This is a genomic window from Streptomyces sp. NPDC043812 (assembly GCF_056436245.1).
Genome location: NZ_JBWKCY010000013.1, coordinates 1 through 115343, shown reverse-complemented (window position 1 = coordinate 115343; position 115343 = coordinate 1). Strand labels below are relative to the sequence as shown.

Here is a 115343-nt window from a genome sequence, read left to right as displayed (position 1 = left end):
TACTCGATGGTGTTGACGCCCGAACCGGCGTCGGACGCGGTCACGGTGACCGTGGCCATGCCCAGGTACCGGCCCTGGTCGTCCTTCTCGCCGCTCACCGTCGCCGAGGTCTCCGGCGCGGTCGTGTCGTCGGTCGGCGGGGCGACGACGGCGAAGTCCGCGGACTTCTCGGCCGCCACGTTGCCCGCCTTGTCACTCGCCCGGTACCGGATCTTGTGCGTACCCACCTCGTTGACGACCACCGGTGCGGTGTACGGCTGCCAGGGGCCGTCGGCCCCCACCGCGTACTCGATCCTGTCCACGCCCGAACCGTCGTCGGTCGCGCCCACGGTGACCGCCGCCTGGCCGATGTAGGCCCCGTCGGCGTTCTTGTCGCCGTCGACCCTCACCGTCGTCGCGGGTGCGGTGGTGTCCTCGCCGCCGCCCTCGGTGACGTTGAGGATTCCCTGCATCTGACCGTGCCCGGGGATCGTGCACTTGAACAGGTACCGGCCCGGGGTCAGGGTGACCTCGACGGTGTGCTTGCCTCCCGTGGAGTCGTTCGGGTTGGCAAGGATGTTGAGCGGTACGTCGTTGTTGTACTCGGGATCGGAGACGTCGAACGTCAGCGTGTGCGGCATCCCGGTCGTGTTGCCGGTGGCCGTGCTGTTCTCGAAGACGATCGTCGTCGCGCCCGCCACCGCGGTGGTGGGAAAGGACAGATAGCGGTCGATGGGATCACCGGCCGTCCAGGTCAGCACCTGCGCGGCCGCCGCGTCCTGGTCGGCATCGGTCTTCCCGTACGCGGCGGCCGATGTCAGCCCCACGATCATGGCCACCGCGGCCAGCAGTGCCGTCCACAAGCTCGCCGTTCTGTGTCGGGGACTCACTGCGCCGCCCTCCTCGCCAGTTGGTCCGCGGCAGGGGTCGCCCCGCCGCCCTTGTAGGTCACGTGCCACAGCGCGGAGTTGACGTCCGAGGTGAAGAACCCGCGGCCGTAGTCCAGGACGTAGAGCGAACCGTCGGGAGCGAACTTCCAGTCCATGAGGTTGCGGATACCGCCCGACCCCACCGGGATGATCTTCTTCAGGGACTCGGCGTGCACCGGGATCCCGCCCCGGCCCACGGTCTTCGGGTCGGTCAGCACCGCGTGACGGGGCTGTTCACCGTCGTAGAAGTCACCGACGAACCACTTGCCGTCCCAGTACGAGGGCCACTTGACCGTCGAATCGCTCGCCGCGTCGAAACGGTAGACCGGGCCGTTCATGGTCGCCTGGCCGCCGCCCTTGAGCCACGGCAGGAGCACCCTCTGCTCCTCCTGCTTGTAGCTCGGGATGCCGTTCGCGTCCCGCGGGTAGTCCACACCTCCGCCCTGCGGCGAGTACCAGATGGTGTTGGCGGTGATCGGCGGGAGGTTCACCAGACCGTCGTTGTTCGGCGACTCGTTCTTCGGCGCGTCGCAGTTGTACCAGCCGAGCGGCTTGCTCGGGTCCGGCAGATTCCGGTCGCGGTAGGGCTGTTTGTTGCCCATGCAGAACGGCCATCCGTGGTTGCCCGGCTTGGTGATCGCGGCGAAGGTGTCGTACTTGGCGGGACCCCACGTCGTCGACGGGGCGCCCGCGTCGGGGCCGACCCAGCCGGCGTAGAGGATGTCCGTCGACTTGTCGACGAAGATACGTGCCGGATTGCGCACGCCCATCACATAGATCTCGCGACGCGTCTTGCCGCCGCCCTCGGCCGTCTCCTCGCCCGTGAACAGATTGCCCTCGGGGAGGGTGTACGTGCCGTCGTCCTCCGGGTGGATCCGCAGGATCTTGCCGTTGAGGTTGTTGGTGTTGCCCGCGGTGCGGCGCGCGTCGGCGAAGGAGACGCCCTTGAAATTCGGCTCCGGGTTGTTGCCGGAGTAACCGCTGCTGAACCCGGAGGAGTTGTTGTCCCCGGTGGCGATGTAGAGATTGCCCTTGGAGTCCCAGGCCATCCCGCCGCCGGCGTGGCAGCAGCTGTGGATCTGCACCGGCCAGTGCAACAGCACCTTCTCGCTGGAGAGATCCAGCTTGTTGGAGGCGAGGTCGAGGGTAAAGCGGGATACACGGCGCTCGGCCATGTGAGTGTCACGGTTGATCTCGGAGTGCGGTGTGTAGTGCAGATACACCCATCCGTTGGTCATGAAGTCCGGGTCCAGCTCGATACCGAGCAGCCCCTCCTCGACCTTGATCAGCTCGTCGCCGCCACCCTTGTTGCCGAAGACCGTCAGCGCACCCGCCTTGGTGACCGCCTTCGTCTTCGGGTCGTAGACATGGATCTCGCCCTGGCCCTTGCCCATGTCGGGGTTGTTCCAGTCCGTGATCACCGGCTGGGACGAGTCGGCGCCGCCGCGGCCGATGTAGAGCACCCGCCCGTCGGGGGCGACGACCACGCCGTGCGGCTCGCCGATCTGATCGTTCTGTCCGGGCTTGTTGGGCGCGGTGACCCGCTCGGCGGTGTAGTTGGAGTTGATCGTCGCCTTGCAGTCGGCCGGCGAGAGCCGGGTCGTCCAGGCGAGGGCGCCGCGCAGATGGTCGCGGAAGTCGGTCTCCGCGAAGCTGTCGACCGTACCGCCCATCCCGGTGTAGAAGGACCGGCCGCCGTCGTAGTCACGGCACCAGGAGATCGGGTGGTCCCAGCCGTTGGGCTTCTCGGCGGGAGTGTACGAACTCTCCTTGACCCGGGCGACGGTGTGCACCGTGCCGGACGGGTTCTGCGCCCAGTTGAACCACTTGTCGGGCCGCTTCCATTGCAGCGGAAGGGCCTGGGTGGCCGGGTGCCGGCGATCCCCCCCCTCGACGACCGCGCGCTGCGTGCTGCTCGCCGCCCCGGCGGGCCGGGCGCCGATCAGCCCGGTGAACCAGTCGGAGTACGGTTCCGTGCGTGCCGCGTCGTGGATGCCGACGAAACCGCCGCCCGCCTCCAGATACGACTCGAGGCCGGCCTCCTGCGCCGGGTCGAGGACGTCACCGCCACCGGTCAGGAACACGATCGCGTTGAACCGGCCGAGCCGCTTCTCGTTGGTGAACACGGCGGGGTCGTCGGTGGCCTCGGTCTTGTACCGGCCGGCGGCGGGACCGGTCAGCCCGATGTTCTCGATCGCCGCGATACCCGCGTCGACGGTCGGTGATTCCTGCGTGGCCGACCCGTGGAAAACGAGCACCTTCACATTCGCACCGCCGGGCGGCGAAGGAAGGGACAACGTTGTCGACGGTGGTTCCGGGTACGTCCCGGCCGAAGCGGCGTTCCCGCCCAGTAAAGAGACGGTCAGGGCGCCGGCACCAAGTGCGGCCGCCACGACGCTTCTTCGGGACCTCGACCGGTGATGTGGTGCGCGCTGCATGTGGTCACCCACCCCTCTTTGGTCACAACAACAGCCGTGAAGCTAGACCTCTTTTGACGGTTCGCCAATAGGTATGGCCGCAACAGAACGAACTTTGTCCTGAGTGTGGATAAACGGGTGCGGTCCGGCTACCGTGTGGCCGTCCCCGGGGTCAGCAGCCCCCGTCAATCTCCGTAGAGGACTGGAGAGTTCGCCATGGACAGACGGAGCTTCAACAGGCGCCTGCTCGCGGGCGGAGCGGTCGCGGCCACGGGAATGACATCGTTGTCCCTCGCTTCGTCCTCCACCGCAGCCCCTGCCGCCACAACACCACCCAAGACTGCCCCGGCAGGCGGGCTGGTACGCCATCTCAAGCTCTATGCCGAGAAACTGGCGGACGGTCAGATGGGATACGGACTCGAAAAGGGCAAGGCGACCATCCCCGGCCCGCTGATCGAACTGAACGAGGGCGACACGCTCCACATCGAGTTCGAGAACCTGATGGACGTGCCCGTCAGCCTCCACACCCATGGCGTCGACTACGACATCGCCAACGACGGTACGAGAATGAGCAAGAGCCAGGTCGAACCGGGCGCCACCCGCACCTACACCTGGCGCACCCACACCCCGGGCAAGCGCGCCGACGGCACCTGGCGGCCGGGCAGCGCGGGTTACTGGCACTACCACGACCATGTCGTGGGCACCGACCACGGCACGGGCGGGATCCGCAAGGGGCTCTACGGGCCCCTAGTGGTGAGGAGGAAGGGCGACATCCTCCCGGACAAGCAGTTCACCATCGTCTTCAACGACATGACGATCAACAACCGGCCGGCCGCGGATCCGCCGAACTTCCAAGCCACGGTGGGCGACCGCGTCGAGATCATCATGATCACGCACGGCGAGTACTACCACACGTTCCATATGCACGGTCATCGCTGGGCCGACAACCGCACGGGACTGCTCGCGGGCCCCGAGGACGTCAGCCGCGTCATCGACAACAAGATCACCGGCCCCGCGGACTCCTTCGGCTTCCAGATCATCGCGGGTGAACATGTGGGCGCGGGGGCGTGGATGTACCACTGCCATGTGCAGAGCCACTCGGACATGGGAATGGCCGGACTATTCCTGGTCGCCAAGCCGGACGGCACGATCCCGGGTCACGAACCGCACCATCCGGCGTCTTCAGCCTCCTCCGCCTCCGGGAGCGGCCACGCGCACTAGGGTCTTTCGTTTGGATCAGGCCGGCGCAGCGAGCGGGCGTACCAGGGCACGCGAGCCCGGCAAGATCCGAACGAGAGGCCCTGGGCCCTGTCCGGGCGCTAGGAGGTCGCCGCGCTCAGGTCCCACACCTCCCAGGCGGTGCACGGCTCGGCCTGGACGTAGATCCGCGGGCCGCGCCCGATGACCCGGCGTCGCCCCAGGGGCGAGCCGTCGGAACGGACGAGCGTGGTGACCGCGTAGGACTCGGCGGCGGTGCCGGTGAGCGTGCACAGGACGAGACGGTCGGCCTCGCCCCTGTACCCGCCGAAGAGGGCGGCACCGCCGCCGTGCACCGCGAGGGCATTGGCCCCGGCGACCGGCGTCGACCGCACGGTCACCGGCCGGCCCTCGCGGATCTGCAGCAACGGCCACTCGGTGTACGGATACGCCCAGGCCGTTCCCGCGTGCACGTTCAGGGCGTAGCAGTCCGCGATGCGCTCGACGTCCGAGGCGGGCTTCAGCTCCCACAGCGCCTCACCGGTCGACGACCAACGCCGCAGGCCTGGGTGGCTCAGCGGATCGTCGCCGAACACGCCCTCGTCGAAGTAGCCGACCCACAGATCACCCGACTCGTCGGCGAGCAGATGCTCGATCCCGTCACCGACGGCGAAGCTCCACGACGGCCGGCCCAGCGCGTCGAACACCTGGACATGGTCCTGGGTGCCGCGACGACGGGCGTCCGCGACGACGAACCCGCCGTCCGGAAGCGCGTCGAGCAGCGGGAAGCGCGCGGACACGGTCGACAGATGCGTCTCCTGGACCTGCCCGTCGTCGACCGTGACGACCAGCGCGTCGTACGAGGGCGGGCGATCCCCCTCGGCGATCAGCCAATGGGCACGCCCGAAGACGTCGACGGTGCTGTGGAGAACCTCCCGCTGCGCATGGGCGCGGGGCAGGCGGGCGTAGGGACGCAGGGACGTTGTTTCCATGATGCTCCTCGGCAGGGCGTACGGACGGCTCCGGTGACGGCGCACGGGACCCGGCGGCGCATGGGCCGGGGGCAGCGGGGGCCTACGCGGCACGGACCTTTCTCGTTGTCATGCCGCGAATCCTGCCCGAGCGCGCGACGAGGGCGCAACGCACTTGTGTGGCGACGCGGGCGCGCGACGCGCCGACGTCGCGGAACCCTGCGAGCTCGCCGAGGGAGGGGGAGGAGACTCGCTGCCGTGAGCCGTCGCCGGGGCCGTTGATGCTTCGTTGACCGGTCGTTTATCGGCGCGCGGCAACGTGATGCCCATGCCGATCAACACCATGACCGAAGCAGAACTCTCCTGGCAGGAGACCGCGCTGTGCGCCCAGGCGGGCCCGGAATTCTTCTTTCCGGCCCCCGGCTCGTCCACCCGCGAGGCCAAGCAACTGTGCGGGGCGTGCGAGGGGAGGGTGGCGTGCCTGGAGTATGCGCTGACGCACGACGAGCGATTCGGTGTGTGGGGCGGGCTGTCGGAGAAGGAGCGGCACCGGCTGAAGCGGGAGCGGGGCTGACGCTAGGTTCTGCTCGCCCTTCCGTCGGCGACGAGCCCGGCCCGCTGGGCGCGCTCGTCGTCGGCGGGTGTGCCGCCGGGCACGGCAGCGGAGGGGACGTCGGGCACGACACGCACGGGAAAGTGCCCGCCGACGGGCGAGACGACACCGCCGTAGCGGATGTCCCCGGCGAACCAGATCATGTCGGGTTGCGGATTCTGTTTCTCCTTGAGGTTCACGGAGAAGGGCGTGAACCGTAGGACAGGAGCATGACCGTCGGTGAACCTGATCACGACCACCTTGGGGCTCTCCAGGGACCGGTGGGGGTACTCGCAGGGAAAAGCGCGCCAGGGATAGACCCGCAGGATGTCGGCGGTGCGGCGGGTGCGGCGCAGGGCGAGGCATGTCGTCCCGAGCATGATCGGATAGAAGCAGAGGTTGATGATGACGAACCCGACGATGTCCCGTGGCGGGTGTGCGGCACCCACGTAGGTCGTTGCCGCGGCCATGGCGACCAACAGGCTCAACCAGGACCGGCGCTTGCACACGAGATTGCGGTGCCCCACGGCTGTGGGCCGGTGCTCGAAGGCGGACTTGAGCAGCGGTGGATCAGGTAGTTCGGGCGTCACGTCGGAATCTCCATGATGCTGGACGTGGGTCGGGGGGAACCGCCCGAGGATTCGGGCGGAGCAAAAGTCAGCGTGTGCGCGATTCCTTCGAGGATGTCCTTGTAGTCGTCCGCGTGCCGGACCGCAGCACTCGTCAACTCGGCCATGGCGATGTGGGTTCCCGTGGGACACGGCACAGTCAGCCTGGCTTGGAAGATTTCACACGATGGTGTCGCGATTCCCGCAGCCTTCAGCAGGTGGGCAGGAGGCGCCTTCACCGTGCCGGCGACCAGTGCAGCGGGGACGCCGATCGGCAGCTCCAGTAGCGTGCCGGTCTTCGACTGCCAGAGCTTGGAGTCCATCACGACCAGGGCGCTTTGAGCTGTCGCGAGCGCCGGAATCCGCGGCGCGGTCTCTTCCACGGACAGCGAGAAGAAGGAGATGCTCGCCCCTTGGTCGCTGTCGGGGTGAACCCCGATGGCCACATGGATCATGCGATCCGAGCGCACGGCGTGGAGCAATTCCGACACGACGCGAACGTCGTCGAGGCATCGTGCGGTGGCCTCCGCGCCCAGAAGCGGCGCAATGGTGTGGGCCGAGGCCTCCAGCTCGTCCAGGGGCACATCGTCCAGAGAGTGGTAGCCGGGCGGCAGTCTGAACCAGACCCGTGGGGTGTTCGACATCGGTGGGCCTCCTTCAGCGGGCCAATGCGGCCCATGCGTGGGCGGCCTTTGCCGCTGCGCTGGGGCCGTCGTCGATGACGGCCCGCGTGCCATCGACGGCAGTACCTGTGTTGGCGACGGTTGCGTTCTCGTCGTCGTAGGGACTGAAGTGACTGGCAGCTGTCGCTGCACCTGCTCCGGCGAGCGTGTACTTCGCCGATTCCTGGACGGCCGGAGGTGTGCTGCGCAGTGCCCAACCCATCAAGGGGTTCTCCACTCGACGCATGTCGTCCATGGCTCCCCAGGCTCCGCTGCTGAATGCTTGGGAACCGGCGCGCGCTGTAGCGAGGGTCCCCGTGTCTGCGAGAGCCGATGCGGCCTGTGCTGCTGCGGAAGCCGATTTCGCGCCGTGGGCGATGGCAGCGACTCCGGGCACGGATCCGAGCGTGTCGCCTGCGAGAGTGACAGTGCTGTCCCAGAAGTCGGCGTCGAACTCGCCTTTGGTGAAGCCGTCCTTCAGCGACTTGTGAATGCGGCGATCGGTCGCGTGAAGGGCGAGCGCACCCATGCTGGCGCCCGCCGCCACAACCATCAGCGCCAGGCCTGCGGGTGGGAAGGCCGGGCCGATGCACATGGCTACGAAGCCGACGATGGCCGACACGTCCGACAGCATGTCGCCGAGGTCCTCGTCCATCCACTTCAGGACCCTGTCCAACGCCCCCGGCTCCCGCGGAGCCAGCCTCTCCGTCGCCTCGTTCAGCGCACGCGCGATTCTCGACGCCTCCGCCCGGTGCGTCTCCTCCAGTTCCCGCGCCAGCGTCCGGACCGACGCCAGTGCCGCACGTGCGTTGGTTACCGCCTGCGCCGCCGTGCGCACCTCCGCGGCCGGGGCGTCACGCGTGGCGGTCATCGCGTCGTGGTGGGTCTCCGCCCGTGTCAGGTCCGACTGTTCCAGCCGCGCCCTGGCCTCGTACTTCTTCGCCGTCGCCTGGTAGCCGACCAGGTCCTCGTGCCACGACAGCAGTTGTTTCGACGCCTTCGACACCGAGCGGTGGGCATTGCGCAGGTACGTGGAGAGTTCACCGTCCAGCGCCTCGCGGAAGGCGGCGGCCGCCTCCCCGCGCCAGTGCGTGCTCTCGCCGAGCAGCCGGTTCACCAGCGCGTGCGCCGTGCCCAGTGACGCCGCGCAAGTGTGGAGCTTCTTCTGCAGCGCGGAGATCTCCGCAGGGTTTCCCGGCGCCGGGTCCCAGCCCAGGTGCGGATAACCGGTCACGCCACTCGTCACGTCACTCACCCTTTGCCGCCCCCACGGTCCTGAAGGCCGACTCGATGGCCCTCTCGATCTCCCTTAAGCCCGTGTGCGTGGCCTTCACGCCGTCGCGGACCGCGCCGATTCGGGTGTCCAGCTGCTGCGCGCCGTACTTCCAGCGGCTCTGGAAGCCGTCGCAGGCTTCGTCGAGCTCCGCCGTACCCAGCTGGTCCGCCCGCACGTGCTCCAGCGCTCGTCTCGCTTCTCCCAGCGATTTCAGGGAGCTGTCCAGGGCATGGCAGAAGCGGCCCAACTGGCGGCTGTTCACCTGAAGATCACGATCCATGGCGGATCACCCTGGCAGATCATCGGGTGGCCCGGACAACTGCCGTACTCCGCACGAGTGGTGGGATATCCGGATACTCGGATTGACGGCCCGTCGTCGCGGGCAACCGCGAGTGCTCGCGCGGCGTCGGTCCGGCCGTCCGCGCGTCAGGTGCGTTTCCCGTGAGCGGTACGCGGTCGCCGTGCACGGCCGTGCGGATCGGGCCGGTGCGCACGGCTGCCTGAAGGCCGCTGGGCTCGTTGCGGCGGCGTGGTGAGCCTCAGGACGGCTGCGTCACGGAGGTGATGCGGAAGGTCTCCCCGTACACCTGCCAGGTGAGCGGCGTGGTCAGGTCCATGTTTCCGGCCCGGAGGAAGACCCGTTGAGCGGTGTCGATCCGTGAGGTGTCCCTGGCCTGTTCGGTCTTCTGCCGGGCCGTCACGGCGCGCCGCGCGTCGAGGAAGGCGTTCAGATATGCCCGCTCCTCGCCGCCCTCAGCGGCCGTGTCCGCCGCTCGCATGGCAGCCTCGCGGATGCCGTAGAAGCCGTCCGGCCCGATGCCCGGGCCGTGGAGCACCATCGCGTCGTAGTAGAGGAACTGGCCCAGCGTGGACAGCCCGTCCATCTTCGCGAGCCGCACGGCCGGATCGAAGTAGATCCGGTCGCGCATCGTGTCCTGGGCGGTGCGGAACGCGGGATCCTCGGCGGCCATCGCCCAGGCGCGCTCGAAGCGGGGGCCGAGGCCTTCGTGCGAGTCGGTGCCGTCGGCCTTGCGCAGGGCGGGAAGGTAGGCGGCGAGGGGATTGTCCGGGTGCTGCTCGGTGAAGTACTCGACGAGCTGGAGCATGTCGTTCGTGCCCGAGCAGAAACCGATGATCCCGGCGACGTAGCCGTTGCCGTCGCCGTTGTCCTCGATGGAGCCGTAAAGCCCGCGCCAGTCCAGCGTCGAGTTCTCCGCGCTCGCCACGAGACGGGCCGCGATCTCCTTCTCGGCGGGTGCGGCCAGGCCGGGCGGCATCGCGTCGATCCGTGCGTCCCGCTTCTTCCGCTGTGCCGCGCTGCCCGCCTTGAGCGGATCCGGTGCCTTCGACGGCTGCTGGATCCGCAGCGCGGGGTCGTCGGCAGGCCGCTTGCCGTCGCCGCCGGCCGAGCCGACGACGAAGGCGGCGGCGAGGGCTATCGGGGTTCCGAACAGGACGAGGCGGGTCACGGCTTTCACGCGGCACAGCGTACGGTGCGGCGATCCGCCGGCCGCGGGCGCCCGGTCACGTCATGGCCACATCACGTACATGATGCGGCCATGCGTAGATGGCTCCCGCGGGGCGTGCGGTGGTTGCCGGCGCCCACGCCGGGCCCGGACCCGTAGGCCGGACCCGCAGGCGCGCCATGGCGTCCGGCGTCGCGCCTCAGCCTCCGGCGCGCGCCGCCATCCGCGCCTTGCGGGCCGCGAGCTTCTCGTCGAACTTCGACGCTTCCGCGTCCAGCCCGCCCATGTACAGGCCGAGCTCCTCCTGCGCCTTCAGGCCGTCGGGCCCCAGCCCGTCGATCTCCAGGACCTTCAGGAAGCGCAGCACGGGCTGCAGCACGTCGTCGTGGTGGATGCGCATGTTGTAGATCTCGCCGATCGCCATCTGCGCCGCGGCACGCTCGAAGCCCGGCATGCCGTGTCCCGGCATGCGGAAGTTCACGACGACGTCGCGGACGGCCTGCATGGTCAGGTCGGGCGCGATCTCGAACGCCGCGCTCAGCAGGTTGCGGTAGAAGACCATGTGCAGGTTCTCGTCGGTCGCGATGCGCGCCAGCATCCGGTCGCAGACGGGGTCGCCCGACTGGTGGCCGGTGTTGCGGTGCGAGACGCGGGTGGCGAGTTCCTGGAAGGAGACGTACGCGACGGAGTGCAGCATCGAGTGCCGGTTGTCCGACTCGAAGCCCTCCGCCATGTGTGCCATGCGGAACTGTTCGAGTTTGTCGGGGTCGACGGCGCGCGAGGTGAGGAGGTAGTCGCGCATCACGATGCCGTGGCGGCCCTCCTCCGCGGTCCAGCGGTGCACCCAGGTGCCCCAGGCGCCGTCGCGGCCGAAGAGGCTGGCGATCTCGTGGTGGTAGCTCGGGAGGTTGTCCTCGGTGAGCAGGTTCACCACGAGGGCGATACGGCCTATGTCCGTGACCTTGGACTGCTCCGGGTCCCAGGCCTCGCCGTCCTCGAAGAAGCCGGGGAAGTTGCGGCCGTCACCGAAGGGCACGTACTCGTGCGGCATCCAGTCCTTGGCAACCTTGAGATGGCGGTTGAGTTCCTTCTCCACCACCTCTTCGAGCGCGTACAGCAGCCGGGCGTCTGTCCAGGCGTCCGAACTGCCGAGGTGGGGAGAGGTGATCGTCACTGGTGCTCCTGGGGACGGGAGTAGTACCTACGGATTCGTAGGTTACGAAACCGTAGGTTAAGCCGCGATAAGCGGTGGGCCAAGCCCCGCATGGAAATGTTCGATTACGTCCTGTTATGCGTACAGGTCGCGCAGCCGGACGGAGAGACAGGTCACGCAGCCCTCGAGCTTCTCGAACTCGCTGATGTCGACCGTCACCGGCTCGTAGCCGAGGTCGGTGAACAGTTCGGCCGTCTTCGGCGCACTGGCCGCCATCAGCAGTTTTCCGCCCCCGAGCAGCACCACATGAGCGCCCGAATCCTCCGGGACCGGCAGGAAACGGGGAAAGACGCTCGGAACGTCGACCAGCGGCGGGAACCCGATCACCGTCCGGTCCGGCAGCGCGGTCACGGCCGACTTGAGGTGGAGCACCTTGCTCACGGGTACCGCCACCACCCGTGCCCCCAAGGGCTCGAACGCGGCGCGCAGCTGCGCCACGCCCGCGGCGTTGGTCCGTCCGCCGCGGCCCACGTAGAGCGTGTCGCCGACCTTGAGGACGTCGCCGCCATCCAGGGTGCCCGGCCCCCACACCCAGTTGACCGAGCAGCCCAGCTCGGCCAGCGTCTGCTCGACGGCCAGGGTCTCGGGCCTGCGCGACTCCGCGCCGGGCCGGGCGATCAGAGCAACATTGCGGAACATCACCACGGTGTCCTCGACGAAGGCCCCGTCCGGGCAGTCGTCGGCCGGTGCCGTCTCCACGGTTTCCCAGCCGTGCTCGCGCAGGGCCTCGGTGTACGCCTCCCATTGCCGCAGTGCCAGATCGGCGTCGACCGGGTTGCGCTCGATGTGTGTCACCAGCCCCTCGGCGAGGCGCGGGCTCGGGCGGCGGATCAGGGCTTTCCTGCTGGGCACGGGCCTCGCCTCCAGGACGGGTCGGGGTCGGGACGGACACCGCCTCGGGTACCCGAAGCGGCGCCCATCATGACCCGGCCCCCCACCTGCGGGGAATCCCCCGCGGCAGGACATCAGCCGGTCGGCCGCCCGGCCGTGCGCAGGTCGTGGGCGGACACGTCCCGCAGGCCCTCCTCGTCCAGCCACAGCCTGCGGGTGATCCCGATCGAGTCGAGGAAGGCCATGTCGTGACTGGCTACGATCAACGCGCCCTCGTACGACTCCAGTGCCGCGGCCAGCCTGCGCACGCTCGCCATGTCGAGGCTGTTCGTCGGCTCGTCGAGCATGAGCAGCTGCGGCGCCGGTTCGGCGAGCAGCAGCGCGGCGAGCGAGGCCCGGAAACGCTCACCCCCCGAGAGCGTCCCGGCGCCTTGTTCCGCGGCCGCCCCGCGGAACAGGAAGCGGGCCAGGCGCGCACGGATCGCGTTGTTCGTCGCGGCGGGCGCGAACCGGGCGACGTTCGCCACCACACTCAGCCCGTCGTCGAGGATGTCGAGACGCTGCGGCAGGAAGCGGAGCGGCACCTGCGGCACCGCCTCGCCCGAAACGGGCGCGAGCTCGCCGGCAATCGTCCGCAGCAGCGTGGTCTTGCCCGCGCCGTTGCGTCCCACCAGCGCGATGCGCTCGGGTCCGCGCACCTCCCACTCGCCCCGGATCCGGGCACCGTGGCGCAGGTGCACGTCGTTCAGCCGCAGCACGCCGCGGCCCGGGTGGACCTTGGTGTGCGGCAGTTCGATACGGATCTCGTCGTCGTCGCGCACCGCTTCGACGGCGTCGCCGAGCCGTTCTCTCGCCTCCGCGAGCCGCTGCGTGTGCATGATGCGGTGCTTGCCGGCCGACACCTGTGCCTCCGCCTTGCGGGCGTTGGCGACGTTCTTCGGCACCACCTTGTTCTCCTTGCTCTTCTGCGCATAGCGCCGACGCCGGTCCAACTTGATGTGGGCGTCGGCCAGTTCGCGCTTCTGGCGCTGTACGTCGGCCTCGGCGACGCGGACCATCCGCTCGGCTGCCTCCTGTTCCACGGCCAGCGCCTGTTCGTACGCGCTGAAGTTGCCGCCGTACCAGTGGACTTCGCCGTCGCGCAAGTCGGCGATCCGGTCGACGAGTTCCAGCAGTTCCCGGTCGTGGCTGACGACGACCAGGACCCCGGACCAGGCGGCTACCGCCTCGTACAGGTGCCTGCGGGCGTACAGATCCAGGTTGTTGGTCGGTTCGTCGAGCAGCAGCACGTCCGGCCGGGCGAGAAGCAGCGCGGCCAGCCGCAGCATTACGGCTTCACCGCCCGACACCTCCCCGATGGTGCGGTCGAGGCCGATGTGCCCGAGCCCGAGCTGGTCGAGCGTGGCGCGGGCCCGCTCCTCGACGTCCCAGTCGTCGCCGACCGCGGCGAAGTGGTCCTCGCTCGGGTCGCCGCCCTCGATCGCGTGGAGCGCGGCGCGGGCCGCCGCGATGCCGAGGACCTGGTCCACATGCAGACCGGTGTCGAGGACGACGTTCTGCGGCAGACAGCCGGTCCTGCCCGCGACGGACACGTTGCCCGCGGTGGGGGTCAGATCGCCGGCGATCAGCCGCAGCAGGGTGGATTTTCCGGACCCGTTGAGCCCGACGAGGCCCGTTCTGCCAGGACCGACGGTCAGCTGGAAAGCGTCGAACACCTCGGTCCCGTCCGGCCAGGCGAAGCCGAGTTCGGTGCAGGTGACATTGGTGGTGGGGGTGTGTGACATACGGGTCTCCCGGTTGCGAGGAAGGGCTGATGGCAACGGGTGGAGACACCGGGGCGTGGCGACGGAGCCGTACGGGAAGGAAGAACGGTCCCGGTCGGGCGGAGGACGGCAGGGCGTCGAGGTCGCACACGATGCGCGCAGGCGATTGCCGTGCGGCAGGGTGTCTCAAGACCTCAGACGAGCAACGTCCTTCTCCGATCGACGACAACAGAACCGTCGAACACACTAGGAGCCGGCTGAAGGCGGCGCAAACGTATTTACGGAACGGCAGTCGGTGGCAGGGACGGCGGCTGCAGGATCAGCGGGCGTCGCGCAGCAGCTCGGTCAGATCGTGGTCGAGATCGAGATGCAGATGCTCGCTGCCGGCCGGCACCAGCTCCTGCGCCCGCTTGAGGAAGCGCCGCAGCTCGCCGGTGCGGATGTGCACCATGGCGATGCCCTCGGGGGCGTGGAACTCCAGCACCGTACGGTCGTAGCCGTACGGCCGCACCCTCACGTCGCCGACGCCCGCCGATGCGTCCAGGCCCTGTACGAGCAGCTCACGGGAGAACGCCCACGAGATGTCGGTGCCCTCGAGGGTCGCCGGCGCCGGGAAGTCGATGCGCACCGCGAACGGGTCGCTGCGGTCGTAGTGCAGCGTCGCCGGGACCGACTCCATACGGGGCGCCGAGGCGACGAGACGGGCCTGAACGGCCTGCTCGATGACAGTGGACAAGGCCCGCTCCTTCGTGTGCGGCTCGTGGGGATCATCCGGCACAGGGTTTCCCTGGCGCCACGGAAGACGATGGAACGGCCGATTCCGTGCACTCGGACCCCGCGTGAGTTGTGTCACCGCCCGGACCCCGGTTCTGGGGGCGTCTCGCACTCTGGACGCCGCAGGGCCCGTGGGCTAGCTTCCAGCGCCATGACGTCCAAGGGGAAGACGAGACGAATGGTGTCGGTGGGGCTCTGCGCGGCGGCGGTTGCTGCGGTGCTGAGCGCCCCGGCGCAGGCGGCCGGACCGGACGCGGACAGGGACCGGCCGGCGCCGCTCTCCTGGAAGCTGAAGGACACCGGGACCGACGTACGCTTCCGCGGCCTCGCACCGGTCAGCCGCAAGGTGGCGTGGGTCGCCGGGTCGAAGGGAACCGTGCTGCGCACCGGCGACGGAGGCCGCAGCTGGCTGAACGTCTCGCCGCCGGGCGCCCAGGAGTTGGAGTTCCGGGACGTCGAGGCCTTCGACGGCCGACGTGCCGTGGTGCTCGCCATCGGCGAGGGGGAGGCGTCGCGGGTCTTCCGCACCGAGGACGGCGGAACCACCTGGACCGAGTCCTTCCGCAACGACGACCCCAAGGCCTTCTACGACTGCATCACCTTCTTCGACAGCAGGCACGGCCTCGCCATGAGCGACCCGGTGGACGGCAGGTACCGCATCCTGTCGACCGGTGACGGCGGCCGTTCCTGGAAGGTGCTTCCGTCCGACGGAATGCCGGACGCCCTGCCCGGCGAGGCGGGCTTCGCGGCGAGCGGACAGTGCCTCGTCAGCGCCGGCCCGAAGGACGTCTGGCTGGCGACCGGGGGAGGGGCGAAGGCCCGGGTGCTGCACTCCGCCGACCGCGGGCTCAACTGGACCGTCGCCGAGTCGACGATTCCCGCCGGAGACCCCGCGCGCGGCGTCTTCGCCCTCGCGTTCCGCGACCGTACGCACGGCATCGCGGTCGGCGGCGACTACCGCCCGGACCAGGCATCCCCCCGCGCGGCCGCGGTCACCGGCGACGCCGGGCGCAGCTGGCGGCAGTCGAAGACGGCGCCGCCCGCGTACCGCTCGGGCGTCGCCTGGCTGCCGTTCCCGCGGTCCGCCGCGCTCGCCGTCGGCCCGACCGGCACCGATCTCACGATCGACGGCGGCCGCACGTGGCGCACCGTGGACTCCGGATCGTTCGACACCGTCGACTGCACGCCGGACTTCGGGTGCTGGGCATCGGGAGAGAAGGGCCGGGTCGCGCGCCTGGAGTTCTGAGAGGAACGGCTCATGAGGCCGGTACCGCGGAGCGCTCCGGCTCCGCGGCCGGCCCGTCCGGGGCGGCCGCCGTCGAGCACTCCAGGCCGTCGTCGCCGTCCCCTTCGGCGGGCCGAACACAGTGTGGTCGGCAGTGAACCGGCCGGACGTGCCCGACAGCTGCGTCTCCAGTCGCATCGCGGAACCACCCAGCAGAAACACCCCGCCGGCCGGCGCCACCACTGTGGTGACTACCCGTCTCGCACTCCTGAAGCCCATGTCGGTCCCCCGTGGTCCACCGTGGCGGCGGCCCTGTGATCGACGCAGGCGGGCAGCGTAGCGCCATCGCGCCCACCCGGCGGCGGCCGGGCCGGAAAGGGCGCGGGGGCGCCGAGGAGCCGGTCAGACGGAGGGCAGCTGCTGCCGGTACGGGGCCAGTTCGGGAGCCGTCTTGGTGGCGATGAACTCGGTGATCCGGTAGGCGCACACCTCGCCGATGACGAAGGGGTCGGCCGCGGCGATCGTCTCGATGTGCGCGCGGTCGTCCCCGACGGCGAGAATCACGCCGCCGTCGCGCGGGTTCTTGCGCCCCGACGCGATGAACACGCCCTCCTCGTACAGCGCGTCCAGCCACTCGACATGCGCCGCGAGGAGCTCGTCGACGCGGTCCACGGGCGCGGTGTAGGTCAATTCCAGTACGAACATGATCGCCAGAGTACCGTCCGGACCCCGCCGATCCTGATGTTCACCCTGGTGGCGGAGGTGCCGCTGGACCGGGTCGACAGCGGAGCGGAATCGCGCGGCACTTTCGCAACGGACCCGGGCACTTCGGCGGCCGGGACGGCCCACGGGTTGCACCTCCGCCACCGTTCAACTGCTCGGGTAGCATCGGCAGTTCCGGGCCGGCGGCGTGGGGGAAGAGGGCATGGTCGCGAGGTACTTCGTCTCGCCGCACGGCGGTCGCCGTGCCTACCCCGACATCACGTCCGCTCTCCGCGCCGCGGCCGGACGGAACCGGCCGGCGCTGATCGAGATCGCACCCGGCCGCTATGAGGAGGCGCTCACCGTCCAGGGCGAGGTCCGGCTCACCGCGATCGACGGTCCGGGCTCCGTGACGGTCGGCCGGCCCCGTGGTGCCGTACTGGACGCCTTCGGGTCGGTTCATGTCCACGGCCTCGTACTGATCGGCCGCGACGCCGAGGTCGTCGGCTGCCGTGCGGGGACGCTCACGCTCGAGCAGTCGGAGATCCGGGCGGACAACGGCATCAGCGTGCACGCGCGGCCGAACACCTCGGTGACGCTGCGGGACAGCGTGATCCTGCATGGCCGGACCCTCTTCACCGGAGCCCGGGGAATCGTCGAACGGTGCCGGTTCACCGACGCGGCCGACAACGCGGTCGCGGTGATCGAAGGCGCCCATGCCTCGGTCCGCGACTGCTGGATCGGCGGCAGCCGTATCCATGGTGTGCGAGTCAGCGGTGCACGGGCCGAGGTCACCGGATGCGAGCTGACCGGGACCGGCAGAGCGGCCCTCATCGCGGACATGCAGGCGGAACTCACCGTGTCCGGCTGCGCGATCACCGCCGTGCACACAGAGGCGATCATGTTCTCCGAACAGTCGCGGGGATCCGTGGACGGCACGCGCGTCACCGATGCGCAGCACGGAGTCGTGGTGGAGAGCGGTGCCGATCCGGCGGTCCGCGGCTGCGTGTTCACCGCGTGTCGCGACACCGGCATCAACGTCCATACCTCGGGCCGCGGCCGGTTCTCGGACTGCGAGGTCGTCGGTGCGGGAAACATCGCTGTGTTCTCCACCAAAGGTGGTGCGCCGGAGGTCCAGGACTGCCGCATCTCGCAGGGCAACGTCGGCATTGCCGTCACCGACGACGCCAGAGGCCGCTTCACCCGGGCCGTGATCACGGACCTGACAGGCACCGCACTGCGGGTGTGGGACTCGGCCAAGGCCGAGTTCGAGCAACTCCGTGTGGAACGCTGCCCGACGGGCTTGGAGACCCGCGGGGACGGTGGCACCACGGCCGACGTCACCGACACGGTGTTCCGCGACTTCCGCATGGCCGCGGTTGCCGCCCTCGGTCAGTCCCGGGTGACCCTCAAGGGCGTGACGGCGGAGCGCGGATTGCTCGGCTTCGGCGTCGGCGAGGAGGCCCAGCTGATCGCGCACGACTGTGCCCTGACAACGGTGCGCGCCGGTGGGTTGCTCGGGTTCGGCACGGCGAGGCTCGTCGCGAGAAACGTCACGGTGACCGGCTCGGAGGCATTCGGCCTCTGCGGGAAGAATTCCGCCTACTTGGATATCGCGGACAGCGAGTTCACCGACTGCGCCGCCACAGGTGCGAGCTTCGACGACGAGTGCGGCGGCCGCTTGGTGGACTGTTCCGTGAACGGAACGCAGGGGGCGGCCGTGCAGGACAACGGCCGCGTCGACCTGGTCTCGCTTCGCACGTCGCTGCCGGTCGTGCGGAGCGCAGAGCCTGCCGCGCCTCCGCCGACGGTCGTCAACAACTTCTACGGCCCGGTCTTCAACGCCGCGGTCCACGGCGCGCAGCTGGCGTGGAACAACAACGGTGTCATCCAGCAGCAGACCAACGAGGACGGTTCTCGCACATGAACGAGCCACAGAACGTGAACAACTACGACGGCCCGGTCTTCAACGCCGAGGTCTCGGGCGCCCAGTTCGCCTGGAACAACGAGACGGTCACCCAGAACCAGCAGAACAACACTGCCGTGTCCCCGGAGTTCGAGCCGTTGGCCGAGTTGGTCACCGCCCTGCTCCGGGAACTGCCCCAGGCTGGGCTTGCCGATCAGGACCGCGAGGATGTCGAGTCGGCGGCCGGAGAGGTCCTCGCGACCATCACCCGGCCGGACCCGCCCGAGGAGGGCAGGCTCCGTCGCGCACTCACCATGCTCAGGGGTGCGCTGGCACCGGTCGCGACCGGCGTCGCGGCCGGCACGGCGGTAGGGGCGCAGGAGTGGGCGCGGACGGCGATCGAGGGATTGGCCGGGATCGTCGGGTCGTAGGGTGGGGGCACCATGAAGATCGTCGAAGTGCCTGCGGGCTGGCCCGCGAACGAAGCTGCGGCCCTCGCCGTCCAGGACGAACTGCGCACCCGGGTCGTCCTCGACGAACCCGGTCCGCCGCCCGGCACCGGACTGGTGACCGGCGTCGACGTCGCGTACGACGACGAACGCGACGTCGTCGCCGCGGCGGCCGTCGTGCTGGACGCGGCGACCCTGACCGTCGTCGACGAGGCCACGGCGATCGGCCGCGTCTCCTTCCCGTACGTGCCCGGGCTGCTCGCCTTCCGCGAGATCCCGACGGTGCTGGCAGCGCTCGAGTCCCTGACCGCGGGGCCGGGGCTGGTGGTCTGCGACGGCTACGGGCAGGCGCATCCCCGTCGCTTCGGGCTGGCGAGCCATCTCGGAGTGCTGACGGGCCTGCCGGTGATCGGCGTCGCGAAGAACCCGTTCGTCTTCACTCACGCCGAAGTCGGCGCCCGGCGCGGGGACTTCGCCGTGCTGCTCTCCGACGACGGCGAGGAGGTCGGCCGCGCGTTGCGGACGCAGGACGGCGTGAAGCCTGTGTACGTCTCGTCGGGCCACCGCGTGACGCTGGAGTCGGCATGCGCGCATGCGCTGCATCTGGCGCGGGACTTTCGGGTCCCGGAGACGACGAGGCGGGCGGATGCGCTGTGCCGGGGGGCGCTGAGGGAGGCGACGGGGGTGTGAGGGGGGCCGCTGCGCGGGACGCTTCCCCTCCCGGCCCTTTCCCATAACCGGGCTCGGCCCGGCACCGGGCTCGACCCGGACCCCTACCTCCGTCCGGACCCTTACCTCCGCCCGGACCCCTACCGGGCTCCGCCCGGACCCGGCACCGCGCTCCGCGCGGTGTCCTCAATCTCCCCCTACGCCCTGCGGGCGTGGGGGGACCCCCGGACGGGCTGATTCCGCTCCGCGAACTCCAGCCCCGCCGGCGATTGAGGCGCGGGGGTCCGGGGGCGGAGCCCCCGTAATACCGCGCGGAGTGCGGTGCCGGGTCCGGGCGGGACCCGGTTCGGGAAATGGCGGGGAGGGGAACACCCCCTCACCCCGCCTACCGCGCGTGCGCCACGCGGAACGTCACGCCCGCCGCCACCAGCCGTTCCCGCAGCGCGTCCCCCATCGCCGCCGCCGACGTGACCTGTCCCGCCGTCTTCGGCAGGTCGTCGAACGCCAGACACAGCGCCGACTCCGCCAGCATCTTCGCCGTCTCGTCGTAGCCCGGGTCGCCGCCCGACACCTCCGTGAAGACGCGGCGGCCGCCGCCCTCGCCCACGAAGCGCACCGAGAACCAGCTCTTCGCGCGGCGTTCCGCGCTCGGGCCGTCGCCGGGTGCGTAGCGGTCCATCAGCCAGCGCCGCGCGGCGGGGAGCTGGGCAAGGGCGAAGCCCGCGCCGGCCGCCACCGGGCCGCCGAGGGCCATCGGCAGGGACTTGACCGCCGCGTAGTGGCGGTAGCGGAAGTCGGGGCCGTAGCGCTCCAGTGCGCGGGCCGAGCGGGCCACGATCTGGCCGTCGATCGTCGGCAGCGGGATCGCCCAGGCGCCAGTCTCCCGGCTGAAGTGCGGTGCGCCCAGCGGTGCGCGCGCCCGTCGGGCGACCAGGCGTGGCTCGTGCAGGCGGCGTTCGCGCGCCGCGCGCAGCGATTCGCGGCCGCGGCCCATGGCGGTGAGCGCGGAGGCCATCGTGCCACCGGAGAACATCGCGTTGGAGCGGACGAAGCCGTCGACGGTCAAGGGCACGTCCTCGGGCAGTTGCTGCACCGTGAACTGCACGCCCAGATCGTGCGGGACCGAGTCGAAGCCGCACGCGTGGACGATGCGTGCCCCCGTTTCGCGGGCGCGTGCGTCATGGCGCACGAACGTCGAGTCCACGAACTCCGGCTCGCCCGTCAGGTCCGTGTAGTCCGTCCCGGCCTCCGCGCAGGCGGCGACCAGTGCCTCGCCGTACCAGACGTAGGGGCCGACCGTCGTGGCGACGACCCACGTGGACCCGGCGAGCTCGCGCAGGGCATCGGGGTCGTCGGCGTCCGCCTCGATCAGGGGCAGATCCGCGCACGCGGGTGCGGCGGCCGCGAGCTGTTCCCGCAGCCGCTCCAGTTTGGCCCGGCTGCGCCCCGCGATGGCCCAGCGGCAGTCGTCGGGCGCGTGCCGCGCCAGATACTCGGCCGTGAGCGTGCCGACGAATCCTGTCGCCCCGAAGAGCACGATGTCGTAGGGACGCTGTGCGCGACCGGTCCCGTTCTGGCTGTTCAATGGCTCCTCCGCCGTTACGACCACGCCGATGTCGGTGGCTGAGGCTAGCGCGCCGCGCGGCCGCGCAGAAGAAGTGTTCCCCATCGGTAACCTGGCATCGCAGGGACTTCTAAGCGCTTGCTCGGCCGAAGCCCTTGTGCTGAGTGGAACGTGTTCTTACCATCACCGGTGTGACATCAGTTGTGTCACACCGCCGAGCCAGGATGGCAGGGGACTGGATGACAGCGTCAGGGAACGGTCCGCTGACCGGGGTGCGCGTGGTCGAACTGGCGGGCATCGGGCCCGGCCCGTTCGCCGCCATGCTGCTCGCCGACCTCGGCGCCGATGTCGTGCGCGTCGACCGCCCCGGCGGCGCGGGCCTCGCCATCGACCCCGCGTACGACCTCACCAACCGCAACAAACGGTCGGTGCTGATCGACCTCAAGTCCGACGACGGCCCCGGCCAGGTCCTCGACCTGGTCGAAAGGGCGGACATCCTGATCGAGGGATACCGCCCCGGCGTCGCCGAACGCCTCGGCGTCGGCCCCGATGCCTGCCTCGCGCGCAATCCCCGGCTGGTCTACGGGCGGATGACCGGCTGGGGCCAGGACGGGCCCCTCGCCGAGCGCGCCGGCCACGACATCGCGTACATCGCCCTCACGGGCACCCTCTCCATGATCGGCAAGGCCGATGAGCCGCCCACCGTCCCCGCCAATCTCGTCGGCGACTACGCCGGCGGCTCGCTCTACCTCGTCATCGGCGTGCTCGCCGCGCTGCAGCACGCCCGCGCCGCGGACGGCACCGGACAGGTCGTCGACGCGGCCATCGTCGACGGCGCCGCCCACCTCGCCACGATGATCCACGGCATGATGGCGGCCGGTGGCTGGCAGGACCGCCGCGGTGCGAATCTGCTCGACGGCGGCTGCCCGTTCTACGGCACCTACGAGACCTCCGACGGGCAGTACATGGCCGTCGGGGCTCTGGAGCAGCAGTTCTACAACGAGTTCATCGAGCTGCTCGGCATCAAGGACAAGGCCCCTGCCCGCAAGGACTTCGCGCGCTGGGGCGAGCTGCGCGACGCCGTCGCGGCCCGTTTCAAGGACCGCACCCGCGCCGAGTGGACCGCAGTCTTCGAGGGCTCCGACGCCTGCGTCGCACCCGTCCTCTCGCTCAGGGAGGCCCCGGGCCATCCGCACCTCACCGCACGTTCCACGTTCGTCGACCACGGCGGCATCACCCAGCCCGCGCCGGCGCCCCGCTTCTCCGCCACCCCCGGGGCCGTGACCCGGCCGCCCGCCATGCCCGGCGCGGACACCGCGGAGGTCGCCCGTGACTGGGGCGTGCCCGGCATCCGTACCCAGGAGGACCGTTGAAGCGCCAGATCTTCTCCGCCGAGCACGACGCCTTCCGCGAGACCGTGCGCACCTTCCTCACCAAGGAGGTGCTGCCGCACTACGAGCAGTGGGAGAAGGACGGCATCGTCAGCCGGGAGGCGTGGCTCGCCGCCGGCCGTCAGGGCCTGCTCGGTCTCGCGGTGCCCGAGGAGTACGGCGGCGGCGGGAACGACGACTTCCGCTATGCCGCCGTGCTCCACGAGGAGTTCACCCGCGCGGGCGCACCCGGCCTCGCGGTCGGGCTGCACAACGACATCATCGGCCCGTACCTGACCTCGCTCTCCACCGACGAGCAGAAGCGGCGCTGGCTGCCCGGCTTCTGCAGCGGCGAGATCATCACCGCGATCGCGATGACCGAACCGGGCGCGGGCTCGGATCTGCAGGGCATCCGCACCACGGCGGAGGACCGGGGTGACCACTGGGTCCTCAACGGCTCCAAGACGTTCATCTCCAACGGCATCCTCGCCGACCTGGTGGTCGTGGTGGCGAAGACGACACCGGAAGGTGGCGCGCACGGACTGTCGCTGCTGGTCGTCGAGCGCGGCATGGAGGGCTTCGAGCGAGGGCGCAACCTCGACAAGATCGGCCAGAAGTCCCAGGACACCGCCGAGCTGTTCTTCCACGACGTGATCGTCCCCAAGGACAATCTGCTCGGGGAGCTCAACGGTGCCTTCGTCCATCTGATGACCAATCTGGCGCAGGAGCGCATGGCGATAGCGGTTGCCGGGATCGCCGCCGCAGAGCACCTGCTGGAGATCACCACCGAGTACGTCAAGGAACGCGAGGCGTTCGGGCGGCCGCTCGCCAAGCTCCAGCACATCCGTTTCGAGATCGCGGAACTCGCCACCGAGTGCGCCGTCACCCGCGCCTTCCTCGACCGCTGCATCACCGACCACGCGAACGGTGAACTGGACGCCGTCCATGCCTCGATGGCCAAGTGGTGGGCGACCGAGCTCCAGAAGCGCGCCGCCGACCGCTGTCTGCAACTCCACGGCGGCTACGGCTACATGAACGAGTACCGCGTCGCCCGGGCATTCACCGACGGACGCATCCAGACCATCTACGGCGGCACGACCGAGATCATGAAGGAGATCATCGGTCGTTCCCTGCTCGGCTAAACCCTCTTGAAAGGCTGACCAGTGAGCACCGAAGCGTACGTGTACGACGCGATCCGCACCCCGCGCGGGCGCGGGAAGGCCAACGGCGCCCTGCACGGCACCAAGCCGATCGACCTCGTCGTCGGGCTGATCCACGAGATCGAGCGCCGGTTCCCCGGCCTCGACCCGGCCGCGATCGACGACATCGTGCTCGGTGTCGTCGGCCCCGTCGGCGACCAGGGCTCCGACATCGCCCGGATCGCGGCCATCGCCGCCGGACTGCCCGACACGGTCGCAGGCGTGCAGGAGAACCGCTTCTGCGCCTCCGGCCTGGAGGCGGTCAACATGGCTGCCATGAAGGTCCGCTCGGGCTGGGAGGACCTGGTCCTGGCCGGCGGCGTCGAGTCGATGTCGCGGGTGCCGATGGCCTCCGACGGCGGCGCCTGGTTCGCCGACCCGATGACCAACTACGACACCGGTTTCGTCCCCCAGGGCATCGGCGCCGACCTGATCGCCACCCTCGGCGGCTGGTCGCGGCGCGACGTCGACGAGTACGCCGCGATGTCGCAGGAGCGGGCCGCCGCCGCGTGGAAGGACGGCCGCTTCGAGCGCTCCGTCGTCCCCGTCCGCGACCGCAACGGCCTCGTCGTCCTCGACAACGACGAGCACATGCGCCCCGGCACCACGGCCGACTCCCTCGCCGCCCTCAAGCCGTCCTTCGCGGGCATCGGCGACCTCGGCGGCTTCGACGCCGTGGCCCTCCAGACGTACCACTGGGTGGAGAAGATCGACCACGTCCACCACGCGGGCAACTCCTCCGGCATCGTGGACGGCGCCGCTCTCGTCGCCATCGGCAGCAAGGAGGTCGGCGAGCGCTACGGACTCACCCCGCGCGCCCGGATCGTCTCCGCCGCCGTCTCCGGCTCCGAGCCGACCATCATGCTCACCGGCCCCGCGCCCGCCACCCGCAAGGCGCTCTCCCGGGCGGGTCTGACCATCGACGACATCGACCTCGTGGAGATCAACGAGGCGTTCGCCGGAGTCGTCCTGCGCTTCGCCCAGGACATGGGCCTGTCGCTCGACAAGATCAACGTCAACGGCGGAGCGATCGCCATGGGCCACCCCCTCGGTGCCACCGGCGCGATGATCCTCGGCACCCTCGTCGACGAACTGGAGCGCCAGGACAAGCGCTACGGCCTCGCCACCCTCTGCGTGGGCGGCGGCATGGGCATCGCCACCGTCGTCGAGCGTCTCTGACCCCCGTCCTTTTCCCTCGCCTACCGGAGTGACCAGAACCATGAGTGAGTCCACCACCATCCGCTGGGAACAGGACGAGACCGGCATCGTCACGCTCGTTCTCGACGACCCCGACCAGTCCGCCAACACGATGAACCAGGCCTTCAAGGCCTCCATCGCCGCGATCGCCGACCGCGTCGAGGCCGAGCAGGAATCCATCCGCGGCATCATCTTCACCTCCGCCAAGAAGACCTTCTTCGCCGGCGGTGACCTCAAGGAGATGATCCAGGCCGGACCCGGCGACGCGCAGTTCGTCTTCGAGGCGGGCATGGGCATCAAGCGCGCCCTGCGCCGTATCGAGACCCTCGGCAAGCCCGTCGTCGCCGCCATCAACGGCGCGGCCCTCGGCGGCGGTTACGAGATCGCCCTCGCCTGCCACCACCGCATCGCCCTCGACGCGCCCGGCTCCAAGATCGGCCTGCCCGAGGTCACCCTCGGGCTGCTGCCCGCGGGCGGCGGCGTCACCCGCACCGTACGGCTCATGGGCATCGCGGACGCCCTGCTCAAGGTGCTGCTCCAGGGCACCCAGTACAGTCCGCAGCGCGCCCTGGAGAACGGCCTGGTCCACGAAGTGGCCACCACGCGGGAGGAGATGCTCGACAAGGCGCGTGCCTTCATCGACGCCAACCCCGCCGCGCAGCAGCCCTGGGACGTCAAGGGCTACAGGATCCCCGGCGGCACCCCGTCGAACCCGAAGTTCGCCGCCAACCTCCCCGCCTTCCCCGCGAACCTCAAGAAGCAGACCGCCGGCGCGCCCTACCCGGCGCCGCGCAACATCCTCGCCGCGGCCGTCGAGGGCTCCCAGGTCGACTTCGAGACCGCCCAGGTCATCGAGGCCCGCTACTTCACCGAGCTGGTCACGGGTCAGATCGCCAAGAACATGATCCAGGCCTTCTTCTTCGACCTCCAGGCCGTCAACTCCGGCGCGAGCAGGCCGGGGGGCATCGAGCCGCGCAAGGTCCGCAAGGTGGCCGTGCTCGGCGCCGGGATGATGGGCGCGGGCATCGCGTACTCCTGCGCCCGCGCCGGGATCGACGTCGTCCTCAAGGACGTGACGGCCGAGGCGGCCGCCAAGGGCAAGGCGTACTCCGAGAAGCTGTGCGCCAAGGCCGTGTCCCGGGGCCGGACCTCGCAGGAGAAGGCGGACGCGCTGCTCGCCCGCATCACCCCGACCGCGGAGGCGGCCGACCTCGCGGGCTGCGACGCCGTGATCGAGGCCGTCTTCGAGGACACGGCGCTCAAGCACAAGGTGTTCCAGGAGATCCAGGACGTCGTCGAACCTGACGCCCTGCTCTGCTCCAACACGTCCACCCTGCCGATCACCGCCCTCGCCGAAGGTGTCACACGGCCGGACGACTTCATCGGACTGCACTTCTTCTCGCCCGTCGACAAGATGCCGCTCGTGGAGATCATCAAGGGCGAGCGCACCGGCGACGAGGCACTGGCCCGCGCCTTCGACCTCGTGCGGCAGATCAACAAGACGCCGATCGTCGTCAACGACTCGCGCGGCTTCTTCACCTCGCGCGTGATCGGCCAGTTCATCAACGAGGGTGTGGCGATGATCGGCGAGGGCGCGGACCCCGTCTCCGTCGAGCAGGCCGCGGCCCAGGCCGGCTACCCGGCCAAGGTGCTCTCCCTGATGGACGAGCTGACGCTCACCCTGCCGCGCAAGATCCGCAACGAGACGAAGCGTGCGGTCGAGGAGGCCGGCGGCACCTGGGCCGGGCACCCCGCGGACGCGGTCATCGACCGGATGGTCGACGAGTTCGGCCGCACCGGCCGCAGCGGGGGCGCCGGTTTCTACGACTACGACGGGGAGGGCAAGCGTGCCGGACTGTGGCCGGGGCTGCGCGAGCACTTCACCACATCCGGCACCGAGATCCCGTTCGACGACATGAAGGAGCGGATGCTCTTCTCCGAGGCGCTGGACACCGTCCGCTGCCTGGAGGAGAACGTCCTCATCACGGTCGCCGACGCCAACATCGGCTCCATCATGGGCATCGGCTTCCCGGCCTGGACGGGCGGTGTCCTGCAGTACATCAACGGCTACGAGGGCGGCCTGCCCGGCTTCACGGCCCGCGCCCGTGAGCTGGCCGGGCGCTACGGCGAGCGGTTCCAGCCGCCCGCGCTGCTCGTGGAGAAGGCCGAGCGGGGCGAGGTCTTCACCGACGCCTGACCGGCCCGCTCATCCCGGAGCAGGTGACCTCGCATGCGCGAGGGCATCTGCTCCGAGGCCGTATCCGGTCGGCCGGCACTCCGGAAAGCCCCCTGCTCGTGCGGGGAGTCGGACGGGTGACAGCCCTCGACCGCCGCGAAATCGCCGTCCGTGTCGGGAAACGGATCGTGCAAGACCTGCGATGCGGGGCAGTCGACTGGTAGACCTGCCGGCCGGAGAAGGGGATGGGCACTGTGGCACGACCGAGGATTCTCGTAGTGGGCGCCGGATTCGCCGGGATCGAGTGCGTGCGCCGACTGGAGCGAAAGCTGTCCGCCACCGAGGCGGAGATCTCGTTGGTGACACCGTTCTCGTACCAGCTCTATCTGCCGCTGCTGCCGCAGGTGGCCGCCGGAGTGCTCACCCCCCAGTCCGTGGCCGTCTCGCTGCGCCGCAGCCGTAAGCACCGCACGCAGATCATCCCCGGTGGCGCGATCGGTGTGGACGCCGGCGGGAAGGTCTGTGTCATCCGCCTGATCACCGGCGAGACGATCGACGTGGCCTACGACCACATCGTGCTGGCTCCCGGCAGCGTCACCCGGACCTTCGACATCCCGGGCCTCGTCGACCATGCGCGGGGAATGAAGACGCTGGCGGAAGCCGCCTACATCCGCGACCACGTGATCGCCCAACTGGATCTGGCGGACGCAGGCCAGGACGAAGCGGAACGGAACGCGCGGCTGCAGTTCGTGGTGGTCGGCGGAGGGTACGCGGGCACGGAGACGGCCGCGTGTCTGCAGCGCCTCACCCAGCACGCGGTGAAGCGGTATCCCCGGCTGAACCCCGAGCAGATCAAGTGGCACCTGGTCGACATCGCTCCCAAGTTGATGCCGGAGCTCGGCGACAAGCTCGGCCAGGCCGCGCTGGACATCCTGCGCAGGCGCGGCATCGAGGTCTCTCTCGGGGTCTCGGTCGCGGAGGCCGGGCCCGAGACGGTGACGCTCACCGACGGGCGCGTACTGCCCTGCCGCACCCTGATCTGGACGGCCGGTGTGGCCGCGAGCCCACTGGTCGGCACGCTGGATGTGGAGACGGATCGCGGCCGACTCGTCGTGCGCCCCGAGATGACCGTGCCGAACGCCGACGGGGTCTTCGCCCTCGGGGACGCGGCGGCGGTGCCGGACCTCGCCAAGGGTGACGGGGCCGTCTGTCCGCCGACCGCACAGCACGCCCTCCGCCAGGGCCGCAAGGTGGCCGACAACGTCATCGCCTCGCTGCGCGGGCAGCCCCTCCAGCCCTATGCGCACAAGGATCTCGGCCTGGTGGTCGACCTCGGTGGCAAGGACGCCGTCTCGAAGCCGCTCGGCATCGAACTCCGTGGTCTGCCGGCCCAGGCAGTGGCGCGCGGATACCACTGGACGGCTCTGCGGACCAATGTCGCCAAGGCCAGGGTGCTCACCAACTGGATGCTCAACGCCGTCGCCGGCGACGACTTCGTACGCACCGGCTTCCAGGCGCAGAAGTCGCCCACCTTGCGCGACTTCGAGTTCACCGACGCCTATCTGACACCGAGCCAGGTCAGGGCGCACACAGCAGCGCTGCGCGCCCGAGGCTGAGCGGCCGGCGGCGTGGGCCGGGAGCTGCCGTCGGCTACCGGCCCCGCCGGTAGCTGCCGCCGTCCTTCGTCCGTGTCAGCAGGCCCGCGACCACCAGATAGCGGCGCAGCGCCGCGCAGTCGTCGTGCACGGTCTGCAGCGCCTCGTTGACCTCGCGCTCGGTGTAGTCGCGGTCGTGCGCGAAGAGTGTCTGCGCGAGGTGCACGAGCAGTTGCTCGCGGCGCGCGGCCTTGCGGGGGATGGCGGTGAGCCGGCCGCGGGAGAAGAGGGCGTGCACATCGTGCGCGGTGCCGGCGTGTTGTTCGGACATGCCGCGAAGCCTCGCCCACTGTTCCCCGCCCCGGCAACGCAATTACGACCTGCCGGTACCGAACGCCCCCCGCAGTTCCTCCCGCAGCGACCGCTGGAACGCCGTCACCAGTGCCTGGATCACCATCGGCTGCATATGGGCCGACAGGGACTTCATCGCCGCCACATGGTCCGGGTCCGACTCCCGTTCGCGGTAGGGGCCCCACACCTCGTCGCGGAACAGCCGCGTCAGTTCCTGCGCCGCCGCCCGCGCGTGCTCCAGCAGGACGGTGCGGGAGGCGAGGATCGTCTCGTGCGCGATGGGCACGTCCAACAGCTCGACCCCGAGCCGAAGCAGCCCGCCGTCCAGCCGGAAGTCGCCCTCGGCGGTGCGGTCGACCACTCCCATCGCCGCGAGCCGTGCCACGTCCTTGTCCGACAGCGGCCGTCCCGCCCGGCGCTCCAGCTCCTGCCGGGTGACCTCCTCGGCGGACTCGGGGGCCCACGAGGACACCAGTGCACGATGGATCGCCAGATCCTGCGCGCTCAGATCCGGGGGCAGCTGCTCCAGATAACGCTCGATCGCGGCGAGCGTCATGCCCTGGTGCTGCAGCTCCTCGATGAGGGCGAGGCGCGAGAGGTGGTCGGAGCCGTAGTGCCCGACCCGGCGCGCACCGATCACCGGCGGCGGCAGCAGACCGCGCGTGCTGTAGAACCGGATCGTGCGCACGGTGACCCCGGCACGCGCGGCCAGTTCGTCGACGGTGAGCGTCGGCTCTTCGGTCTCGGTCGCCATGACCCTCCTTCTGCTGTACGCACCACACCCGGTGCAACAGTATTGCTGTCTCACCAGTGTGGTGAAAGCGGTGGCAGAAGGCCGGCCGCGCTGTCGGTGGCCGAACGTAGGGTGGCGCCATGACCGAGATCGGATATGTCCGGGGGGACGCCACCGCGCCGCAGGGCAAAGGCGTCAAACTGATCGCGCATGTGTGCAACGACCTGGGTGGCTGGGGCAAGGGCTTCGTCCTCGCCGTCTCCCGCCGCTGGCCGGAGCCCGAGGCGGCGTACCGCCGCTGGCACCGCGAGCGCGCGGCCAACGACTTCGGGCTGGGCGCTGTGCAGTTCGTCCAGGTCACCCCGTTCGTCTGGGTGGCCAACATGGTGGGCCAGCGGGGGATGCGGACCGGGAGCAAGGGCGCCCCTGTCCGCTACGAGGCGATCGACACGGCGCTCGCGACGGTGGCGGACAAGGCCGTGGAGCTGGGTGCGTCGGTCCACATGCCCCGCATCGGCTGCGGGCTCGCGGGAGGCAAGTGGTCCCGTGTCGAGCCCTTGATATCCGAGCGGCTGACGGCCCGCGGCGTCGAGGTCACGGTGTACGACCACGGGGACTGAGGTCCCGGATCCGGGTGAACAGCCGTTGCGCACCCGGCGCCCGCCTATTCGATGCCCACGAGCTTTTCCGACGGTCGCAGATTGAGCCGGCCGACTGCTTCCTGCACGTCCTGGGGCCACAGCCACAACCGGTAGACAGGATCGATGCCGAAGTAGTCCTCAGGCCCGTGCAGCACCCGGTCGCGCATGTCCACGCAGTACCGCACCCGCCAGGAGAATGCTTCCCCCGGCTTCAACTGGTCGCCCTCGGCCTTCTTCCTCGCCACTCGGAACAGCTTCTCGACCGCACGGTATTCGTTTGCCGGCAGTGTGTCGGGGTCACTCCAGATGCCCTTCTCCTCCGCCATGGCCTTCTCCGCGGCGGTGAGCAGGAGAGGAAGGTCGAGCTCGCCCGGAATGGACGGGTAGAGGATGAACGTCGCCGCCCAGCCGGCCGCGATCAGGTCGAGGTTGAAGGTCGACCGCTCCTCGCGTGACATGGTCGCGCGTTCTGTCGCCGAGTAGTTGGGCGCGATGTAGGCCAGCAGCCGATGGTTGTCGTCGAACGGGCTGTCAGCAGTACGGATGAACAGGCTCCGGTCCGGGCGTCGGCCGGGCCGGTCCAGCCGGGTTTTGATGTTCTGCGTGTTGAAGGCGGACGCGGCGCTGCCCTGCTCGAACTGCAGGGTGCCGGCGTGCCCCGTTTCGAGCTTCGGCAGGAGGAACTCGGCGAGCCCGGGGGAGATCGGTGCGATGCCCTCCCGGATCCACTCGGCCAGCTGCACGAACTCCTGGTCGATCTCTGCGGCCCGTTCCGCGCTCTTGGCCGTCGTTTCCGGCGTGTCGACGGAGAGCATGCGGACCGGCATGCGGACACGCGGGGTGTCGCCGTCATGGACGTCGACCAGGGGCTGGGAGCCCAGGGACGGCATGGTGGTACCGGCCGGTGACCACAGGATCTGTACGGGATTGATCACGAGGAACCTCCCTGCCCCCTGCGGTATCTCGCCCCGTCTCCCCACTGACGAGAATCGCCCTGTTGCAGCGGCTTCGCAACCGCGGCCCCGGCCGACGGCCCGGCGTGCGGGATCGACGAGGGCGTGCCCGCCGCCTCGGGCACGCCCTCGTCGTACGAAGTACGGAGCCTGACTCAGTACACGGCCACGCCGTACGCGGCGAGTGCCTCGCGGACCGGCTGGTGCAGCGCCGTGCCGTTCGTGCCCGTGCAGCCGGAGCTGCCCGAGTGGATGCCCAGCGCCGTCGAGCCGGCGAAGTGGGCGCCGCCGCTGTCGCCACCCGCGGAACAGGCCGTGGTGCGGACCAGGTTGTGGACCGGGCCCTCGCCGTAGTTCACGGTGACGTTGACCGCGGTGACCGTGCCGCTGGTCACGCTGGTGGTCGAACCGGACTTGCGCAGCGACTGACCGACGATGGCGTCAGCCGCCGAGCTGATGTCCTGGTAGCTGCCGTTGTACAGGTTGACGTTGCCTGCCGGCGCGGATCCGTTGGTGTAGCGGACGATGCCGTAGTCGTTGGTGGGGAAGCTGGTGCCCTCGCGGATGCCGATCGAAGGCCCGCCGGACGTCGCCGACCAACTGCTCGCCGCGTTCGTGCAGTGCCCTGCGGTCAGGAGGTAACGGGTCGTCCCCTTGGAGACGTTGAACGCCGCGGAGCAGCGGTAGCCGCCGCCGTAGATGGCGTCGCCCCCGGCGACCTCCTTGGTGAACACGCCGGGCACGCGGGTGATGCGCACGCTGTCGCCGAGGCCGGCGGCGACCTTCTTCAGGCGGGCCATGGAGGCCGGGGACACCGACCTGTCGGCCTCGATCGCGACCTGGTTGGTCGAGGGGTCGACACCCCACGAGGTTCCGGTGATGCGGGCCTTGGTCCGCAGGGTGTTCATGGCCGACCGCAACTGCGCCCTGCTGCGGGGGACGATCTCGGCGCGGGCGCCGGTGGCACGGACCTCATCGGCGGTTGCGGCGTCCGTCACCGTGACGACCAGTTCCCCGGTGGTGGGGTCGAGGTACGAACCGGGTGAGCGGTCGCCGAGGTCGCGTGCGAGCGAAGCGTGCTGGGAGTAGTGGGCGGCGGTCGCGGCGACGCCCGGGGCCGGGTTGCCGGCGGCCGGCTCCGGCGCGCCGGCCGCACCGGCGGGGGTGGAGCCGAGACCGACGGCGGTCAGGGCCAGCAGAGCGGGAAGGCAGATGCGCGCACGCAGAGTGCGTCTCATGGGGGGCCTCTCCTTCGTACGAGTCCGTGGGGGATTGCCGTGGGGAACGGCAATGTGGACTGGACCAGTCCGGAGTGCGGACTCAATCTGGCATGACCCTGACACCGACACAAGGGCGCCGCCCGGCGCTTGCGCCTACTGGCCGGAGGCAATCACCGGATAGTGGTCGGAGAGGTTGGTGTACGTGTAGGTGGTGCCCCAACTGGACACAGACCAGGGCGCACTCTGCTCCTTGATCACCCCATTGGTCCAGCCCGCGGGCCGCACATGACCCGCGCGGTGCAGTACGTAGTCGAGGTCCTCGCGCGGGTCGTCCGGGTAGCGCTCCGACGCGATCGAGTTGTCCTCGGTGTCGAAGGAGTGCGGGTGCCCGGTGCGTGCGTCGGCGCCGGCGAGACCGCCGTCGGCGAGCATCGACGCGTACTCCGACGTGCGCGAGTCGACGTTGAAGTCGCCCGCCACGATGACCTGCTCGGAGGCGGGGATGTTCTTGCCGTCCAAGAACGCGTCGATCGCCCTGAACTGACGGCTGCGCATCTGCGCGGCCTCACCGGCGTCGCACCCGGGGTCCGTCGACTGGGCGTGCGTGCCCACGACGTGCACCCGGGTTCCGTCGACGTCGAGCACCACGTACACGAAGCCCTTGTTGGACCACCAGTCGGCGCCGCAGGCGTCCTTGTAGACGTACTGCTCCTTGCGCACGATCGGCCACTTGCTCAGGACCGTGACACCGCCGTCCTCCGGCGTCGTCGCCGAGTACGCGCCGCTCGTCGCGTCCCAGCCGGTCTTGCTGCGGCCCATCACCGGCGTCTGGTGTGGGTACTGCGCGGCGGCCCGGCTCTTGAGCGCGTCCGACGAGGAGTTGTCGAACGCCTCCTGGAGCACGACCACGTCGTTGCCCTGGAAGAACGACGCCGCCGGTATCGCGGCGGCCCGGTGGTCCTGGCCCCAGTTGGGGTAGAGCGTCTTGCTGAACAGGAACGCGTTGTACGTGAGCACCTTCAGCCGCGGGGTGTCCGCGGCCGGTGCGGCGGCTGCCGACGGCGCTGCGGCGGCCAGTGTGGTGGCGGCGAGCACGGCGGACAGGGCTGCGCCGGGGAGGCGGCGGAGCGCGGAGTTCAGCACAGGGTCTCCCGTTGTGATGTGTGGGGGTCGGGGGATGTCCGGCGGACAGCCCCCTCGGCCGGACGTTTCGACCGGCGCCGCACATCAAAGCAGCCGAAGTTACCTTCAGGTAATGGGTCGGGGGACAGTTTCTTTCCCCCGCCGCAACACTCGGCCGGAGCACCGGCCACCACTGCGTGATCGAGCAGATGTACGCCTCGTCCCCCGCCCGGTTGGCATGTCGAACTCCTGGGTGTGCGTCGCCAGGCCCACGGATATGCGTGCGCAAAGCTGATGCAGTTCACCGAGACGCACGACACCGGGTGGGATGGAATGAGCCTCGACAGCCGAGCCGCGGCGGACCGACGGGCCGAGGTCGCGCGGCGCGCCCGCCGGGTGACGGACGCGGAGTGGTTCTCGGCTGCCGCCGTCGGAGCGATCGCCCTCAACGCGGTACTGCTGGGCGCGGAGACCTACGCGGGTTTCGCGGACCAGTGGCAGGCGCAACTGAAACTGCTCGAACACGCTCTGCTCGGCGCGTTCACCGTCGAGATCCTGCTGCGCGCCGTCGCCCACGCCGACCGTCCCGCGGCCTTCTTCCGCAACCCGTGGAACCTCTTCGACATGGCGGTCGTGCTCTGCGCCTTCCTCCCGTTCCTCAGCGAGAACACCACGGTCCTGCGGCTGCTCAGACTCGCCCGGGTCATCCGCACCGCGCGCTTCCTGCCGCAACTGCGCATCATCATCACGGCCATCGGCAAGAGCATCCCCGGCGCGATCAGCTTCCTCCTGGTCGGCACCCTGCTGCTGTACATGTACGCGATGCTCGGCTGGGCCGCGTTCGCCGCCGACGACCCCGAACACTACGGCTCCCTCGGCCGCGCGGCGCTGACCCTGTTCGTCCTCATGACACTCGACGGGCTGGGCGACGCGCTGTACGCAGGACTGCGGATCTCGCCCTGGGCAGTCGTCTACTACGCCTCGTACGTGCTGCTCAGCTCGTTCCTGATGGTCAATCTGCTGATCGGCGTCGTCATCGACTCGCTGGCCCAGGCCCGCGAGCTGGACGAGCGGCGCAGGTCACCCCTCACCGTGCCATCGACCGACACCCCCGTCGCATCCCCGCTCACCACCGAGGTCAGGGACCGGATCGCCGCCGCCAGGGCGCACCTGGAGGAGCTGGAGGAGCTGCTGCCTCAGGTCCCGGCACAGCCCGACAAGGCGAAGGTCCCGCAGAACCCCTGAGGCGGACGGGATGCATGAGTTTCGGCCGCATACTGGAAGACGACCGGAGCAACCGCACAGCCGGGCACAGCACCACCTGGAGACCAGCGATGAGCAGGGCCGCAGCACACGTCGATCCGCCACCGCCCGGCGGCGTGCTGTGGAGCCTCGCCGGAGACATCCGGGCACTGCTCATGCTCCCTGCCGCGCTCACCCTGCAGGTCGCCCACCCGGCGGTCGGCGCGGGCGTCGACGAGCACTCCGTCTTCCGCACCGACCCCTGGGGTCGCGGCGAACGCTCCCTGCGCTCGCTCCAGCTGTGGATCTACGGCGGAGAGGAAGCGGCCGCAGAGGGCCGCCGGCTGCGCGAACTGCACCGCACCATCCAGGGCACCGACGCCCACGGCCGCTCCTACCACGCACTCAGCCCGGCCTACTACTCCTGGGTCCACGCCACCGGCTTCCCCGTCTACCGGCACGCCGCCCGCTACCTGGTGCGCGAACTCACCGGGGCCGAGGAGCGGCAGCTGTATGCCGAGTGGCTCCAGGTCGGCCGCATCCTCGGCATACACGACCGTGACATGCCGCAGACGATCGAGGAGTTCTGGCCCTACTACCGCAAGGTGCTCGCCGACGAGCTGGAGGCGACCGTCGTCGTGAGGGAACTGGTGGCCGTGGACCAGCCGGTGCCGCCGCCGGACCGGGGACCCGTGGCGGTGCGGCTGGTGCTGCGCGCGCTGTGGCCGCTGCTGCTGCCCCCGCTCGCCCGCTTCCGCCGCTTCATGACCGTGGGACTGATGCCGCCCGACGCCCGGGAGGCCATCGGCCTGGAATGGACGGACGCACAGGAGCGCAGACTGCGCCGCTTCGCCCGGGTCGTACGGGCGGTGGTCCCCATACTGCCCGAGCGACTGCGCTATCTGCCCCTGGCCCGCAGGGCGCGGGCCGAGGTCAGGTCAGCCCGCCGCGCGCGATGACCTCCGCGTACCAGCGGGCACTGTCCTTGAACGTGCGCCGCTGCGTGGCGAAGTCGACGTGGACGATGCCGAACCGCTTGCTGTAGCCGTACGCCCACTCGAAGTTGTCCAGCAGCGACCACAGGAAGTAGCCCCGCACATCCGCGCCGTCCTCGATCGCCCGGTGCGCGGCCGTCAGATGCGCCCGCAGATACGCCACCCGCTCCGGGTCCTTCACCTCGCCCGACGGGTCGGCGTAGTCGTCGTACGCCGCGCCGTTCTCGGTGATCACCAGCGGCACACCCGGAAGGTCGTCGCGCAGCCGGGTCAGCAGTTCGTACAGCCCGTCGGCGTCGACCGGCCAGTCCATCGCGGTGCGCGGGCCGGGCGCAGGAAGGAACCGCACATGCTGCTCGGCGCCCGCCCACGGCGAGGGGGCCTCGGAGGAACCCGCGGCGACGACGGTGGGGGAGTAGTAGTTGATCCCCAGCGAGTCGATCGGCGTCGACGACACGTCCAGATCGCCGTCGAGGACGAACGACCAGTCCGTGACCGGGGCCGTGTCGCGCAGCAGATCCGCCGGCAGCCGGCCGTGGAAGACCGGGTCGAGGAAGATCCGGTTGCCGACCGCGTCGATCCGGCGGGCCGCGTCCAGGTCGGCGGCCGAGTCCGAATGGGCCCGCACCGCGTGAAGGTTGAGCGTCAGTGACACCTCGGAGCCCGCCGACAGCTCCGTGCGCAGCACCTGCGTCGCCCAGCCGTGCGCCAGATTGAAGTGGTGCGCGGCCCGCAGGGACGCGAGCGCACTGGTGCGGCCCGGCGCGTGCACCCCGTTGCCGTAGCCGAGGAAGGCCGCGCACCACGGCTCGTTCAACGTCGTCCAGGTCGCGACCCGGTCGCCGATCGCCTCGGCCATGATCCCCGCGTACTCGCCGAACCGCTGCGCCGTCTCGCGCTGCGGCCAGCCGCCCGCGTCCTCCAGCTCCTGCGGCAGATCCCAGTGGTAGAGCGTGGCGACCGGCCGGATACCGGCGGCAAGCAGCTCGTCGACCAGTCGGCGGTAGAAGTCCAGGCCCTTCTGGACGGCCGGGCCGCGGCCCGTCGGCTGGACCCGCGGCCAGGCGATCGAGAAGCGGTAGTCGGTGACACCGAGCCGGCGCATCAGCTCGATGTCCTCGCTCAGGCGGTGGTAGTGGTCGGCGGCGATGTCTCCGGTGTCACCGTTGCGGACCTTGCCCGGAGTGCGGCTGAAGGTGTCCCAGATGGACGGTGTACGGCCGTCCTCGGCAGCCGCTCCCTCGATCTGGTACGCCGCCGTGGCGGTGCCCCAGCGGAATCCGGCGGGGAACCGGAGCGTCGTCGTTGTGTCGGGGCGTGCGTCGAGCGCGGTCATGAGGGGGAACTCCCAGGAGTGAGACGTCTTTCGAAGTGCGCAGAGAGGGTCAGCCCTTGACCGCGCCCTGCATGATTCCGCCGACGATCTGCCGGCCGAGCACACCGAACACGAGCAGCACGGGCAGCGTGCCGAGCAGGGTGCCCGCCATGATCACGGACTGGTCGTGGACGTAGCCGCCGCCGAGCTGGCGCAGCGCCACCTGGACGGTCGGCTCCGACGAGGTGAGGGCGACGATCGGCCAGAAGAAGTCGTTCCAGGCGGCCATGAAGGTCAGCATGCCGAGCACGGCCATGCCGGGCCGGGCGATGGGCACCACGATGGACCAGAAGATCCGCGCGGTCGACGCGCCGTCGACCCGGGCCGCTTCGATCAGCTCGTCGGGCAGCGACTGCACCAGGTACTGGCGCATGAAGAACACCCCGAAGGCCGAGACGAGTCCGGGCAGGATCACGGCCTGCAGCTGGTTCACCCACTGCAGTTCGGCGATGAGCATGAACAGCGGAATGACACCCAGCTGCGGCGGGATCATCATCGTGCCGATGGTGATCGCGAGCAGTGCGTTGCGGCCCCGGAAGCGCAGCTTGGCGAAGGCGAACCCGGCGAGCGTGCAGCACAGCACCGTGCCGACGGTGATCGAACCGGACACGATGAAGGAGTTCAGCAGCGCCTTGCCGATGTCGGCCTCCTCCATCACCGCCTCGAAGTTGCGGAACAGGTTGGAGCCTGGCAGCAACGTCGGCGGCACCTTGGCGAGATCGGCGTTGGAGCGGCTGGCCGCCACGATCGTCCAGTAGAACGGGAACGCCGAGACGAGCACCGCGAGGACCAGGATCGCGTAGGCGAGTTTCCCGCCCTGCATGGTGCGGCCCGCACCTGACTTCACGCGCCGGCGGTTCGGTGCCTTGCGGCCGTCGGTGGCCGGCTGCTTCACCGGCGGGTCGGCGAGCGCGGTCATCGGCCGGCCTCCTTGCGGGAACGGCGGCGCGCGATCAGGGCGTTGACCCCGACGAGCACCAGGATCAGCAGGAACATCACCCAGGCGATCGCGGCGGCGCGTCCCAGGTGGAAGAAGCCCCAGCCCTGTTCGTACATGTACAGACCGAGGGTCTGGTACTGGTGCGCGATACCGCCGGAGATGGAGCCCTCGAACAGCAGCGGCTCACCGAACAGCTGCGTGGCGCCGATCGTCGACACGATGACCGTGAAGACGATGGTGGGGCGCAGCCCCGGCAGCGTCACATGGATGAACTGCCGCCAGCGTGAGGCCCCGTCCATCTCCGCGGCCTCGTACAGCTCGCTGGGAATGGACTGCATGCCCGCCAGATAGATGAGTGCGTTGTAGCCCGTCCAGCGCCAGATGACGATGGTCGAGACGGCGATCTGCGAGGCGACGGTGCCCGTCTGCCAGTCCACCGGGTCGAAGCCGACCAGCCCGAGAACGTAGTTGATCAGGCCGAAGTCGCGGCCGAAGAGCTGGGCGAAGACCAGCGTGGCGGCGGCGACCGAGGTGGCGTACGGCAGCAGCATCGCGGTGCGCAGGAAAGTACGGCCGCGCAGCCGGTAGTTGAGCAGATGCGCCAGCCCCAGCGCCATCACCAGCTGCGGCACCGTGGACAGCACCCCGATGGTGAACGTGTTGCGCAGCGCCGTCCAGAAGAACTCGTCGCCGAGCAGTGCGGTGTAGTTGCCGAGCCCCCGCCACTCCATGTCGCCGGGGGTCTGCAGCTCGACCCGGTACAGCGACACGAACGCCGTGTAGATCAGGGGGAAGAGGCCGAACGCGGCGAACAGCGTGAAGAACGGGGCGATGTAGGCGTACGGCGAGATCGTGCGCCAGGCGCGGCGCACGGCCGGCGGCCTGGGCGGCGAGACCGGCTTCGCGGAAGCGGTGAGGGTCACGGTGCGGCCCTTCGGGGTGAGTCGTTGCGGGGGCGGGGCCTTCGGGCCGGTCCGGTGCGGGGATCGGAGGTGGACCGGCCCGAAGGAGTGGGGGGTCAGCCGATGGTGTTGTCGACGCCCTTCTTCGCGTTCGCCCACGCCTTGTCGGGCGCGGTGCCCTTGCGCTCGACCTCGCTCAGCGCGTTGGTGATCTGCTGGCTCACGTTCTGGTCGTGGACGCCCAGGACCTGCACCGGGGCGGCCTTCGCGGCGTCACCGAAGATCTGGCCGATCGGCGCGTCGGAGAAGTACGGGTCCTTGGCCGCGGCGACCTTCTCGATCGCGCCGGTGGAGGAGGGGAAGTTGCCCTGCTTCTGGAAGAGCTTGGCCTGCTGCTCGGGGGCGGTGAGCCACTCGATCAGGTCGTACGCCTCCTTCTTGTTCTTCGCGGCGCGCGGGATGGAGAGGTAGGAGCCGCCCCAGTTCCCGGCGCCGCCGGGCAGCTTGGCGATGTCCCACTTTCCCTTGCCGGTGTCACCGGCCTGGCCCTTGATGTAGCCGAGCATCCAGGCGGGGCACGGGATGGTGGCGAAGGAGCCGGCCGCGAAGGCCTGGTTCCACTGCGGCGACCACTGGTCGAGCTTGGCGCTGAGCCCGCCCTGAGCGGCCTCGACCGACGTGTCCCAGGCGGTCTTCAGCGCCGGGTTGGTCTCCCAGATCAGCTTGCCGGACGCGTCGTAGTAACGTTCCTTCTCCTGGCCGATCATGATGGAGTACAGGCTGCCGACGCTGTCCAGCCAGGCGCTCTTGGCGGGTGCCTTGGCCTTGTACTGCTTGCCCAGCTCCAGATAGCCGTCCCAGGTTGCCCACTTGGCGGCGAGCTGCTCGCGATCGGTCGGCAGACCGGCCTTCTCGAAGAGGTCCGTGCGGTAGCACATCGCCTCGGGGCCGACGTCGGTGCCGAGGCCGAGGACCTCGCCGCCCTTGCCGGTGGCCGCCGCCCACTTGGCCTCGGCGAACTGGCTCTTGAGCTTGTCCGCGCCGTACTTCTTCAGGTCCTCGAACTTGTCGGCCTGCTGTTGGGTGACCGACGCGATGCGCCCCACCTCGATTCCCTGGACGTCGGCGAGACCACCGCCGCCGGCCAGCCGGGTCTGCAGCGACTTCCAGTAGTCGGCCTCGTCCTCGGTGTCCGTCTGCTTGATCGTGACGTTCGGGTGGAGCTTCTCGTACTCCGCGTAGAGCCCGGCCTCCTTGTAGCCGAAGGATCCGAACAGGTCGACGGTGAGTGTGACCTTTCCGCCCGCACTGTCGGAAGCACCGTCCGACGTACCTCCACAGGCGGCGAGCAGTGCCCCGGCGAGCGCGACCGCACCCAGGCGGACGGCGGCCCTCTTGGCGGCTCGGGCTATGGGCATGGGAAGCCTCCCTTGGCTTCGGGGTGGAGCGAGAGCGCTCTGAGAGCGCTCTCAAATATGCGTCTGGAGCGTGCCCCGCCGGTGGAGGCTCCGTCAAGACTCGAAGACATAACGGCTTGGACTCGGTCCCAAGTCCCGGCCGTGTTCCATCTATTGACACTTGTGTTTCGGGAGTTTTACGTTTTCGGCCATCTGAGAGCGCTCTCAGCCACCCCTACCCGTGATGACTTGAGGTGCTGTTCATGCCAGCCCCCCGCCCCAGAGCCGCCGCAGCGCTCGTTCTGGCCTCAGCCCTGGCCGTTGTCGGTCTGGGCCCGGCCGCCGGACCCGCGGCCGCCGCCACCATCCCCGTAGGCTCCGGCAGCTACTCCGACACCCGCCCCGCCGGCACGTCCGGCCCCACCACCAACACCGGCGCGCCGGTCACCCCCAAGGTCACCACCGCCGCCCGGTCCCGCCCGGTGCCCACCAACGACTGGTGGTCCTCCCTCGCGTTCCAGCGCTACGGCGACAACCCGTACTCCACCCCGATGTACGGCCATCCGCTGACCTACCAGGCCACCGCCGGCGGACTCGACGTCGGCTATCCGACCACTCCCGCGATCGTGGGCGACGGCCGCCAGTACGAGTTCGCCCACAAGCGCGATCTGACCATCGGCCTCGCCGGGCTCAACTCCCCGGACACCAAGGCCGACGACTGGTCCGACTGGACGGTCACCCCCTACTGGTCCGACGGCGCCCGCACGCTGCGCACCACCATCGGCCACGGCATGCCCTTCGTGTACGCCAAGGGCTCCGGCGCCGCCGCGCAGATCACCACCGCCGCCGCCCCCACCGTCTTCGCCGACCAGGGCAACGTCCTCGGCATCACCGTCGCCGGCCACCACTACGCCCTGTTCGCACCGACCGGCAGCGACTGGAGCGTCTCCGGTTCCACGATCACCGCGGGCCTGGGCGCCAAGGACTACTTCTCGCTCGCCGTGCTCCCCTCGACGGACGCGCTCGGGACCTACAAGAAGTACGCCTTCAGCTTCGTCACCGGCTCCAAGGCCGACTGGAGCTACACCGGCGGCACCGTCAAGGCCACCTACACACTGACCACCGAGGCCGAGGAGGGCACCGAGCGCGGCACGCTCCAGGCCCTCTACCGCCACCAGTGGCTGCACACCACCGACAGCCTCACGCCGTACACGTACGTCTCACCCCGCGGCACCATGAAGGTCCGCGAGGCCGCGGCCTTCACCACCAGCCAGAAGGCGTCCGCGGTGCTCCCAGGGCTGCCGAGGACGGACGGCGTCGACACCGCCCGCCTCAAGGGCTATCTGAACGAGGTCGCGAACGCGGCCGACCCGTTCTCCGGCTACACGGACACGTACTGGACGGGCAAGGCGCTCGGCCGGCTCGCGCAGCTCGTGTCCGTGGCCGACCAGCTGGGCGAGAGCGCCACCCGTGACAAGCTCCTCGGGCTGATCAAGGGCAAGCTCCAGGACTGGTTCACCGCAGGCGGCGCCAACGAGTTCTCCTACGACAAGGACTGGAAGACCCTCACCGGCTACCCCGCGTCCTACGGCAGCGACACCGAACTCAACGACCACCACTTCCACTACAGCTACTACGTCTTCGCGGCGGCGATCGTCGCCCAGTACGACCAGGCATGGGCCGCCGACTCCGCCTGGGGCGGCATGGTCAGGACCCTGGTGCGCGACACGGCCAACGCGAGCCGCACGGACACCCTCTTCCCGTTCCTGCGCGGCTTCGACGTCTACGCCGGCCACAGTTGGGCCTCCGGCCACCAGGGCTTCGCCGCAGGCAACAACCAGGAGTCGTCGTCGGAGTCCACCAACCTCAGCGCCGCCCTGGTGCTGTGGGGCTCGGCCACCGGCGACAATGCGCTGCGCGACCTGGGCACGTATCTGCTGACCACCGAGGCGGAGTCGATCGCACAGTACTGGTTCGACGCCGACGAGCGGGTCTTCCCGTCCTCCTTCGGCCATGACACGGCCGGCATGGTGTGGGGCAGCGGCGCCGCGTACGCCACCTGGTGGACCGCCAACCCCGAGGAGATCCACGGCATCAACGTCCTTCCCGTGACCGGCGGGTCCCTGCACCTCGGCGGGGAGAAGGCCGCGATCCGGCGCAACATCGCCGAGATGGAACGGGAGAACGGCGGCCCGGCCGTCGAATGGCGCGACATCCTCTGGGAGTTCCAGTCGCTCGCCGACCCGGCGGCGGCCAAGGCAAAATGGGACGCGGGCAACGCCGGCTACACCCCGGAGCAGGGCGAGTCCAAGGCCCACACGTACCACTGGATCACCACTCTCGACACGCTCGGCGCCCCGGACGCCACCGTGACCGGGGACATCCCCACCTCCGCCGTCTTCACCAAGGGCACGGCACGGACGTACGCCGCGCACAACTACGGCACCACGGCCCGCACCGTGACCTTCTCCGACGGCAAGACGCTGTCCGTCCCCGCCCGTTCGACGGCCACAGGGACGGGCACGGGCAGCACGGACCCGGACCCCGATCCGGACCCGCCGAACGGCAACACCTTCCAGCTGCGCACCGGCGGGGCGCTGACCACGGCGACCGGCGGTACCGCGGGCCGGGACACCATTGCCTCGGCGGGCGGCGTCAACCACGACGGCACCCCGCACCAGCCGCTCGTGTACGAGATCAGAGGCGTCAACGGCACCCTCACCCCCGGCGGCTCGACCGCCTTCCGTCTCCAGCTGGACGCGGGCACCGCCGTCGGACTCGGTCAGCAGGCGAGGATCAGCTACGACCTCACCGGTGACGGCACTTTCGAACGGACCGAGACCTACCACTACTTCGCCACGGACCCCGTGACGGGCTGGGAGGAGTACGCGCAGTCACGCGGTCTCAAGTCGTCCACCGGCAGCCTCGGAGATCTCCGTGGCGGCACCGTCCGCCTGGAGGTGTGGAGTGCGATCGGCAACGGCACGGCCGCGCTCCAGACCGGCACGGACAGGTCCGTGCTGGTGATTCCCTACAGCTGAGCCGCCCACCGGACAGCGGCGGGGCTTCGGCGGTCAGGCCGAGGCCCGCCGCACCAGGGTGGTCGGGGTGATGACGGACGCGGGGGCGTCGCTCCCCGTCTCGTTGAGCAACCGCATCAGCAGTCGCACCATCAGACGGCCCATGCCCTCGATGTCCTGACGCACCGTGGTCAGCGGAGGGTCCGTGGACTGCACGACGGACGCCATGTCGTCGAACCCGACGAGCGCCACGTCCTCGGGCACGCGCACGCCGCGTTCGCGCAGGGTCCGCAGCGCACCGGAGGCCATCAGGTCGTTGGAGACGAAGACACCGTCCACGTCCGGGCGGCGCTCCAGCAGTTCCGCCATCGCGCGAGCCCCGCTCTCCGCGGTGAAGTCGCCCTGGCAGAACAGACCGGGATCGGCGTCGACGAGCACGTCGTGGTAGCCGTCGATCCGGTCGAGCGCGGAGGTCTGATCGCGCGGTCCGGCGATGTGCGCGATGTTCCTGCGCCCGAGGGAGACCAGGTGCCGCACCGCTTCGCGCGCGCCGCCGCGGTTGTCGCAGTCGACGTACGGGACATCCGGGTCGGAGCCCGTGACGGGGCGTCCGCCGAAGACGGCGGGGATCTTGGCCCGGGAGATGAGCGCGGGCAGCTCGTCGTCGTTGTGCAGCGAGAAGGCGAGCGCACCGTCGACGTGCCCACCACCGAGGTAGCGCGCGATGCGGTCGTGATCCTCCGGGCCTTCCACCCACAGCAGCACGAGCTGTGAGTCGTGTGCGGTGAGCTCACGGCTGATCCCGCGGACCTGCTGCTCGAAGAACGGATCCGAGAAGATCCGGAACTCCGGCTCGGCGATGATCACCGCGACCGCGCCGTTGCGCCGGGTCACCAGGGTGCGGGCCGCGTGATTGGGCACATACCCGAGCTCCTCCACCGCCTGACGCACCTTGTCGACCAGCGGCGGACGCACCCCGGCGCCGCCGTTGACGACCCGCGAGGCCGTGGCCCGGGAGACACCGGCACGGGCGGCGACGGCTTCCAGGGTGGGACGGGCTCCAGTGGTCGGCTCGGTCAAGGCGGGCACTCCTCGTCTGCTCCGGCCCGGCGGCGCGGGATGCTGTCGCGACCAGGATATCCGCCGGGCCGGAGCAGGGTGAGAGCGCTCCCACCGGCCGTCCCGGCGGGCCCGGTGCCCGCCTGTCACACCGGTTTCGGGAAGAGGGCGGGCCGGGTGCCCCCGGCCCGCCCTCGCACCGGCCTCAGTGAGCGTGCCCGTGCTCGCCCTCGTGGCTGTGGATCGTGTTCGTCGCCGCGATCTTCTTCCACGACTTCGGCTGCTCCGCGCCCGCGCCTGCACCGGCGATCCGCGCTCCCGCCGCCGCAGCCGACGCCGGCTTCGACGGCTCGTACAGCCATGTGTCGAACAGCGACGCCAGCGGCTTGCCCGAGATGCGCTCCGCGTACCGCACGAAGTCGCCCACCTTCGCGTTGCCGTACGCACGCTCCGCCGGCCAGCCCTTGAGGATCGCGAAGAAGTCCTCGTCGCCGATCTCGTTCCGCAGCGCCTGCAGCGCGAGCGCCCCACGGTCGTAGACCGCGATGTCGAACTGGTTCTCCGGCCCCGGGTCTCCCGGCTTGACCGTCCAGAACGCGTCGTCCGCCGGGTGCTGCGCGTACACGTGGTCCGCCAGCTCCTGGGCCGTGCCCTCGCCCTCCTTCTCCGACCACAGCCACTGGCTGTAGCGGGCGAAGCCCTCGTTGACCCAGATGTCCTTCCAGCCGTGCACCGAGACACTGTCGCCGTACCACTGGTGCGCCAGCTCGTGCACGACGACGGAGACGTTCGAGCCGTTCGCGAACTGCCGCGGGCTGTAGAACGGCCGCGTCTGGGTCTCCAGCGCGTAGCCGCTCGGCACGTTCGGCACATAGCCGCCCAGGGCGTTGAACGGATACGGCCCGAACACCTCGGTGAGCCACTCGGCGACCTCACCGGTCCGCTCGACGCTGGCGCGTGCCGCGCCCGCGTTGCCGCCGAGGTCCTTGCTGTAGGCGTTGAGGATCGGCAGCCCGTCCGCGGTCGTGTCTGTCGTGATGTCGAACTTGCCGACGGCGAGCGTCGCGAGATAGGGCGCCTGCGGCTTGTCGGACCGCCAGTTGAAGCGGGTCCGGCCCAGCTTCGAACTCTGCGACACGAGCACGCCGTTGCTGACCGCCTGGGTGCCGTCGGGCACCGAGACCGAGATGTCGTACGTGGCCTTGTCGAGGGGATGGTCGTTGCCGGGGAACCACCAGACCGCGCCCTCGGGCTCACCCGCGATCACCCCGCCGTCAGGCGTGCGCATCCATGCCGTGTAGCCGCCGATCTTCAGCTCGGACGGCTTGCCCGAGTAACGCACCACCACAGTGACGGGCTTGCCCTTCACCAACGGTGCGGAGGGAGTGACGACGAGTTCGTGGTCGCCCTCCTTGGCGAATGCCGCCTTCCTGCCGCCGACCCTGACCTCGCTCGCCTTCAGCCCGAAGTCGAGATTGAACCGGCTCAGATCCTGCGTGGCGGTGGCGAGGATCGTCGCCGTCCCCTGCAGGAGGTCGGTCGCCGGCTCGTAACTGAGCCTCAGGTCGTAATGGGACACGTCGTATCCGCCGTTGCCGGCGGCCGGGTAGTAGGGGTCGCCGATGCCCGGGGCCCCGGTCGTCGGACCGGCGGCCGATGCCGGGATCGCCAGCACGAGGGTGGCCGCGAGAGCGCTCGGGACGATGAGTCTGCGGTGCACGGATGCTCCAAGTCGTGGGGGTGTACGCACACGTCGACCCTAGGCACGCGCAGCCCTGCGGGTCAGGAGCGAACTCGGCCTTTTCACATGACTGTCACGGGCCGCGGCAGGGGGCGGCGGCGACTCCGTGGCCCGTACGCAGGGGGCCCGTACGCAGGGACCCGTCAGCTCATCGCGTCGACGCCCGTCAGCGCGCGGCCGATGATCAGCTTCTGGACCTGGCTGGTGCCCTCGTACAGGGTGAGGACACGGGCGTCGCGCAGGTACTTGCCGACCGGGTACTCGTCGATGAAACCGTAACCACCGAAGACCTGGAGGCAGTTGTTGCTGACCCGCACCGCTGTCTCGCTCGCGTGGTACTTCGCGGCCGAGGCGTCCGTGGCGTACTCCTTGGGTCCGGCGCCCGCGTCCACCATGCGGGCCACATGGTGGGTGAGCAGCCGAGCCGTCTGGACGTCGACGGCCGAGTCGGCAAGCAGTTCCTGGACCAGCTGGAAGCTCGCGATGGGCTTGCCGAACTGGGTGCGTTGCGTGGCGTACTGGACTGCGCGGAGCTCGTCCGCGGCCGCCTGACCGGTGCGGTGACCGGCGAGGAATGATGTCCGGCCGACGGCCTCGGGCGGGCTCGGGACGCCCGGAGCCCCTTCGGTTCTCGAAGTGCCCTCTGTTGCACACGAGTTGATCCGAGTACCTTCCGCCCCATGCCGATACGTGTGCGAGCCACCCGCCTGACATACAGATCGCTGGCCGCGGCGGCCTCGGCCGCCCTCGTCGCCCTGACCCTCACACCCGGCGGCGCGCAGGCCACTGCGGCCCCGCGGGAGAGCAAGCCCGTCCACTCCTACGAGAACGCGATCCGTGAGTCCGTCTGGGTCGACACCCGCCTCGACGGCGACGGGGACGGCCGCAGCGACCGCGTCGCCGTCGACATCGTCCGCCCCCGCGAACCAGCGCGGCACGGCCGGAAGATCCCCGTGATCATGGACGCCAGCCCGTACTACGCCTGCTGCGGGCGCGGCAACGAGAGCCAGCGCAAGACGTACGACGCGAACGGCAACCCGGTCCAGTTCCCGCTGTACTACGACAACTACTTCGTCCCGCGCGGCTACGCCTTCGTCGCCGTCGATCTGGCCGGAACCAATCGGTCGGACGGCTGTGTCGACGTCGGCGGCCGCTCGGACATCCAGTCCGCCAAGGCCGTCGTCGACTGGCTGAACGGCCGCGCCCGGGCCTGGACCACCCGCACCGGCGGCGAACGCGCCCGCGCCGACTGGAGCAGCGGCGCCACCGGAATGATCGGCAAGAGCTACGACGGCACGATCGCCAACGGCGTCGCCGCCACCGGCGTACGGGGACTGAAGACCATCGTCCCGATCGGCGCCATCTCCTCCTGGTACGACTACTACTTCGCCAAGGGCGCGCCGCTGTACGACTCGGGCCCCGACTGGCTGTCCGACTACGTCGAGAGCCCCGAGGCCAGGGCCCGCTGCCAGGCCGTCCAGCAGCGACTCGTCGACGAGGCGCCGCGCAGCGGCGACCTGACCCCGCTGTGGGCCGAACGCGACTACGTCCCCGACGCGGACCGGGTGAAGGCCAGCGTCTTCGCCGTGCATGGCATGCAGGACCTCAACGTCCGCGCCAAACACGTCGGCCAGTGGTGGAACGAGCTCGCCGGCAACGGCGTCGAGCGCAAGATCTGGCTCTCGCAGACCGGGCATGTCGACCCGTTCGACTTCCGCCGCGATGCCTGGGTGAGCACGCTGCACCGCTGGTTCGACCACTACCTGCTCGGCTACGACAACGGCATCGACCGCGCACCGATGGCCGACGTCGAGCGTGCCCCGGGCGAATGGTCCACCGACCGGGTCTGGCCGCCGCGTACCACCGCCACCACCGCACTGCGCCCCGGAAACGGCAGCGCGCCGGGCGTGGGCACCCTGTCGCTGAAGCCCGCGCGTCCCGGTGCCACCGAGACGTTCACCGACGATCCGGCACTGGACGAGACCGACTGGGCCGGGGCCGTCGACACCTCGACATCCGCCAAGGCCGGGTTCGTCACCCGCCCGCTCGCCCGTGACCTGAGGCTGTCCGGATCGGGACGTGTCACCGTGACCGCCACACCGTCGACGAGCAGTGCGCACCTGACCGCCGTACTCGTCGACCTCGGCCCGGCCACCATCCGCAACTACGCGGCGAGCGGCGAAGGGATCATCACCCTGGCGGGGCGCACCTGCTGGGGCGCGAGCACTGCCGGTGACAGCTCCTGCTTCAAGGAGACCAAGGCGGACACCCTCGGGGTCGGACACACGATCTTCAGCCGCGGCTGGGCCGACCTGGGCAACCACGCCTCGGACGCCGAGGGCGGGCCGCTGACCCCGGGCAAGCCGTACACCATCACCCTCGACCTGCATGCGACGGATCACGTCGTCCCGGCCGGGCACCGGCTCGCCCTCATCGTCGCCGGCACGGACCGCAATCTGATCGACCCGCCCGCCTCCACACCGCGGGTCTCCCTCGATCTCGCCCGCACTGCCGCGAAACTGCCCCTCGTCGGCGGCGCGACCGCCTTCGCCCGCGCGGTAGCCGGGCCCGTCACCGCACCGCGCGAGTCCCGCCCCGGCGGTGTCACCGCACCCCGTTCCGTCCGTCCGATCCCGGGAGGCAGCACCCGATGAGACTCCGCACCTCTCAGACCGCCGGCCGCGGCCGGATTCCCGTCGTCCGCGCGCTCGCCCTGGCCGGCGCCGCCGCCGCGCTCGCCGTACCGCTGGTCACGGCGCCCGCCGAGGCGGCGAACACCCCGCCCCGGACCGGCTTCGAGGTCAGCAACGGCGCACGCTGGACCACCCAGCCCGAGGAGCAGGCGTTCCTCGCCGCCGTGGACCGGGGAAGCCGTGCCATGTCCGTCGACCGGATCGGGACCACCGCACAGGGCCGCCCGGTGCAACTCGTCCGCCTCGGCGCCCGCAACGCCGGCCACACCGTCCTGCTGATCTGCAGTCAGCACGGCGACGAGCCGTCCGGCCGCGAGGCATGCCTGACCACCATCCGCGATCTGGCGCACGCCAGGGACGGCGCGACCCGCAAACTGCTCGCCCGCACCCACATCCTCGTCGTCCCCACCGCCAACCCCGACGGCCGGGCGGCGGACACCCGCGGCAACTCCGACGGCGTCGACATCAACCGCGATCACATCGCACTGAAGACCGCCGAAGGCCGCGCCATCGCCGCGGTCATCCGCGACCGCCGCCCGGACATCGTCTACGACCTGCACGAATACGGGGCCACTCCGCCGTACTACGACAAGGACCTGTTCGACCTGTGGCCCCGCAACCTCAACACCGACGCGGCGGTCCACCGCGAGGCGCAGATCCTGTCCGGGGACCACGTCCGTCCCACTGCCGGTCGCGAGGGCTACTCCACCGGTACGTACGGCATCTGGACCGACCCCGTCACCGGCGATCCCGTCAAGCAGACCGCGGGCGACGGTCAGGAACGCATCCTGCGCAACGCCACCGGCATCAAGAACGCCGTCGGCCTGCTCATCGAGAGCCGTGTCGACTCGCTGACCCCCGAGGAGGAGGCGGACCCGGCCCTCAACAACCGGCGCAGGGTCACCAGCCAACTCGCCGCGCTCGACGGCCTGTTCGCGTTCAGCCGCGAGCGGCACGGCCGCATCGAGGCGGCCACCTCCGCGGCACGGCGATCGGGCCTCGCCGACCGCGGACCGGTCTACCTCGGCGGTGCCGACAACGACCCGGCGACGCCCGAAGAGACACTGCAGGATCCGCCCTGCGCGTACCGCCTCGACGCCGCGCAGTACGGCGACGTGAAGGACGAACTGGTCCTGCACGGCATCGCGGCACGCCCCTTCGGCGGCGGTGCTGTCGTGCCGCTGCGGCAGTCGCAGCGCGCTCTGATCCCGCTGCTTCTCGACGGGCGGGCGACGTATCACCTCACATCGGGGGAACCGATCACCGCCTGTTGAGAGGGGTGACGTGCATCTCATGTGGTAGGGGGTAGCGGAGAGCCAAAGCATTCCCCGTAAACCCGTGAAAGGTGCCGCCGGTGTCGCAGGACGAAGAAGAACGGGGAGGCCGGGGAGATCGGCCGGTGACGGCCGATCTCCCCGAGCCCGCCCATGAGACGGAGCGCCCCACCACGGACCGAGTGGTCTTCGGAGTCACGGCCGTGCTCACCCTCGCCTTCGTGGTGTGGGGCGCGGTCGCGACGGACACGCTCGAAGAAGTGTCGTCCACGATGCTGAGTGGGCTGATCCACAACGGCGGCTGGGCTTTCGTCCTCGCCGCCTCCGGATTCGTGGTCTTCGCGCTGTGGCTCGCTGTCAGCCGCTACGGCAAGATCCGGCTCGGGCAGGAGAACGAGAAGCCCGAATTCCGCACCGTGTCCTGGATCGCGATGATGTTCAGCGCCGGCATGGGCATCGGGCTCATGTTCTTCGGCGTGAGCGAGCCCCTCGCGCACTTCACCACGCCGCCGCCGGGCACTTCGCCGGCGGACGCGGCCGAGGCCATGGAGACCGCCATGGCCACCACGCTCTTCCACTGGACGCTGCACCCCTGGGCCATCTACGCGGTCGTCGGGCTCGCCATCGCGTACGCCTCCTACCGGCGCCGCAGGCGGCAGACCATCAGCGCCGTCTTCGAGCCCCTCATCGGCGAGCGGCACGCCAGGGGGGTGTTCGGCCGGGTGATCGACATCCTCGCGATCCTGGCGACGCTCTTCGGCTCCGCCGCGTCGCTGGGTCTCGGAACCCTGCAGATCGGCAGCGGTCTCACCGAGCTGGGCTGGATGGACAAGGTCAGCACCGCGCTGCTCGTCGGCATCATCGCCGTCCTGACCCTGGCGTTCGTCGCCTCTGCCGTCTCCGGCGTCGAGAAGGGCATCCAGTGGCTGTCCAACACCAACATGGTGCTGGCGCTGTTGCTCGTGGTGTTCGTCTTCGTCGCGGGCCCCACCATCATCATCCTGGACCTCCTGCCGACGTCCATCGCCGCGTACATCGGTGATCTGCCGGAGCTCGCGGGCCGCACGGAGGCGAGCAGCGGTGAGGGCGTCGCCGAGTGGCTGGGCAGCTGGACCGTCTTCTACTGGGCGTGGTGGATCTCCTGGACGCCGTTCGTCGGCATGTTCATCGCCCGCATCAGCCGGGGCCGGACGATCCGTCAGTTCGTCGGCGGCGTCATCCTGGTGCCGAGCACCGTGAGCCTGATCTGGTTCGCGATCTTCGGCGGCGCAGCGATGACGTTGCAGGAAGCCGGACGGCTGCCGGAGGAGTCGACACCGGAGGGCCAGCTGTTCGGTGTTCTTCAGCAGTATCCGATCGCCACGGTGATGAGCATCCTCGTGATGATCCTCGTCGGCATCTTCTTCGTCTCCGGCGCCGACGCGGCGTCCATCGTGATGGGCACGCTGTCGCAGAAGGGCAGCTTCGAACCCGGCAAACTCGTGATCGTGTTCTGGGGTGTGCTCACCGGTGCCGTGGCGGCGATCATGCTGCTGGTCGGCAGCGGCAAGGGCGATGCGCTGGCCGGTCTGCAGAATCTGACGATCCTGGTGGCGGCGCCGTTCGTCCTGGTGATGATCGGCATGTGTGTGGCCCTGATGCGCGATCTGCGTCACGACCCGCTCATCGTGCGCGGCGAGCTCGGCACGGAGGCCGTGGAGTCCGCCGTCATCGCCGGTCACGAGCACTACGACGGCGAGTTCGAGTTCCAGATCGGCCCCGCCACGGACGACGACGCCCCGGGCAGCGCCGCAGGACCTCCGTTGGACAAGCCGCCGATCGGCTCACGCTGACAGGCTCACCCAGCGCGCCCGACGGCCGCCCCGTTCACTCGACGGGGCGGCCGTGGCGTGTCCGGGCCGCTCACTCCGCGAGCGCCGCCGCCGCCTCCGCGCACCCCCACGCCACTGTCACCCCCGCGCCCCCATGGCCGTAGTTGTGGATCAGCAGGCGGCCACCGGGCAGGCGTTGCGTGCCGAGCCGGACACCGCCGCCGCGTGACGGGCGCAGACCCACGAGGTGACCGATGACCCGGGCGTCGGCGATCGCGGGCAGGACACGGGCGCATCGGGCGACGACGGAGGCGGCGGTGGCCGCGTCGGGCGTGAGCGACCAGGAACCGTCCTGAGCCGTCCCGCCCAGGACGAGCCGCCCCGGCTGCGGAAAGAAGTACGTCGTCTCGTCCGACGCGGGATCGGCCGCGGTGAACCACTCCTCGACACCCGGGTTCTCCACCAGCACCAACTGCCCACGCACCGGCCGCATCGCAGGGTCCGGTACGAGCTCCCGCGCGCCGAGCCCCGTGCAGTTCACCACCACAGCTGCCCCGCTCTGCTGCGCCGCCTGCGAGAACGACGCGACATCGCGCCGCTCCACCGTGACGCCCGCATCGGCCAGGCGCCGCTCGAGCCACCCCAGATGAACCGGCATGTCGATCAGCGGGAGCCGGGCCCGCAGCCCCGTCGCGTACCCGACGGGCAGTTCCCCTGTGCCCACCTCGACCAGGCCGTCCACCTTCGCCGCCCACGCCCCGAGCCCCTCGCGCCGGGTGTCGGCGTGCACACCGGGCACGACGCGTACGCCCGTCTCGGCGGAGCGGGCCGCCAGCTTGCCGTACACGCGCAGCGAGGTGAGGGACCAGTCGCCGACCAGCCCTTCGGGCTCGATGCGGTACGGCCACCACAGCGCGCCCGCCACCGCCGACGTGGTTTCGCCCGACGCCTCGCGGGACCACACCCGCACCCGACGGCCGCGCTCCGCGAGCACCACGGCCGTCGTCAGCCCGATGACCCCGCCGCCCAGCACCAGTACGTCGCCGCTCATCCCCGGACGCTAGCCGATCCCGGGGAGGCTCGGAGGGCCGCAAGGCTGGGCAGACTCAGGACATGTCTGCCGAGTACGCGACCTTCGGGCTGGCACCTGCCATGCGGCCCGGGGGCGTCCACACCGACGGCGTCCGCCAAGTGCACCGCGACTTCATGGACTTCATCGTCGACGGCCGGCCGCTGCTGTTCCGCCTCAGCGACCTCGACGCCGTCTCGCCCCTTGCCTCCGACATCCCGCCCGCGATCTTCACCGACCATGTCCGGCGGCTGCTGCTCGACGCCGAGGCACCGCTGGCCGACGGCCGCTACGTGATCTACGGCTGCCCCGAGTGCGAAGGACTCGACTGCGGAGCGGTCACCGCCGTCATCGAGCGTGTCGGTGAGGACGTCGTCTGGCGCGACTTCGCCTGGCAGACGGACACCACCGCCGATCTGGAACTCAACGGCTACCACGGCATCGGCCCGTTCCGCTTCCGCGGCACGGAGTACCGGCAGGCGCTGGAGCAGCTCCTGCCCGATCCGGGGAGTACCGCCCTGCGCCGCCGGGTCCTGCTGATCGGCGCCCGCGTGGCGTTCCTCGCCCGGCTGGCCGCCGCTCTGCGGACCATCGGCATCGGCGCGGAGATCGCGCACGACCTCGACGGCGTACCGGCGGACGAGCTGCGCACCTACGGAGCGGTCGTCCTCGGCCGTGCGGTGGGGGAGAGGGAACGGGCAGCTGTGCGAGACGCCCTCACCCGCGCCGGAGCGGACGTGGAATACGTCGAGGTGCTCGCCCACGTCCTTCCCCTCCTCGTGGCGCGGATCGAGCAAGCGCTGGACCGCAGCCCGGCGGACCGGCGTCGACTGACGGCCCTGTCCGCGGACGAGGGCACGGCCACCATCGAGGTGACGTCCGCGTGCCGCGTCCGGCTCGTCGCGTACCACCTGGGCAGGCTGCACCGGACCCGTACACAGGAGATCTTCGACGGCACTCTGGAGCCCGGCAGCCATCGGATTCGACTGGACCCGAAGGCCGTCGCGGGACGGTCGTACCTCGTCGCCCGCACCTCGGGAGGCGTACTGGTGGCGGAGGTGGAGTGCTGAGACGACCCGGCACGGCGCCTGCCCCAAGGCGACGGCCGTCGTGCCGGGCGCCCCGCGCACCGGCCGCGACGCCCGTGGTCGGTACTGGCTTAGGATCGGCCACCTGATGACTGCAACCCTCGTCGCCAAAGACCTCGCCGCCGGCCACGGCGACCGTTCGCTGTTCTCCGGACTCGACCTGGTCGTCGCACCCGGGGACGTCATCGGTCTCGTCGGCGTCAACGGCGCCGGAAAGTCCACGCTGCTCCGTATGCTCGCCGGGCTCGACCGCCCCGAACAGGGCGAGCTGCGGCTCTCCCCGCCCACCGCGACCGTCGGCCACCTCCCGCAGGAGCCCGAGCGCCGCGACGGCGAGACGGTACGGGCCTTCCTCGCCCGACGGACCGGAGTGGCCGCCGCGCAGACCGCGATGGACGAAGCCACCCAGGCCCTCGTCGACGGCGCACCCGGCGCGGACGACGCCTACGCCGTCAGCCTCGAGCGCTGGCTCGACCTCGGCGGCGCCGACCTCGACGAGCGGGCCGAGGAGGTCGCCGGCTCCCTCGGCCTGACCGTCGGCCTCGACCAGCCCATGACCTCGCTCTCCGGCGGCCAGGCCGCACGCGCCGGGCTCGCCTCGCTGCTGCTGTCCCGCTACGACGTCTTCCTCCTCGACGAGCCGACCAACGACCTCGACCTCGACGGCCTGGAACGGCTGGAGACGTTCGTCCAGGGCCTGCGCGCCGGCACCGTCGTCGTCAGCCACGACCGCGAGTTCCTCACGCGCACGGTCACCAAGGTCCTCGAACTGGACCTCGCCCAGCAGCAGATCACCCTGTTCGGCGGCGGCTACGCGGCCTATCTGGAGGAGCGCGAGACCGCCCGCCGGCACGCGCGCGAGGAGTACGACGAGTACGCGGACAAGAAGGCGGCACTCGAAGGCCGTGCACAGATGCAGCGTGGCTGGATGGACAAGGGCGTGCGGAACGCCCGACGCAAGGCGACCGACAACGACAAGATCGGCCGCAAGATGCGCAGTGAGGCGAGCGAGAAGCAGGCGGCGAAGGCCCGCCAGACGCAGCGCATGATCGAACGCCTCGACAGCGTCGAGGAGCCCCGCAAGGAGTGGGAGCTGCGGATGGAGATCGCCGCCGCACCGCGCTCCGGCTCGGTCGTCGCCACGCTGCGCGAGGCGACGGTCCGCCGCGGCGACTTCCACTTCGGACCGGCGACGCTGCAGATCGACTGGGCCGACCGCGTCGCCGTCACCGGCGCGAACGGCGCGGGGAAGTCGACACTCCTCGCCGCCCTGCTGGGGCGCCTCACCCTCGACTCGGGCCACGCCTCGCTCGGCGCGGGCGTCGTCGTGGGCGAGGTGGACCAGGCGCGGAAGCTGTTCCACGGCACGGAGTCGCTGCTCGACGCGTTCTGCGCGGCGGTCCCCGACACCGAACCGGCCGAAGTGCGCACGCTGCTCGCCAAGTTCGGCCTCAAGGCCGCGCATGTGCTGCGCCCCGCGACGACGCTGTCCCCGGGCGAACGCACCCGCGCCGCGCTCGCACTGCTCCAGGGCCGCGGAGTCAACCTGCTCGTCCTGGACGAGCCCACCAACCACCTCGACCTGGCGGCCATCGAACAGCTGGAGCAGGCGCTCGCCTCCTACACCGGCACACTGCTGCTGGTCACTCACGACCGACGGATGCTGGACGCCGTGCACACCACACGGCGCCTGGAGGTGACCGACGGCAAGGTCACCGAAGGGTGACCCGGGCCCGGCTCAGACGTCCGCAGGGGCTTGTCGGCGCCGGGCCAGCCGGGTGGCGACCAGATGGCGCGGCAGGTGTCGCACGGCCTGCGCGTACGCCTTGTACCGCCAGCCGGTGATGCTCACCGGCCGCCGCCGGGCCAGGTCCTTGAGCGCCTGGGCGACCACGTCGTCGGGGTCGAGCCACACCGCGTCGCGCAGCGCGCTCACGTCCATTCCGGCCCGTTCCTGGAATTCGGTACGGGTGAACCCGGGCACCACGGCCAGCACGCGGACCCCGTACGGGGCGAGATCGACCCGCAGTGACTCGCTGAACGACGTCACCCACGACTTGGCGGCCCCGTAGGTGCCCGCGGGCAGCAGCCCGGCCACCGAGGAGACATTGAGGATCGCCCCCCGGCGCCGCTCACGCATGCCCGGAACCGCCGCGTGCGTGAGCCGCAACGGCACCCGCACCAGCAGGTCGAGCATCCGTTCCTCGTCCTCGACGGGGCTGTGCGGGAAGGGTGCCGCCAGCCCGAACCCCGCGTTGTTCACGAGCATGTCCACGGGCCGGCCCGCATCGGCAAGCCGGTCGGCGACCGCCCGGAGCCCTGCCGGTTCGAGCAGGTCCGCCGGGAGGATGTCCGCAGCGACGCCGTAGACCGTGCGTACGTGCTCCGCGGTTGCCTCCAATCGCTCCTTGTCGCGGGCGACCAGGACGAGATCGCAGCCCTTGGCGGCGAAGCCGCGGGCGAACGCGGCGCCCAGGCCGGCGCTGGCACCAGTGATCAGAACGGTGGTCACAACATGATCGCTTTCGTTGGGAGGAGCGGAGGGAACGGGAGAACGGGTGAGCGCGTCGTCCCCGTCAGAGCGACGGCCGGAAGCCGGCGGTGACGGGCGACCGGTACGCATGGGCCACGTCGAGCAGGAATCTTCGCTCGTCGTCGAGGTCGCTGCCGCCCATCACGGGCGCGCTGAACGAAGGGGTCTGCCGGGGCAGTCCCGCCGCTGCCGCACGCCGTGCCTCCCTGATGACGCACGCCAGTACCGCGGCCTGCGACGGCCCGGCGGACGCCTCCGCGGCATCCCGGCCGATGCTCCTGAGATGACTGCGTGCCAGGTCGTGCGTGTCCGGTGCCACGTATTCGCCCAGCATCAGGATCGCGTCGCGCGTTTCGATGACCTTGCGGTACACGAGGAGATCACGGGGCAGCGGTGGCCACAGCAGTTCCACCCACCGCGTCGCACGCGGCCGGTGCAGGGCGACCTGCGGCACGGACTGCACCAGGTCCCGCCACAGCGGCCACAAGTGCCACGCGGCCGACATGTCGGCCGCCGTCCGGCGCAGCAGATAGAGCGTCGGGAGCAGGACGGCCACCGCGCGCAGCACACCGTGCATGTTCATCAGCAGCGGCAGGTACGGCATCTGCCAGGCCGTCCCGAACAGCGCCTTGAGGAGGTAGCCGACCCAGAAGAGACCGGCCAATGCGGTGCCGAGACCGAACAGCCGCAGACCGGCGGCCAGTCCGGGATTCTCCGCCCGTCGGCTGTAGCGCCAGCAGACGAAGACGCAGACGGTGTTCGCGAGCAGGTGGGCGAACATCAGGGTGAGCCAGTAGGACAGGGGCGGCACCGGGTCGCCGCCAGGAGGGATGCCGTGCCGCCCGTGCGGGGGTGCGACCACGTCGAGCACGAGCATGGCGCCCAGGAGCACGACCGTCGCGCCGCTCGACGCCCATTGCCACTTCCGGCCGGTCGTGGTGCCGCAGACGAAGTACAGCACCGCACCTGCCGAGAGCACCCCGGTCAGATTCCGTACGAGGCCGACGACATGGACCAGGTCGGCGTCGCGCTCTGCGAAGGCGATGACCGACGGCAGGTTGAGCGTCATCGCGGCGGCCGCCGTGGCCACGGCCAGCCACAGGCCGCGCTGTCGCGGGGAGTTCAGAGCGGAACGGGAACGCAGCAGCACCGCGAACCAGAGAAGGAGCACACTGGGGACGGCGAGCCAGTCGCCGAACGCCGCTATGTCAGCCTGCATCGGACGACCTCACCCCGAGGGCGGAACCGAGCTTCTCCAGCGCTCCGTGGGGCTCCCTGCCGGGCATCGCGCCTGCCTTCGTACGGATCAGGCTGGCCAGCATCTCGGCCTCCTGCTCCTCGCGCGTGGTGTAGTCGGTGCGCCCGCGGACCACCGGAATCCCGTTGCCGCTCTCCTCGCCCTCGAGGAAGTTGTGGCCGAACAGGATGTGCCCGAGCTCGTGCAGGACGATGTGCTCCTGGTGCAGCCGCGACGTCCGGGCCTCGTAGAAGACGTAGTCGACGCTGTCCGTGCCCACCCACAGTCCGCAGACGCCGGACTGCGCGGCCTCCTCGGGCAGCGGATGCAGCTGCACGGGGCGGCCGCGCCGCTCGGCTATGCGGGTACACAGATCATCGAGGGAGAAAGGTTTCGACAACTCCAGATGACTGAGAATCGCTTCACAGCGCTTGCGTAATGCGGCTTGCCCGTATGGCATGTTCTCCCCGTTCGAACCCCTTCTCGGGCAGCGTCGATAGGCAGGTGTGGAAACGGTCATGGTGTCCTGAGCCTTCCAACGGCGTCGGGGACCGTGGTCCTCAGCGTGTCGGGCGGAGACCGCACACCGTGGCGGCGGGCGGACTCCCGTCATCCCTACAGACTGGCCGCCTGCCTTGGCAAGGCAGGGCAGGACCGGTGCTGATGATCAAGCCATCCGCCCACCGGTCCTGCCCCGGGACGCCACTCCTCGGCCGCGGTCCTTCCCGCGGTCCGGCAGACCTGCCCTCCGCAGGGCGTCCGCCATCGCACTGTGGGAGGGCGTGGGAACGTGCGGTGCCCGGCCGGGCGGATCCGGGACCCCCGCCGCACCGGGTGACGGTCCGACACCGTATGACCTCCGGGTCCGCGTTGTGTCCCGGCACGGCAACGGGCCCACGGGGCACGACAACTTTCGGTACCCCTCGCCGATCTACTCCGATGACCCGCCCGCCTCATGGGCACAAATCAGGAAACGGGGTACCAAGATGTTCCGCAGCACCAGCACGCTCGCCCGGCGCGCCGCCGCTTCCGTCGCCGTTCTCGGACTCGGCCTGTCACTGGCCGCCGTCTCCCCGGCCGCGGCGTCCACGGTGGAGCCGCCGCGCTACACGGCGAAGGAGATCTCCGCCTTCCTCGAGGTGTTCTACGGCGAGCACGGTCCCTCCGCGTCGGACCGGGAGTACCGCGTCTCCGACCACCTGAAAGGGCTGCAGGCCGCGAACGAGGGCTTCGACGTCATCCTCTGCGCGCAGAACACGCCGCAGTCGGTCGACATCGGCAGGGTGACCACTGCCCAGTCGGCTCGTACCGGCTGGGCGACCGTGACCACCCACTGGGGAGCGAAGGGCGAGGTCACGCGAAGCTGACGGCCTACGTGGACCTGGACGCCACGAAGCCCATGAAGCTGCAGCACGTCGAGTGCGACCCTCAGAGCTGATCCACCCGCAGCGTGGGGGCGGCGGCCCGACCGCCGCCCGCGGACATGCCAGGAGCCCCGCGACCGACCCGGTCACGGGGCTCCTGTGTGTCGTCAGCGACGGCCTTCGGGGCCGGTCAGGCCCGCCCGGCGCAGTGCGTCCGCCATCGCGCTGTTCGCCGGCGGCGGCGCCTGCCGCTCCGCGCGGCCGCCCTGCTGCTTGCGCTGCTGAGGCGGCCTGCCACCGCGCTCGCCGCCACGCTCACCACCGCGCTCGCCCCGCTCGCGCTGGCGCGGGCCGCCGCCCTGCTTCGGGGCCGCCTCGTCCTCCAGACGCAGCGTCAGGGAGATGCGCTTGCGCGGGATGTCGACGTCGAGCACCTTCACCTTGACCACGTCACCCGGCTTCACCACGTCCCGCGGGTCCTTGACGAATGTCTTCGACATCGCCGACACGTGCACCAGACCGTCCTGGTGCACCCCGACGTCCACGAACGCGCCGAACGCGGCGACGTTCGTCACGACGCCCTCGAGGACCATCCCGGACACCAGGTCGCCGATCTTCTCCACGCCCTCCTTGAAGGTGGCCGTCTTGAACGCGGGGCGCGGGTCGCGTCCCGGCTTCTCCAGCTCGCGCAGGATGTCCGTCACCGTCGGCAGACCGAACGTCTCGTCGACGAATTCGCCCGGCCGCAGCGAACGCAGCACCGACGTGTTGCCGATCAGGGACGCGACTTCGCCGCCCGACGACTTCACCATGCGCCGCACGACCGGGTACGCCTCCGGGTGCACGCTGGACGCGTCCAGCGGGTCGTCCCCGCCCCGGATCCGCAGGAAGCCCGCACACTGCTCGTACGCCTTCGGACCCAGCCGCGCCACGTCCTTGAGTGCCTTGCGGGAGCGGAAGGGGCCGTGCGAGTCCCGGTGCGTCACGATGTTCTCGGCCAGCCCCGCCCCGATGCCCGACACCCGTGAAAGCAGCGGCGCGGACGCGGTGTTGACGTCGACGCCGACGCCGTTCACACAGTCCTCGACGACCGCGTCCAGCGAGCGCGAGAGCTTCACCTCGGACAGGTCGTGCTGGTACTGGCCGACACCGATCGACTTCGGGTCGATCTTCACCAGCTCGGCCAGCGGGTCCTGCAGCCGCCGCGCGATCGACACGGCGCCGCGCAGGGACACGTCGAGTCCGGGCAGCTCCTGCGAGGCGAACGCGGAAGCCGAGTACACGGAGGCACCCGCCTCCGAGACCATCACCTTGGTCAGCCCCAGCTCCGGATGCCTGTCGATGAGGTCACCGGCGAGCTTGTCGGTCTCGCGGGAGGCGGTGCCGTTGCCGATGGCCACCAGGTCGACGGCGTGCTCCTTGGCGAGACGTGCCAGCTTGGCCAGCGACTCGTCCCACTTGTTCGCGGGGACATGCGGATAGATCGTGTCGGTGGCGACGACCTTGCCGGTCGCATCCACGACCGCCACCTTCACACCCGTACGGAAACCCGGGTCGAGCCCGAGCGTCGCGCGGGTGCCCGCAGGGGCGGCGAGCAGCAGATCGCGCAGGTTCGCCGCGAACACGCGTACCGCCTCGTCCTCGGCGGCCGTGCGCAGCCGCAGCCGCAGGTCGATACCGAGGTGGACCAGGATGCGCGTGCGCCAGGCCCAGCGCACCGTGTCGCCGAGCCACTTGTCACCGGGCCGCCCCTGCTGGGAGACGCCGAAGCGGGACGCGACGATCCCCTCGTACGACGAGGGGCCGTCCACCGGCTCCTCCGGCTCCAGCACCAGGTCGAGGACCTCCTCCTTCTCGCCCCGGAACATCGCGAGCACCCGGTGCGAGGGAAGCTCGGTGAAGCCCTCGGCGAAGTCGAAGTAGTCGGCGAACTTGGCGCCCGCCTCCTCCTTGCCGTCCCGCACCTTGGCCGCGAGCCGGCCGCGCGTCCACATCCGCTCGCGCAGCTCGCCGATGAGGTCGGCGTCCTCGGAGAAACGCTCCGCCAGGATCGCCCGCGCGCCGTCCAGCGCGGCGGCGGCGTCCGCGACGCCCTTGTCCGCGTCGACGAACGCCGCGGCCGCGGCCGACGGGTCCACCGACGGATCGGCGAGGAGCCCCTGCGCCAGCGGTTCGAGGCCCGCCTCACGCGCGATCTGCGCCTTGGTGCGCCGCTTGGGCTTGAACGGCAGGTAGATGTCCTCCAGCCGCGCCTTGGTGTCGGCTGCCCGCAGCTGGGCCTCCACCTCGTCGGTGAGCTTGCCCTGCTCCCGTACGGACTCCAGGACCGCGGCGCGCCGTTCCTCCAGCTCCCGCAGATACCGCAGCCGCTCCTCGAGCGTGCGCAGCTGCGCGTCGTCGAGCATCTCGGTCGCTTCCTTGCGGTAGCGCGCGATGAACGGCACGGTCGACCCGCCGTCGAGCAGCTCGACGGCCGCCTTCACCTGCCGCTCCCGTACGCCGAGCTCCTCGGCGATCCTGCCTTCGATGGACGTCGTCACGGTTCCCCGACTCGCCTTCTCGTGCTGGCTGTGCTTGAGCCTGCATTGTGCCGGGTCGGGCCGTGTCGTGTCGCGGTGCGCTCACGCCCGGCGGGTCCGGCCCCCGGCGCGCGAGGCGCCGCCGAAGAGCTTGGCGAGCAGACGGAAGGGCAGCGTCACCACTGTGGCGATCGCCGAGCCCACCGTGCGGAGTGCGTCTGCAATGGCACGGAACAAGGTCCACCTCCGGTGTCGGGTACGGGACCTGTCGGGTTGCCACTCCCGCCCGCGCCGAACCCGGGCTCAGTCCTGGCCGGTCGCGTCCGCGGGGAACGCGCCCGCCGCGAACGCCGTCATGAGGAAGCCGCGGCCGAGCTCTGTCAGCCGGTCGACGCCGTCCGCGCCCAGGTGCTCGTACGGAGCCAGGTCCATGCGGTCGGTGTGGTCCTCGACCTCGGCGCGCAGCGCTGCGCCCCGGTCCGTCAACCGGCCTTCGGCGTCGAGCAGTTCGCGCTCCCGCAGCCGTTCCTGGGCCGCGTCCCAGTCCGAGCGCCGCCAGCCGCGCGTGGCAAGGATCCAGCGCGGGGCCATGCCCTTGCCGGTGGCGGTGTGGCTGACCAGTGCCTCCAGCGGGTCGAGTCCGGCGAGCAGCAGGGCGGCGAGGTGCGCGTCGCCGCGGTGTTCGCGCAGCAGGGTCGCGGCGTGCCAGTACGCGAGGTGCGGCTCGGCGGGCACGGGGAGATCGGCGTGCGCCGCGTACAGCGGACGGGCGTGCGGCGTACAGCCCTCGGCGGCGCGCAGGGCGAGCTCCGCGGCCTCGGCCAGTTCCGCGGACGCGAGCACCTCCTCGCCGAGGAGCCGCCGCATCGTGGCGTCGACGGCGCGCAGGCGCGCATCGAGCACGACCTCGGGCGTGGCGGTGTCCCACACGGCGGGCAGGTGCCGGGAGATCAGCTCGGGGTTGAAGTTGTAGAAGGTGGCGGCCACCGCGCCGGGGCCGACCGCGCCGAGTGCGGCGGACCGGGCGGCGAAGTAGGCCGCTGCCGGGTCCTCGATGCCCACGCCGGCCAGCTCGGTGCCGAGGTCGGGCGAGAAGTAGACCGTCGAGTGCATCGGGTTGAGTGCGTTGTGGCAGCGGCGTCCGGCGCGCGGGGGCAGAGAGCTCATACCAGCACGTTACCGACTGGTCGGTACGCGAGGGAAGCGCGGGCGGGCCATGGCAGGAAAGGTGGGATCCTCGTCATTGCGGCCATCGGACGGAGCGCGAAGGATGGACGCCATGGCAGAGCGATCCGTCCTCGTCGTCCTCTTCGACGCAGTCCAGAGCCTTGATGTGACCGGACCGGTCGAGGTGTTCGCCGGTGCCGCGAAGGCGATCGGCGATCCGGAGGCGTACCGGGTCCGTACCGCGTCACCCGACGGTGCACCGGTACGGACCACCAGCGGTCTCACCCTCGTCCCCGACCTCGCGCTCGCCGACGCGCCGCGGCCGGACACCCTGATCGTCCCCGGCGGCGAGGGCACCCGGCACTCCGACGGCCGGGTGATCGACTGGCTGCGTGAGCACGGACCGCGTGCGCGGCGGCTGGTCTCCGTGTGCACCGGCTCCCTGCTCCTCGCCGAGGCCGGACTGCTCGAAGGCCGCCGTGCCACTACGCACTGGGCCTTCTGTGACCAGTTCGCCCGCGCCCATCCCGGCGTCGACGTCGACCCCGACCCGATCTTCGTCCGGGACGGGCAGGTCTCCACGTCCGCGGGGGTCACGGCGGGAATCGATCTCGCCCTCGCGCTGGTCGAGGAGGACCAGGGACGGGACGTGGCCCTCACGGTCGCCCGGCATCTGGTCGTCTTCCTGCGCCGCCCCGGCAACCAGGCGCAGTTCAGCGCCCAGCTCGCCGCCCAGACGGCCCGTCGCGACCCGTTGCGCGAGGTCCAGCACTGGGTGAGCGAGCACCCCGCCGAGGACCTGTCGGTCGAGGCCCTCGCCGGCCGGGCGAGCCTGTCACCGCGTCACTTCGCCCGCGCCTTCCACGCGGAGACCGGCACGACACCGGGCCGCTTCGTCGAACGCGTACGGCTCGAACACGCCCGCCGGCTGCTGGAGGACACCACGGACGGTGTCTCCCATGTCTCCCGCGCCTGCGGCTTCGGCACCCCCGAGGCCATGCGCCGGGCTTTCGTCAAGGCGCTGGGCGTCGCACCCGCCGAATACCGGCGCCGCTTCCGGGCGACCGGTCCCGCCCACTGACGTTCCTGCACCGAAGTCCTGCCCCGCCATGTCCCACCCTGCGAAAGGAACGCTCCATGCAGATCGCCGTCCTGCTCTTCGACCGCTTCACCTCCCTGGACGCCGTCGGCCCCTACGAAATGCTGTGCCGTCTCCCGGACACGGAGGTCGTCTTCGTCGCCGAGCGGACCGGACCCGTGCCCAACGACCGCGGTGAGCTCTCCCTCGTCGCCACGAGGACGTTCGACGAGGTGACCCGGCCGGACATAGTCCTCGTCCCCGGCGGTCCGGGCCAGGACGCCCAGATGGACAACGAGGCGCTGCTCGGGTGGCTGCGCGCCGTCGACGCCACCACCACCTGGACCACCTCGGTCTGCACCGGCTCGCTGCTGCTGGCCGCGGCCGGGCTGCTCAAGGGACGCGAGGCGACCTCGCACTGGCTCGCCCTCGACGTCCTGGAGACGTTCGGCGCCGAGCCCACCGGCCGCAGGGTCGTGACCGATGGCAAGTACCTCACCGCCGCCGGGGTGTCGTCCGGCATCGACATGGGCCTCACCCTCGTCGGCAGGCTCGCCGGGGACGAGCACGCGCAGGCCGTGCAGCTGCTGACCGAGTACGACCCGCAGCCGCCCTACGACGCGGGGTCGCCCGACAAGGCGCCGGCCCACCTCGTGGCGGAGTTCAGCACCAAGAGCCGTTTCATCCTCCAGTAGGTCCCGGCGCCCAGCCGAAGCGCGGCGCGCGGCGCTCCAGGAAGGCGGCGACACCCTCCGCGGTGTCGCCGCTGCCGCGTGCCTGCTCCGCCCAGTACGCGTCCCGGTCGGTGCGTCCCGCGGTGAACTCCTTCGCCGCGCCCTGCGTCAGCTGCGAGCGCGACGCGAGGATCCGGGTGAACTCCGCCGCACGCCTGCCCAGTTCGGCCTCCGGCAGCACCTCGTCCACGAGCCCGGTGCGCAGCGCCCGTTCCGCGCCGATCAACTCGCCGGAGAACAGCAGGTACTTGGCCGCCGCGGGCCCCACCAGCGCCGCCAGCCGCCGCGTCGAGGCAGCCGGATAGACGATGCCGAGCTTCGCGGGCGTCACACCGAACAGCGCGTCCTCGGCGGCGAAGCGCAGGTCGCAGGCGGCCGCGAGCTGGCAGCCACCGCCCACGCAGTAGCCGCGCACCACGGCGAGCGTCGGCTTGGGGAAGGCGGCCAGCGCCTCCTCGGCCCGTAGGGCGAGAGACTGCGGATCCTCACCCGGGTCCCGGAGGGAGGAGATGTCCGCGCCCGCGCAGAACGTCTTCCCCTCGCCGGTCAGCACGAGCGCGCGCACGGCCGGATCGCCGGCCAGCGCCGCGAGCAGTTCGGGCACGGCGCGCCACATTCCCGCGGACATCGCGTTGCGCTTGGCGGGGTTGCTGATCACGACGGTCGCGACGCCGTCGGCGACGGTGTGTGAAAGCTGCGGCTGCGGGGACTCGTGCGGCTCCATGCGCCGGATGCTATCCGCCGGTGCCGGACCTGCGATCAGGGCGGGGGCGGACGGCTGACCACCACGGCGCTCGGCGAGGGACGTCCCGGGGTGAGGGCGGAGCGCGGGCGGCGCGGGGTGGGGCGCCGGGCGGGAAAAGAGTGCTGAAACGATCGGCCAGATGAAGCGGACAGAAGAAGATCCTGACCAGTCGCACAACTGACCCTGTCATACGCACCCGGTCAAAACCGATCGAAAGTCAATCAGTTCTGTTCAGCCGCTCGGTCCGGACCAACGGACTACCAACACTTATTACTCGATGGTCAGTGGCAAACGAGCCGAGGGTGGGACTATGGAGAGCCGCGGGAGCGTGCCGGCCCGGCCGCTGTCGTACGAGGGTGTCTGGCGATTCACCGCCCCGGCGGTCGACGTCTCCGTCCCCCAGGCCCGGCGCGCGGTGCGCGATCTGCTGGAGCGCCAGGGCGTACCGGTCTCCGACGATGTGGTGCAGGGACTCCTGCTGATCGTCTCCGAGCTGGTCACCAATGCCGTGCGACATGCGGCCCTGCTCTCGCCCGAGGTCGCCGTCGAGGTCGCCATCGGTGCCCGGTGGGTGCGGGTGTCCGTCGAGGACAACCACCCCTACCGGCCCAAGGCGCTGGAGACCGACTCCGCACAGACGGGTGGTCGCGGGCTGCTGCTCGTACGCGAGATCACCCGTGAGGCGGGCGGGCTGTGCGACGTCGAGCACACCGCGAGCGGCGGCAAGATCATCTGGGCCGAGCTGCCGCTCACCCCGGTGCTGCACGTCGACCCGAGCCCGCTGTAGCCGACGGGCCTGTAGCCGAGGCGCCCGTGTCCTGTCCGGACACGGGCGCCTCGGCGCGGGTTCACCAGCCGCCGGAGGACCCTGTCAGTTCCCTGACCGCCGGACGCGCGGCATCGAGCACGGTCATGAACCAGGCCGAGAACGTGGCCCGCTCATGCAGCTCCGCCAGCTCCTTCGGTGTCACGAACGCCGTCTCGCCGACCTCCTCCGGGTCCGGCTGCAGCGGGGACTGCACCATGCCGACGAAGAGGTGGTTGTACTCCTGCTCTACCAGCCCGGACGCCGGGTCCGGGTGGTTGTAGCGCACCGTGCCCGCCTCGGCGAGCAGCGACGGCGAGATCCCCAGCTCCTCGTACGTACGCCGGGCCGCTGCCGCGAAGGGAGCTTCGCCCGGGTAGGGATGGCCGCAGCAGGTGTTCGACCAGACACCGGGGGAGTGGTACTTGTTCAGCGCACGGCGCTGCAGCAGCAGCCGCCCCTGCTCGTCGAAGAGGAAGACGGAGAACGCCCGGTGGAGACGACCGGGCGCCAGGTGGGCGGAGAGCTTCTCCGCCGTGCCGATGGTGTTGCCCAGTTCGTCGACCAGTTCGAGCAGGATCGCCGGCGATGTGCCGTTCGACGAACTGTTCGGCGCAGTGGCTGGTGTGATCGGCATAACCATCCTTCGCATCGGTCCTCGGCCCTGCGGCCTCGCGCCTGCCCAGTCTGCCGCAAAAACGGGGCTTGTCCGCACTTCGGCAACAGGGCATGTCCGCCCCGCCGTGCCCGGCTGCACAGCGGGGCGGAGCCGTCCGTCAGACCCCGAAGGCCGCCGGATATCGGATCGTGCCGTACGGCTTGATGGGTGAACCGTCCAGCATCAGTGCCATCATCGCATCGTCGGGCACCGCGAAACTTGGCCGGATTCCATGGCGCGAGGCCCGTTCGAAACCGAACCTCGGGTAGTACTCCGGATGACCGAGGACGACCACCAGACCCTCACCACGGGCACGCGCCACATCCAGCACGGCCCGTACGACCGCCTGCCCGGCGCCCTGGTGCTGATACCGGGGTGCGGTCGCCACCGGAGCAAGCGCCAGCGCGGGAGAGTCGCCGACCCGGCACCGGGTGAGCAGCGCGTACGCCGCGACCGACCCGTCGGACGCCTCGGCGACGTACGACAGACCGTCGAGCCATGCCCCGCCGTCCTGCCGCAGGACGTCCACCAGCGCCGCCTCGCCGGGCGTGGGAAAGGCGGCTGCGTTCAGCTCGCGGACGGCGGCGATGTCGGCCGCGGTCTCCGGGCGGGTGCGCCAGCGCGGGTTGGCGGGACGCAGCGCATAGCCGGTGTAGCCGTACTCCGCGCCGTGCTCACGGCGCATGGCGAGCTCCGCGCGGGTGGCTGCCAGCGCCTCGGCCATACCGGGGGCCGCGGGGTCGGCGGCGTCCGCCCGTGCCGCGAGCGGACCGTAGTACTCGTCCCAGTCGCTCTCGGGCTGCCGGTACACGGTGTGCACCGCGTAGCCGGCGGCGGAGGCGGCCGCGCAGTTCTCGGCGGTCGTCCGCAGGGCGTAGTGCTGGTCCCAGAAGTCACGGGCGGCGGCCGAGGGATCGGCCGTCCACTCGCACTCGGTCAGGACGAGCGCACCACCCGGCGCGAGCAACCGCCGCCACGTCACGAGGGCGGTGTCGAAACCGATGGAGTAGGCGGAACTCTCCGCCCAGACGACGTCGAACGACGCGTCGGGGAAGGGGAGTTCGCCCATGTCGGCGTTGACGGTACGGATCGCCTCACCGAGCCCGCGGGCGTCGGCCGACCGCCGCAGCTCGTCCAGGAACGGCTGATGCAGATCGACCGCGGTGACCTGGGCACCGGTCTCGGCGGCCAGCAGCAGTGCGGAGCGGCCCGGGCCGCAGCCCAGGTCGAGCGCCCGCGGACGCGCGGGCAGCGGTCCCGCCGCGGCCAGCAGGCGCAGCGAGGTGGCGTCGGAGCCTGGACCCTGCCGCGGGAGACCGTGGTGCAGGGCGAAGAAAGCGTCGTGCAATGCGTTGTCGGACAACGTGGAAACCCTTGTGTGTGAACGGGCTCCCGTCGACGGGACGACCGCGTCCGGCGTACCGGACCGGTCGGATCAGGATCGGCCGGGAGCCCGGAAGCCGATGACGGACCGGGCGCTGCGCGAAGCAGCCTCAACCGTGACAGTCATCAACCTCAGCTCCTCTCGCCCCGTCAGGGGCTGGTCCGGGACGTCCGTCGTCCCGCACGGCACCCTAACAAGGAGCTCGGTGACAAGGAGCTCGGAGACAGGAACCTCAGTGGCAGAGCTTCGCCTCGTGCTCCGCGTGACCGACCGGCTCCAGCTGGAACGTGCAGTGCTCCACGTCGAAGTGGCCACCGATGCAGCCCTGCAGCTCGTGGAGCAGCTTCTCGTGCCCCACCGCGTCCAGGGTGTCCTGGGTCACCACCACATGTGCGGAGAGCACCGGCATGCCCGAGGTGATCGTCCAGGCGTGCAGATCGTGGACGTCCTCCACACCGGGCAGGGCGAGAATGTGTGCCCGGACCTCTCCCATGTCCACGCCCTCCGGCGCCGCCTCCAGCAGCACGTTCAGGGTCTCGCGCAGGAGCCGTACGGTTCGCGGGACGATCATCAGGCCGATGACGAGGGACGCGATCGGGTCGGCGTACTGCCAGCCCGTCGCGAGGATGATGCCGGCCGACACGAGCACGGTGACCGAGCCGAGCGCGTCGGCGAGCACCTCCAGATAGGCACCGCGGACGTTCAGGCTCTCCTTCTGGCCGCGCACCAGCAGGGACAGGGAGACCATGTTGGCCACCAGGCCGACGAGCGCGAAGGCGATCGTCAGACCGCCGCGGGTCTCGGTCGGTGTGATGAAGCGCTCCACCGCCTCGAAGAGCAGGAAGCCGCCGACGCCGAGCAGGAGCAGACAGTTGGCGAGCGCCGCCAGGATCTCCGCCCTCGCGAACCCGAAGGTGCGGTTCTGCCCGGCCGGCCGGTTGGCGAAGTGGATGGCGAGCAGAGCCATCGCCAGTCCGACCGCGTCCGTCGCCATGTGCGCCGCGTCCGCGATCAGGGCGAGCGATCCGGACAGCACGCCGCCGACGATCTCCAGCACCATCACGCCCAGCGTGATGCCGAGCGCGACACGCAACCGTCCCCGGTAGGCGGCGGCCGCGGTGCCCGTCGGCGGCGGCCCGCCGTGCGTATGCCCGTGGTCGTGCCCTGCCCCCATGAGGATGCCTCCGAGTCGCTCGTCCGATGTGCCCGTCGGCCTCAGTGAACTACGGGTGGGGGGTATGGTCAACACGGTACTGAACACCGTTGTCATGTGCTCTGACCTGCGGAAATGCGTGCAGGTCAGAGTGCGTGCGTGATCACTGGGCGGCGGCTTCGGGGTGCCGGAGGAGCCAGCCCTCCCACGCGGAGGCCACCATCTCGCGCACCTCGTGCGAGGCCGTCCAGCCCAGTTCCTTGGCGATCAGATCGACCGAGGCGACCGCCTTCGCCGGGTCCCCCGGGCGGCGGTCCTCGACGACAGGGGCGAACGCGCGGCCGGTGACCTCGGCCACCAGATCGGCGAGCTCGCGCACCGAGACCCCGACCCCGCGGCCGATGTTCACCGTCAGATCACCGGCGCCGCCCTCCGTCTCGGCCAGCCGCCGCGCGACAGCGAGATGTGCGCTCGCCAGGTCCGCGACGTGGATGTAGTCGCGAACGCACGTGCCGTCCGGGGTCGGATAGTCCGCACCGAAGATCCTCGGCGCCTCGCCGCGGGTGATCCGGTCGAAGAACATCGGGATGATGTTGAACACGCCCGTGTCCGACAGCTCCGGGGCGGCGGTGCCCGCCACGTTGAAATAGCGCAGACATGCCGTCGACAGCCCGTGCGCCTGTCCCGTCGCCCGCACCAGCCACTCGCCGGTGAGCTTTGTCTCCCCGTACGGATTGATCGGCCTGCAGGGTGTCGTCTCCGGGATCAGCCCCGTCTCGGGCATCCCGTACACCGCGGCGGAGGAGGAGAACAGGAACCGTCGCACCCCGGCCTCGACGACGGCCTCGAGCAGCACGGTGAGTCCGGCCACGTTCTCCCGGTAGTAGCGCAGCGGCTGCTCGACGGACTCGCCGACCTGCTTCTTCGCCGCGAGATGCACCACGCCGGTGACCTCGTGACCGGTGAGGGTGTCGGTGACGAGCTCCTTGTCGAGCACGGAACCACGCACCAGCGGGACCCCGGCAGGCAGCCTTCCGGGCAGCCCCGACGACAGATCGTCGAGCACGACGACCCGCTCGCCGGCCCCCGTCATGGCGTGCGCCACATGCGCTCCGATGTAACCCGCTCCACCTGTGATCAGCCAAGTCATGACCGCCACAGTAGAGGGTGCCGGGACCCGCTCCGTCCCGTTCTGCCCGGCCCGACGGGAGCCGCGCGGGGCCGGGGCCACCGCCCGGGTTTGGAGCGCGGGGTGATGATCGACGATGATGATCCCGGCGGGCTCCAGGGCGTGAACGGCCGATGAATTCCCGCTTTCCGTCATCCGATAGCCTCTGCCGACGTGCCGCCGCCCGGGGGAGCGGGCCGAGCCGCCGTGTACCAGCATCGCCAGTTCCAAGGAGTGGGTTCGTCTGTCGACCGCCATCCTCACCGGTCCGCCGGTACCCGGATCGACGCTCGGAGCCGATCTGCGGTCACTGGGCTTCGACGTAGAGGTCGCCCCCCGCCCCGACGACGTCCCGGGCCTCGTCGCGGCGGTGCCCGCCCGTGAGCGGGTCGCGCTCGTCGACCCCCGCTTCGTCGGTCACGTCCACGCGCTGCGGCTGGCACTGACCGACCCCCGATTCCCGGCCGCCGCCGTCCCCGGCGCACTCACCGCACAGCCCGCCGCCCGTGCCGCGCTCGCGGATGCTGTGAGCAGCGTCTCCGTGCCTGTCGGCGCGGCACAGGCGGGCACCCTTGTGGACGGTGTCGTCGCCGCACTCGGAGCCGACGGTGTCGACGTGCACCGACCCGAGCTGGGCTCCCTGGTCGCCGAGGTGCCCTTCGAGGCACAGGAGCGGCACCGGGCGCGAGCCGCCGTCGAGGCCGTGGACGACGAGGCCGTACGCCTGCGCTCCGCGGTCAAGGCGCGCGACGGCTTCTTCACCACCTTCTGCATCAGCCCCTACTCCCGCTACCTCGCCCGTTGGTGCGCACGCCGCGGCCTGACCCCGAACCAGGTCACCACCGCCTCGCTGTTCACCGCGCTGGTCGCCGCCGGCTGCGCGGCGACCGGCACCCGCACGGGCTTCGTCGCCGCCGGACTGCTGCTGCTCTTCTCGTTCGTCCTGGACTGCACCGACGGGCAGCTCGCCCGCTACTCGCTGCAGTACTCGACGATGGGCGCCTGGCTGGACGCGACGTTCGACCGGGCCAAGGAGTACGCCTACTACGCGGGACTCGCGCTCGGCGCCGCCCGCGGCGGCGACGACGTCTGGGCGCTCGCGCTCGGCGCGATGATCCTGCAGACCTGCCGGCATGTCGTCGACTTCTCGTTCAACGAGGCCAACCACGACGCGACCGCGAACACGAGCCCGACCGCCGCCCTGTCCAGCAAGCTCGACAGCGTCGGCTGGACGGTCTGGGTGCGCCGCATGATCGTGCTCCCGATCGGTGAGCGCTGGGCCATGATCGCCGTGCTCACCGCCGTGACCACGCCGCGCATCGTCTTCTACGCCCTGTTGATCGGCTGCGGCCTGGCTGCCTGCTACACCACGGCGGGCCGTGTCCTGCGCTCACTGACCCGCAAGGCCGTCCGTACCGACCGGGCCGCGCAGGCGCTCGCGGATCTCGCCGACTCCGGTCCCCTCGCCGAGGCCGTCGCACGCGCCGCGGGGCCGAAGGTCAGGGCGCTGCCCGGCCTGATACCGCTCGCGGCCGCCGTCACCGGCGCCGTCGCCGTCGTGGCCACGGCCGCCTTCACCGGCTTCGGCACCGTCTGGACCGTCGTCGCGGCCCTGCTGTACGCCGCCACCTCCGGCGTCGCCGTGGCCAGGCCGCTCAAGGGCTCCCTCGACTGGCTGGTGCCCCCTGTCTTCCGGGCCGCCGAGTACGGCACGGTCCTCGCCCTCGCCGCCCACGCCGGGGTGAACGGGGCCCTACCGGCAGCTTTCGGGCTGGTGGCCGCCGTCGCCTACCATCACTACGACACGGTGTACCGCATCCGCGGTGGCACGGGAGCGCCCCCCAACTGGCTCGTGCGGGCGACCGGCGGGCACGAGGGACGGGTCCTGGCGATCTCGCTGGCGGCCTTCGTGCTGACCGACGACTTCACCCTCGCGCTGACGGCCATCGCCGTGGCCGTCGCCCTGGTGGTGCTGGCCGAGAGCATCCGCTTCTGGGTGTCCTCGGGCGCACCCGCCGTACATGACGAAGGAGAACCCGCATGATCGGCCTTGTACTGGCAGCCGGTGCCGGACGGCGTCTGCGCCCCTACACCGACACGCTTCCGAAGGCCCTCGTGCCCGTGGACCCGGCGGGAGAGGGGACGACCACCGTCCTCGACCTGACGCTGGGCAACTTCGCCGAGATCGGGCTCACCGAGGCAGCGATCGTCGTCGGCTACCGCAAGGAGGCCGTGTACGAGCGCAAGGCCGCCCTGGAGGCGAAGTACGGCCTGAAGCTCACCCTCGTCGACAACGACAAGGCCGAGGAGTGGAACAACGCCTACTCCCTGTGGTGCGCCCGTGACGTCCTGAAGCAGGGCGTGATCCTCGCCAACGGCGACACCGTGCACCCGGTCTCCGTCGAGAAGACGCTGCTCGCCGCCCGCGGCAACGGCAAGAAGATCATCCTCGCCCTCGACACGGTGAAGCACCTCGCCGACGAGGAGATGAAGGTCATCACCGCCGAGGGCAAGGGCGTGCAGCGGATCACCAAGCTGATGGACCCGCAGGCCGCCACCGGCGAGTACATCGGCGTCACGCTGATCGAGCCCGACGCCGCCGCCGACCTCGCCGACGCCCTGAGGACGACGTTCGAGCGCGACCCCGACCTCTACTACGAGGACGGCTACCAGGAGCTCGTGAACCGCGGCTTCACCATCGACGTGGCTCCCATCGGCGACGTCTCCTGGGTCGAGATCGACAACCACGACGACCTCGCGAAGGGCCGTGAGATCGCGTGCCTGTACTGACCCGGCTGATCCCCTCGCCGGTCGTCGTCGACATCAACAGCGGTGCGCTGGACGACCTGGCCGGCCTCCTGGCCGACCAGCGGATCTCGGCCTCCGGCAAGCTCGCCTTCGCGATCAGCGGCGGCTCGGGCCGCAAGCTGCGCGACAAGCTCGCGCCCGCGCTGCCCGGGGCCGACTGGTACGAGGTGGCCGACGGCACCATCGACGCCGCGGTCACGCTGGCCGACGGCATCAAGGGCAAGCGCTACGACGCGGTCGTCGGACTCGGCGGCGGCAAGATCATCGACGTCGCGAAGTACGCCGCCGCGCGGGTCGGGCTGCCGATGGTCGCCGTCGCGACCAACCTGTCGCACGACGGCCTGTGCTCACCCGTCTCGACGCTCGACAACGACAACGGCCGCGGCTCCTACGGCGTCCCCACGCCCATCGCGATGGTCATCGACCTCGATGTGATCCGTGAGGCTCCGGTGCGCTTCGTCCGCTCCGGCATCGGCGACGCGATCTCCAACATCTCGGCCATCGCCGACTGGGAGCTCTCGCGCCGGGTCAACGGCGAACCGGTGGACGGCCTGGCTGCCGCCATGGGCCGCGTCGCCGGCGAGTCGGTGCTGCGCCACCCCGGCGGCGTCGGCGACGACGAGTTCCTCACCGTCCTCGCCGAGGCCCTGGTGCTGTCCGGCATAGCGATGTCGATCAGCGGCGACACCCGCCCTTCGTCGGGCGCCTGCCACGAGATCAGCCACGCCTTCGACCTCCTGTACCCCCAGCGGGCCGCGAGCCACGGGGAACAGGTCGGCATGGGCGCGGCCTTCGCGATGCACCTGCGCGGCGCCCACGACGACGCGGGCCTGTTCGCCGAGGTGCTGCGCCGCCACGGCCTGCCGGTGCTGCCCGAGGAGATCGGGTTCTCCACGGAGGAGTTCATCCGTGCCGTGGAGTACGCACCCCGGACCCGTCCGGGCCGTTTCACCATCCTTGAGCACCTCGACCTCACCCCCGACCAGACCAGGGACGCGTACGCCGACTATGTCAAGACCATCCGTAGCTGAACTCCGACCGGTCGTTCACCCGGCAGGGGTGAAGGACCGGCGCAGCGGAGAGCACTGGGGCGGCCGCCTGTACATGCGCGAGATCTCCCTGCGCATCACCCGCCGCCTGGTCACCACCAAGGTCACGCCGAACCAGCTGACCTACCTGATGACCGTCTGCGGCGTCCTCGCCGCCCCGGCCCTGCTGGTGCCGGGGATCTGGGGCGCGGTTCTCGGCGTCGTGATGGTCCAGCTCTACCTGCTGCTGGACTGTGTCGACGGCGAGGTCGCCCGCTGGAAGAAGCAGTTCTCGCTCGGCGGGGTCTACCTCGACCGGGTCGGGGCGTACCTGTGCGATGCCGCGGTCCTCGTCGGCTTCGGTCTGCGCGCCGCCGACCTGTGGGGTCCCGGACCGATCGACTGGCTGTGGGCGTTCCTCGGCACCCTGGCCGCCCTCGGCGCCATCCTCATCAAGGCCGAGACCGACCTCGTCGGCGTCGCCCGCCACCAGGGAGGGCTGCCGCCGGTGCAGGAGGCGGCGTCCGAGCCGCGCTCGTCCGGCATGGCGCTGGCCCGCAAGGCCGCCGCGGCGCTGAAGTTCCACCGTCTCGTCCTCGGTATCGAGGCCTCCCTGCTCATCCTGGTCCTGGCGATCCTGGACGCGGTCAGGGACGACCTGTTCTTCACCCGCCTCGGCGTCGCCGTGCTGGCCGGCATCGCGCTGCTCCAGACGCTGCTGCACCTCGTCTCGATCCTGGCGTCGAGCAGGCTGAAGTGACGGCCGCGCTCACCCTCGGCGCGGTCGTCATCACCATGGGCACCCGCCCCGACGAACTGCGTGCACTCCTTGACTCGGTCGCCCGGCAGGACGGCGACCGGATCGAGGTGGTCGTCGTCGGCAACGGTGCCCCCGTGCTCGACGTCCCCGAGGGCGTGCGCACCGTGGAGCTGGCCGAGAACCTGGGCATTCCCGCAGGCCGCAACGTGGGCATCGAGGCGTTCGGCCCGGGCGGCCGCGATGTCGACGTCCTGCTCTTCCTCGACGACGACGGCCTGCTGGCGGGGAACGACACCGGCAGACGCCTGCGGGAGGCGTTCGATGCCGATCCGGGGCTCGGCATCGTCAGCTTCCGCATCGCCGACCCGGAGACCGGGCTCACCCAGCGCCGCCACGTCCCGCGGCTGCGCGCCTCCGACCCGATGCGCTCCTCCCGTGTGACGACCTTCCTCGGCGGCGCCAACGCCGTGCGGACCAAGGTCATCGAGGAGGTCGGCGGGCTCCCCGACGAGTTCTTCTACGCCCATGAGGAGACCGACCTCGCCTGGCGTGCGCTGGACGCGGGCTGGGCGATCGACTATCGCGCGGACATCGTGCTGACGCACCCGACGCTGCCGCCCTCACGGCATGCCGTCTACCACCGCATGGTGGCCCGCAACAGGGTCTGGGTGGCCCGCCGCAACCTGCCTGCCCCGCTGGTCCCCGTCTATCTCGGCGTCTGGGTGCTGCTCACCCTTCTGCGCCGGCCCACCCTGCCCGCGCTCAGGGCCTGGTTCGGCGGTTTCGCGGAGGGCTGGCGGACACCCTGCGGCCCGCGCCGCCCCATGAAGTGGCGTACTGTGTGGCGGCTCACAAGGCTGGGCCGACCGCCGGTCATCTGACAAGCTCGGTTCTGAGAGCATCTGGGCCGTAGGCAACCCGAAGCCCCGACCTGCAGCGCATCGTGAACACGAAAGTTTCCATTTGTGAGTGACACAACCCATGACGGTGCCATCGCGATGAGCCATGCACCGTCTCCCGACGACGGCCTGTCGCCGGCACAGCTCGCCGCCAAGTACGGGCTGTCGGTGAGCGGCGCGCGTCCCGGCCTGGCCGAGTACGTCAGGCAGCTGTGGGGGCGGCGCCACTTCATCCTGGCCTTCTCGCAGGCCAAGCTGACGGCCCAGTACAGCCAGGCCAAGCTCGGCCAGCTGTGGCAGGTGGCGACCCCGCTGCTCAACGCCCTGGTCTACTTCCTGATCTTCGGGCTGATCCTGCAGGCGAACCGGGGCATGTCGACGAGCATCTACGTCCCCTTCCTGGTGACGGGTGTGTTCGTCTTCACCTTCACGCAGAGTTCCGTGATGGCCGGCGTCCGGGCGATCTCGTCCAACCTGGGCCTGGTGCGCGCCCTGCACTTCCCGCGCGCGTCACTGCCCGTGTCGTTCGCGCTCCAGCAACTCCAGCAGCTGATGTTCTCGATGATCGTGCTGGTGGTGATCGTGGTGGCCTTCGGCAGCTACCCGACGTGGTCGTGGCTGCTGGTCGTGCCCGCGCTGGCGCTGCAGTTCGTGTTCAACACGGGCCTGGCCCTGATCATGGCCCGGCTGGGTTCGAAGACGCCGGACCTGGCCCAGCTGATGCCGTTCATCATGCGTACCTGGATGTACGGATCGGGTGTGATGTTCTCGATCCCGATCATGCTGCAGGACCGGCCGGCGTGGATCGCGGACATCCTCATGTACAACCCGGCCGCGGTCTACATGGACCTGGTCCGGTTCGCCCTGATCGACGGCTACGGCTCGTCGAACCTGCCCTCCCACGTGTGGGCGGCGGCGCTGGGATGGGCGGTCCTGATCGGCTGCGCGGGCTTCGTGTACTTCTGGAAGGCTGAGGAGCGGTACGGCCGTGGCTGACGAAAAGAGCGAGCACGACGTGAACCCGGCCGAGGCACGCGTCCCCACGGTCATCGCCGACGATGTGCACATCGTCTACCGCGTCAACGCGGGCGGCGGTGGCCGGGGCAGCGCCACCGCGGCGCTCAGCCGGATCATGGGCCGGGGCAAGGGCGAACCCCGGGGTGTGCGCAAGGTGCACGCCGTCCGCGGAGTCTCCTTCACGGCATACCGCGGCGAGGCCATCGGCCTGATCGGCAGCAACGGCTCCGGCAAGTCGACCCTGCTGCGGGCCATCGCCGGCCTGCTGCCGGCGGAGAGCGGCAAGGTCTACACCGACGGACAGCCCTCGCTGCTCGGTGTCAACGCCGCGCTGATGAACGACCTCACGGGCGAGCGCAACGTCATACTCGGCGGCCTGGCCATGGGCATGTCGCGCGAGGAGATTCGCGAGCGCTACCAGGGAATCGTCGACTTCTCCGGCATCAACGAGAAGGGCGACTTCATCACGTTGCCCATGCGCACGTACTCCTCCGGCATGGCGGCCAGGCTCCGTTTCTCGATCGCGGCCGCCAAGGACCACGACGTGCTGATGATCGACGAGGCGCTGGCCACCGGAGACCGCCGGTTCCAGATCCGTTCGGAGGAGCGCATCCGCGAGCTCCGCAAGGAGGCCGGCACGGTCTTCCTGGTCAGCCACAGCAACAAGTCCATCAGGGACACCTGCGACCGCGTCCTGTGGCTGGAGAAGGGCGAACTGCTGATGGACGGCCCCACGGACGAAGTGATCAAGGCGTACGAGAAGGAGACCGGCAAGTAGCCGCGCCCGCGCCCGCGCCCTCGTCCCCGCACTCCGCAGGACCCCCGCCCGCATCAGGCCGGCGGGGGTCCGGTGTGTCCGGCTCGTCATGGCCCCGGCGGAATGCGCCACGATCGTCAAGCAATGGTCAAGTTCCGTGCGCCGGGGGAAGGTTGAGCCGAATACGGGCGTTGGTCCCGGTGTGCGCAACACCCCGGGGCTGCGTCACGCGTTGTACAACGTAAGCTGTAGCAGTGCTGAATCGCGGCAAGTGGGGCGATTTTTCCTTTACTCCTGCGGTGCCGGACGGCCGTCGGAGGCAGCAGGATACGGCGGCGTGTCCGAAATAGGATGTATTGGGTCGGCAGTGTAGAACGGGAGATGTGACGGCCATGACGGAAACTCTCCAGCTCCGCGAGACTTTCGCCGTCCCCGTAGTGCCGGGCAGTGGACAGTGACGGGCGCCCGGCAGGCGCGTCGGGTCCCCGCCCGCGCCACCCTCGACAAGGCCGCCGACGAGAACTTCCCCGTCGCGCCCTTCTTCCTGCCCCGCGCGTGGCGTGACGACCTGATGGCCGTGTACGGCTACGCCCGGCTCGTGGACGACATCGGCGACGGCGACCTCGCTCCCGGCGGAGCCGACGCCCGCCTCCTCGGCGTCGCCCCCGAGCACGCCGACGACCCGCTCGCCCTGCTCGACGCCTTCGAGACCGACCTCGGCCGCATCTTCGACCCTGCGGGGCTGACCCCGCATCACCCCCTGCTGCGCGCACTGCGGCCCACCGTCCGCCGTTGTTCGCTCACCCCCGAGCCGTTCCTCGGTCTGATCGCGGCCAACCGTCAGGACCAGCACGTGCGCCGCTACGAGACCTGGGACGATCTGCACGCCTACTGCCAACTGTCCGCCAACCCCGTCGGCAGGCTGGTCCTGCAGATCACGGGCACCGCGAGCCCCGAGCGGATCCGCCGCTCCGACGCCGTGTGCACCGGTCTGCAGATCGTCGAGCACCTCCAGGACGTCGCCGAGGACCTGGCACGCGACCGCATCTATCTGCCCGCCGAGGACCTCAAGCTCTTCCATGTCACCGAGGCCGACCTCGCCGCGCCCACGGCGAACGCGTCCGTGCGCGCACTGATCGGCCACGGCGTTCAGCGGGCCCGCGAACTGCTCGACGAGGGCACGCCGCTCGTGGACAGTGTGCACGGCAGGCTTCGGCTGCTCCTCGCAGGTTTCGTCGGCGGTGGGCGTGCCGCCCTCGCCGCGATCGCCGCGGCCGGACATGATGTGCTGCCCGGACCACCCAAAGCCGCAAAGGCCCATGTGCTGCGCGAAACGGGTGTGGTCTTGCGAAGAGCACGTAGAGAGGGATGAGCCGGACGATGGAGGGATCGACACAGATGCCCGCGCCGGTGCAGGCCGCGTACAGCTACTGCGAGGCCGTGACCGGGCAGCAGGCCCGCAACTTCGCCTACGGCATCCGACTGCTGCCCGCCGACAAACGCCAGGCCATGTCGGCGCTGTACGCCTTCTCGAGGCGGGTCGACGACATCGGCGACGGTGCGCTGACGGCCGGGGCCAAGCACGCCAGGCTCGAGGGTACCCGCGAACTGCTCGACCGCATCCGGCGGGGCGCGGTCGAGGACGACGACACCGACCCCGTCGCCGTCGCACTCGCCGACGCGGCACGCCGCTTCCCGATCCCGCTCGGCGGACTCGACGAGCTGATCGACGGCGTCCTCATGGACGTGCGCGGCGAGACGTACGAGACCTGGGACGACCTCAAGGTGTACTGCCGCTGTGTCGCCGGGGCCATCGGCAGGCTCTCGCTGGGCGTCTTCGGCACCCAGCCCGGCACGCGCGGAACCGAACGCGCCGCCGAGTACGCCGACACGCTGGGCCTCGCGCTCCAACTCACCAACATCCTCAGGGACCTTCGCGAGGACGCGGGCAGCGGGCGCAGCTACCTGCCGACCGACGACCTGGCCAAGTTCGGCTGCTCGGACGGCTTCCGCAGCGCGGCCCCGCCGGCCGGCTCCGACTTCGACGGCCTGATCCACTACGAAGTGCGGCGCGCCCGGGCCCTGTTCACCGAGGGCTACCGGCTGCTGCCGATGCTGGACCGCCGCAGCGGCGCCTGCGTCGCCGCGATGGCCGGCATCTACCGCCGGCTCCTCGACCGCATCGAACGCGACCCCGAGGCAGTCCTGCGCGGCCGTGTCTCCCTGCCGGGCCGCGAGAAGGCGTACGTCGCCGTCCGTGGCCTGTCCGGCCTCGACTCGCGCCGGATCGGCCGCCGCCCGAACGGGGGCCCCGCATGAGGCCCCCGCACACGCGCCTCGCTCCGGTGAGCGGTCGCGGCGCCGGGGGCACCGCCGCCCGGAGTCGGCACGTCCGCCCCGCACCGGTGCGCAGCCCGCACGCGGTGCGGCGCCCCCGCCCCGCGGCCGCGCCGCGGCGAGGCCGGATGTGCCGCGCGCCCGAAGGGCGGTACGCGATCCAGGACATGCCCGGGTCCGCCGGCCCGTGGGCAACCCGGGGTGCGTCCGTCGCGTCCCTCGCAAGGGTGGCGGACCGTGCATCGGTCGGCATCGCGGGCACGGACCGTTCGAGGAGGGAGCGTCCATGACGGGCGACGACATCGCGTCCCGGCATGCCGTCGTGGTCGGCGGCGGCATCGCCGGTGTCACCGCCGCTCTCCAGCTTGCCGAAGCCGGACTGCAGGTCACCCTCGTCGAGGGCCGGCCGCGGCTGGGCGGACTCGCCTTCTCCTTCCGTCGCGGTGACCTCACCGTCGACAACGGCCAGCACGTCTATCTGCGCTGCTGCACCGCCTACCGCTGGTTCCTCGACCGCGTCGGGGGCGCCCGCCTCGCTCCGTTGCAGGACCGTCTGGACGTTCCCGTGCTGGATGTCGCGCATCCGGGGGGCGCCCGGCTCGGCCGGCTCCGCCGCAGCGACCTGCCCGTACCGCTGCACCTCGCCGCGGGACTCGCCACCTATCCGCACCTCTCGCTCGCCGAGCGCGTGAACGTCGGCCGCGCGGCGCTCGCCCTGAAGAAGCTCGACCCCGCAGACCCCGCGCTCGACGGCGTCGACTTCGCCACCTGGCTCGGACGCCACGGCCAGTCCCCGCGTGCGATCGCCGCCCTGTGGGACCTCGTCGGCGTGGCCACCCTCAACGCCCGGGCCCCGCACGCCTCCATGGGGCTGGCCGCGATGGTGTTCAAGACCGGACTTCTTTCCGAGCCAGGCGCCGCCGACATCGGCTGGGCACGCGTGCCTCTCGGCGAACTGCACGACACCCTCGCCCGCAAGGCCCTCGACTCCGCCGGTGTCCGCACCGAACTGTCCACCCGCGTACGGGAGATCACCCGCTCCGACGACGGACGCTGGTACGTGTCGGCGGGTGCCGAGCGGATGGAGGCCGATGCCGTGGTCCTCGCCGTCGCACAGCGCGAGGCGCACGCCCTGCTGCCCGACGGTGCACTGGAGAACCCCGACCGGCTCCTGGACATCGGGACCGCGCCGATCCTCAACGTCCATGTGCTCTACGACCGCAAGGTGCTGCGCCGCCCGTTCTTCGCCGCGCTCGGCACCCCCGTGCAATGGGTCTTCGACCGCACGGACGCCTCCGGGGTGACGGAGGGCCAGTATCTGGCGCTCTCCCAGTCGGCCGCCGAGGACGAGATCGACGACCCCGTGTCCGTACTGCGCGAACGCTATCTGCCCGAACTGGAAAGGCTGTTGCCCGCGGCGCGCGGCGCCCGGGTGCGTGATTTCTTCGTCACCCGGGAGCGGACGGCGACCTTTGCGCCCGCCCCCGGCGTCGGCCGCCTGCGGCCTGGTGCGCACACCCGTGCCCCCGGCCTGTACCTTGCTGGCGCGTGGACTGCCACCGGCTGGCCCGCGACCATGGAGGGCGCCGTGCGCAGCGGGTTCACTGCCGCGGGCGCTGCGCTTTCCGCGCTCGGCCGCCGCCATGAACATCCGCTCAAGGAGGCGGCGTGAGCACCAGGACTGGAACCAGAGGAGTAAGCGTGCCGACAGTGCCCTCGGCTAACCCGGCTGAAGACACCGCACAGACTGCAGGGACCGTGGAAGAGACGGACATCGCGGCGCTGCTGGAGCGCGGACGCACCATGTCCACGCCGGTGCTGCGCGCCGCCGTGGACCGGCTCGCACCGCCCATGGACACCGTGGCCGCCTACCACTTCGGCTGGATCGACGCCGAGGGCCGCCCCTCCGACGGCGACGGTGGCAAGGCGGTGCGCCCCGCCCTCGCCCTGCTGTCCGCCGAGGCGGCCGGTGCCGCACCCGAGGTCGGGGTTCCCGGCGCGGTCGCCGTGGAGTTGGTCCACAACTTCTCGCTGCTGCACGACGACCTGATGGACGGTGACGAGCAGCGCAGGCACCGGGACACCGTCTGGAAGGTGCACGGCCCCGCGCAGGCGATCCTCGTCGGCGACGCCCTCTTCGCCCTCGCCAACGAACTCCTGCTGGAGATCGGGACCGTGGAGGCCGGCCGTGCCACCCGTCGGCTGACCACCGCCACCCGGAAGCTGATCGACGGGCAGGCCCAGGACATCTCGTACGAGCACCGCGAGCGGGTCACCGTCGAGGAGTGCCTGGAGATGGAGGGCAACAAGACCGGTGCGCTGCTGGCGTGCGCCGTCTCCATCGGCGCCGTGCTCGGCGGTGCCGACGACCGCACGGCCGACACCCTGGAGGCGTACGGCTACCACCTCGGGCTGGCTTTCCAGGCTGTCGACGACCTCCTCGGCATCTGGGGCGACCCGGTCGCCACCGGCAAGCAGACCTGGAGCGACCTGCGTCAGCGAAAGAAGTCCCTGCCGGTCGTGGCCGCCCTCGCGGCAGACGGCCCGGCCTCGCAGCGTCTCGGCGAACTGCTCGCGGCCGACGCGAAGAGCAACGACTTCGACAGTTTCTCCGAGGAGGAGTTCGCGATGCGGGCTGCTCTGATCGAGGAGGCGGGCGGCCGTGAGTGGACCTCCCAGGAGGCCCGCCGTCAGCATGCGATCGCGATCGAGGCGCTCGACCGCGTCGACATGCCGGAAAAGGTCCGCGCGCAGCTCGTCGCGCTCGCGGACTTCGTCGTCGTACGAAAGAGATGATCACCATCGAAGCCACGGAGAAGCGGAGTAGCTGCCGCACCATATGAAGCACGTCGCCGGCCGGTGACCTCTTGGCGTCGCCGGCCGACGTCACACCCCAGCTCAGCAGAGAACCACTGCAATGAAGAAGGGGAGACCATGACAGCGACGACCGACGGAAGCAGCGGGCCCGTGAGGGCCGGAGCTGCCGCTGCCGGCAACACGATCGACACCGCCGCCGCCACCGCCACCGGGCGCCGGGCCACCACCGGAGATCTCCGGGAGCGCGCCGGTCAAGCGGCGGAACGAGCGGTCGGGCATCTGCTCGAACGCCAGGACGCCCAGGGCTGGTGGAAGGGCGACCTCGAGACCAACGTGACGATGGACGCCGAGGACCTGCTGCTGCGCCAGTTCCTCGGAATCCAGGACGGGCGGACCACCGACGCCGCCGCCCGTTTCGTACGCGGACAGCAGCGCGAGGACGGCACCTGGGCCTCCTTCCACGGCGGACCCGGTGAACTGTCCACCACCATCGAGGCGTACGTCGCGCTGCGACTGGCCGGCGACCGGCCCGACGACCCGCACATGCTGCGTGCCGCGTCCTGGATCCGCACCAAGGGCGGAATCGCCGCGAGCCGGGTCTTCACCCGCATCTGGCTCGCGCTGTTCGGCTGGTGGAAGTGGGACGACCTGCCCGAGCTCCCGCCCGAGCTGATCTTCCTGCCCTCATGGTTCCCGCTCAACATCTACGACTTCGGCTGCTGGGCTCGGCAGACCATCGTGCCGCTCACCGTTGTCTCGGCCCATCGGCCGGTGCGCCCGGCGCCGTTCGCGCTCGATGAACTGCACACCGACCCCGCTCGCCCGAACCCGCCGAAGCGCCTTGCGCCCGCGACGAGTTGGGACGGTTTCTTCCAGCGCACCGACAAGGCTCTGCACCTCTACCGCAAGGTCGCCCCGCGCAAGCTGCGGCGCACCGCCATGAACAGCGCGGCCCGCTGGATCATCGAGCGCCAGGAGAACGACGGCTGCTGGGGCGGTATCCAGCCCCCGGCGGTGTACTCAGTGATCGCGCTGTATCTGCTCGGCTACGACCTCGAACACCCCGTGATGCGCGCGGGGCTCGAGTCGCTCGACCGGTTCGCCGTGTGGCACGAGCAGGACGGCCGGCCCGTGCGGATGGTCGAGGCGTGCCAGTCCCCGGTCTGGGACACGTGCCTCGCCACCATCGCGCTCGCCGACGCCGGCCTGCCCGCCGATCACCCCGCGCTGGTGAAGGCCGCCGACTGGATGCTCAGCGAGCAGGTCGTCCGTCCCGGCGACTGGTCCGTGCGCCGGCCGGGGCTCACGCCTGGTGGCTGGGCGTTCGAGTTCCACAACGACAACTACCCCGACATCGACGACACCGCCGAGGTCATCCTCGCCCTGCACCGGGTCGCGCACCCCGACCCGGACCGCGTGGACGCCGCCGTCGAACGCGGAGCCCGCTGGAACCTGGGCATGCAGTCCGCGAACGGAGCCTGGGGCGCCTTCGACGCGGACAACACGAGCCCGTTCCCCAACCGCCTGCCGTTCTGCGACTTCGGCGAAGTGGTCGACCCGCCGTCCGCCGACGTCACCGCACACGTCGTGGAGATGCTCGCGTACGAAGGGAAGGCGGGTCATCCGCGGACCCGGCGCGGCATCGACTGGCTGCTCGCCGAACAGGAGGCCAACGGCGCCTGGTTCGGCCGCTGGGGGGTCAACTACCTGTACGGGACAGGCTCGGTGGTCCCCGCGCTGACCGCCGCCGGACTGCCCGCCGACCACCCGGCGATCCGCCGCGCCGTCACCTGGCTGGAGTCCGTGCAGAACGAGGACGGCGGTTGGGGCGAGGACCTGCGCTCCTACCAGGAGGAGAGGTGGATCGGCCACGGCTCGTCCACCGCCTCCCAGACCGGCTGGGCGCTGCTCGCCCTGCTGGCTGCCGGTGAGCAGGACGGACGAGCCGTCGAGCGTGGAGTCGCCTGGCTCGCCGACACCCAGCGTCCCGACGGGTCGTGGGACGAGCCGCAGTACACCGGCACCGGTTTCCCGTGGGACTTCTCCATCAACTACCACCTGTACCGGCAGGTCTTCCCGCTCACGGCGCTGGGGCGGTTCGTGCACGGCGAACCCCTGGCAGGCCGGGCGGGCGCCCGCAAGGGGGGCTGATGGGCACATCCCCGGAGCCGGCCGCCGGCCCGGCCGTTCCGTTGCTGATCGCCTGCGCGCTCGGCATCGAGAAGGCCGCCCTGCGCAGTGGAATCCGCGCGGGTGACGCCGGCGGCCGGCCCGGGGAGGTGACCGTGCTGCGCACCGGCATGGGGCCGGCCAATGCGGAGCGGGCCGTGCTCGCCGCCTGTGCGAGCGGCCCGCTGCGCGAGGCGGCCGTCGTCGCCTCCGGCTTCTGCGCGGGCCTCGCGCCCGGCATGCACCCCGGCGACCTCGTGGTCGCCGACGAGACCCGCGTCGACGGGGCCTCCACCGCGTGCACCAGCGCGAAACTGCTCCGTGAAGCGGTGGCGAGGGCCGTACCGGGACGCGCCGTGCACGGTGGCGTGCTCACCGGTGTCGACCACGTCGTGCGGGGGCACGAACGTGCCCAACTGGAGGCCACCGGCGCGATCGCCGTCGACATGGAGTCCGCGGCCACGCTGAGCAGCGCGCTGCGCGCCGGCCCCCGTCCGGTTGCGGCCGTCCGGGTGGTCGTGGACGCTCCGGAACATGAACTGGTCCGTATTGGCACGGTACGCGGTGGAATATCAGCCTTCCGGGTTCTTCGTGCCGTACTTCCCGCTTTCTATGAATGGCACCGTTCTTTGCTGCTCCCCAGGAGGTGAGCCAGATGGCCATGCCGCTTCGCCAGACCATCAGGGTCGGGACCTATCTCTTCGAACAGAAGCTCCGCAGGCGTGAGAAGTTCCCGCTGATCGTCGAGCTGGAACCGCTCTACGCCTGCAACCTGGCGTGCGAGGGATGCGGGAAGATCCAGCATCCGGCTGGGGTCCTCAAGCAGCGGATGCCGGTGGCGCAGGCGGTGGGAGCGGTGCTGGAGTCCGGGGCGCCGATGGTCTCCATCGCCGGTGGCGAACCGTTGATGCACCCGCAGATCGACGAGATCACACGACAGTTGGTTGCCCGGAAGAAGTACGTCTTCCTCTGCACGAACGCTCTGCTGCTGCGCAAGAAGATCGAGAAGTTCACCCCGTCGCCCTACTTCGCCTTCGCCGTGCACATCGACGGGCTGCGCGAGCGGCACGACGAATCGGTGGCCAAGGAGGGGGTGTTCGACGAGGCGGTTGAGGCGATCAAGGAGGCCAAACGGCGCGGCTTCCGCGTCACCACCAACTCGACCTTCTTCAACACCGACACCCCGCAGACCGTCATCGAGGTCCTGAACTACCTCAACGACGACCTCCAGGTCGACGAGATGATGATCTCGCCTGCGTACGCCTATGAGAAGGCGCCCGACCAGGAGCACTTCCTCGGCGTGGAGCAGACCCGCGAGCTGTTCAGGAAGTCCTTCGCGGGCGGCAACCGGCGGAGGTGGCGGCTCAACCACTCCCCGCTCTTCCTCGACTTCCTCGAGGGCAAGGCCGACTTCCCCTGCACGGCCTGGGCCATCCCGAACTACTCGCTCTTCGGCTGGCAGCGCCCCTGCTATCTCATGAGCGACGGCTACGTACCCACCTACCGTGAGCTCGTCGAGGAGACCGACTGGAGCAAGTACGGCCGCGGCAAGGATCCGCGCTGCGCCAACTGCATGGCGCACTGCGGCTACGAGCCGACCGCCGTCCTGGCGACCATGGGCTCGCTCAAGGAGTCCCTGCGGGCCGCCCGCGACACGGTCAGCGGCAGCCGATGACGTGACGGGCGGCGGCCCGCCGGTGCCGCACCGGCCGGCCGCCCCCGGGAGTCGTACAGCACGCGAAGGGGGTTGGACATGACGATTCTCGAGCACATCCGGGGGCCGCACGACCTCAAGGCGCTCGCCGCACACGAACTCGCACAACTGACGGGCGAGATCAGGGAGTTCCTGATCGGCGCGGTGGCACGGACCGGGGGACACCTCGGACCCAACCTGGGTGTCGTGGAACTGACCGTGGCCCTGCACCGGGTCTTCGACTCGCCCGCCGACAAGATCCTCTGGGACACCGGGCACCAGAGTTACGTCCACAAACTGCTCACCGGCCGGCAGGACTTCTCCAAACTGCGCGGCAAGGGCGGACTCTCCGGCTATCCCAGCCGCGCCGAGTCGGAGCACGACGTCATCGAGAACTCCCACGCGTCGACCGTGCTGGGCTGGGCGGACGGCCTCGCCAAGGCGCACCGGGTGCAGGGACGGAACGACCATGTCGTCGCCGTCATCGGTGACGGTGCGCTCACCGGCGGCATGGCCTGGGAGGCGCTGAACAACATCGCCGCGGCCAAGGACCGGCCGCTGATCGTCGTCGTCAACGACAACGAACGCTCCTATTCGCCCACGATCGGCGGCCTCGCCCATCATCTCGCCACCTTGCGCGTGACCGACGGGTACGAGCAGGTGCTGTCCTGGGGCAAGGGCGTCCTGGACCGCACACCCGTCATCGGCCGGCCCCTGTACGGCTCGCTGCACGGCGCGAAGAAGGGGCTCAAGGACGCGGTCGCGCCCCAGGGCCTGTTCGAGGATCTGGGGCTGAAGTACGTCGGGCCGATCGACGGGCACGACATCGCCGCTGTCGAGTCCGCGCTGTGCCGGGCGAAGCGCTACCACGGGCCCGTACTGGTCCATTGCATCACCGAGAAGGGCCGCGGCTACCAGCCCGCCCTCGACGACGACGCCGACCGCTTCCACAGCGTCGGCGTCATGGACCCTCACACCTGCGAACCGCTCGCCCCTGCCCAGGGGGCGTCCTGGACCGCGGTGTTCGGCGACGAGATCGCCGCTATCGGCGCCGAACGGCCGGACGTCGTGGCCGTCACCGCTGCCATGCTGCACCCGGTGGGGCTCACGGCGTTCGCCGAACGCTTCCCCGAGCGGGTGTGGGACGTCGGCATCGCCGAGCAGCACGCGGCCGTGTCCGCGGCCGGACTCGCCACGGGCGGGCTGCACCCCGTCGTCGCGGTGTACGCGACGTTCCTCAACCGGGCCTTCGACCAGCTCCTGATGGACATCGCCCTGCACCGGCTCGGCGTCACCTTCGTCCTGGACCGAGCCGGCATCACCGGCACCGACGGGCCCTCGCACAACGGCATGTGGGACATGTCGCTCCTGCAGGTCGTGCCGGGACTGCGGATCGCCGCACCCCGCGACGCCGACAGGCTGCGCGAGGAGCTGCGCGAGGCGGTGGCCGTCGCCGACGCGCCGACCGTGGTCCGCTTCCCCAAGGAGTCGGTGGGCGGGGCGATCGAGGCCATGGACCGCATCGGTGGCATGGACGTCCTCCACTGCGACAACGACGCCGACGTGCTCATCGTGTCCGTCGGCGCCCTGGCGGGAGTCTGCCTGGGCACGGTCGAGCTGCTGCGCGGCAGCGGCATCCGCTGCACGGTCGTCGACCCGCGCTGGGTCAAGCCCGTGGACGAGCGCCTGCCGCAGCTCGCCGCCCGGCACCGTCTGGTCGCCGTCGTGGAGGACAACAGCCGCAGCGGCGGCGTCGGATGGGCCGTCGGCCAGGCGCTGCGTGACGCGGGCGTGGACGTGGCGCTGCGCACCTTCGGCATCCCCGAGCAGTTCCTCGCGCACGCCAAGCGCAGCGAGGTGCTGGCCGACATCGGGCTCACACCGGTGGAGATCGCGGGAGCGATCGGCGCCGCCATGGCAGTGCAGGACCGGCCCGGCGAGGGCCCAGTCGAGGAGAGCGATCGATGACCGAAGCGCCCAAGGGCTTCGACCTGGCGACACTGCTGGCCCGGCGCGGAGCCGAACGTTACGAACTGCACAGCCGCCATCTCAACCACCAGCTGCCCCGCATGCTGCACACGATCGGCTTCGACAGGGTCTACGAGCGGGCCGAGGGCGCCTACTTCTGGGACGCCGACGGCAACGACTACCTGGACATGCTCGCCGGCTTCGGCGTCATGGGCCTCGGCCGGCACCACCCCGTCGTGCGCAAGGCGCTGCACGACGTGCTCGACGCCTCGCTCGCCGATCTCACCCGCTTCGACTGCCAGCCGCTGCCCGGACTGCTCGCCGAGAAGCTGCTCGCCCACACCCCGCACCTGGAGCGCGTCTTCTTCGGCAACAGCGGTACGGAGGCGGTCGAGACAGCCCTGAAGTTCGCCCGCTACGCCACCGGGCGGCCGAGGATCCTGTACTGCTCGCACGCCTTCCACGGACTGACCGCGGGCTCCTTGTCGGTCAACGGCGAGGACGGCTTCCGGAACGGCTTCGCCCCGCTGCTGCCGGACACAGCCGTCGAGCTCGGAGACCTGGACGCCCTCGAGAAGGAGCTCAAGCAGGGCGATGTGGCGGGCTTCGTCGTCGAACCGATCCAGGGCAAGGGTGTGCTGTCGAGCCCGCCGGGATTCCTGCGCGAAGCACAGGAGCTTCTGCACAGCCACAAGGCGCTGCTGATCGCCGACGAGGTGCAGACCGGCCTCGGACGCACCGGCGACTTCTACGCCTTCCAGTACGAGGCGGGCGTCGAGCCCGACCTGGTCTGTGTCGCCAAGGCGCTCTCCGGCGGCTATGTCCCCGTCGGCGCGACCCTCGGCAAGGACTGGATCTTCAAGAAGGTCTACTCGTCCATGGACCGGGTGCTGGTGCACTCCGCCAGCTTCGGTTCCAACGCGCAGGCGATGGCCGCCGGTCTCGCCGTTCTGTCCGTGCTGGAGGACGAGCACGTGGTGGCCAACGCACGGATGACGGGGGAGCTCCTGCGGGCCCGGCTGGCGGCGCTCGTCGACCGCTATGAGCTGCTGCACGAGGTGCGCGGCCGGGGGCTCATGATCGGGATCGAGTTCGGCCGCCCCGAGTCGATCAAGCTGCGCAGCCGCTGGACCATGTTGCAGGCCGCGCGGAAGGGTCTTTTCGCGCAGATGGTCGTCGTACCGCTGCTGCAGAAGTACCGGATCCTCACCCAGGTCTCGGGCGACCACATGGAGGTCATCAAACTGATCCCGCCGCTGATCATCGGCGAGCGCGAGGTGGACCGCTTCGTCGAGGCGTTCACGGCGGTGATGGACGACGCCCACAACGGGGGCGGTCTGATGTGGGACTTCGGGAAGACGCTGGTGAAGCAGGCGGTGGCGGGCCGCTGAGGCGTTTTGCCTCTGAGGCAAGAAATTTGCCTTGGAGGCAACCGGCTGGCGCAATGGAGGCATGACCACATCCGCCGAATCGGCGGCCGAGGGGCTGCGTCGCGTCGCACCCCGGCTGCGCGATCTGCGCCGCCGCCGCGGGCTGACCCTCGAGGCCGCAGCCCACCACGCAGGGCTCTCCCCGGCACATCTGTCCCGGCTGGAGACAGGGAACCGGCAGCCCTCGCTGCCCATGCTCCTCGCCCTCGCCAGGATCTACGGTACGACGGTCGCCGAGGTCCTCGGCGAGCTGCCGCCCGAACGCGAACCCGTCATCCGGGGCGGCCGCCGCGAGCCGACGACCGCCGACGGCTGGACCTACCACCAGGCCGGAGCCCCCGGCCGCGCCATGCAGGCGCTGCGGGTGGTCGTGCCCTACGGCGCCCAGGGCGATCTGGTGCGGGTGCATCCGGGAGAGGAGTGGCTGTACGTCGTCGGTGGACGGCTGCGCCTCGCTCTCGGCGACACGGTCCATGAGCTCGCGCCCGGGGACAGCGCGCACTTCGACTCGCTCACCCCGCACCGTATCTCCGCGGCCGCACCCGAGGGCGCCGAGCTGCTGTTCGTGCACACCCTGCTGCAGAGCCCTGACCCGCATCCGCACGTCTGACCCGGAAGGTATGTGATCCAGGACATGTCGCACGACCCGTTGGACAGGCGCTTGTCGAGCAGGCCGGAGGACCGGCGCGAGGAGCGCTTTCCGCGTGGGCTGGTCATCCGGCTGTTCGCCTATCTGATCGCCGGCCACCTCATCGCCGCGTTCCTGTATCTGCTGTTCCTGGTCGGCGGACAGAACCAGTAGCGGTCAGGGGGTGTCCGTCAGGAGACGTGCGCGCAGCCGCTCACGGGTGTCGGCGGAGAGCCCCAGGCCCTCGGAGAGGTAGCGCTCGGTGCCGCCCCAGGTCTCCTCGATCGTCTCGAACGCCGCCGCCAGATAGGAGGCGCGGGCGTCGAAGAGCGGGCTCAGCAGTTCCATGACCTCCGGGGACATGGCGGCGGGGGAGTCGTCGCTGCGCTTGACCTTGTAGCGGCGGTGGGGGTCGTTGGACATGAGGTAGTCCGCCTCGATGGCATCCCGCTCGACGCCGACGGCGAGCAGGGTGATCGCGATCGAGAGACCGGCACGGTCCTTGCCCGCCGCGCAGTGCATGAGGGCCGGGACACTGTCCTCGGCCAGCGCGTGCAGAACGCGGCTGTGCTCCGAGGTCCGGTACTTGATGATCGTCCGGTACGACGCGGTCATCCGGCCCGCGCCCTTGCCGTCGGCGAGGATCGACTTCAGCTGGTCGAGATTGCCGTCGCGGACCATCTTCCAGAACTCGGCGCCGTCGGCCGGGTCGCTCAGCGGCAGATTCAGATTGCGCACGCCCGGCAGCTCGACGTCCGGGCCCTCCAGCCGCTGGTCGGCGGCGTTGCGGAAGTCGAAGATCGTGTGGAGTCCGAGATCCGTGAGGAAGGCGGCGTCGCTCGCCGTCGCATGGGCGAGGTGTCCGCTGCGGAAGAGTCTGCCGTGCTGCACGCGCCGGCCGTCCACGGTGGGCAGTCCGCCCACGTCCCGGAAGTTGCGGACTCCGGCCAGCCGGGGCTCGGTGGACGGGGCCTGCGGCAGCTGCTGCGTCACGTGGACTCCTTCAGATGACTGCCGTCGGCGCCGGTCGCCGACGATGGCGCGATCCCGACCATACGACACTCCATTCATCGGGCAATCATCTCGCCCATGGCGCAAGGGCGTTGCCCCCGCGGCTGCGGACAGTTGATGATGTTCGAGCCTGTGTGAACCTGTGCCTATCTGAGAATCTGTGAGCAGCTGAGGGGTCGGGATGATGGAGACCGTCGGTGAAGGGCGTATCTGGCTGCTGACCGGAGCCACGAGCAGCTACGCACTTCACCTCACGGAACGGGATGAACTGGTGCATCTGCACTGGGGTGCGCGCATCTCGGGAGCCGATGCGGAAGCCCTCGCCGCAGCGGGACCGCCGCCCTACTGGCCCTTCGAGGCCCCGCTCGACGGACATGAGGAGTACCCGGTCGAGGGCGGCCCCCGGTTCGTGAGGCCGGCGCTCTCCGTGCGCACGGCCGAGGTCCGGGGCACCGAGTGGGCCTTCGCAGGCGCCGCGACGGATCCGGCGGACGGCGAGCTCCGGCTGCACTTCACCGACGCCGTGCACGGCCTCGGCCTCACCCTCCACTACCGCATGCGGGACGACGCGGACGTGATCGAACGCTGGGTCACCGTCGCCCACGAGGGCGCGGGGCCCGACCTCGAACTGCTCCGGGCCGACGCCGCGACCTGGACGCTTCCCCGGCGCGACGCCTGGCGGCTCGGGCAGCTGCACGGCCGCTGGGCCGCCGAGTCACTGCTCGTCCGGTCGCCGCTGACCTACGGCGAAAAGATCATCGGAAGCCGTCGCGGCCACACCGGTCACCAGCATCTGCCCTGGGTCGCGCTCGACGCCGAGGGGGCCACCGAGGAGCACGGCGAGGTGTACGGCTGCGCGCTGGGGTGGTCCGGTTCGTGGCGGATCGGCGTCCAGCAGCTGCCCGACGGGATGGTGCAGATCACGGGCGGGGCCGGCCACGACGACTCCGGGCTGCTGCGGCTCGCTCCCGGCGAGAGCTACACCTCGCCCGTGTTCGCCGGACTGTGGAGCGAGGGCGGCTTCGGCGGCGCGAGCCACGCCTGGCACGCCTGGCAGCTGGCGCATGTGATCCCGGGTGCCCGGCAGGACCGGCCCGTGCTCTACAACTCCTGGGAAGCCACCGGGTTCGACATCTCGGAGGAGCAGCAGCGGGCACTCGCCGTGCGGGCCGCCGCGATGGGTGTCGAACTGTTCGTCGTGGACGACGCCTGGTTCGGGGCCCGGACGAGCGACCGGGCGGGGCTCGGTGACTGGACACCCAACCCGGACCGCTTCCCGCACGGGCTGAAGCCGCTGGCCGACGAAGTGCACGCCCTCGGTATGCAGTTCGGCATCTGGGTCGAGCCGGAGATGGTCAACGCCGACAGCGATCTCTACCGCGCGCATCCCGACTGGGTGCAGCACCATCTCGGCCGCACGCGTACCGAACTGCGCAATCAGCTGGTGCTGAATCTCGCGCGCAGCGATGTGCAGGCGTATCTGTGGGAGCAGCTCGACGGCCTGCTCTCCGCTGCTCCCGTCGACTATGTGAAGTGGGACTTCAACCGCTGCTTCACCGATGCGGGCTGGCCGGGGGAGCCCTACCCGCAGAAGTTGTGGGTCGAGCATGTGCATGCCCTGTACGCGCTGCTCGACCGTCTTCGGGCGGCGCACCCGGGTGTCGCCTTCGAGTCCTGCTCGGGCGGCGGCGGCCGGATCGACCTGGGCGTGCTCAGTCGCACCGACCAGGTGTGGACCTCCGACAACACCGACCCGCTGGACCGGCTCGCCATCCAGCACGGCTTCAGCCAGCTGCACCCGGCGCGGGTCATGGCCGCCTGGGTCACCGACAGCCCCAATGTCCAGCTGAACGGTCGGCGCAGCAGTCTGCGCTTCCGTTTCGTCAGTGCCATGGCGGGGGTGCTGGGTGTCGGCGGCGATCTCACGGACTGGAGCGAGGCGGAGCTGACCGAGGCCCGCGGCTGGGTCCGGCTCTACAAGGAGATCAGGCCGGTGGTGCAGCACGGCGAGCTGTACCGGCTGCGTGATCCGGACGGCGGGCTCAGCGCTGTCCAATATGTCCGCGATGACGACATCGTCGTCCTTGTGACACTTCAGGCTCAGCACTACGGCGAGCGGCCGCCGCCCGTCAGACTGCGCGGGATCGACCCGCGCGCCGCCTACCTCTGCCTGGACAGCGGGAAGGTCCACCGAGGTGCCGTGCTGATCCATCACGGACTCCACACCGGGCTGACCGGCGATCTGGATGCAAACGTGATCAGGCTCAGGAAGGCGTGACGGACGCCTCAATTCCGTTCACGGAAAAGGTGGCTGCCGAATTCGCTGCCCGCGCACGGTGTGCCGTTGGATGGGATTTCACGGCGAACGACACAGGCGAGGGGTGGGGGTGGCGAGTGACCCGCGTCACTCGGGCCCGGAGTCCGGCGGGGACGAAGTCGGGCGTTGTCGACAACACTTGATGGATAAGTGCGGGCTTAGGTAATCATTTGCTGCTTCTGTCCGAATTGGGTCATTCGATATAACGTGCCCCGTCTGCAAGGGAGATGGGATCCGGCAGGTGAGCAGGATCATATTCGTGACGGAACGTACCGGGGTTCGGTGCCTCAATTCCGTTGCGGAGCAGGGAATTGAAGATCCCTTGTCCACGGAGGGTGACGGGGAATCCTTGCTTTATTCCGAGCCGACAATCCCCGGCGAAATCTGCCGCTTGTTTGCGCGTGCCCGGCTCGCCTACGGTCACGACCAATCCGGACGGACCGCCTAATCCTGCCGCCGACCGGACTTCGAACCCACCCACGTGTGGCAGGAGCGGGGGAACCAGGTAGTACGCCGTATCCGGAAAAATCGGACGGCTTGGGGTTAATTCGCGCAACAAGCGCGAACGGGCATCTCCAGCTCGAACCCGACAGCTCACCTCGCCGGCGCCGGAGAGGAATGCGCCATGCCTGGTAAGGGCAAGCACCGCCGTCCCAAGGCCAACCCCATCACCCGCGGCTTCGTCGTCGCCGGTACGGGTGGCGCCGCCATCGCACTGCCGCTGCTCGGCGCCACCGGCGCCAATGCCGCGACCGGCCCGGCCCCCGCCGCCGCGCCCGAGAAGGCCACCGCCGCCCCGGCCTCCTTCGCCGCCGCTCCGGCCGTCGAGGCCGCGAAGAAGGCGCCGAAGACCTACACGGTCGTCCCCGGCGACTATCTGTCGAAGATCGCGGAGGAGCAGGACGTCCGCGGCGGCTGGAAGCAGCTGTTCAACGACAACCGTCGCGCCATCGGTGCCGACCCGGCGCTGATCCACCCCGGCCTCGAGCTGACCATCGGTGCGAAGTCGAAGGCCAAGAGCGACCCGGAGCCCCGCACCGAGTCGCAGTCCCGGTCCTCGCGTGACTCCGTCCGGCCCGCCGCTCCCGAGGCGCCTGCCGAGAAGCCCGCCGCTCCCCAGGCTCCTGCCGAGAAGCCCGCGGAGAAGCCCGAGAGCAAGACGTCGGCCGCCGGCTTCACGGTGCCGATCGCCGGCGCGGGCATCTCCACGCCGTACCACCAGTCCGGCTCCATGTGGTCCAGCGGTTACCACACCGGTGTCGACTTCGTCGCCGCCACCGGCACCACCGTCAACTCCGTCGGCCCCGGCACCGTCGTCTCGGCCGGCTGGAGCGGCTCGTACGGCAACGAGGTCGTCATCCAGCACACGGACGGCACCTACTCGCAGTACGCCCACCTCTCCTCCCTGTCCGTCTCCGGCGGGCAGAGTGTGAGCGGCGGCCAGCAGATCGGGCTCTCCGGTTCGACCGGCAACTCGACTGGCCCGCACCTGCACTTCGAGATCCGTACCGGCTCGGGCTACGGCTCGGACATCGACCCGATGGCGTACCTGCGTCAGCACGGCGTCTCCATCTGAGTACTTACGGCCCGCCGTTGGGCGGGCCGACGCTCGTCCCTCGTTCCGTCCGGCGGCGGAGCGAGGGATTCCGCGTATTCCGGGTTGGTGGAAACTCGACTGGTGGTAAAGATCACCTCCCGTCAACCCCTCCTTACGGTCGCGTAGGTCACATCCGTAAAGGAAAGATGTGCTCCTGTGGCAGACGATTCGAGAACAGAGAACATCGGCGCATTCGGGTCGTACGCAGCGATCGGTGACAGCTTCACCGAGGGCGTAGGAGACCCCGGTCCCGACGGGACGTTCGTCGGCTGGGCGGACCGTTTCGCGGTCCTGCTCGACGACCTCGCACCGGAAAACACCTTCAGGTACGCCAACCTCGCCGTACGCGGCCGGCTCCTCGACCAGATCGTGGCGGAGCAGGTCCCGAGGGCCAAGCAACTCGCCCCCGACCTCGTGTCGTTCTGTGCCGGCGGCAACGACATCATCCGTCCGGGCTCCGACCCCGACGACGTGGCGGAGCGCTTCGAGCGGGCCGTCGCCGACCTCACCGACGCCGTCGGCACCGTCATGGTCACCACCGGATTCGACACCCGTGACGTACCCGTCCTGCGCCATCTGCGCGGGAAGATCGCCACGTACACCGCCCATGTGCGGGCCATCGCCGACCGCTACGGCTGTCCCGTCCTGGACCTCTGGTCGCTGAAGTCCGTGCAGGACCGGCGCGCCTGGGACGCCGACCGGCTGCATCTGTCACCGGAGGGTCACACCCGCGTCGCGCTGCGGGCCGCCCAGGTGCTGGGACTCGACATCCCGGCCGACCCCGACCAGCCGTGGCCGTTCCTGCCGCCGCGTGGGGCGCTCGAGGTACGCCGCGACGACATCAACTGGGCGCGCGAGTACCTGGTGCCCTGGATCGGCCGACGGCTGCGCGGCGAGAGCTCCGGCGACCATGTGGAGGCCAAGCGCCCGGACCTCCTGCCGCTCTGAGGCCGTGAGCCGCAGGCCCCGGGGCGTTCCGCGTCCCGGGGCTCAGGCCGTGGAACCGGCGAGCTGCCGGTCGACCTCGGACGGGGAGAGCGCATGCTCGATGGCGAGGATCCCGGCCCCGACAGCCGCCGCGTTCTCGCCCGTACGGCTCGGCTCGATCCGCAGCGCCTGCGTCGCCAGCGGATGCGAGCGGCGGTAGACCGCCTCCCGCACCCCCGCCAGCAGCTGGTCGTGCACGGCTGCCAGAGCGCCACCCGCCACCACGGTCTCCGGGTTGAAGAAGTTCACCAGGCCGGCCAGCACCTCGCCGACCGCGCGGCCCGCCTCGCGCACCATCCGCACCGCGTCCCGGTTGCCGGACTTCACCAGCCTCACCACATCGCTGCCGGAAACCGCGTCCAGGCCGAGGGCGGACAGCTGCGCGGCGAGCGCCGCGCCGCCCGCGATCGCCTCCAGACAGCCGCTGTTGCCGCAGCGGCAGGGTTCGTCCCGCTCGCCGACGCGAATGTGCCCGATGTCGCCCGCGCATCCCTGCGCACCCCGATGCAGTCTGCCGTCGGCGACGATTCCGCAGCCGATGCCGGTACCGATCTTGAGGTAGAGCAGGAATCGGGTGTCGGGGAACGAACGGCGGTGCTCGCCCAGGGCCATCACGTTCACGTCGTTGTCGACCAGGGCCCGTACACCGAATCGCGCCGCGAAGAACTCCGGGATCGGATACTGGTGCCAGCCGGGCATGATCGGCGGATCCACCGGACGTCCCGTCGAGAACTCGACGGGACCCGGCACCCCCACACCGATCGAGCGCAGCATCGCCGGCTCGCGGCCCGCCTCCTTCAACAGCGCCTGCAGGGTGCGTTCCACGTGACGCAGCACCGAATCGGGCCCGTCACCGATCGACAGCGGGTCCTCCTGCGTCGCCAGCATCGTGCCGCCGATGTCCATCAGCGCCACCCGGCAGTGCGAGGCGCCGAGATCGACACCGGCCACCGCGTGTTCCCTGGTACGCAGTTGGAGCCTTCGGGGCGGCCGGCCACCGGTGGATCCGCCGTCCGCGTTGTCCTCGTCCACGAATCCGTGGGCGACGAGCGCGTCCACCCGCTGCGAGACCGTGGAGCGGGCGAGCCCGGTGATCCGTGCGATGTCCGCCCGCGTCGCGGCCGAGCCGGAACGGATCAGCGACAGCACCTCGCCGGCCGAGTGCGAGGCGGGAGAGGTGCTCACAGCCAAGGGCGGGAGAGGCGAAGGCATGGCAGCAACCATAGGCAACGACTTCCGCTGCTCACAAGGCGTGAGTTGTTCGACAGTCGGCGTAAGTCTGCACCAACGGGCCGAGAACGAACGTTACTTGGGCTATTGACAGTCATATGAGGCGTCTGGATATTGCTCAGCAGACCGCTGCCGAGGAGCCAGTCGATGCTGACGATGAACGGCGTGTCAAAGAGCTTTCTGGGAGTCCGGGTCCTGCACGACGTGGGACTCGACCTCGAGGCCGGTGAAGTGCACGCCCTGGTGGGCGAGAACGGAGCCGGAAAATCCACCCTGATGAAGATCCTCGCGGGGGAGTACGTCCCCGACGCCGGTTCCGTCACCATCGACGGAACCCGGCACACCTTCACCCACCCGTCCCAGGCGCAGGCCGCCGGAATCGGCATCATCCACCAGGAGTTCGCACTCCTGCCGCACCGGACTGTCGCCGAGAACGTGTTCCTCGGCCGCGAACCCACCCGCCGCGGCCTCGTCGACCGGGCCGCCATGGAACGCCGCACCGAGGAACTCCTCGCCGAACTCGACGAAACCGGCATCACACCGCGCACGGCCGTGCGCGACCTGTCCGTGGCACGGCAGCAGACCGTCGAGATCGTCAAGGCGCTCACGCCTCGTGCCGCCGACGCACCCTCCGCCGGCGCCGTACGCGTGCTCGTCATGGACGAGCCGACCGCGCCGCTCGCCGATCACGAGGTGGAACGGCTCTCCGCGCTGATCCGGCGGCTCACCGCCCGCGGGCTCGGCATCCTGTACATCTCCCACCGACTCGGCGAGGTCTTCGACCTGTCCCGGCGGATCACCGTGCTCAAGGACGGCCGCCGCGTCACCACCCTGCGCACGGACGAGACCGACCCCGACGAGGTGGTCCGCGCCATGGTCGGCCGCGAACTCACCGCCTACTACCCGCCCCGCGCGCGAGCCGGAGAAAGGGGCGAGGAACGGCTCACCGTGCGAGGAGGCGCCAACTCCCGGATCTGCGGCATCGATCTGACACTCCACGCCGGTGAGGTCGTCGGTGTCGCCGGCCTCCAGGGCTCCGGCCGCACCTCACTCGCCCGCGCCCTGTTCGGCGCAGCACCCTTCACCGAGGGCACGATGGCCGTCGGCGGCAGACCCCTGCGCCCCGACAACCCGCGCCAGGCCATCCGCGCCGGCATCGCCCTCGTCACCGAGGACCGCAAGACGGAGGGACTCGCCCTCCACCAGTCCGTGCGCGACAACGCGCTTCTCGTCACCCGTGCGGTCCCCGCCCGCGGACGCCCGCCCGCCGCCCGCTCGCTCACCGAACTCCTCGAACGGGTCCGGCTCCACGCGCGGGGTGAGGACCAGCAGGCGCAGTACCTGTCCGGCGGCAACCAACAGAAGGTCGTCATCGCCAAATGGCTCGCCGCCCGCCCTCGGGTCCTGCTCTTCGACGAGCCCACCCGCGGCGTCGACGTGGGCGCCAAGGCCGCGATCCACACACTCGTCCGCGAACTGGCCCGCAACGGCCTCGCCGTGCTGATCATCTCCTCCGAACTGCCGGAACTGATCGGCATGAGCGACCGCATCCTCGTCATGTCCGAGGGCCGCCTCGCCGGTGAACTCCCCGCCGGAACGGGCGAGGAGGACATCATGCGGCTCGCGACCGGTGGGACACATCCGACGGACGACCCCCACACCACGAGGGAGACCCCGTGAACGCGCTCACCACGGCCACCGGCCCGCGGCCCGGGACGTCCTTACGCGGCGCGGCCCGCTCCCGGCTCGCCGATCCCGCCGTCGGTATCTGGGCGGCGGCCGCCGCCGTCACCCTCCTCGGCTGGGCCGTCGTCGGCATACGCGGAGGTGACCTGCTCAGCCTCACGAACATCGTGACGATCCTTCAGAACTGTGTCGCACTCGGCCTGGTGGCCGTCGGGCAGTCCGCCGTCATCCTGACCGGCTCCCTCGACCTCTCCGTCGCCTACCTCATCAGCCTCGGCACGCTCGTCGCCGCCGAGACCATGCAGAGCAGCGGAGTCGTCACCGCCGTCCTCGCCGTCGTCGCGCTCTCGGCAGCCGTCGGCCTCGCGAACGGGCTCGTCGTCACCGGACTGAAGGTGAACGCCTTCATCGCCACCCTCGGAGTCGCCTTCATCCTCCGCGGCTGGATCGAGGACAACTACACAGGACCTGCCGGCAAGGTCCCGGCATCCTTCCAGCACCTCGGCTACGACCGCATCGGCCCCGTCCCCGTATCGCTGTTCCTGCTCGCGGCTGTCGCCGCACTCATGTGGCTGATCACCCGCAGAACGCGGCTCGGCCACCATATGTACGCGACCGGCGGCGACGAGCACGCGGCCCGGCTCTCCGGTGTCCGCACCCGCCGCACCGTCGTCACCGCGCACGTCCTGTGCTCCCTGTGCGTCGGCGCCGCCGCACTGTTCCTCGCCTCGCGGCTCGGCGCCGGAGCCCCCTGGGCGGGTACCGAAGCCCGCTACGACCTCGAATCCATCGCCGCTGTGGTGCTCGGGGGCACCGCACTCGCCGGAGGCAGGGGCGGAGTCGCGGGCACCCTCGGCGGGGTCCTCGTCCTCGCCGTTCTCGACTCCGTCTTCAACCAGCTCTCCGTCGACCCGTTCTTCAAGAACGTCGTCCGGGGCGTCGTGATCATCGCGGCCGTCGCCCTCTACGCCCGGCGCGGCCGGGCAACGAATGGGAGGACGGCATGACGTCGGCAACAGCCGTCCGGGGAAGGCGCGCTCTCGGCGCACTCGGCACCGGCGCACCCGTCTGTCTGCTGCTCGCCCTGATCCTCGCCGCGCTCGCCCTGACCGACCCCGGTTTCTACGAGCCCGACCGCCTGCTCGCCTTCGTGAAGCGGGCTGCGCCCCTTGTCCTGCTCGCGGCCGGGCAGTATCTGGTCATCGTCTGCGGGGAGTTCGACCTCTCCGTCGGGGCCGTGGTCACCGCGGGGGTGGTCGTGGCCGCCGAGCTGTACGCCTCCTTCCCCGACGCGCCCTGGCTGCTCGTCACCGCCGTACTCGTCCTTGCGGGGGCCGCCACCGGGCTCGTCAACGGGCTGATCACCACCGCCCTGCGGGTGCCCTCCTTCATCACCACCCTCGGCATGATGCTCATCCTGGAAGGCGCCGTCTTCTTCTGGACCGGCGGCTCCCCGCACGGGGCCCTGCCCGCTGCGTTCCGTCAGCTCGGCCGCGGCTCCGCCTTCGGCTGGCTGCCCTGGGCCGTGCTCATCTGCCTCGCTGCCGGGGCCGCGGCCGTCGTGCTGATGCGCGGCGACTTCGGCCGCACGCTGATCGCCACGGGCGACAGTGAACGCGCGGCCGCCCTCGCGGGCGTCCGCGTCGCCCGCGTCCGCACGATCGCGTTCGTGCTGTCCGGAGCAGCCGCCGCACTCGCCGCGGTCCTCATCGGGGGATTCTCCGGAGTGTCCGCCCAGGCGGGCCGCGGCCTGGAGTTCGAGGCGATCACCGCCGTCGTGCTCGGCGGTGTCGTGCTCGGCGGCGGCCGGGGCTCCGTCGTGGGCGCCATGGCCGGGGCCTTCTCCCTGCAGGCCCTGTTCACCCTGCTCAATCTGCAAGGCGTCTCCGGCGCCCTGGAGTCCACGGTGCAGGGCTTCATCGTCATTGCCGCCGTGGGACTCGGCGCCGCCGACTTCTCCCGGCTGCGTCGTCGCCGTACACACCCCTCGGGAAGGGCACTGCCATGATCACCACCCGCACGATCCGCTCCCGCGCCCTCGCCTCGGCCGCCGCACTGCTCGGTACGGTGCTCGTGGCCGCCTGCACCTCCGACGCGCCACCCGAGCGGCCCGCCGGACAGGCCGGTGCCACGGCCGGTGAATCCGCCGGCGGCGAGAAGTCGGAGTTCTTCGAACAGGCCGAGTACGAACGTCAGTTGGCGCTCGCCGACGTCGCGCCACAGGGACCGGCCGACCGGCCCTGGGAGCAGATGCTGAACCCTGAGATGACCGACACCGGGCAGTACCGCAAGGCCACCGCGGACGGCGCTCATCTCTGTTTCTCCAACGCGGGAGTCTTCAACCCCTGGCGCCAGGTCGGGCTGAAGACTATGAAGGCCGAGGTCGCCCTGCACCAGGAGATCGCCGAGTTCACCGTCCTGGACGCACAGGGCAAGGACGACAAACAGATCTCCGACATCCAGGAGCTCACCGGCAGGGGCTGCGACGCGCTCATCGTCTCCCCGAACACCACCGCCACCCTCACCCCCGCCGTGGAGAAGGCATGCGGCAAGGTCCCTGTCATCGTCTTCGACCGGGGCGTGGAGACCGATTGCGCCGTGACCTTCATCAACCCGATCGGCGGTTACGGATACGGGGCCGTCGCCGCGGACTTCCTCGTCGAGAAGGTGAAGCCCAAGGGGAAGGTGCTCGCGCTGCGCATCTCACCCGGTGTCGACGTGCTGGAGAACCGCTGGTCCGCCGCCGAACTCGCCTTCGGCAAGAGCGAACTGGACGTCGTCGACGTGAAGTTCACCGAAGGCGATCCGTCGAAGACCAAGGCGGTCGTCACCGATGCGCTGACCCGGCACGGCGACATCGACGGGGTGTGGATGGACTCGGGCGCCACGGCCGTCGCCGCGGTGGAGGCGTTCGAGGACGCGGGCAAGGACGTCCCGCCGATCACGGGCGAGGACCAGCAGGACTTCCTCCAGGCGTGGCAGGACAAGAAGCTCACGGCGATCGCGCCCACGTACCCGACGTTCCAGTGGCGGACCCCTGTTGTCGCCGCCTTGCGGATTCTCGCCGGGCAGCAGGTCCCCAAGGAGTGGAAGCTGCCCCAGCCCACGGTGACGGAGGCCAACCTCGACCGGTATCTGCGGCCGGGCATGCCGCCGCTGCACTACGCGATGTGCGGCTGCGAGAAGCTGCCCGGGTTCCCGGGGGACTGGGGAGGCAAGGGGTGAGGCGCCTTCATCCCTTCCCGGTCGGCGCCAACCCCTGGATCTGGCACTCGCCGGTCACCGGCGACGCCCTGGCCGGCACCCTGCCGCGCCTCGCCGCCTGGGGATTCGACTGCGTGGAGATCCCGCTGGAACAGGCAGGCGACTGGGCGGCGGCCGAAGTCGCGGGCCTCCTCGCCGACACCGGCCTCGCCCCTGCCGCCGTCATCGCCGTCATGCCGCCGGAGCGCGATCTGGTGCGCACCGCTCCGCCGACCGTTCGTGCCACGCAGGACTATCTGCGGCGCTGTGTCGACGCGGCACACGCCGTGGGCGCACCCGTCGTCGCGGGGCCGCTGTACGCCGCCGTCGGCCGCACCTGGCGGATGGACCCGGCCGAACGGGGCGCCGTCTGCCGCGAGTTGCGCGACCATCTGGCACCCGTGGTCGAGCACGCGAGCGCCGCCGGGGTACGGATCGGCGTGGAGCCGCTGAACCGCTACGAGACCAGCGTGCTGAACACCGTCGCCCAGACCCTCGACGCGCTCGACGGCCTGCCTCCCGAGGCCATCGGCCTCGCCCTCGACACCTACCACCTGAACATCGAGGAACGCTCGTTGCCCGCCGCGGTACGCGAGGCCACCGGCCGCATCGTGCATGTGCAGGTGTGCGCCAACGACCGGGGCGCGCCCGGGGCGGACCATCTGGACTGGCAGGGATTCCTTGCGGCGCTCACCGGCGCCGGGTACCGCGGCCCGTTGTGCATCGAGTCGTTCACCGCCCACAACGACGCCATCGCGGTGGCTGCTTCTGTCTGGCGGCCGCTCGCTCCCTCCCAGGACGCCCTCGCGACCGACGGCCTCGCCTTCCTCCGCTCCTGTCTCGCACCCCCGCCGAACAGAGCCTCGTCCGAGCCCGACCGCTCAGCAGAGAGGACCCGTTCATGATCTGTCATGCTCGCGACATTCGAACCCTGTCCAGAACGGCCCTCGCCGTCCTCGCCGCGCTGTTACTGGCGATCACCGCGCTCCCCACGACGGCAGCGGCCTCCGCCCAGGCACCCGCGTTCCGCGCGCTCCTGTTCACCAGGGCCGTCGGCTATGTCCATGGTTCCATCCCCGCCGGTATCCAGATGTTCCAGGAGGAGGCTGCCGAGCACGACTTCGAGGTCGTCCAGACCGCCGACCCGGCCGTCTTCGACGACGCGAAACTGAAGGACTTCGACGTCGTCGTCATGCTGCAGAACTCCGGCATGGTGTGGGACACCGACGCCCAGCGCGAGGCCATGCAGACGTACGTGCGCGGCGGAGGCGGCGTCGTCGCCATCCACAACACCCTCGACATGGGTGTCGAGGAGCAGTTCCCCTGGTGGGACCAGATCATCAACGGCGGCGCCCACATGCCCGCCCACTCACCCGGCGTCCTCCAGGGCACCGCCAAGGTCGCCGACACCGTCCACCCCTCGACCAAGGGCCTTCCGGAGCGCTGGGATCGCCCCGAGGAGTGGTACAACTTCGACAAGAACCCCCGTGGCGACGTCCACGTCCTCGTCACCGCCGACGAGACCACCTACAACCCCGGCGGCTCCGCCATGGGCGCCGACCACCCCATCTCCTGGTGCCGCAACGCCGAGGGCGGCCGTGTGTGGGCAACCGCCATGGGCCACGACACCCCCGCCTACAGCGAGGCCGCCTTCCGCGACCACGTCGTCGGCGGCGTCCAGTGGGCGGCGGGCAACAAGCCCGGCGACTGCGGCGGCACCGTCTGGAGCGGCTACGAGAAGGTCACCCTCGACGACAACACCGCCGACCCGATGGAACTCGACGTCGCCCACGACGGCCGGGTCTTCTACGCGCAGCGCAACGGCGAGGTGAAGATCTTCGACCCGAAGACCCACACCACCGTCAGCGCCGGAAAGCTCGACGTCTACACCGGCGGCGAGGACGGGCTCGTCGGCATGGAACTCGACCCGGACTTCCGCAAGAACCACTGGATCTACCTCTACTACGCACCGGCAGGCGCCTCCGACGACGTCAACCGCCTCTCCCGCTTCACCGTCGACGGCAACACGCTCGACCCGAAGAGCGAGAGGAAACTCCTCGACGTCCCCGCCTACCGCGACCGCACCTTCCCCGAGCCCGGACACACCGGCGGCGCCGTCGAGTTCGGACCCGGCCGCACCCTGTACCTCGGCGTCGGGGACGACGTCCCGCCCAACCTCGACCCCGCCTGGCAGGGGTACGCCCCCCTCGACTGGCGCTCCGGCAAGCAGATGCTCGACGCCGCCCGCACCGCCGGCAACACCAACGACCTGCGCGGCAAGATCCTGCGCATCAGGCCGACCGACTCCGGCGGCTACACCATCCCCCAGGGCAACCTCTTCCGGAAAGGCACCCCGAAGACCCGCCCCGAGATCTACGCCATGGGCTTCCGCAACCCCTTCCGCTTCACCGTCGACAGCCGGACCGGACACGTCCACGTCTCCGACTACGGACCCGACCGCGGACTGCCCACGACCGACCGCGGCCCCGAGGGCCTCGTCGAGTTCAACGTCATCAAGAAGCCCGGGAACTTCGGCTGGCCCTTCTGCCACGGCAACAACCTGGCCTACGCGCCCTACAACCCGGACACGCAGGAGGTCGGCGCCAAGTTCGACTGCGCCAAGCCCGTCAACCCGTCGCCCAACAACACCGGCCTGAAGGACCTGCCGCCGCTCCAGCAGCCGGAGATCTGGTACGGCTACGGCGAGTCCGCCGGGTTCCCGGAGATGGGCAGTGGCGGTTCCGCCCCGATGAGCGGCCCCGTCTACCGCTACGACGCCAACAACCCGTCCACGACGAAGTTCCCCGCGTACTTCGACGGCGCGAGCTTCTTCTACGAGTGGTCGCGCAACTACGTCAAGGAGATCCGCTTCGACAAGGACGACAAGCTCCTCAAGATCAACGACTTCCTGTCCTCCCAGAAGTTCAACAAGCCGATGGACATGACCTTCGGACCCGACGGATCCCTGTACGTCCTCGAATGGGGATCGTCCTTCGGCGGCGGCAACAACGACTCGGGGCTCTACCGCATCGACTACGCCCAGGGGCAGCGCATCCCCGTCGCCAAGGCCGCCGCCTCCGCCACCGACGGCCCCGTCCCGCTGGAGGTCGACTTCTCCAGCGACGGCAGCAACGACCCGGACGGTGATCCTCTCACCTACGCCTGGGACTTCGACGGGGACGGCACCTACGACTCCACCGAGGCCGCGCCCACCCACACGTACACGGCAAAGGGCGACTTCACCGCCCAGCTCAAGGTCACCGACGCCACCGGGAAGGCCGGATACGCCAACATCCCGATCACCGCGGGCAATACGGCCCCGAAGGTGACCATCGACTTCCCCGTCGACGGCAAACTCATCGCCTTCGGCGACAAGATCCCCTACAAGGTCACCGTCACCGACCCGGAGGACGGCCCCGTCGACTGCGCCAAGGTGACCGTCAACCCGGCCCTCGGCCACGACGACCACGAGCACCCGACCACCGACATCCCCGGCTGCGAAGGCACGGTCGACACAGGAGACCTCGGCGGACACCCGGAGGGCGCCGACCTCACCTACGTACTCAACGCCAAGTACACCGACAAGGGTGGCGACGGCGTCAGCGCCCTCACCGGCTACGGACGCTCCGTCCTGCAGCCCAGGCACAAGCAGGCGGAGTACTACGACGCCCAGTCCGGCACCCGGATCGTCTCGCAGGCCGGGGCCGAGAACGGCAAACGCATCGGGGACATCGGCGACGGCGACTGGATCGCCTTCGACCCGATGAGCGTCGAGGGCATCGACAAGGTCTCGTACAAGGTGTCCTCAGCGCATGGAGTCGGCGCCATCGAACTCCGCGCGGACGCCCCCGACGGCAAGCTGCTCGCCACCACCCCCGTGCAGAACACCGGCGGCTGGGACACCTACCAGTCGACGGCGCCGGTTCCGGTCGAGCCACTCGGCGGCACCCACCGGCTGTACCTCGTGTTCACCTCACCGCAGGCGAGCCCGTACGACCTCGATTCCGTCGAATTCCTGACCCCGTAGGGGTCGGGCCCGGTGGGCGGACCCTGTGTGCCCGATACGTGACGTAACGGACACACAGGGTCACTCGTGTGTGTACGGCAGCCCGTCCGCACGGCACCCGTGGATCAGCGGGCCGTCGCCGTCAGCACCTCGCGGTCTATGCCCAGCTCACGGGCGAGCGCCTCGTCCGTCCATTGCAGCATCGCCGCCCGCGACAGCGAGCCGGAGTACGACGTCATCTGCACCGCCAGCCCGTCCAGGAACGCGGTCAGACGCCAGGCCGCCGCGGCCGGGTCGGCGCACGGGAACTCCCCGGCGGCCGCACCCTCCGCTATCACCTCGGTGAGCGCCGCCTTCCACTGCTGGTCGAGGCCGCGGGCGACATCCCGCAGTGCCGGATCACGCAGCGCGGCCCCCCAGCCCTCGATCCACAGCCGCCAGCCCTTGGCCTGTCCCGTCGGCGCGTACCACCGCACCGCGGCGCGCAGCCGGCGCAGAGCGGACGTACGGCGGCCCAGCAACTTGCGCAGATGCGCCAGGTCGGCGTCGGCAGCGTGCGTGAAGGCCGCCGCGACCAGCTGCTCCTTGGACGAGAAGTGATAGAGCACCAATGCACTGCTCACGCCCAGGGACGACGCGACGTCGGCGATGCGTACGGCCGCCACACCACGCTGCTCGATCTGCTCGACAGCGGCGTTCAGCAGTTCCTCACGCCGCTCCGCGACGCTCAACCGAATTCTGGCCACGGCGTCACCCTACACAGCCGATCATGGTCCTGATCCACCCCGTACCTGACCCGGTCCGGCCGTCCCGCGACGGCTTTCCGCGCCCGGGGACGGCCGGACCACGGCAGCGCGGCCGTGGCCCCTGGTGCGGGCCGGCGCCAGGGCCCGGTGGGGCCCCGATCCGCGCGGACGGCCCTACTCCGCCCGCACGGTGACGGAATCCGCACGCACGGCGGCCGGACCTCCGGCCGGGATCTCACAGTGATCCTTGAAGCCCTGACTGGTCAGCCCCAGCGCGGAGTTGATGCGCGAACGAAGATTCTCCACCGCGACCATCGCCGTCAGCTCCACGAACGCGGCCTCGCCCAGCTGCCCGAGCAACCGAGCGGCGAGCTCGTCGCCCACCTCGGGCGGATTGGCGCTCATGGCCTCCGCGTACGCCATGACGTCCCGCTCCAGCGGGGTGTACACCTCGCTGTCCCGCCACGTCGGTACGTCCCGCAGCTTGCGCACGTCCATGCCGCGCTGCCGGCTCGCCCAGTGGCCGAAGTCCATGCACCAGCCGCAGCCGATCGACGCGGCGGACGCCATCACGGCCAGAGCCTTCAGGTCCGCGTCGAGCGCGTTCCATTTGGCGACGGCCATCTCCAGCCGGAGATCGGTCCGCAGTACCGCGGGGTTGTGCCCCAGCGCCAGCACCGGGTCCAGGACCTTGCCGTACCGGCGCTTCGAGTACCACTCGGTCGCACGCAGGAAGAAGGAGCGGCGCGGGTCGAGAGAGATGCGGGCCATGACGGGCCTCCTGAGTCGTGGTGCGATTCCCTTTCACGGCTACGACGGACGGGCGGCCGCCGGATGTGACATCGGCCCCGGTCGATTTCCGGGCATTGCAGGACGCCTCCCGGAACACCGGCGCGAGAGCAGGCGTTGCCACGTCATGACGGAATCGGAGGCATGGCAGGACTCCCCGCGGCAGGAGCCGGACAGGCTCCTGCCTTCCACGGCCGCACATAATGGAAAGACCCCCGATCACCAGGAGGTGCCGTGACCGGCGCTGGATCCCCCCACTCGGTGCGCTCCCGGCTCCGCGCGCTCAGGACGGCCGCCTTCGGCGCCGACCCCACCGGTGAGCGGTTGGACCGCATCCGCCGCTCGCCGAACTTCGCCGACGGCACGTTCCAGAACCCCGAGGGCGCCCGCACCCGGCCGTCCGGCGGCTCCATGGTGGAATTCGCGAAGATCTACTTCGAGAAGGAGGCGCGGGCCCGCCGCGCACCCGTCTCGGACATCCCCGTCCACCCCACCACCGTCGCCGACCTGGCCCGGCCCCCGGCCACCGGACTGCGGCTGACCTGGATGGGACATTCGAGCGTCCTCGCCGAGATCGACGGCCGCCGGGTGCTCTTCGACCCGGTCTGGGGCGCGCGCTGCTCCCCGTTCTCCTTCGTCGGACCGAAGCGGCTGCACCCCGTGCCCGCACCGCTCGCCGCCCTCGGCCCCGTCGACGTGGTGGTGATCTCCCACGACCACTACGACCACCTCGACATGCCCACGATCCGCGCCCTGGCCGGCACGGACACGGTCTTCGCCGTCCCCCTCGGGGTCGGCGCCCACCTGGAGCGCTGGGGCGTGGCCGCCCACCGCCTGCGCGAGCTGGACTGGAACGAGTCGACCGAGGTCAACGGCATCCGGCTGACCGCCACCCCCGCCCGCCACTTCTGCGGCCGGGGCATCCGCAACCAGCAGCACACTCTCTGGGCCTCCTGGGCCGTCGAGGGTCCGGAGCACCGGATCTACCACAGCGGCGACACGGGCTACTTCCCGGGCTTCAAGGACATCGGCGCCGCACACGGCCCCTTCGACGCGACCATGATCCAGATCGGCGCCTACAGCGAGTACTGGCCCGACATCCACATGACACCGCAGGAGGGCATGCGCGCCCATCTGGACCTGCAGGGCGGAGAGCCCTCCGGTGTGATGCTGCCGATCCACTGGGGCACCTTCAATCTGGCCCCGCACCCGTGGGCCGAGCCCGCCGAGGGCACCGTCGCCGCCGCTGCCGGCGCCGGAGCGCCCGTCGCGCTGCCCCGCCCCGGTGAGCCCTTCGAACCGACCGGCGGGAACGTCCCCAGGGCGGCGTGGTGGCGCACGGTGGCGACCACCCCGGTCGCGGGGTGGAGCACGGCCGAAGCCCCGGCCGTCGGTGACACCGAGCCCCGTACCGCCCCGGCCGAGGAGTCCGGCTCCGGCGCCCAGGAAGTCGCGCCTGCCGGCTGACCCGCCAGGAGACAGGCTCCCGGGGAGCCTCGAAGCCGTCGACCCCGCTGCCGCCGTCCCGCGGCAGCGGGGTCGACGCACGATTTCGCGCTGTCGTACGAGCCCTCATACCAGAGTGCGAGGAATGACGGGCAAATTTGCCAACTGCCCGTCGGGGGCACCCCTTCGGCGACTACCGTGTGTTGCCGGTGATCAACGGTCGGCTCCTTTCGTATGCCCTCAGTCGGCCTGCGCACCGATGCCGCTCAACCGCAGTACGCCGATTCCTGGGGCCCCACGTACCAAGGACGCTGATGTCTCAACTACGCGCACCTGCCGCGCGGTCCGACCGCCGAGAGGGCGGGCGTCATGGCCGGCCCGGCACCCGCTCCCTGTCCTCGTCGGTGCGGGCGCAAGCCTCGCCCGCATCGGCGGACGCCCGCATACGACCCCAACTCCTGCGCACCGCAGTCCTGCCCACGGTGGTCGCCGCGCTCAGCGGCGCGGCCGCGGTGCTCTTCACCCTGCGCGCCACGTCCCCCGAACCGACCCTCGTCCTGTGGGTCGTGCTGACGGGCATGGCAGTGCTCGCCATAGCGGCCGTGGCAGCGGCCGCCCTCGGCGCCGACCGCACCGCCAGATCCATGCTCGACCGCGCCTCCGCGCTGCGCCGCTCCACCGCGCGGGGGCATGCCGAACTGCGTACGCTCGTCGACAGCCTGCGTCGCGGCGAAGGCCCGCCGGCCCGCCGCACACCCCCGGCAGCACCCCCGGGCGCAGACGAATTCGACCTGCTGGCACAGGAGTTGACTCGCTCCCACGACGCCGCCGTGGCCGCGGTCGTCCAGGCGTCGAGGCTCTCCAGCAGCGTCGGCAACGAACAGAAGGTCGAGGTCTTCGTCAACCTCGCCCGGCGTCTCCAGTCGCTGGTCCACCGCGAGATCCAGCTGCTCGACGAGCTGGAGAACGAGGTCGAGGACCCGGAGCTGCTCAAGGGCCTGTTCCACGTCGACCATCTCGCGACACGCATCCGCCGGCACGCGGAGAACCTCGCCGTGCTCGGCGGCGCGATCTCACGCCGCCAGTGGTCCAACCCGGTCACCATGACCGAGGTGCTCAGGTCCGCGATCGCCGAGGTGGAGCAGTACCCGCGGGTCAAGCTCGTACCCCCGATCGACGGCACCCTGCGCGGCCACGCGGTCGCCGACGTCATCCACCTTCTCGCCGAACTCGTCGAGAACGCCACGCTGTTCTCCGCGCCGCACACCCAGGTGCTGCTGCGTGCCCAGCACGTCACGGCAGGGCTCGCGGTCGAGGTCGAGGACCGCGGGCTCGGCATGCCGCTCGGTGAGCAGGACAAGATGAACGCCCTGCTCACCGACCCCGACCAGGTCAACGTCGCGCATCTGCTGCAGGACGGCAGGATCGGCCTGTTCGTCGTCTCCGCGCTCGCGCGCCGTCACGGCATCGCCGTACGGCTGCAGTCCAACATCTACGGCGGCGTACAGGCCGTCCTCGTCCTGCCGCAGGGGCTGCTCGGCGCCGAACAGGGCGGCCTCACGTCACACGGCACGCAGGGCGACGGCGCACAGGCGGCGGCGGGCCCGCGTATCGCGGCCACCTCGCCGCCGCAGCTCCCGCAACCGAACGGGGCTCCGCAGCCGCACCATTCGCCGCAGCGGCCCCCTTCGCCGCAGGCGCAACCGCAACCGCAGTCCCCGTCACAGCCCCTGCCCGATCTGCAGCCGCAGCCCGAACCCCAGCTGATGCCGCAGTCCCTGCCCGCTCAGCGCGAACCTGTGCGCGTGACGGCGAGCCTGGAACCCCTGCCCGTACGCGGGGAACACGGCGACCGCCCCAACCCCTCCGCCGCCCGGCCCGGCTTCACCCAGGGCCATGTTCCCGGGCCGACCGAACCCGCCCCCGCAGCCGAACCGCCGCGGCCGGCCGCCGTACGCGGCACCATGGGCCGCCCCCAACTGCCCAAGCGACGCAGCCAGGAGCATCTCGTCCCGCAGTTGCGCGACGCACCCGTGCCGCGCAAGGACGACGAGCACACCCTGCACGACCCGGGACTGATGGCCGCCTTCCAGCGCGGTATAGGGCTCGCCGAGTCGCAGCCGCCGGCCGCGCCGTTACCAGCACGATCCGACCTGCCCCCGCAGGACACCACCATCAAGGAGTAGATGCACCATGGCGAGCGATGTGTCGTCCGGCCATGTCTCGGACCTCGACTGGCTGCTCAGCGGCCTCGTCCAGCGTGTGCCGTACACCCGCAACGCGGTACTGCTCTCCTCCGACGGGCTGGTGAAATCGGTGCACGGCCTGGACAACGACAGCGCCGACCACATGGCAGCCCTCGCCTCCGGCCTCTACTCGCTGGGGCGCAGTGCCGGAGCACGCTTCGGCGACGGCGGCGAGGTGCGGCAAGTGGTCGTGGAACTCGACTCCACCCTGCTGTTCGTGTCCACGGCCGGCTCCGGCACCTGCCTCGCGGTCCTGGCCGGCCGACAGGCCGATGCCGCCGTGCTCGGCTACGAGATGGCGATGCTGGTCAAGAGCGTGCGGCCGTATCTGGCCACCCCGGCCAGAACGCCGGCCGGGGCGCCGAGCGCCGCGAGGCAGTGACCATGCCCGCGCCCAAGGACGGGCCGTTGCTCGACGACGCGGCCGGTCGGCTGATCCGCCCCTACACCGTGAGCGGCGGCCGAACCCGTCCTACGACGGCGCTGGATCTGCTGTCCCTGGTCATGGCCACCGGAGCCACACCCCAAGGACATCTCGGCCCCGAGCACAGTCTGGCGCTCGGACTGTGCAACGGGCCGACGTCGGTCGCCGAGATCTCCGCGCATCTGAGACTCCCGGCGGTCGTCACCAAGGTGCTCCTGTCCGATCTCGTGGACTGCGGCGCCGTCACCGCGCGGGCGCCGCGCAGCCATGACTCATTCACGGACCGTTCGCTGCTGGAGGCGGTGCTCGATGGCCTACGACGTCGGCTCTGAAGCCGGTGACCTCTTCCCGACCGCGCTCAAGATCCTGATCGCGGGCGGCTTCGGAGTGGGCAAGACGACGTTCGTCGGAGCGGTGAGTGAGATCGACCCGCTCAGTACGGAGGAACTGCTCACCCAGGTGAGCGTGGCGACCGACAGCCTGGACGGCATCGAGTCCAAGACGACGACCACGGTCGCCATGGACTTCGGCCGGATCACGCTGGACGCCCGCCATGTGCTCTACCTGTTCGGCACCCCCGGCCAGGAACGCTTCTGGTTCATGTGGGACGAGCTCTCCGAGGGTGCGCTGGGGGCGGTCGTCCTCGCCGACACACGCCGGCTGGAGGAGTCGTTCTCCGCAGTGGACTTCTTCGAGCGGCGCGGCATCGGATTCGTCGTCGCCGTCAACGAGTTCGACGGCGCGTACCGCTACGAACCCGACGAGGTGCGGGCGGCGATCGACCTAGGCCGTGTATCGAAAGTGGATCTTGGGACTGTGAATGATCACGGTTCATGGGTCGGGGAGATCTCACGGACGAGCAGTGGGCGGTGCTGGAGTCATTGTTGCCGAAGGGGACGAAGGCGGGCCGACCGCCGGTCTGGCCTCGGCGGCGGTTGATCGACGGCATACGGTTCCGGGTCCGGACCGGTGTTCCGTGGCGGGACGTGCCTGTCGAGTACGGGCCGTGGGGCCGGGTCTACGACCTCTTTCGCCGATGGCAGCGGAACGGCACCTGGCACCGCATCCTCACCCGCCTCCAGTCTCTGGCAGATGCGAAGGGCACGATCGCGTGGGACCTGAGTGTCGACTCCACGGTCTGCCGCGCCCACCAGCATGCGGCCGGGGCTCGCAAGCAGGGTGATCTGCAAAAGGAACCACCGGGTGGCGTGTTCACCGAGCCTGGTGATCACGGACTGGGACGCTCACGCGGCGGGTTCACCACCAAACTGCACTTGGCCGTCGAGCAGGGTCAGAAGCCCCTGTCGATTGTGGTGACGGCAGGGCAGCGCGGGGACTCACCGCAGTTCGAGCCGGTGCTGGAGAAGGTTCGCGTGCCCCGCCTCGGGCCGGGTCGGCCACGCGTTCGTCCCGATCGGGTGCGGGCTGACAAGGCGTACGCCTCCCGCAGGAACCGCGCCTATCTGCGCCGCCGCGGAATCCGCTGCACCATCCCGGACAAAGCGGACCAGGCCCGCAACCGCCAGAAGCTCGGCTCCCGCGGTGGCCGGCCGCCGCGCTTCGACCCGGTCGACTACCGCCAGCGCCATGCGGTCGAGTGCGGGATCAACCGCCTCAAGAGACACCGTGCTGTCGCCACGCGATACGACAAGCTCGCCGTCCGCTACGAGGCGATCGTACTGGTCGCAGCGATCAACGAATGGCTATGACCCTGTCTCGCGCGTCATCACGTAGGTGTTCCCGATGTCGGGATCGCCGTAGAAGAAGAACAGCTTCAACTCATCGTGCTGATCGCGGTCCACATAGAAGGACCACGCGTATGTCGATGGGGGTTCAGGAGTCGCAGTGTCAGCGGCCGTCGCGGGGGAACGGCTCTCAACGCGGGTCCGGACTGCCAGCGCGAGTCGGACGACCTGCCCGCCTTCTTTGTCAGCCAGTTGCCAGGTTCCCGTGCCGGAGAGACGCCAGCCGTCCTCGAAGTCGAAGTCTTGCCCGTCGAGCTTTTCGAGAAGAGCCGTTCCGTCTTTGCGAAGCACCACGCGGGTCCCCTCGACGTTTTTCCAGCCCCCAGCGACTTCGGCTGCCGTGGCGTCGTGGAGCCCTGTTCCCTCGTAGTACTGATATGGACCGGCACATGCTGTCAGAAAAGCCAAAACCACCATCAAGCCACCGAGGGCCACCCCCCACGAACGCAGCCCGCTTTCGCCCGCCACCAGAACCTCCCACCCTCAGCCCGCATCGACCAACCGATAGGGGTGGGCTGTGGTGACATAGCTTGTCAGACTTATTGAACGTGTTCAACTCTGCAGCTGGAAGGGGCGCACACCATCCCCGGCTCGTACATCCAGCGCTGCCCGCAGCTGCCGATGAGCACCGCGAGCAGCATTTTCGATACACGCCCTA

General features: G+C 70.4%; 99 protein-coding genes, 1 pseudogene and 1 riboswitch (1 of these 101 running past the window's edge). Of the genes and pseudogenes, 57 read left to right on the top strand and 43 right to left on the bottom strand.

Going from position 1 to position 115343, the window contains the following annotated elements:
* Both AC067Z_RS20430 and AC067Z_RS20425 read right to left on the bottom strand, forming a co-directional pair.
* Positions 1 to 812, bottom strand: the 5' end (the start) of a protein-coding gene (locus tag AC067Z_RS20430) for an OmpL47-type beta-barrel domain-containing protein (protein WP_478791064.1). It extends 1342 nt beyond the left edge of the window; the window shows 812 of its 2154 coding nt (coding positions 1-812); its start codon is at positions 810 to 812; the stop codon falls past the left edge of the window.
* 53 nt (positions 813 to 865) lie between these two features.
* Positions 866 to 3346, bottom strand: a complete 2481-nt coding sequence (locus tag AC067Z_RS20425; protein WP_478790961.1) for a ThuA domain-containing protein — start codon at positions 3344 to 3346, stop codon at positions 866 to 868.
* Positions 3347 to 3541: 195 nt separating this feature from the next.
* On the opposite strand from AC067Z_RS20425, the gene AC067Z_RS20420 reads away from it, so the two are divergent.
* Complete coding sequence (locus tag AC067Z_RS20420) at positions 3542 to 4546, top strand: multicopper oxidase domain-containing protein (RefSeq protein ID WP_478790960.1); 1005 nt, start codon at positions 3542 to 3544, stop codon at positions 4544 to 4546.
* Between the two features lie 98 nt (positions 4547 to 4644).
* Here AC067Z_RS20420 and AC067Z_RS20415 read toward each other — a convergent pair whose 3' ends face one another.
* Complete coding sequence (locus AC067Z_RS20415) at positions 4645 to 5514, bottom strand: hypothetical protein (RefSeq protein WP_478790959.1); 870 nt, start codon at positions 5512 to 5514, stop codon at positions 4645 to 4647.
* A 307-nt stretch (positions 5515 to 5821) separates the two neighbouring features.
* On the opposite strand from AC067Z_RS20415, the gene AC067Z_RS20410 reads away from it, so the two are divergent.
* Positions 5822 to 6067 carry a WhiB family transcriptional regulator gene (locus AC067Z_RS20410; protein ID WP_478790958.1) on the top strand — a complete coding sequence of 82 codons (246 nt, stop codon included), beginning with the start codon at positions 5822 to 5824 and terminating at the stop codon, positions 6065 to 6067.
* 2 nt (positions 6068 to 6069) lie between these two features.
* Here AC067Z_RS20410 and AC067Z_RS20405 read toward each other — a convergent pair whose 3' ends face one another.
* The 9 genes from AC067Z_RS20405 to ssgD all read right to left on the bottom strand — a co-directional run bounded on the left by AC067Z_RS20405 (position 6070) and on the right by ssgD (position 14640).
* On the bottom strand, positions 6070 to 6675 hold the full coding sequence (locus AC067Z_RS20405) for a hypothetical protein (RefSeq protein ID WP_478790957.1): 606 nt from the start codon (positions 6673 to 6675) through the stop codon (positions 6070 to 6072).
* Entirely contained in the window at positions 6672 to 7337 is a 666-nt protein-coding gene (locus AC067Z_RS20400; RefSeq protein WP_478790956.1) for a hypothetical protein, read from the bottom strand. Before AC067Z_RS20400 ends, AC067Z_RS20405 begins: the two co-directional genes overlap by 4 nt.
* 13 nt (positions 7338 to 7350) lie before the next feature.
* The gene (locus AC067Z_RS20395; RefSeq protein ID WP_478790955.1) at positions 7351 to 8601 is read right to left on the bottom strand and encodes a hypothetical protein; all 1251 of its coding nucleotides are present in this window, start codon (positions 8599 to 8601) and stop codon (positions 7351 to 7353) included.
* Position 8602: 1 nt separating this feature from the next.
* Positions 8603 to 8911, bottom strand: a complete 309-nt coding sequence (locus AC067Z_RS20390) for a hypothetical protein (RefSeq protein ID WP_478790954.1) — start codon at positions 8909 to 8911, stop codon at positions 8603 to 8605.
* A 259-nt stretch (positions 8912 to 9170) separates the two neighbouring features.
* Entirely contained in the window at positions 9171 to 10100 is a 930-nt protein-coding gene (locus tag AC067Z_RS20385) for a chitosanase (protein WP_478791063.1), read from the bottom strand.
* Positions 10101 to 10296: 196 nt separating this feature from the next.
* Entirely contained in the window at positions 10297 to 11271 is a 975-nt protein-coding gene (locus AC067Z_RS20380) for an acyl-ACP desaturase (RefSeq protein ID WP_478790953.1), read from the bottom strand.
* Positions 11272 to 11385: 114 nt separating this feature from the next.
* Positions 11386 to 12162, bottom strand: coding sequence for a dimethylargininase (ddaH, locus tag AC067Z_RS20375; protein WP_478790952.1), 777 nt, complete (start codon positions 12160 to 12162; stop codon positions 11386 to 11388).
* 113 nt (positions 12163 to 12275) lie between these two features.
* Positions 12276 to 13925, bottom strand: coding sequence for an ABC-F family ATP-binding cassette domain-containing protein (locus tag AC067Z_RS20370; protein ID WP_478790951.1), 1650 nt, complete (start codon positions 13923 to 13925; stop codon positions 12276 to 12278).
* Between the two features lie 298 nt (positions 13926 to 14223).
* Positions 14224 to 14640, bottom strand: coding sequence for a spore wall synthesis regulator SsgD (gene ssgD, locus AC067Z_RS20365; RefSeq protein ID WP_478790950.1), 417 nt, complete (start codon positions 14638 to 14640; stop codon positions 14224 to 14226).
* 189 nt (positions 14641 to 14829) lie between these two features.
* Between ssgD and AC067Z_RS20360 the strand changes: the two genes are divergently transcribed.
* Complete coding sequence (locus tag AC067Z_RS20360) at positions 14830 to 15924, top strand: WD40/YVTN/BNR-like repeat-containing protein (protein ID WP_478790949.1); 1095 nt, start codon at positions 14830 to 14832, stop codon at positions 15922 to 15924.
* A gap of 381 nt (positions 15925 to 16305) precedes the next feature.
* On the opposite strand, the gene AC067Z_RS20355 is transcribed toward AC067Z_RS20360, so the two are convergent.
* Entirely contained in the window at positions 16306 to 16608 is a 303-nt protein-coding gene (locus AC067Z_RS20355; RefSeq protein WP_478790948.1) for a YciI family protein, read from the bottom strand.
* A gap of 220 nt (positions 16609 to 16828) precedes the next feature.
* On the opposite strand from AC067Z_RS20355, the gene AC067Z_RS20350 reads away from it, so the two are divergent.
* The 3 genes from AC067Z_RS20350 to AC067Z_RS20340 are packed head-to-tail and all read left to right on the top strand — an operon-like array spanning position 16829 to position 19650.
* Positions 16829 to 18532: a right-handed parallel beta-helix repeat-containing protein gene (locus AC067Z_RS20350; RefSeq protein WP_478790947.1), complete on the top strand. Its 1704-nt coding sequence runs from the start codon at positions 16829 to 16831 to the stop codon at positions 18530 to 18532.
* Entirely contained in the window at positions 18529 to 18942 is a 414-nt protein-coding gene (locus AC067Z_RS20345) for a hypothetical protein (RefSeq protein ID WP_478790946.1), read from the top strand. The genes AC067Z_RS20350 and AC067Z_RS20345 overlap by 4 nt, the downstream gene beginning before the upstream one ends.
* Positions 18943 to 18954: 12 nt before the next feature.
* The gene (locus AC067Z_RS20340) at positions 18955 to 19650 is read left to right on the top strand and encodes an endonuclease V (protein WP_478790945.1); all 696 of its coding nucleotides are present in this window, start codon (positions 18955 to 18957) and stop codon (positions 19648 to 19650) included.
* Positions 19651 to 20014: 364 nt separating this feature from the next.
* Here AC067Z_RS20340 and AC067Z_RS20335 read toward each other — a convergent pair whose 3' ends face one another.
* The gene (locus AC067Z_RS20335; protein ID WP_478790944.1) at positions 20015 to 21214 is read right to left on the bottom strand and encodes a saccharopine dehydrogenase family protein; all 1200 of its coding nucleotides are present in this window, start codon (positions 21212 to 21214) and stop codon (positions 20015 to 20017) included.
* A gap of 218 nt (positions 21215 to 21432) precedes the next feature.
* Between AC067Z_RS20335 and AC067Z_RS20330 the strand changes: the two genes are divergently transcribed.
* The 5 genes from AC067Z_RS20330 (at position 21433) to AC067Z_RS20310 (ending at position 28751) form a co-directional block, all read left to right on the top strand.
* Complete coding sequence (locus AC067Z_RS20330) at positions 21433 to 22566, top strand: CaiB/BaiF CoA transferase family protein (RefSeq protein ID WP_478790943.1); 1134 nt, start codon at positions 21433 to 21435, stop codon at positions 22564 to 22566.
* Positions 22563 to 23705: an acyl-CoA dehydrogenase family protein gene (locus AC067Z_RS20325; protein WP_478790942.1), complete on the top strand. Its 1143-nt coding sequence runs from the start codon at positions 22563 to 22565 to the stop codon at positions 23703 to 23705. The genes AC067Z_RS20330 and AC067Z_RS20325 overlap by 4 nt, the downstream gene beginning before the upstream one ends.
* A gap of 21 nt (positions 23706 to 23726) precedes the next feature.
* Positions 23727 to 24941 carry an acetyl-CoA C-acetyltransferase gene (locus AC067Z_RS20320; protein WP_478790941.1) on the top strand — a complete coding sequence of 405 codons (1215 nt, stop codon included), beginning with the start codon at positions 23727 to 23729 and terminating at the stop codon, positions 24939 to 24941.
* A 40-nt stretch (positions 24942 to 24981) separates the two neighbouring features.
* Complete coding sequence (locus AC067Z_RS20315) at positions 24982 to 27156, top strand: 3-hydroxyacyl-CoA dehydrogenase NAD-binding domain-containing protein (protein ID WP_478790940.1); 2175 nt, start codon at positions 24982 to 24984, stop codon at positions 27154 to 27156.
* A gap of 233 nt (positions 27157 to 27389) precedes the next feature.
* Entirely contained in the window at positions 27390 to 28751 is a 1362-nt protein-coding gene (locus AC067Z_RS20310; RefSeq protein WP_478791062.1) for an NAD(P)/FAD-dependent oxidoreductase, read from the top strand.
* 34 nt (positions 28752 to 28785) lie between these two features.
* Here AC067Z_RS20310 and AC067Z_RS20305 read toward each other — a convergent pair whose 3' ends face one another.
* Together AC067Z_RS20305 and AC067Z_RS20300 are read right to left on the bottom strand one after the other, a co-directional pair.
* On the bottom strand, positions 28786 to 29061 hold the full coding sequence (locus tag AC067Z_RS20305; protein ID WP_478790939.1) for a DUF2087 domain-containing protein: 276 nt from the start codon (positions 29059 to 29061) through the stop codon (positions 28786 to 28788).
* Between the two features lie 42 nt (positions 29062 to 29103).
* Entirely contained in the window at positions 29104 to 29835 is a 732-nt protein-coding gene (locus AC067Z_RS20300; protein ID WP_478790938.1) for a MerR family transcriptional regulator, read from the bottom strand.
* 119 nt (positions 29836 to 29954) lie between these two features.
* Between AC067Z_RS20300 and AC067Z_RS20295 the strand changes: the two genes are divergently transcribed.
* Complete coding sequence (locus AC067Z_RS20295; RefSeq protein ID WP_478790937.1) at positions 29955 to 30434, top strand: macro domain-containing protein; 480 nt, start codon at positions 29955 to 29957, stop codon at positions 30432 to 30434.
* 44 nt (positions 30435 to 30478) lie between these two features.
* Here the strand turns inward: AC067Z_RS20295 and AC067Z_RS20290 are convergent, their stop codons facing one another.
* The 3 genes from AC067Z_RS20290 to sph all read right to left on the bottom strand — a co-directional run bounded on the left by AC067Z_RS20290 (position 30479) and on the right by sph (position 33771).
* The gene (locus AC067Z_RS20290; protein WP_478790936.1) at positions 30479 to 31390 is read right to left on the bottom strand and encodes a thermonuclease family protein; all 912 of its coding nucleotides are present in this window, start codon (positions 31388 to 31390) and stop codon (positions 30479 to 30481) included.
* Positions 31391 to 31563: 173 nt separating this feature from the next.
* Positions 31564 to 32646 (bottom strand): S1 family peptidase, encoded by a 1083-nt coding sequence (locus AC067Z_RS20285; RefSeq protein ID WP_478790935.1) that lies wholly within the window; start codon positions 32644 to 32646, stop codon positions 31564 to 31566.
* Positions 32647 to 32781: 135 nt separating this feature from the next.
* Positions 32782 to 33771: a sphingomyelin phosphodiesterase gene (sph, locus tag AC067Z_RS20280; RefSeq protein WP_478790934.1), complete on the bottom strand. Its 990-nt coding sequence runs from the start codon at positions 33769 to 33771 to the stop codon at positions 32782 to 32784.
* Positions 33772 to 34083: 312 nt separating this feature from the next.
* Here sph and AC067Z_RS20275 point away from each other — a divergent pair, with 312 nt between their 5' ends.
* Together AC067Z_RS20275 and AC067Z_RS20270 are read left to right on the top strand one after the other, a co-directional pair.
* Positions 34084 to 34995, top strand: a complete 912-nt coding sequence (locus AC067Z_RS20275; RefSeq protein ID WP_478790933.1) for an ion transporter — start codon at positions 34084 to 34086, stop codon at positions 34993 to 34995.
* 89 nt (positions 34996 to 35084) lie between these two features.
* Positions 35085 to 35951: an oxygenase MpaB family protein gene (locus tag AC067Z_RS20270; RefSeq protein ID WP_478790932.1), complete on the top strand. Its 867-nt coding sequence runs from the start codon at positions 35085 to 35087 to the stop codon at positions 35949 to 35951.
* On the opposite strand, the gene AC067Z_RS20265 is transcribed toward AC067Z_RS20270, so the two are convergent.
* From AC067Z_RS20265 to AC067Z_RS20250, 4 genes are all read right to left on the bottom strand, one after another.
* Positions 35926 to 37323, bottom strand: coding sequence for a GH1 family beta-glucosidase (locus AC067Z_RS20265; RefSeq protein ID WP_478790931.1), 1398 nt, complete (start codon positions 37321 to 37323; stop codon positions 35926 to 35928). The genes AC067Z_RS20270 and AC067Z_RS20265 overlap by 26 nt on opposite strands.
* A 49-nt stretch (positions 37324 to 37372) precedes the next feature.
* Positions 37373 to 38281, bottom strand: a complete 909-nt coding sequence (locus tag AC067Z_RS20260; RefSeq protein ID WP_478790930.1) for a carbohydrate ABC transporter permease — start codon at positions 38279 to 38281, stop codon at positions 37373 to 37375.
* The gene (locus tag AC067Z_RS20255; RefSeq protein WP_478790929.1) at positions 38278 to 39225 is read right to left on the bottom strand and encodes a carbohydrate ABC transporter permease; all 948 of its coding nucleotides are present in this window, start codon (positions 39223 to 39225) and stop codon (positions 38278 to 38280) included. The genes AC067Z_RS20260 and AC067Z_RS20255 overlap by 4 nt, the downstream gene beginning before the upstream one ends.
* 95 nt (positions 39226 to 39320) lie before the next feature.
* On the bottom strand, positions 39321 to 40622 hold the full coding sequence (locus tag AC067Z_RS20250; RefSeq protein ID WP_478790928.1) for an ABC transporter substrate-binding protein: 1302 nt from the start codon (positions 40620 to 40622) through the stop codon (positions 39321 to 39323).
* A gap of 242 nt (positions 40623 to 40864) precedes the next feature.
* Between AC067Z_RS20250 and AC067Z_RS20245 the strand changes: the two genes are divergently transcribed.
* Positions 40865 to 43642: a glycosyl hydrolase gene (locus AC067Z_RS20245; protein WP_478790927.1), complete on the top strand. Its 2778-nt coding sequence runs from the start codon at positions 40865 to 40867 to the stop codon at positions 43640 to 43642.
* A gap of 33 nt (positions 43643 to 43675) precedes the next feature.
* Here the strand turns inward: AC067Z_RS20245 and AC067Z_RS20240 are convergent, their stop codons facing one another.
* From AC067Z_RS20240 to AC067Z_RS20230, 3 genes and pseudogenes are all read right to left on the bottom strand, one after another.
* A complete protein-coding gene (locus tag AC067Z_RS20240) occupies positions 43676 to 44701 on the bottom strand; it encodes a LacI family DNA-binding transcriptional regulator (protein WP_478790926.1) in 1026 nt (341 codons plus the stop codon).
* 184 nt (positions 44702 to 44885) lie between these two features.
* Positions 44886 to 46400 (bottom strand): M1 family metallopeptidase, encoded by a 1515-nt coding sequence (locus AC067Z_RS20235; RefSeq protein ID WP_478790925.1) that lies wholly within the window; start codon positions 46398 to 46400, stop codon positions 44886 to 44888.
* A gap of 164 nt (positions 46401 to 46564) precedes the next feature.
* A pseudogene (locus tag AC067Z_RS20230) lies at positions 46565 to 47008 on the bottom strand (acyl-CoA dehydrogenase family protein); the annotation flags it as partial.
* A 93-nt stretch (positions 47009 to 47101) separates the two neighbouring features.
* Here AC067Z_RS20230 and AC067Z_RS20225 point away from each other — a divergent pair.
* From AC067Z_RS20225 to AC067Z_RS20215, 3 genes are all read left to right on the top strand, one after another.
* A complete protein-coding gene (locus tag AC067Z_RS20225) occupies positions 47102 to 49075 on the top strand; it encodes a Xaa-Pro dipeptidyl-peptidase (protein ID WP_478790924.1) in 1974 nt (657 codons plus the stop codon).
* Complete coding sequence (locus tag AC067Z_RS20220; protein ID WP_478790923.1) at positions 49072 to 50388, top strand: M14 family metallopeptidase; 1317 nt, start codon at positions 49072 to 49074, stop codon at positions 50386 to 50388. The genes AC067Z_RS20225 and AC067Z_RS20220 overlap by 4 nt, the downstream gene beginning before the upstream one ends.
* 125 nt (positions 50389 to 50513) lie before the next feature.
* Positions 50514 to 52220 carry a BCCT family transporter gene (locus tag AC067Z_RS20215; RefSeq protein ID WP_478790922.1) on the top strand — a complete coding sequence of 569 codons (1707 nt, stop codon included), beginning with the start codon at positions 50514 to 50516 and terminating at the stop codon, positions 52218 to 52220.
* Positions 52221 to 52290: 70 nt separating this feature from the next.
* Here the strand turns inward: AC067Z_RS20215 and AC067Z_RS20210 are convergent, their stop codons facing one another.
* A complete protein-coding gene (locus AC067Z_RS20210) occupies positions 52291 to 53250 on the bottom strand; it encodes an FAD-dependent oxidoreductase (RefSeq protein WP_478790921.1) in 960 nt (319 codons plus the stop codon).
* 62 nt (positions 53251 to 53312) lie between these two features.
* Here AC067Z_RS20210 and AC067Z_RS20205 point away from each other — a divergent pair, with 62 nt between their 5' ends.
* Both AC067Z_RS20205 and AC067Z_RS20200 read left to right on the top strand, forming a co-directional pair.
* On the top strand, positions 53313 to 54338 hold the full coding sequence (locus AC067Z_RS20205; protein ID WP_478790920.1) for an oxidoreductase: 1026 nt from the start codon (positions 53313 to 53315) through the stop codon (positions 54336 to 54338).
* 106 nt (positions 54339 to 54444) lie between these two features.
* The gene (locus AC067Z_RS20200) at positions 54445 to 56082 is read left to right on the top strand and encodes an ABC-F family ATP-binding cassette domain-containing protein (RefSeq protein ID WP_478790919.1); all 1638 of its coding nucleotides are present in this window, start codon (positions 54445 to 54447) and stop codon (positions 56080 to 56082) included.
* A gap of 12 nt (positions 56083 to 56094) precedes the next feature.
* Here AC067Z_RS20200 and AC067Z_RS20195 read toward each other — a convergent pair whose 3' ends face one another.
* The 3 genes from AC067Z_RS20195 to AC067Z_RS20185 all read right to left on the bottom strand — a co-directional run bounded on the left by AC067Z_RS20195 (position 56095) and on the right by AC067Z_RS20185 (position 58526).
* Positions 56095 to 56868, bottom strand: a complete 774-nt coding sequence (locus AC067Z_RS20195) for an SDR family NAD(P)-dependent oxidoreductase (protein WP_478790918.1) — start codon at positions 56866 to 56868, stop codon at positions 56095 to 56097.
* Positions 56869 to 56932: 64 nt separating this feature from the next.
* Entirely contained in the window at positions 56933 to 58108 is a 1176-nt protein-coding gene (locus AC067Z_RS20190) for an MAB_1171c family putative transporter (protein WP_478790917.1), read from the bottom strand.
* Positions 58098 to 58526: a M78 family metallopeptidase domain-containing protein gene (locus tag AC067Z_RS20185; RefSeq protein WP_478790916.1), complete on the bottom strand. Its 429-nt coding sequence runs from the start codon at positions 58524 to 58526 to the stop codon at positions 58098 to 58100. Before AC067Z_RS20185 ends, AC067Z_RS20190 begins: the two co-directional genes overlap by 11 nt.
* Positions 58527 to 59112: 586 nt before the next feature.
* Here AC067Z_RS20185 and AC067Z_RS20180 point away from each other — a divergent pair.
* Positions 59113 to 59493, top strand: a complete 381-nt coding sequence (locus tag AC067Z_RS20180) for a hypothetical protein (protein WP_478790915.1) — start codon at positions 59113 to 59115, stop codon at positions 59491 to 59493.
* Between the two features lie 164 nt (positions 59494 to 59657).
* Here AC067Z_RS20180 and AC067Z_RS20175 read toward each other — a convergent pair whose 3' ends face one another.
* From AC067Z_RS20175 to AC067Z_RS20165, 3 genes are all read right to left on the bottom strand, one after another.
* A complete protein-coding gene (locus tag AC067Z_RS20175) occupies positions 59658 to 62030 on the bottom strand; it encodes a Tex family protein (protein WP_478790914.1) in 2373 nt (790 codons plus the stop codon).
* Positions 62031 to 62111: 81 nt separating this feature from the next.
* A complete protein-coding gene (locus AC067Z_RS20170) occupies positions 62112 to 62246 on the bottom strand; it encodes an LPFR motif small protein (RefSeq protein ID WP_478790913.1) in 135 nt (44 codons plus the stop codon).
* A gap of 66 nt (positions 62247 to 62312) precedes the next feature.
* Positions 62313 to 63176 (bottom strand): SCO6745 family protein, encoded by an 864-nt coding sequence (locus AC067Z_RS20165; RefSeq protein ID WP_478790912.1) that lies wholly within the window; start codon positions 63174 to 63176, stop codon positions 62313 to 62315.
* A 112-nt stretch (positions 63177 to 63288) separates the two neighbouring features.
* Here AC067Z_RS20165 and AC067Z_RS20160 point away from each other — a divergent pair, with 112 nt between their 5' ends.
* Both AC067Z_RS20160 and AC067Z_RS20155 read left to right on the top strand, forming a co-directional pair.
* The gene (locus AC067Z_RS20160; RefSeq protein WP_478790911.1) at positions 63289 to 64257 is read left to right on the top strand and encodes a GlxA family transcriptional regulator; all 969 of its coding nucleotides are present in this window, start codon (positions 63289 to 63291) and stop codon (positions 64255 to 64257) included.
* Positions 64258 to 64313: 56 nt separating this feature from the next.
* On the top strand, positions 64314 to 64949 hold the full coding sequence (locus AC067Z_RS20155; protein WP_478790910.1) for a DJ-1/PfpI family protein: 636 nt from the start codon (positions 64314 to 64316) through the stop codon (positions 64947 to 64949).
* Here AC067Z_RS20155 and AC067Z_RS20150 read toward each other — a convergent pair.
* Entirely contained in the window at positions 64936 to 65712 is a 777-nt protein-coding gene (locus tag AC067Z_RS20150) for an enoyl-CoA hydratase/isomerase family protein (RefSeq protein WP_478790909.1), read from the bottom strand. The genes AC067Z_RS20155 and AC067Z_RS20150 overlap by 14 nt on opposite strands.
* 331 nt (positions 65713 to 66043) lie before the next feature.
* On the opposite strand from AC067Z_RS20150, the gene AC067Z_RS20145 reads away from it, so the two are divergent.
* Positions 66044 to 66520, top strand: coding sequence for an ATP-binding protein (locus tag AC067Z_RS20145; RefSeq protein ID WP_478790908.1), 477 nt, complete (start codon positions 66044 to 66046; stop codon positions 66518 to 66520).
* A 61-nt stretch (positions 66521 to 66581) separates the two neighbouring features.
* Here the strand turns inward: AC067Z_RS20145 and idi are convergent, their stop codons facing one another.
* The 4 genes from idi to galE all read right to left on the bottom strand — a co-directional run bounded on the left by idi (position 66582) and on the right by galE (position 70883).
* Positions 66582 to 67175, bottom strand: a complete 594-nt coding sequence (idi, locus tag AC067Z_RS20140; protein ID WP_478790907.1) for an isopentenyl-diphosphate Delta-isomerase — start codon at positions 67173 to 67175, stop codon at positions 66582 to 66584.
* Positions 67176 to 67314: 139 nt separating this feature from the next.
* Positions 67315 to 68559 carry a bifunctional class I SAM-dependent methyltransferase/N-acetyltransferase gene (locus AC067Z_RS20135; RefSeq protein ID WP_478790906.1) on the bottom strand — a complete coding sequence of 415 codons (1245 nt, stop codon included), beginning with the start codon at positions 68557 to 68559 and terminating at the stop codon, positions 67315 to 67317.
* 253 nt (positions 68560 to 68812) lie between these two features.
* Entirely contained in the window at positions 68813 to 69754 is a 942-nt protein-coding gene (locus tag AC067Z_RS20130; RefSeq protein WP_478790905.1) for a cation diffusion facilitator family transporter, read from the bottom strand.
* Between the two features lie 142 nt (positions 69755 to 69896).
* Positions 69897 to 70883, bottom strand: coding sequence for a UDP-glucose 4-epimerase GalE (galE, locus tag AC067Z_RS20125; protein ID WP_478790904.1), 987 nt, complete (start codon positions 70881 to 70883; stop codon positions 69897 to 69899).
* A 262-nt stretch (positions 70884 to 71145) separates the two neighbouring features.
* Here galE and AC067Z_RS20120 point away from each other — a divergent pair, with 262 nt between their 5' ends.
* The 18 genes from AC067Z_RS20120 (at position 71146) to AC067Z_RS20035 (ending at position 91386) form a co-directional block, all read left to right on the top strand.
* Positions 71146 to 72945, top strand: coding sequence for a DUF5941 domain-containing protein (locus tag AC067Z_RS20120; protein ID WP_478791061.1), 1800 nt, complete (start codon positions 71146 to 71148; stop codon positions 72943 to 72945).
* Positions 72942 to 73691: a phosphocholine cytidylyltransferase family protein gene (locus tag AC067Z_RS20115; RefSeq protein WP_478790903.1), complete on the top strand. Its 750-nt coding sequence runs from the start codon at positions 72942 to 72944 to the stop codon at positions 73689 to 73691. Before AC067Z_RS20120 ends, AC067Z_RS20115 begins: the two co-directional genes overlap by 4 nt.
* On the top strand, positions 73679 to 74740 hold the full coding sequence (locus AC067Z_RS20110) for an iron-containing alcohol dehydrogenase family protein (protein ID WP_478790902.1): 1062 nt from the start codon (positions 73679 to 73681) through the stop codon (positions 74738 to 74740). Before AC067Z_RS20115 ends, AC067Z_RS20110 begins: the two co-directional genes overlap by 13 nt.
* Complete coding sequence (locus AC067Z_RS20105) at positions 74718 to 75497, top strand: CDP-alcohol phosphatidyltransferase family protein (RefSeq protein ID WP_478790901.1); 780 nt, start codon at positions 74718 to 74720, stop codon at positions 75495 to 75497. Before AC067Z_RS20110 ends, AC067Z_RS20105 begins: the two co-directional genes overlap by 23 nt.
* Positions 75498 to 75532: 35 nt before the next feature.
* Positions 75533 to 76378: a glycosyltransferase family 2 protein gene (locus AC067Z_RS20100; RefSeq protein WP_478791060.1), complete on the top strand. Its 846-nt coding sequence runs from the start codon at positions 75533 to 75535 to the stop codon at positions 76376 to 76378.
* Between the two features lie 84 nt (positions 76379 to 76462).
* Positions 76463 to 77392 (top strand): ABC transporter permease, encoded by a 930-nt coding sequence (locus tag AC067Z_RS20095; RefSeq protein WP_478790900.1) that lies wholly within the window; start codon positions 76463 to 76465, stop codon positions 77390 to 77392.
* On the top strand, positions 77385 to 78191 hold the full coding sequence (locus AC067Z_RS20090) for an ABC transporter ATP-binding protein (RefSeq protein ID WP_478790899.1): 807 nt from the start codon (positions 77385 to 77387) through the stop codon (positions 78189 to 78191). Before AC067Z_RS20095 ends, AC067Z_RS20090 begins: the two co-directional genes overlap by 8 nt.
* Positions 78192 to 78624: 433 nt before the next feature.
* Positions 78625 to 79542: a squalene synthase HpnC gene (gene hpnC, locus AC067Z_RS20085; RefSeq protein WP_478790898.1), complete on the top strand. Its 918-nt coding sequence runs from the start codon at positions 78625 to 78627 to the stop codon at positions 79540 to 79542.
* A complete protein-coding gene (hpnD, locus tag AC067Z_RS20080) occupies positions 79539 to 80489 on the top strand; it encodes a presqualene diphosphate synthase HpnD (protein ID WP_478790897.1) in 951 nt (316 codons plus the stop codon). Before hpnC ends, hpnD begins: the two co-directional genes overlap by 4 nt.
* 304 nt (positions 80490 to 80793) lie before the next feature.
* Complete coding sequence (gene hpnE, locus AC067Z_RS20075) at positions 80794 to 82179, top strand: hydroxysqualene dehydroxylase HpnE (protein WP_478790896.1); 1386 nt, start codon at positions 80794 to 80796, stop codon at positions 82177 to 82179.
* 38 nt (positions 82180 to 82217) lie between these two features.
* Complete coding sequence (locus AC067Z_RS20070; protein WP_478791059.1) at positions 82218 to 83303, top strand: polyprenyl synthetase family protein; 1086 nt, start codon at positions 82218 to 82220, stop codon at positions 83301 to 83303.
* Between the two features lie 138 nt (positions 83304 to 83441).
* Positions 83442 to 85475 (top strand): squalene--hopene cyclase, encoded by a 2034-nt coding sequence (gene shc / locus AC067Z_RS20065; RefSeq protein ID WP_478790895.1) that lies wholly within the window; start codon positions 83442 to 83444, stop codon positions 85473 to 85475.
* Positions 85475 to 86143, top strand: coding sequence for a phosphorylase family protein (locus AC067Z_RS20060; protein WP_478790894.1), 669 nt, complete (start codon positions 85475 to 85477; stop codon positions 86141 to 86143). Before shc ends, AC067Z_RS20060 begins: the two co-directional genes overlap by 1 nt.
* A 5-nt stretch (positions 86144 to 86148) precedes the next feature.
* Entirely contained in the window at positions 86149 to 87168 is a 1020-nt protein-coding gene (gene hpnH, locus AC067Z_RS20055) for an adenosyl-hopene transferase HpnH (RefSeq protein ID WP_478790893.1), read from the top strand.
* Positions 87169 to 87246: 78 nt separating this feature from the next.
* Positions 87247 to 89154, top strand: a complete 1908-nt coding sequence (gene dxs / locus AC067Z_RS20050) for a 1-deoxy-D-xylulose-5-phosphate synthase (protein ID WP_478790892.1) — start codon at positions 87247 to 87249, stop codon at positions 89152 to 89154.
* A complete protein-coding gene (locus AC067Z_RS20045) occupies positions 89151 to 90545 on the top strand; it encodes an aspartate aminotransferase family protein (RefSeq protein ID WP_478790891.1) in 1395 nt (464 codons plus the stop codon). The genes dxs and AC067Z_RS20045 overlap by 4 nt, the downstream gene beginning before the upstream one ends.
* 61 nt (positions 90546 to 90606) lie before the next feature.
* Positions 90607 to 91194: a helix-turn-helix domain-containing protein gene (locus tag AC067Z_RS20040; RefSeq protein WP_478790890.1), complete on the top strand. Its 588-nt coding sequence runs from the start codon at positions 90607 to 90609 to the stop codon at positions 91192 to 91194.
* A gap of 15 nt (positions 91195 to 91209) precedes the next feature.
* Positions 91210 to 91386 (top strand): DUF6126 family protein, encoded by a 177-nt coding sequence (locus tag AC067Z_RS20035; RefSeq protein WP_478791058.1) that lies wholly within the window; start codon positions 91210 to 91212, stop codon positions 91384 to 91386.
* A gap of 3 nt (positions 91387 to 91389) precedes the next feature.
* Here AC067Z_RS20035 and AC067Z_RS20030 read toward each other — a convergent pair whose 3' ends face one another.
* A complete protein-coding gene (locus tag AC067Z_RS20030) occupies positions 91390 to 92205 on the bottom strand; it encodes a tyrosine-protein phosphatase (RefSeq protein WP_478790889.1) in 816 nt (271 codons plus the stop codon).
* Between the two features lie 199 nt (positions 92206 to 92404).
* On the opposite strand from AC067Z_RS20030, the gene AC067Z_RS20025 reads away from it, so the two are divergent.
* The 3 genes from AC067Z_RS20025 to AC067Z_RS20015 all read left to right on the top strand — a co-directional run bounded on the left by AC067Z_RS20025 (position 92405) and on the right by AC067Z_RS20015 (position 97085).
* A complete protein-coding gene (locus AC067Z_RS20025) occupies positions 92405 to 94501 on the top strand; it encodes an alpha-galactosidase (RefSeq protein ID WP_478790888.1) in 2097 nt (698 codons plus the stop codon).
* Positions 94502 to 95004: 503 nt separating this feature from the next.
* Positions 95005 to 95163, top strand: a riboswitch (cyclic di-AMP (ydaO/yuaA leader).
* A 2-nt stretch (positions 95164 to 95165) separates the two neighbouring features.
* Complete coding sequence (locus AC067Z_RS20020) at positions 95166 to 96116, top strand: M23 family metallopeptidase (RefSeq protein WP_478790887.1); 951 nt, start codon at positions 95166 to 95168, stop codon at positions 96114 to 96116.
* A gap of 177 nt (positions 96117 to 96293) precedes the next feature.
* Positions 96294 to 97085 (top strand): SGNH/GDSL hydrolase family protein, encoded by a 792-nt coding sequence (locus AC067Z_RS20015; protein WP_478790886.1) that lies wholly within the window; start codon positions 96294 to 96296, stop codon positions 97083 to 97085.
* Between the two features lie 42 nt (positions 97086 to 97127).
* Here AC067Z_RS20015 and AC067Z_RS20010 read toward each other — a convergent pair whose 3' ends face one another.
* The gene (locus tag AC067Z_RS20010) at positions 97128 to 98336 is read right to left on the bottom strand and encodes an ROK family protein (RefSeq protein WP_478790885.1); all 1209 of its coding nucleotides are present in this window, start codon (positions 98334 to 98336) and stop codon (positions 97128 to 97130) included.
* A gap of 165 nt (positions 98337 to 98501) precedes the next feature.
* Between AC067Z_RS20010 and AC067Z_RS20005 the strand changes: the two genes are divergently transcribed.
* Genes AC067Z_RS20005 through AC067Z_RS19980 form a run of 6 tightly spaced genes read left to right on the top strand, consistent with a single transcriptional unit; the run spans position 98502 to position 107310 of the window.
* On the top strand, positions 98502 to 100034 hold the full coding sequence (locus AC067Z_RS20005) for a sugar ABC transporter ATP-binding protein (RefSeq protein ID WP_478790884.1): 1533 nt from the start codon (positions 98502 to 98504) through the stop codon (positions 100032 to 100034).
* Positions 100031 to 101047, top strand: a complete 1017-nt coding sequence (locus AC067Z_RS20000) for an ABC transporter permease (protein WP_478790883.1) — start codon at positions 100031 to 100033, stop codon at positions 101045 to 101047. The genes AC067Z_RS20005 and AC067Z_RS20000 overlap by 4 nt, the downstream gene beginning before the upstream one ends.
* Positions 101044 to 102048 (top strand): ABC transporter permease, encoded by a 1005-nt coding sequence (locus AC067Z_RS19995; protein WP_478790882.1) that lies wholly within the window; start codon positions 101044 to 101046, stop codon positions 102046 to 102048. Before AC067Z_RS20000 ends, AC067Z_RS19995 begins: the two co-directional genes overlap by 4 nt.
* Entirely contained in the window at positions 102045 to 103265 is a 1221-nt protein-coding gene (locus AC067Z_RS19990; RefSeq protein WP_478790881.1) for a substrate-binding domain-containing protein, read from the top strand. The genes AC067Z_RS19995 and AC067Z_RS19990 overlap by 4 nt, the downstream gene beginning before the upstream one ends.
* The gene (locus AC067Z_RS19985) at positions 103262 to 104188 is read left to right on the top strand and encodes a sugar phosphate isomerase/epimerase family protein (protein ID WP_478790880.1); all 927 of its coding nucleotides are present in this window, start codon (positions 103262 to 103264) and stop codon (positions 104186 to 104188) included. Before AC067Z_RS19990 ends, AC067Z_RS19985 begins: the two co-directional genes overlap by 4 nt.
* Positions 104185 to 107310 carry a ThuA domain-containing protein gene (locus AC067Z_RS19980; protein WP_478790879.1) on the top strand — a complete coding sequence of 1042 codons (3126 nt, stop codon included), beginning with the start codon at positions 104185 to 104187 and terminating at the stop codon, positions 107308 to 107310. The genes AC067Z_RS19985 and AC067Z_RS19980 overlap by 4 nt, the downstream gene beginning before the upstream one ends.
* Before the next feature lie 104 nt (positions 107311 to 107414).
* Here AC067Z_RS19980 and AC067Z_RS19975 read toward each other — a convergent pair whose 3' ends face one another.
* Positions 107415 to 108035, bottom strand: coding sequence for a TetR/AcrR family transcriptional regulator (locus AC067Z_RS19975; protein WP_478790878.1), 621 nt, complete (start codon positions 108033 to 108035; stop codon positions 107415 to 107417).
* A gap of 174 nt (positions 108036 to 108209) precedes the next feature.
* A complete protein-coding gene (locus AC067Z_RS19970; RefSeq protein WP_478790877.1) occupies positions 108210 to 108806 on the bottom strand; it encodes a carboxymuconolactone decarboxylase family protein in 597 nt (198 codons plus the stop codon).
* Between the two features lie 252 nt (positions 108807 to 109058).
* Between AC067Z_RS19970 and AC067Z_RS19965 the strand changes: the two genes are divergently transcribed.
* The 6 genes from AC067Z_RS19965 (at position 109059) to AC067Z_RS19940 (ending at position 114649) form a co-directional block, all read left to right on the top strand.
* Positions 109059 to 110291 (top strand): MBL fold metallo-hydrolase, encoded by a 1233-nt coding sequence (locus AC067Z_RS19965; RefSeq protein WP_478790876.1) that lies wholly within the window; start codon positions 109059 to 109061, stop codon positions 110289 to 110291.
* A 293-nt stretch (positions 110292 to 110584) separates the two neighbouring features.
* Positions 110585 to 112456 (top strand): sensor histidine kinase, encoded by a 1872-nt coding sequence (locus tag AC067Z_RS19960; RefSeq protein WP_478790875.1) that lies wholly within the window; start codon positions 110585 to 110587, stop codon positions 112454 to 112456.
* 7 nt (positions 112457 to 112463) lie between these two features.
* A complete protein-coding gene (locus AC067Z_RS19955) occupies positions 112464 to 112898 on the top strand; it encodes a roadblock/LC7 domain-containing protein (protein ID WP_478790874.1) in 435 nt (144 codons plus the stop codon).
* Between the two features lie 2 nt (positions 112899 to 112900).
* Complete coding sequence (locus AC067Z_RS19950) at positions 112901 to 113272, top strand: DUF742 domain-containing protein (protein WP_478790873.1); 372 nt, start codon at positions 112901 to 112903, stop codon at positions 113270 to 113272.
* Complete coding sequence (locus tag AC067Z_RS19945; RefSeq protein WP_478790872.1) at positions 113250 to 113879, top strand: GTP-binding protein; 630 nt, start codon at positions 113250 to 113252, stop codon at positions 113877 to 113879. Before AC067Z_RS19950 ends, AC067Z_RS19945 begins: the two co-directional genes overlap by 23 nt.
* Positions 113774 to 114649, top strand: coding sequence for an IS5 family transposase (locus tag AC067Z_RS19940; protein WP_478790871.1), 876 nt, complete (start codon positions 113774 to 113776; stop codon positions 114647 to 114649). The genes AC067Z_RS19945 and AC067Z_RS19940 overlap by 106 nt, the downstream gene beginning before the upstream one ends.
* Here AC067Z_RS19940 and AC067Z_RS19935 read toward each other — a convergent pair.
* Positions 114644 to 115153 carry a hypothetical protein gene (locus tag AC067Z_RS19935; RefSeq protein ID WP_478790870.1) on the bottom strand — a complete coding sequence of 170 codons (510 nt, stop codon included), beginning with the start codon at positions 115151 to 115153 and terminating at the stop codon, positions 114644 to 114646. The two genes, AC067Z_RS19940 and AC067Z_RS19935, sit on opposite strands and share 6 nt — an antisense overlap.
* Positions 115154 to 115343 lie beyond the last annotated feature (190 nt).

Coding starts and splice junctions, on each gene's coding strand:
- AC067Z_RS19970 (WP_478790877.1), bottom strand. CDS start 108,806: ATGGCCCGCATCTCTCTCGACCCGCGCCGCTCCTTCTTCCTGCGTGCG.
- AC067Z_RS20370 (WP_478790951.1), bottom strand. CDS start 13,925: ATGTCACACACCCCCACCACCAATGTCACCTGCACCGAACTCGGCTTC.
- AC067Z_RS20005 (WP_478790884.1), top strand. CDS start 98,502: ATGCTGACGATGAACGGCGTGTCAAAGAGCTTTCTGGGAGTCCGGGTC.
- AC067Z_RS19990 (WP_478790881.1), top strand. CDS start 102,045: ATGATCACCACCCGCACGATCCGCTCCCGCGCCCTCGCCTCGGCCGCC.
- AC067Z_RS20115 (WP_478790903.1), top strand. CDS start 72,942: ATGATCGGCCTTGTACTGGCAGCCGGTGCCGGACGGCGTCTGCGCCCC.
- AC067Z_RS20040 (WP_478790890.1), top strand. CDS start 90,607: ATGACCACATCCGCCGAATCGGCGGCCGAGGGGCTGCGTCGCGTCGCA.
- AC067Z_RS20200 (WP_478790919.1), top strand. CDS start 54,445: ATGACTGCAACCCTCGTCGCCAAAGACCTCGCCGCCGGCCACGGCGAC.
- dxs (WP_478790892.1), top strand. CDS start 87,247: ATGACGATTCTCGAGCACATCCGGGGGCCGCACGACCTCAAGGCGCTC.
- AC067Z_RS20190 (WP_478790917.1), bottom strand. CDS start 58,108: ATGCAGGCTGACATAGCGGCGTTCGGCGACTGGCTCGCCGTCCCCAGT.
- AC067Z_RS20205 (WP_478790920.1), top strand. CDS start 53,313: ATGTCTGCCGAGTACGCGACCTTCGGGCTGGCACCTGCCATGCGGCCC.
- AC067Z_RS20345 (WP_478790946.1), top strand. CDS start 18,529: ATGAACGAGCCACAGAACGTGAACAACTACGACGGCCCGGTCTTCAAC.
- AC067Z_RS20250 (WP_478790928.1), bottom strand. CDS start 40,622: ATGCCCATAGCCCGAGCCGCCAAGAGGGCCGCCGTCCGCCTGGGTGCG.
- AC067Z_RS20415 (WP_478790959.1), bottom strand. CDS start 5,514: ATGGAAACAACGTCCCTGCGTCCCTACGCCCGCCTGCCCCGCGCCCAT.
- AC067Z_RS20270 (WP_478790932.1), top strand. CDS start 35,085: ATGAGCAGGGCCGCAGCACACGTCGATCCGCCACCGCCCGGCGGCGTG.
- AC067Z_RS20410 (WP_478790958.1), top strand. CDS start 5,822: ATGCCGATCAACACCATGACCGAAGCAGAACTCTCCTGGCAGGAGACC.
- AC067Z_RS19940 (WP_478790871.1), top strand. CDS start 113,774: ATGGGTCGGGGAGATCTCACGGACGAGCAGTGGGCGGTGCTGGAGTCA.
- AC067Z_RS19950 (WP_478790873.1), top strand. CDS start 112,901: ATGCCCGCGCCCAAGGACGGGCCGTTGCTCGACGACGCGGCCGGTCGG.
- AC067Z_RS19995 (WP_478790882.1), top strand. CDS start 101,044: ATGACGTCGGCAACAGCCGTCCGGGGAAGGCGCGCTCTCGGCGCACTC.
- AC067Z_RS20060 (WP_478790894.1), top strand. CDS start 85,475: ATGGGCACATCCCCGGAGCCGGCCGCCGGCCCGGCCGTTCCGTTGCTG.
- AC067Z_RS19955 (WP_478790874.1), top strand. CDS start 112,464: ATGGCGAGCGATGTGTCGTCCGGCCATGTCTCGGACCTCGACTGGCTG.
- AC067Z_RS20145 (WP_478790908.1), top strand. CDS start 66,044: ATGGAGAGCCGCGGGAGCGTGCCGGCCCGGCCGCTGTCGTACGAGGGT.
- AC067Z_RS20220 (WP_478790923.1), top strand. CDS start 49,072: ATGAGACTCCGCACCTCTCAGACCGCCGGCCGCGGCCGGATTCCCGTC.
- AC067Z_RS20420 (WP_478790960.1), top strand. CDS start 3,542: ATGGACAGACGGAGCTTCAACAGGCGCCTGCTCGCGGGCGGAGCGGTC.
- idi (WP_478790907.1), bottom strand. CDS start 67,175: ATGCCGATCACACCAGCCACTGCGCCGAACAGTTCGTCGAACGGCACA.
- AC067Z_RS20400 (WP_478790956.1), bottom strand. CDS start 7,337: ATGTCGAACACCCCACGGGTCTGGTTCAGACTGCCGCCCGGCTACCAC.
- AC067Z_RS20160 (WP_478790911.1), top strand. CDS start 63,289: ATGGCAGAGCGATCCGTCCTCGTCGTCCTCTTCGACGCAGTCCAGAGC.
- AC067Z_RS20130 (WP_478790905.1), bottom strand. CDS start 69,754: ATGGGGGCAGGGCACGACCACGGGCATACGCACGGCGGGCCGCCGCCG.
- AC067Z_RS20020 (WP_478790887.1), top strand. CDS start 95,166: ATGCCTGGTAAGGGCAAGCACCGCCGTCCCAAGGCCAACCCCATCACC.
- AC067Z_RS20295 (WP_478790937.1), top strand. CDS start 29,955: ATGACCGAGATCGGATATGTCCGGGGGGACGCCACCGCGCCGCAGGGC.
- AC067Z_RS20025 (WP_478790888.1), top strand. CDS start 92,405: ATGATGGAGACCGTCGGTGAAGGGCGTATCTGGCTGCTGACCGGAGCC.
- AC067Z_RS20180 (WP_478790915.1), top strand. CDS start 59,113: ATGTTCCGCAGCACCAGCACGCTCGCCCGGCGCGCCGCCGCTTCCGTC.
- AC067Z_RS20045 (WP_478790891.1), top strand. CDS start 89,151: ATGACCGAAGCGCCCAAGGGCTTCGACCTGGCGACACTGCTGGCCCGG.
- AC067Z_RS20390 (WP_478790954.1), bottom strand. CDS start 8,911: ATGGATCGTGATCTTCAGGTGAACAGCCGCCAGTTGGGCCGCTTCTGC.
- AC067Z_RS20350 (WP_478790947.1), top strand. CDS start 16,829: ATGGTCGCGAGGTACTTCGTCTCGCCGCACGGCGGTCGCCGTGCCTAC.
- AC067Z_RS20300 (WP_478790938.1), bottom strand. CDS start 29,835: ATGGCGACCGAGACCGAAGAGCCGACGCTCACCGTCGACGAACTGGCC.
- AC067Z_RS20305 (WP_478790939.1), bottom strand. CDS start 29,061: ATGTCCGAACAACACGCCGGCACCGCGCACGATGTGCACGCCCTCTTC.
- AC067Z_RS20315 (WP_478790940.1), top strand. CDS start 24,982: ATGAGTGAGTCCACCACCATCCGCTGGGAACAGGACGAGACCGGCATC.
- AC067Z_RS20360 (WP_478790949.1), top strand. CDS start 14,830: ATGACGTCCAAGGGGAAGACGAGACGAATGGTGTCGGTGGGGCTCTGC.
- AC067Z_RS20245 (WP_478790927.1), top strand. CDS start 40,865: ATGCCAGCCCCCCGCCCCAGAGCCGCCGCAGCGCTCGTTCTGGCCTCA.
- hpnD (WP_478790897.1), top strand. CDS start 79,539: ATGAGCCGGACGATGGAGGGATCGACACAGATGCCCGCGCCGGTGCAG.
- AC067Z_RS20105 (WP_478790901.1), top strand. CDS start 74,718: ATGTCAAGACCATCCGTAGCTGAACTCCGACCGGTCGTTCACCCGGCA.
- AC067Z_RS20425 (WP_478790961.1), bottom strand. CDS start 3,346: ATGCAGCGCGCACCACATCACCGGTCGAGGTCCCGAAGAAGCGTCGTG.
- AC067Z_RS20330 (WP_478790943.1), top strand. CDS start 21,433: ATGACAGCGTCAGGGAACGGTCCGCTGACCGGGGTGCGCGTGGTCGAA.
- AC067Z_RS20340 (WP_478790945.1), top strand. CDS start 18,955: ATGAAGATCGTCGAAGTGCCTGCGGGCTGGCCCGCGAACGAAGCTGCG.
- AC067Z_RS20100 (WP_478791060.1), top strand. CDS start 75,533: ATGGGCACCCGCCCCGACGAACTGCGTGCACTCCTTGACTCGGTCGCC.
- AC067Z_RS20355 (WP_478790948.1), bottom strand. CDS start 16,608: ATGTTCGTACTGGAATTGACCTACACCGCGCCCGTGGACCGCGTCGAC.
- AC067Z_RS20210 (WP_478790921.1), bottom strand. CDS start 53,250: ATGAGCGGCGACGTACTGGTGCTGGGCGGCGGGGTCATCGGGCTGACG.
- AC067Z_RS19980 (WP_478790879.1), top strand. CDS start 104,185: ATGATCTGTCATGCTCGCGACATTCGAACCCTGTCCAGAACGGCCCTC.
- AC067Z_RS20260 (WP_478790930.1), bottom strand. CDS start 38,281: ATGACCGCGCTCGCCGACCCGCCGGTGAAGCAGCCGGCCACCGACGGC.
- galE (WP_478790904.1), bottom strand. CDS start 70,883: ATGACTTGGCTGATCACAGGTGGAGCGGGTTACATCGGAGCGCATGTG.
- AC067Z_RS19960 (WP_478790875.1), top strand. CDS start 110,585: ATGTCTCAACTACGCGCACCTGCCGCGCGGTCCGACCGCCGAGAGGGC.
- AC067Z_RS20010 (WP_478790885.1), bottom strand. CDS start 98,336: ATGCCTTCGCCTCTCCCGCCCTTGGCTGTGAGCACCTCTCCCGCCTCG.
- AC067Z_RS19945 (WP_478790872.1), top strand. CDS start 113,250: ATGGCCTACGACGTCGGCTCTGAAGCCGGTGACCTCTTCCCGACCGCG.
- hpnH (WP_478790893.1), top strand. CDS start 86,149: ATGGCCATGCCGCTTCGCCAGACCATCAGGGTCGGGACCTATCTCTTC.
- AC067Z_RS20225 (WP_478790924.1), top strand. CDS start 47,102: ATGCCGATACGTGTGCGAGCCACCCGCCTGACATACAGATCGCTGGCC.
- AC067Z_RS20165 (WP_478790912.1), bottom strand. CDS start 63,176: ATGAGCTCTCTGCCCCCGCGCGCCGGACGCCGCTGCCACAACGCACTC.
- AC067Z_RS20285 (WP_478790935.1), bottom strand. CDS start 32,646: ATGAGACGCACTCTGCGTGCGCGCATCTGCCTTCCCGCTCTGCTGGCC.
- shc (WP_478790895.1), top strand. CDS start 83,442: ATGACAGCGACGACCGACGGAAGCAGCGGGCCCGTGAGGGCCGGAGCT.
- AC067Z_RS20150 (WP_478790909.1), bottom strand. CDS start 65,712: ATGGAGCCGCACGAGTCCCCGCAGCCGCAGCTTTCACACACCGTCGCC.
- AC067Z_RS20155 (WP_478790910.1), top strand. CDS start 64,314: ATGCAGATCGCCGTCCTGCTCTTCGACCGCTTCACCTCCCTGGACGCC.
- AC067Z_RS20265 (WP_478790931.1), bottom strand. CDS start 37,323: ATGACCGCGCTCGACGCACGCCCCGACACAACGACGACGCTCCGGTTC.
- AC067Z_RS20275 (WP_478790933.1), top strand. CDS start 34,084: ATGAGCCTCGACAGCCGAGCCGCGGCGGACCGACGGGCCGAGGTCGCG.
- hpnE (WP_478790896.1), top strand. CDS start 80,794: ATGACGGGCGACGACATCGCGTCCCGGCATGCCGTCGTGGTCGGCGGC.